We start from the raw sequence: 99,234 nt of genomic DNA on the forward strand, positions 1-99,234 counted from the left end.
ATGCAAGTGGTGGCCAGGAAGGGCGCCCTGGCGCGAGACTTAAGCCATGAACCGCGCAGCCGCCGCAATCTTCCTGGTCATCATCTGTTCAGGCTGTCCCAAGCGCATTGATTTTGGTCCCAACGGCCAGATTACGCGGGCCGAGGAGCTCTTCCGGCTGACGAGTGCCGCCCAGGACCGGGTGGCGACCCTCCAGGGGGACGGGAAGCTCCGAGTGGAGTCGCCCCAGGGCTCCGGGACCGTCTCCGTCTACCTGGCTGCCTCCCGGCCCGGCCTGCTGCGCGTGGAGATGTTCGATTTCTTCAACCGGCCCATCGCCGTGCTGGTGACGGATGGGCAACGCTTCGGCCTCTTCCAGGCCCAGGAGAACAAGTTCTACCAGGGGCCGGCGACCCCCCGGAACCTGTCGCGCTTCCTGCCTATCTCCCTGCCCAGCCAGGAGCTGGTCTCCATCATGCTCGGCAAGGTGCCCTTCATCCCCGCCGAGCGGATGACACTCGCCCTGGACTCGAGGGAGGGGCTGTACGTCCTCACGCTCCACAAGGACTCGGTGACCCAGGTGCTCCACATCCACCCCAGGTATCTCCTGGTCACGCGCAGCGAGGTGCGGGGTGCTCCGGCCTATGGTCTCGAGTACGACCACTTCAAGGAGCGCGGGGAGCTCGTCTTCCCCCACGAGGTGAAGCTTGTGGCCCCCACGTCCGATACCTCGCTGGGCCTGCGTTACACCGACATCACCCTCAACGAGTCCCCGGACCTCACCCTCTTCGACCTCTCCGCCCCCGAGGGCGTCCCCGTGGTCGAGGTGGATGAGGGGGGGCAGGCCCTGCCTCCGGTCGCGCTGCCTCCCACCTCGCCTGGTTCTTGAGCAGGCTGGTTCAAGAACTCAGCAATCGTTGGAATCTCAGGTAGAGTGGGTGGACCGGCGGGTCCGTTCGGACTCCCCGCGACTGCGACATGGCACAGATCAAGCTTGGTGAACTGCTGATCAAGGCGAACGTGCTCCAGGAGAGCCAGCTCAAGGCGGCGCTCGCGGAGCAGGCGAAATGGGGCGGGAAGCTGGGAGAGATCCTGGTCCGGATGAACCTCGTGTCCGAGGACATCCTGGTGAGGGCGCTGTCCAAGCAGCTCGCCATTCCCGCGGTCAACCTGGACGCCGTGAAGGAGATACCTCCGCACGTGCTCAACCGCGTCCCGCTGCAGACGGCGCGGGACTTCGCGGTGTTGCCGCTGCAGCTGCGCGACGACGGCAAGACGCTGGTGGTGGCGATCGCCGACCCGCTCAACGTGCGGCAGCTGGACGAGCTGCGCGCCGTCACCAAGTGCCGCATCGTCCCGAACGTGGCCGGACGGACGGCCATCGCGCGGGCCATGGCGCGCTTCTATGAGGACCAGGGCGAGCTGGCGGACGCGGACACCAACTTCAAGGTGGTGGACGCCCAGGGCCGCACGGTCGTCAAGAACCTGAACCAGGTCGCTCCGGCGGCAACCCCGGCCCCGGCTCCGACTCCAGCCCCGATGCCGACCGCGCCCTCGCGTGAGACGCCAGCGGTGCGCGGTGGCGGCAGCCCGGTGGATCTCCTGCGCAGCGTGGAAGAGGTGCAGCGCAAGGAGGTGGCCGCCCTCAAGGCCATGGTGGAGCTGCTCATCGAGAAGGGGGTCTTCACCCGCGACGAGTACCTGGCGAAGGTCAAGCGTTAATCCGTCCTCCCCCCGGTTCTCATGCGCAAGAAGATCGGCGAGCTCCTCATCGAGTCCGGCGCCGTCAGTCAGGAGCAGATCCACAAGGCGCTGGGTCAGCAACGGGTCCATGGCAGCGGTCAGCGGCTGGGCTCGGTCATCGTCACCCTGGGATTCACCTCTCCCGCGGAGGTGGCCCGTGCCCTGGCGCGCCAGTTCGAACTGCCCTTCGTCGAGCTCCCGGAGATTCCCGAGGAGGTGCGCTCACTCGTCTCGCTCGACTTCCAGGCCGAGCACCGCATCGTCCTGTTCCGGCTCGAGCGGCAGGGGCGCACCGAGCGGCTTCACGTCGCGGTGGATGATCCCTCCGACCTGACCGTGGTGGACGAGGTGAGCTACCAGCTCAACAAGCCCGTCCATGTCCACGTGGCCGCGGAGGACGACGTCGACCGCGCGCTCGACCTCGTGAGTGGCCGGGCGCTGGGGCTCCTCGCACTGGAAGAAGTCGACGGCGAGTCGCTCCTGGAGCAGGGGAGCCCCGAGGGGCATTGGCTCGGTGCGGAGGATACTCCGGCGTCCCCCTCCGCCGCCCTCTCGGCCCTGCTCGACGGGGAGCTGTCGACGTCGCCGACGCCCCCGCTGCTCGACGAAGACGACGACATCACCCTCATCACCCCGAGGTCCGCCTTGAAGTCAAAGCCGCCGGCGCCCCCCGCACCGCCGCCATTCGAGGAGGAGGACGACGACATCACCCTCATCACGCCCCGGGCCACGCCCAGGGCGAAGGCCGCCGCGAAGCCTCCGCCTCCGCCCCCGCAGGAGAGCGAGGAGGTCCTCGATGAGCTGCTCGGTGACGGTGAGCCCCCGCCTCCGACGAAGCCCCCCGCCGCGCCCAACAAGAAGGGCGTGCCGGTGGTCGTCTTTGGCGGTGCCGCCCAGGGCACGCCCCTGCCGCCTCCGCCTCCGGAGCTGCCCGACATCACCGACGAGGACCTGAAGGTGCTCGAGGACATCGAGCGCATGGCGGACGGTGCCGAGGCGACGCTGCACACGGAGAAGGTGAAGCCCGCGCGCATGGTGGCCAGCCTCATCCGCCTCCTCATCCGCAAGCGCGTCATCCGCGAGGAGGAGTTCCTGGAGGAGCTGTCCCGGAAGTGATGCCCCGGGCCGGGTGTTCTCGCCCGGCCGTGAGCCCCATGCCCGAGCCCCTTCTCGACGTCCGTGGACTGAGGACCCAGCTCTCCCTGGAAGAGGGGCCGGTCCTGGCCGTGGACGACGTGTCGTTCTCCATCGCGCCTGGCGGCACGCTGGGCGTAGTGGGGGAGAGCGGCTGTGGCAAGAGCCTCACCGCGCTCTCGGTGATGAGGCTGGTGCCGGAGCCGCCCGGCCGGGTCGTAGGCGGGCAGATCCGCTTCCAGGGCGAGGACCTGCTCGCGCTCCCCGAGGGGAAGATGCGCCGCATGCGCGGGCGCCACCTCTCGATGGTGTTCCAGGAGCCGATGACCTCGCTCAACCCCGTCTACACGGTGGGCGAGCAGATCGCCGAGGGGGTGCGGCTGCACCAGGGTCTGTCTCGGGCCGCCGCGCGCGAGCACGCGGTGGAGATGCTGCGGCAGGTGGGCATCCCCGCTCCCGAGCAGCGCGTGGACAGCCATCCGCATCAGCTCTCCGGCGGCATGCGCCAGCGGGTGATGATCGCCATGGCGCTCGCGTGCGGCCCGGAGCTGCTCATCGCGGACGAGCCCACCACCGCGCTGGACGTCACCATCCAGGCGCAGATCCTGGAGCTGCTCAAGCGGTTGCAGGCGGAGCGCCGCATGGCGGTGATGCTCATCACCCATGACTTGGGCGTGGTGGCCGAGAGCTGTGACGCGGTGGTGGTGATGTACGCGGGGCGCGTGGTGGAGCGGGCCCCGGTGAAGGCGCTCTTCCGTCAGCCGGCGCACCCGTACACGGCGGGGTTGCTGCGCTCCATTCCGGCGCTCCAGGAGACGGGCGGGGCGGAGCGTCCCCGGTTGAAGACGATTCCGGGCATGGTGCCGAGCCTCCGCCGGTTGCCCGGCGGTTGCCGTTTCCGCGACCGTTGCGAGCGAGCCCTGGAGGTATGCGCGCGGGTGGAGCCGGTGCTGGAGCCCAAGCGCGAGGGCCAGGAGGCCGCGTGCCACAACCCGGTGCCCGCGCCATGACCGAGCCCCTGTTGCAGGTGCGTGACGTGAAGACGCACTTTCCGGTGCGCGGTGGGCTGCTGGGGCGCGTGCGGGGCACCGTGAAGGCGGTGGACGGGGTGGGCTTCGACGTGCGGCGCGGCGAGACGCTCGGGTTGGTGGGCGAGAGCGGTTGCGGCAAGAGCACCCTGGGGCGGACGCTGTTGCGGCTCGTGGAGCCCACGGCTGGCTCCATCCGCTTCGAGGGCCGGGAGCTGACGGGCCTCTCCCCGCGTGAGCTGCGCCCCTTGAGGCGGCGGATGCAGCTCGTCTTCCAGGATCCGTACGCCTCGCTCAACCCGCGCATGTCGGTGCGCGACATCCTGGGCGAGCCCTTCGCCATCCACGGACTGGAGCGAGGCCCCGAGCGCGAGGCGAAGGTGGCTGGGTTGCTGGACCTGATGGGCCTGCCGCGCGACGCGCTGGACCGCTATCCGCACGAGTTCTCGGGGGGACAGCGCCAGCGCATCGGCATCGCCCGGGCCATCGCGCTGCGGCCGGACCTGGTGGTCGCCGACGAGCCCATCAGCGCGCTCGACGTCTCCATTCAGGCGCAGATCGTCAACCTGCTGGTGGACCTGCAGCGCGAGCTGGGACTCACCTACGTCTTCATCGCGCACGACCTGAAGATCGTCGAGTACGTCTCCACCCGTGTGGCGGTGATGTACCTGGGCCGCATCGTGGAATTGGCGGACGCGGCGGACCTCTACCGGAGGCCGCGCCATCCGTACACCCAGGCGCTGCTGTCGGCCGTGCCGGTGCCGGACCCCGAGCGCAAGCGGACGCGCATCATTCTTCAAGGGGACGTGCCGTCTCCGCTCGCACCGCCGCCCGGGTGTCCCTTCCACCCGCGCTGCCCGCATGCCATGGAGCGGTGCCGGCGCGAGACGCCACCGCTGTATGCGTTGGGAAACGGGCACACCGCCGCGTGCTTCCTGGTTGAGGACGACGCGCGCAAGACCACTCCGGGCGGGCCAGAGGCTGGCGCGCTCCGGGACTCGGGAGGGTAGGGTGTTCTGGCTCAGCCACCACCACGAGGACGAGTACAACCGCACGTACCTGCTCGGTGGAGTCCGGGTGTGCGCGCGCTGTCTGGGGACGTACCCGGTGCTGCTCGCCGTGATGGTGGGCCTCTTCAAGGCTCGCGCACCCTTGGTGTGGAGCTGGGATGTGCCGGTGGTGCTCGGGCTCACGGTGCCAGCGCTCGTGGACTGGGCGGTGGGCCGCTTCCGTCCCGCCAGTGGCTCCAATGCGGTTCGCACTCTCACCGGAGTGCTGCTGGGCATGGCGCTCGGGCGCTCGTTGTTCGTCCACGTCCAGCGGCCCCTGCCGGCGGTGCTGGTGTGGCAGGCGGTCCTCGTGACTGTGGTCGCGCTCCCTGTCTTCCTCATCACTTCCCGAGGGCCGAAGCGCGGGTAGGCCCGACGTTCCCTCCGAAGCCCGGACTGCGTGCCCTGGCCGGGCCTTGATTCGAGGGTCCTGGCGGGGTTCTCTCCTGTCCGAGCGACCTCGCTCGGGAAATTCGACATGAAAAGCCTCCGCTCGTGGACCCGATGGGGTCTTCTGCTCCTCCTGGGTTGTATGGCCAGCGCCTGTGGCCTCGTGCGCAATGCAGTCCAGGCGGACCGCCGGGACTCGCATCACCTTCCAGCCTTCACCCACCGGGCGGGTGCCTGGCGCACCGAGCGGGTGCGGATGCGCGATGGGGTGGAGCTGTCCACCCGCATCCTGCTGCCCGAGGGCGTGGAGCGCGCACCGGTGGTGCTCATCCGCAACCCCTACGACATCCGCTTCCTCTTCGAGCTGGACTGTGACCTGTTCGCCCGCTACGGCATGGGCTGCGTCCTCCAGGACGTGCGTGGGCGGCTCGACAGCGGCGGTGAGTGGTGGCCCCTGGTGAACGAGATCGCCGACGGCGAGGACACGCTGCGCTGGCTCGTGCAGCAGCCCTTCATCGACGGCCACGTCGCGCTCTACGGCATGTCGTACCTCGGAGGGACCGCGCTCGCGGCCACGGCCGGGCAGCTCCCGGTGGAAGTGAAGACGGTGGTCGTCACCGTGTTCGGCACCGACCTGCGCGAGGTGGTCTCCGAGCGAGGGCTGATGACCCACGAGCTGCTGACGGCGTGGGCGGCCTACATGCCGGGGCGCGAGTCGACGAGCAATGCAGGGGCCGCGTACCGGAAGATGCTCTCGCATCGGCCCCACCTCGAGGCCGATGTCGCGAGCTTCGGTGCCCCGCTTCCCTTCTACCGCGAGTGGTTGACCTCCCTGGGTCCTGGAGGGCCGTTGTGGCAGCGCTCGGAGACCGAGGCGCTGCGCCAGAGCCCGGGGCACCTCGGGATTCCGATGCTCCTCATTGGAGGGTTCGACGATCCCTTCCTCCCGGCGACCCTGCGCACCTGGGAGTCGCTCGCCACCCGGGACCAGAGCGTCATGGTGGTGGGCCCGTGGAACCACCTGGGACAACAGAGCGGTGCCGTGAAGGTCTCGGGCGTCACGGACGACCTGGCTCAGTGGGGAGCGGTGATTCCCTGGCTGCGCCACACACTCCAGGGCGTGCCCTTGCCCTATGACACCGGGCGTGTTCGCGTCGCGGGGCATGGGGACTCGGGCTTCCGCGAGCTGCCCGCATGGCCTCCTCCCACGCAAGAGCAGGTGCTCTACCTGGATGCGAGGCAGGCGCCCGCGGCACCGGGGGCCTGTGCCTCCTCCTCGCTGAGTGCCGAGCCGGCCGCCACGGAGGCGGAGCGGAGCTACCGCTATGACCCGCGCGAGCCGTGGAGGAGCGAGGGCGGCGCGCGAGGAATCGCGTTCGCCTTCCTGCGAGGGGACGGCGTCAAGCCCGGGCCCGTGGAGCAGACCTGGCCGTGCTCGCGTCAGGACGTGCTGCGCTTCCTGGGCCCCGAGGCTTCCGGTGACATGCGCATCGCGGGCCGAGCGCGGTTGCGCCTGCGCGTGCGCTCGAGCGCGGAGGACACCGCCTTCGTCGCCAAGCTCGTCGACGTGGACGCCCGAGGGCGCGCGCTCCACGTGACGGACGGCGCGGCGACCCTGCGCTGGCCCACCGTCGAGACTCCGGCACTCGTGCCCTACGTGCCGGGCAGCGAGCGCGAGGTGGAGATCGACTTCTATCCCGCCTCCTGGGTGCTCTCGAAGGGACACCGGCTGGGGGTGTGGGTGTCCTCGTCGAGCCATCCCATGCTGTCGGTGCACTTGAACACGGCGCGCCCCTGGTACGAGGAGACGACGCCCGTGGTGGCCGCGCAGACCGTGGTGCTCGGTGGCGAGGGCGCTTCGCGGCTCATCGTTCCAACCGAGACCGAGGTTCCGGCCACGCCTGTCTCCTCGGCGCGTTGAACAGCCGGTGTCGCCCATCCGCCGGTGCCGCCGCCGGACATGCCCGCTCGGCTGCTCGCCGTGCACCTGCGTGCGGAAACCCTGCCGGTGCTCGCGCTGGCCTGATGACAGGGACTTCGCTCCCTGTCATTCTCGCCACTTACAGAGGGCCAAAATACGTGTAGACCCGATTCGTCCTTCGCCCGTTGAGATGCGGGAGGGAAGGGCGAGGACAGGCACGAGGGGCCCTGAAACGGGGGAGTGTTGGGACCGGAGACCTCAGACGAACGGCTGATGCTCGCCTTCCGGGCGGGGGATGCACGTGCGTTCGAGGTGTTGGTGCGCAAGCACCGGACACCGGTGTTCAACTTCATCCTCCGCTTCACAGGCCACCGTGCTCGGGCGGAAGACGTGCTTCAGGAGACGTGGCTGAAGGTGGTGCGGAGCGCCTCGGAGTACGAGGCGAAGGCGAAGTTCACCACCTGGCTCTACACGATTGCGAGGAACCTCTGCGTGGACAGCGCGCGCAAAGAGAGCTACCGGCAGGCGACCTCGCTGGAGGCGTCTGTGACGGGCGCCGAGGGCGACGAGGGCCGGCCCCTGGGTGAGTCCCTCCCCGACGAGGGTGCCAGCCCCGAGCGCGGCGCCTACAACGCCCGCGTGCGGCCGTTGCTGGAGCGCGCGCTGGCCGGCCTCCCGGAGGAGCAGCGCGAGGTGTTCGTCCTGCGCGAGTACAGCGGCGTCCCCTTCAAGGAAATCGCCGAGGTGACGGGTGTGTCCGAGAACACGGTGAAGAGCCGCATGCGCTACGCCCTCGAGGGCCTGCGCCGGCGCCTGGCCGAGCTCGGAGTCGACGGCGACCTGGCCGAGGACGGAAGGACGGTGGCGGGATGAAGCCCCAGGGTGCCCACGCACACGAGGATCGGCTGCTGGACTTCGTCTATGGCGAGCTCCCGCCCGCCGAGGCCCGGCTGGTGGAGCAGCACGTCGAAGGCTGCTCGCGATGCTCGGAGACCCTCGACGGTATCCGGGGCGTGCGCACCACCATGTCCCGGTTGCCGCTGGAGTCCGCGCCGGACACGGGGTTGGAGTCCCTGTTGGCGTACGCGCAGCAGTCCGCGCGCCGGTCCGCGGCGGGTCCCGCTCCGGCTGCTCGCTGGTGGCGCCGCCTGCTCGCGCCCGCCCTGGGTGTGGCGGCCATGAGTGTCCTCGGGGTCGTCGTCGTCCAGGTGAACCGCGACGTGGACCTCAGCCCCGCTCTCAAGAAGGAGGCCGCGCAGGAACAGGCTCCTCGCCCCAAGGTTGTATCGGCGGACGAGCTGGCAACGCCCCCGGCGCCCGCGCCCACGGGCGCCCCGGTGACCGCCGAGGCCGAGACGTATCAAAACGCGCTCGACGATAAGTCCAAGTCCCGCGACATGTTGAAGCGCGCCGAGGCCAAGCCGACGAAGCTGGCGCCGCCCAAGTCGGTGCGCCTCCCCTCGAGGGCGGACTGGTCCAACGCGGGGAGCGGTGGCGGATTCCCGCCCAAGAAGGACGTGGCGGCTGGCGATGCGGAGTCGATCACCTACGAGGGGCGAGGGGCCAAGGGGTCGTTGAAGCTCGAGAGCGACATGGCCGTTGGCAAGAGCCTGCCCTCCGTGTCGACCGCGCGCCGTGCCGAGCCCGCTCCGCCGGAAGCCCTGGCGGAGGCGGCGGGACCCGCGCCACGAGAGCTTCGTGCTGAGGAGAGCCAGGCCGCGCAGTACGGGGCGCCTGCTCCAAGGCAGGAGATCTCTGGCTCAGCCTCACGTTCGGCGCCGATGGCGAGCAAGGACTCGGCGGATGACCTGGTGCAGCAGGCTCCTGGGCACGCTCAGGCGCCGAGCGCCGCGCCGCCTCCACCACCCCCTGTCACCCAGTCCCAGCCTCCCGCGGCCGCAACCAGCTCCTTCGCGCAGACGGAGCGTGTGGAAGCCAAGAAGGCCGCCAATGTGGCGCAGAAGCCCCGCGAGAAGTCGGCCGGGACGCCTGTCCCTCTCTCGGCGCTGTTGCGGCAGGCGGATGAAGCCAGACGCTCGGGGAACAGGGACGAGGAGGCGGCCATGCTGCGCGCGGCGCTGGCTGCTGGGGTCCAGGGGTCGCAGCTGGTGGATGTGCTCTCCCGGTTGTGTGATGCGGATTTCGCGCTGGGCAACCGGCGGAGTGCCATCGAGAACTGCAATCGGGTGATGAGAATCGCACCCGGCTCGAGCGAGGCCAACGTGGCGCAGCGCCGTCTGAAGCGCGAGCAGGCCCTCATGGACGAGGCCGACAGCGAGTCCAAGGCTGGTTCCCCCGTGACGCAGTAGAGCGACACCTACCGGAAGGCGGGGCCGAGGAGCATCGCTGCCACGTCACCGTGCGTCGTGCGCGTTCTCATCAGGATGCTGCGGGAGGTCCGGATTGAAGGCGCCGCGGAAGACGATGGGCTCTCCCCCCGGCTCTCGCAGGGGCCAGGACTCGCCCGAGAGCGACACGCCGACGGGATGGAGCTCATAGGCCACCCCTCCCTCCAGGACATGAAGCAGGAGCGTGCCGGGAGGCGCATCCACGGGGAGCGCGTCTGGCGAATCCACCTTCCGGACGAGGAAGGGCAGGGGCTCGAACGAGCGCGTACGCACCGGGGTCGGTGCTCCTTGCGAGACCTGCTCCAGCGCCGCCTGCCAGGAGCCCACATCCTCGGGGGCGGCACCCTGGGCCTGCATCGTGTCGGCCATCCGGCGGTGGAGCTCTTGCGCCACCTGGAGGATCTTCAGGTTGGCCGAGTGGGCGCTCCGTCCCACGCCAACACCTTCGCGGTTGCCCCACAGGGAGAGCACCAGGGCGCCGAGGATGAGCAGGGACCAGTGCAGCCGTGCGCTGTGCCCGCGCATGAACCGCACCAGCACGACCGCCATGCCCACCACCGCCGCGAGCATGGCCACCAGCAGCTCCAGACGAGGCGAGGGTCCGGAGTGAAAGGGCTGGAGCTGGGTGCGGATCAGGTGCTCCACCTCCGGCCAGTCCGCCGCGAGACAGATCGCGGTGAAGCCTCCGAAGACGATCCCATGGATGGCCCGGAGCGCGAGCGGGGAGCGGGGCTGCGAGCCCGGAGGGGATGGCTTCACGGGAACGGCAGGTTCAGCACAAAATAGAACGAGTCGTAATAGATCTGGTACGCGCGCAGGAAGGCGTCGATGACGTTCATCTCCTGCTTTCCGCTACCGAAGTTGACGTTCATCGCCACGATGAGCGCGACGACGAGCGCATAGTTGAGGAAGGAGTACTCCACCATTGCCTGTCCGCGGCGGCGACGACGGCGGAGTTGGGGGCGGGGGGCGGGGGTCTTCATGGGGGGGTCACCTCCGTACCCGAAGCGGTACCAGACTCTGGCGGGAGTTGGAAGTGGGGGGGCAGATGACTGGCCGGCTCCAGGGTCATCTTCTTGTCGCCCGGGGCGGGAGGCACCATTCGAGGCTGGGCGTCCACGCCGTAGTCACGGACCTCGAGGGTGTACCGTATGGGCGGAAACTCGAGCTTCGCCAGGCGAAGGATGGGGACCTCCCGGCTGACCCAGTAGCGCTTGAGGACGAGCTGCCGGTGGCGGACCTCCAGGGGCTCGGCGGTGACCGTGCCCGCGAGCGTCATGAGCCGCGCGGGCCTGCCCCGGCTCACGGTGGAACCCTGCTCCGCGGACAGCCGTGGCGAGGGCGGCGGAAGGGGAGGGCGGGACGGGTTCCCGGGCGAGCCGAGGAAGAAGGGCAGGGCATCCGGAGCTACCTCCTGCAACTTTTCGAATCCCTGGGTGACGAGCAGTCGGGAGACTCCTTCCGCGCGCAGCCCCGTGTCGCGGGCCACCAACATGAGGAACTGCGCCAGCGGGGCTTTCAGCTCCGCGTGTTGACCGAGCTCCAGCTCCACCCAGACCGCGTCCCGGCCCTGGGAGTCCTTCTGCTCGGCGACGACGGCCAGACGCAGGAAGCCCTGCTGGGGGCCTCCGTCCATCTGGTACGTCACCCACTCGCCCACTCGCGCGTCCAGCCGCTCGGGAGTGGCCTCGAAGAGCATCCGCCCCTCGCGCGACAGCCCGGAGGGAGCGGCGCCCATCAGCGCAAGGGCCAGGACACAGACGAGCGCGCTCATGGCTTCTTCTCCCGCCCCAGGTGGGCGCCGGGCCGATCCGTCGCCACCCATGTTTGCGAGACAGCCACCCGCGTGGGTTCCAGCTCCACCAGCGTGATGAGTATCTGCTCGGCCCCTCGGGCGTGCTCGAGAACGAGGGTGCGCTGTCCATCCAGCCGGCCCCCGGACTCCCGCACCGGCGTGTAGCCCCCGGCGGTGAAGCGCGTGACGAGCTCCTGGCGCACCGCATCCATGCCGCGCTCCACCACCTGCGTGCGGTGCAGCGAGCCTCCGGCCTCGTCCCGAGCGCCCACCTCCGCGCTGAAGAGCGCGCCCTCCACCTGGATGAAGGGCTGCTTGCCCGCATCGGGAGGCTTCTCGTACAGCCAGAGGTCCTTGAGCACGGTGAAGCCCACGGTCTTTCCCAGGTGGCCGCGGAGCACCACGGCTCGCTGGAGCCCCTCGCGCGTGGAGAAGGCCGACACCACGGCCTCCTGCTTCAGGTCTCCATTCACGACGACCGGGTAGCCCTGCTTCGTCCAGGAGTCATGGAAGTACTTCGCCACCTTCACCAGGGAGTCCGTCGTGGTGAAGTAGGCCATGCGGTGGTACTGGCCGCCGATGAGCAGATCCTGGCCGATCCGCGTGTGCACGACGCCGGGGTAGACCGCGAGCTCCTGTTCCGCGCGCACGGGAGCGGCCCACAGCAGGATCAGGAGGGAGAAGACACCTACTCGCATGGGATCCTCTGCGCGTTCTTGTCCAGGGACGCTCGGGGATCGAGGTCTGGCAGGTTGGGCATGTCCGCCTGGGCGTGCTTGCAGCCCATGAAGTTGCCCCCGCGAGCCCGGAACATCTTCCGGTAGAGGGAGTGGTCGTACTCCTGGGTGTCGCGGAACGGGGCGGTGTCGAAGCAGCGCTGGGCGGGGTCGTCCAGGCCGGGGTAGGTGTTCAGGTTGTTGAGGCCCATGGGCGCGCCATGCCGGGTCTTGTTGCAGCCGCGAGCGCTCTCTCCGGGCACGTAGTTGTGGGACACCACGAAGGTGCCCGCGAAGTCGGGGAAGATGAATCGGGCCACGGCATCGAGCCGACCCAGTCCCACCTGGTCCAGGTAGCTTCCCACGCCCAGGAACTTCATCCGGCCCACCTGCAGGGAGAGTCCGTGCGGGGAGCCGCCGTCGTGGACGCCAGCCCGCTTGGATTTCATCAGGGCATCTCCTCCGTCGGGCAGGTGCCAGCCGTTGGCGATGAGGGTGTAGCGGCTCTTCACGGGCAGATGGCTCAGGTCCCTGCCGCCCCAATTGTCCACGTCGAAGAAGCCGTGCTGCTCCTTCTGCAGGTAGCGCCGGGGCAGCATGTGGCTGGCGAGTGTGCTGGTGACCTCCACCTCCACCTGCCCCTGGGTATTGAAGCGGAAGCGCTCCAGGAAGAAGTCGAGTGGCTTGCCCACCGCGGCAGCCTCCTCGGGGCGGGTGCCTCCTGCGCCACCGGGAAAGACGCGGCTCAGGTCGAGGCCCGCCACGGCCTGGTTCCGGATGCTCACCTGCGCGGGCTCGGCGCGCAGCAGGGTGCCGAAGCGGCCCTCGGGCTCGAGGGAGTCGAGGTCCTTGTATCGCTCGGCGGCCTCCTTCACCGAGGCCTGCCTGGCGACCTCGAAGGCCTTGCCGTGGTCCGCCGTGGCGTAGTCGCTCAGGGTGTAGCTGCTCATCTCCCAGGCGGCATAACGGCTGGCCTCCTGCAGTTTGAGCCTCGCGCGGATGACGTCGCTCAGGAAGACGCTGAACATCAGGAGGGAGACGAGCAGTGGCACCACGAGCGCGAGCTCGACGATGGCGGCACCTCGCCGGAGGGCCTTCGTATGTACACGGGGTCGGAGCATGGCGGGTCTCAGTGGGTGATGAGCTTCGTGGGCGTTTCCCGGAGCTCGTCCGGCAGTGCATCCGTCATCGTGCCGATCAACGGCAGCGAGTCCTTGCCCTGCCAGACGGCCGCCAGCCGAGGTCGCCAGTACGGGTTGAAGAAATTGGGCTGCTCGGTCCAGTTGCCGGGCCGGTGGTAGTACGTCTGGCCACGTGAGATGACGGTCATCCCCGACGCCAGCCCGAGGCCACCGAGCTCCAGCGTCTTGCGATCATTCTTCAGGTCCAGCGTCTCGGGCGACTTGTCGAAGGCGAAGGTGAGCCTGCCTCGGGCGTTGAGCTGGCCCGGGGTGTTGCGGAACGCCTCGGGTCTCTTGTTGAGGATCACCCACGTGGAGGGCTGATTGAAGTCGTCCCGGCGTTCGGCCATGGCGGCGATGCTGGGGGTCTCGTTCATGCCTTGGGTGCAGTCCTTCGCGTAGTCACCCGGCTCGAAGTGCGGGAAGGGCGCCAGACCCTGCCAGGGGTGGTTGCGGTCCTTCGGGTCGATGCGGACGTTGGCCACGTACACGGACATCTCGAAGAGGCACGTGCCGGCGAGCCTCGCGAGGCAGGACTTGGACTCGTAGAGGCCCACGTTCCGGTCCTCCTGCTTCGAGGCTTCTCCGGGAAACACCACCCGCCAGTGGATGCCTCCCTCGCGCAGGTCCGTGCGGCTCATGGCCCAGATGCTGGTCTTGAGCGTGTCGTTCTTGTTCCCGCGCGGGTCGCCCCAGCAGTCGCGCCACGTCCGCGGATCCTTCGCGCCAGGCTGCCTGGGGCAGCGGAAGGGGTTGAGGAGCTGGACACCCCCCATGTCGACAGAGGCCGGTCCCGGGAACTGGATGGAGTAGGGGTCATCCGCCCCGATGACGTCGCCCTGGGCGAGCATTCCCATGGGGAGATGGGGCAGGTCTCTCGACTCGCGGATGCTGTTGCGGCTCCTGGAGGCCTTGCCGCGGGTCGCCTCCATGCCGCCATGGCCGAGCCGGTAGCTGAGGAAGCGCGTCTGGCCCCACTTGGGGAAGTCGTCGAGCACGGTCTTCAGTGGCTCGAGCCATCTGGGGATGGGCATGAGGCTCCCCAGTTGCCGGTTCGTGACCATCGTCTCCGGGCAGGCGCCGCCCTTCGCGTCGCAGGGGAAGCGCGTGGCGTTGGTGATGCCCGCCATCACCCGCTTGGCACGAGCGACCTTGTCGGACTCGCCATGCTTCGTGGGATCCAAGGGCGCGAAGGGGTCGACCGGGCTCGAGGGCGTGCCGTTGGCTTCCTTGAAGTGCGCGCGGTTGTAGAGGCACTGGTTGATGGTCCCCGCCAGTGTCTGCGGGACGAGCGAGTCCACGTCGGGATCGTTCGCCGCGATGATGGCGTTGGACGTGCCCATCACGTACGAGGACGTGGACAGCATCACCGCGGTGGCCGCGCCCGCCATCACCGAGTTGAGCGCCCGATGTCCGGGGACCACCACCCTGCCGATGGCCCGATCGATGGGCTCCATCACCGGCTTCATGATGAGCAACATCCCCTTGAGCACCGTGAAGACGAGTTCCAGCGCCTGCATCACCCCGTTGATGGCGGGGATGTGGTCGAGGAGGGTGCAGACGGCCGTCCAGAAGACGCCGTCCCGGCTGTCCCTGGGGAAGCAGGGGCCGATGGTTCGCATGAACCCGTAGAGGTCCGTCAGGAAGGCCTGCACGGAGAACAGGAACGAGTCCAGCGACTGCCACATCATCGCCGACACATAGTGGGACACCTGCGTGCGGTTGGTGAACGCGTAGAAGTTGAACGCACGCGCTTCCATGGCCGCCGTGGAGTACGCCGCCGCGTCCGCCGTGTTCTGCAGGCGGATGCGCTCGTGCACTCCGTACCCGATGTTGACCGTCGTGATGAGCGCGATGCTCAGGATGAGCATCAGCACGCAGGCGAGCACCAGGGCCTGACCTTCCTGGCGCTCGAACCCCTGGCGAAGGGCGCGGGTCAGCATGGCGTCACATCCCCCAGTCCGGGTTCAAGTGCATCAGCCACTTGAAATAGAAGTTCGACTGCATCCGCATGCTGTAGGTGGCCGTCAGCGGGATGAAGTAGTGCCTGCCCTCCCGTCTCGAGAGGAGCGGGAGGGCGCCGGTGGCCAGTCCCCAAAGCACGGCCATCTCCGACCGGTAGAGCGTGTCGTAGCCGCGCTGGTGGGCCAGTCCGCGCACGGGCGCCAGGCCCACGTCGCGCGTCCCTCCCTTCCGGTGGGTGATGCGCGCCTTCGAATCCAGCGTGGGCCTGTCGAGGGCTCCACCCAACGCCATGCCCGCGTTGGCCGCCCACCACGAGGTGAAGATGAACCAGTTGGCGAAGGGCACCCGCAGCTCGTACCAGTAGCGCACCCGCACACTCAGCACGGTGGCCTTGCGGTAGACCTCCTCGTCATCGTCCGGCAGCGGGAGGTTGAAGAACTTCGCCAGCTTCGTCTCCAGCGCGGGCACCTGCGGGTAGGCGTCCGGCCCATCGAAGTCCAGCTCCTCCCAACTCATGGCCGAGCGCAGCTTCCACACGCTGCGCACCGGCGAGTACCAGGACGGGTTCACCGTATCGACGCGCACCTGTCCGAAGAGGTTGGCGCCGTTCACCGACGCCGGTACCACCGAGTCCTTCGTCGGCCAGGCCAGCAACTGCAGCGCCTCGTCCTGGCGCCGCGCCCGCGTCCACGTCCTGGCCAGGTTCGTCAGGTCGTCCGTGCGGCCCAGGGTGGGCAGCAGCGCCACGCGCGCCGCGTCCTGCATGCGCTCGTTGTTGCCGTTCCACACGATGCCCGCCCGAGCCGCGCAGTACGCCGCGTACTCGGTCATCAGCTTCGCGTGCTGCATCTGTGTCAGCTGCAGGAGGCCCAGGCCCAGCGAGACCATCAGCGGCAGCACCAGCGCCGACTCGACCGCGGCCTGTCCCGATTCCCTTTCCGGAGGGAGATGTTCACTCATGGACGCAGCCAGGAGCGACATTCGTGCCAGCGCTTGCGTCCGTCAGAAGCGCGTCCGGAAGGGGTGTCTCAGAGGGGAGATGACCCTGCCCACGTTCGGGACGGGAGCCCGCCAAACCGGAGGAGCCCGTCAGTCTTGAGACTGTGACTTTGACACTTTACGTGTCTGCCGGATAACATCCTACCTGCTGGTGCCCCGGGCCCCCACCTTGCAAAGCAGCTCCTCCACCTACGAGTTCCGCCCACCCGGGCGCCCCCCGCTTTTGGAGGTCTTCGAGAAATGTTGAAGGGAAAGACTCCGCTCTTTATCGCGCTGGGCCTCGGCCTGCTGGCCGGCATCATCGCGTGGTCCGCCATCAAGAAGAAGGAAGCGGACGTGCGCCGCGGTTGGAACCTGGTACCGGTGGTCGTCGCCTCCCAGGATATCCCCGAGGGCACCGTCATCTCCTTCGAGATGATCAACCAGCGCTCCGTTCCGGAGCAGTTCGTCACCTCCTCCGTGGTGAAGCCGGACTCGGCCACCTACGTGGTGGGCCAGAAGGTGCTGGTGGCGCTGCAGTCGGGCGATCCGCTGCTGTGGAGCCAGTTCGAGACCACCAAGGCCGCCGAGCGCCTCTCCACCAAGGTGCAGAAGAAGGTGCGCGCCATCACCATCGAGTCCAAGCCCACCACGTCCGTGGGCGGGTGGATCCGTCCCAACGATCACGTGGACGTGATTGGCACCTTCCGCGACCCGCAGACGGACGAGAACGTCGCCGTGACGCTGCTGCAGAACGTCATCGTGCTCGCCACGGGCAAGGTGACGGGCACCACGAACGTCAACCTCATCCCCGAGCACCAGCGCGAGTACACCAACATCACGCTGATGGTCATCCCCGAGGAAGCCGAAATCCTCACGCTGGCCAGCGAGCTGGGTAACCTCACGCTGTCGCTGCGCAACGAGGAGGACGTGGACATGATCGAAGAGCGTGGCCGCGCCACCATCAGCACGCTGCTGTCGGGCGAACGCACCCGCGTGCTCGAGGCCAAGCGCCGAGAGATCATCCAGATCATCAAGGGCGGCTCCTCCGAGAAGAGCGCGGTGGGCGCCGCGGGCGCTCCATAATCCCCGCCGTACTTCCTCCCCCCCGCAGCTGAAGGAAGTCCACGCGCATGCTGGCCGGAATCGTCCTACTTCTCGTCACCGGGTCGGTCTTCTTTTTCAGCCTGGTGATCTTCACCATCCTGGCGAAGGCCTACGAGCAGTACCAGGAGCGGTACGTCGTCAAGTCGATGAACGACTTGAGCGACATGTTCCTCTTCATCGATGCCCGTCAGCTGCTGGTGCTCAACATCGCCAGCATGTGCTTGTTGGGCATCCTGTCGTACATCATCTTCAACCCCATCCTGTGCGTGATAGCCACGATCTTCGGCTTCTTCCTGCCGATCATCCTGGTGAAGCACTACCGCAAGCGGCGCATCAAGAAGTTCAACGTGCAGTTGGTGGACGCGCTGCAGGCCATGGCCAACGCGTTCAAGGCGGGTCTCACGTTCCCGCAGGCCATCGAGCACGTGGCGCGCGAGGCGCAGCCGCCGCTGGCGCAGGAGTTCGGTCTCTTCGTGAAGGAAGTGAAGCTGGGCGTGCCGCTGGAGGAGGCCCTCATCAACATGGGCCGCCGCGTGGGCAGTGACGACCTGGAGCTGGTCGTCGTGGCCACCAACATCGCGCGCCAGCTCGGCGGCAACATGGCGGAGATGTTCGAGACCATCTCGAGCGTCATCCGCGAGCGCTTCCGGCTCGAGGGAAAGATCGACGCGCTCACCGCCCAGGGCAAGCTGCAGGGCTGGGTGGTGGCGGCCATGCCCGCCATCCTCGGCATCGTGCTCAACTACATGCGTCCGGACCTGATGGAGCCGATGATGGACCACTGGTTCGGTTATGTGCTCGTGACGGTCATCGCCATCATGGAAGTGCTCGGCGTGATCATCATCCGGCGCATCGTCAACATCGACATCTGAAGGAACGGCCGTGAGCGACCTCCTCACCGATACATTGATTGGGGGCTCGGCGCTGATGTTCGCGGCGTCCGCGGGCTTTGTCGGCATCACCGTCTACCAGAACTACTTCTCGAGCTTCGTGAACGAGCTCCGGGATGAGTCCGCTGGTGGCATGAAGGGCATCGGCTCGGTCACCATCCGCAAGCTCGGAGCACTCAACCGGCGGCTGATGTGGCCGGGCTACGAGTCCAAGATGCGCCGCAAGCTCATCAAGGGCGGCGAGCCCCAGGCCTTCAAGCCCGAGGACATCATGGCGCTGCAGGAGATCAGCGCCACGGTGGGTCTGCTGGCGGGCCTCATCCTGATGAACGCCGTCAACGAGAACCTGGCCTGGTCGCTCGTCCTGGCGGCGTTCGGCCTCTGGTACCCGCTCATCTGGGTGAATGACCAGGTGAAGAAGCGCCACCTGCAGATCTCCCGGGCTCTGCCCTACAGCCTGGACCTGTTGACGCTGTCGGTGGAGGCCGGTCTGGACTTCACCGGAGCGCTGGCCAAGGTGGTGGAGAAGGGCAAGGCGGGTCCGCTGCGCGAGGAGCTGCAGATCGTCCTCAAGCAGTTGAAGATGGGCAAGACGCGCGAGGAAGCGCTCAAGGCGATGATCCTCCGCGTGGATCTGCCCGCCCTCACCACCTTCGTCACCGCGCTCATCCAGGCGGACAAGATGGGCACCAGCCTCGGCAAGGTGCTGCGCATCCAGTCCACCCAGCTGCGCATCGACCGCACCCAGCGCGCCGAGAAGCTGGCGGGCGAGGCACCGGTGAAGATGCTCTTCCCGCTCATCGCGTGCATCTTCCCCACGGTGTTCATGGTCCTCTTCGGGCCCATCGTGTTCCAGTTCATGTTCGGAGACGTCGGGGGATAGTGCCCTGAGCTTCCAGCTCACCATCGCCAAGGGCCTGCAGCAGGGGAAGGAGCTTCTCTTCGAGCAGGACGAGATCAGCATCGGCCGCACCACGGACAACGATGTGGTGCTGCAGGACGGCGGTGTATCTCGCAAGCATGTGCGCATCCTGGATCGGCTCGGGCGCTACTTCGTCCAGGACATGGGCAGCTCCAATGGCACGCTGATCAACGACAGCCCGCTCTCTGGCGAGCACGAGCTGCGCAACGGGGATCGCATCTCCCTGGGGCCCGTGGAGTTCGTCTTCAAGGAGATCGCGGATCCGGACGGCGCCACCCAGCTCGAGCTGCCGACGGTGCAGGAGGATGACGACGTCACCCGGCCCATCCGCCGCAACACCCACGCGCTGTCGCGGGCGGAGACGGATGACGAGATGGTGGCTCCGATGTCGGAGTCCTCTCCGGTTGGTCCCGAGCCCTCGGGACCGCCCGTGTTGCATCCCGTGCCGGAGGGGAAGTCCCGGGCGGTGCTCTCCCGTGCGGAGACCGTGGGGGAGATGGAGGTCGTGGTGCCCCCGCCGGCGGCTCCTCCCTCCCGGCGCGAGACCTATGCGCCCGTGGCGCCCCGTCCCGAGCTGCGCGCACCGGTGGCCCCGGCCCGCCCCGAGCCCCGTGCTCCGGAGGCTCCCTCGCTCTCCGAGCAGAATACCGCGGTGGTTCTCCGTCCTGAGCCGCGTGCTCCGGAGGTCCCCTCGGAGCCCGAGCAGAATACCGCGGTGGTTGCCCGCCCCGAGCTCCGTGCTCCGGAGGCTCTCTCGCAGCCCGAGCAGAATACGGCGGTGGTTCCCCGGCCCGAGTCTCGTGTTCCGGCCAGGGTGGGCTCCGCTTCCGCCGCGCGTGCTTCGCGCGAAGCGTCTGGAGGTCTGTCCGCCGCGGACAAGGCCCGGCGCCGGCGCGAGCTGAGCGACACCCTGGGCGGCCAGCTCTCGCTGTGGTGGCTCGAGCTGCCTCGCGGCGGGAAGGGCGCGCTGCTCACCGTGGCGGTCTGTTTCCTGGTGGGCATGGTGGGCGCGCTCGCCGTCGCCTTCCGTCCTCAGCTGGAGGCGGGTTCCCGCGGGCCGGAGCCCAGGTCGTTGGGACTCCAGGTCCTGCCGGATTCGTTCGGCCTGGGGGAGGGTGTGACGTGGCCGCAGCCGGACATGAAGGCCTTCGACTTCGAGTTCGTCTCGCCTACTCGCGCGGTGGCCGTCCTGCGCTTCCAGGCCAGCGGTATCTCCAAGGAGGAGGTCTCCCTCACCGTCAACGCGGTGAACGTGGGCTGGGTGCCTCCGGATACGACCAACTCCTCGGAGCGGGAGATCCAGCAGATCCTCTCGCCGTCCGTGCTCAAGCGCAACGAGCTCAACCAGATCGTCTTCGACAACGTGCGCAATCCCCCGGGCGAGGACAGCTGGCGGGTGTGGAACCTGCGCCTGGAGGTCATCCCCGTGCCGGACCTGCGCCCGGAGGAGCTCCTGGAGGCGGCGCGCGGCTATGTGGCCAGGGCGCGCAACTTCTACGAGCGCCGGGACGTCGGCTCGGAGAACCTCTCCCTCGCCTGGGAGAACTACCGCTCGGCGTGGATTACCCTCGAGGCGCTGGACGACAAGCCCGACCTCTACCAGGACGTCCGCTTCATGCTGGGTCAGGTGGCGGCCGACCTGGACTTGAAGTGTGGGCAGCTGATGCTGGATTTCCAACGAAACATCCAGTTCAAGGAAAGAAAGCGGGCGGCCCAGGTGCTCGACGAGATCAACAGGCGCTTCCCTACAGCGGCGCATCGCTGCCACAATCTGGCGGCCGAGAAGGCCAGCGAGTACGGGCTGTGAGGCCCGTGCCCGGTTCAGCAACGAAGTGGTGACCTCCCATGTCGAACGGTTCCCCCCCCGCCCGCCGTCGTCCGACGACAGGCTCCTCGACAGGCTCCTCCTCTGGTGGTGCCACCACGGGCTCGCGCCCCGCGGTGCGCAGGACCTCCACGGGTGTTTCTCCCTCCGTCCGGGACGAGCCCGAGTCCGCGCCCCTGCCGGTGATGGGGACGAAGCTGGTGTGCTCCGCGGGCCCCCGCGCGGGTGACGAGTTCGCGCTGGAGGATGGCGAGTACGTCATCGGCCGCGCCACGGACAACCCCATCTGCATCCCGGACACCTCGGTGTCCCGCAAGCACGTGCTCATCCGCCGTGTGGGCGGAGGCTGGGCCGCGAACGACCTGGGTTCCGGTAACGGCACCCTCCTCAACGGCGAGCCCCTCACCGACGAGACGCCGCTGTCCCACGGCGACGTCCTCACGCTCGGCGACACGGAGGTGACGTTCAACGATTCCTCCAACGCCACGATGATGATGCCGATGCCGTCGGCTCCTCCGTCGCGCCCGGCTCGGTCCAGGCCCGCGGCTGCTCCCGCCGCCGATGCTGGGGGCGAGGCCGAGGAGGCATCCGGACCGGCCGTTCCCCGCCGTCCGCCTCCGCGCCCCGAGGGCCGCGTGCGCTCCGCCCGTGGGCGCGCGGCGGTGACCCCGGCGGATCCGGCGGCGCAGCAGCGCAAGAAGCGGATGCTGATCATCGCCGCGGGCGTCTTCGTGCTGCTGGTGGGCGTGCTGGCCATCATGAAGATGCAGCAGCAGAAGGCGGAGGAGTCCCAGCGCGCGAAGGCGCAGGCCGCTCAGCATCGCCGCGAGCAGCTCGGCGCCCTCTTCCAGGACGCCAAGAACCTCATCCGCGACGGCAAGTGGGTCGAGGCCAAGGCGAAGCTGCTCGAGCTTCAGGAGGAGGATCCCGAGCACGTCCAGCTGCCGGACTACCTGGCGCGCGTGGAGAAGGAGATCCCCAACCAGGCGGCGCTCGACGCGGCCAAGGCGGCGTTGGACAAGGATCAGCTCGGCCTGGCGGCCACCTCGCTGAGCAAGGTGAGCAAGGACACCCAGCTCTTCGAGCTGGTGCGCACCCTCCGGACGAGTTTGACCGACAAGGCCGACAAGCGCGTGCGTGCCGCCCAGGGCATGCTGGAGCAGAAGCAGATCGATCAGGCCAAGGCCGTCACCGACGACGTGCTCGTGGCCTTCCCGGAGCACCGCGACGCCAAGGTCATCAACGAGCAGGCGGCACGCGCCATCGCCATCCGTGATGCGCCTCCTCCGCCTCCGACGGTCAAGGAGCCTCCCAAGCCCTGGGATCAGGCCGTGGACCGCTTCCGCGATGGAGATCTACAGGGCGCGGTGGCCATGGCCAACGCCTGCGCCGCCAAGCACTCCCAGTGCAAGGCGCTGATGGGTCAGCTGACGGACTTCGGCAACCTCTACAAGAAGCTGGAGGAGCTGGACGCCAAGGGCCTGGCTCGCCTGTTGGATTTGGACAAGAAGATCACCAACGGCCGTGGCAGCAAGCTGTCGCGCAACGCGGGCACGCGCGCCGCCAACATCTTCTTCAAGAGCGCCTCGGCGGCGAAGGCGGCCGGTCAGTACGGCCGCGCCATGGAGAACGCCCAGCGCGCCCTCCAGGCCGATCCCACCCACGCCGGCGCCTCCAACATCGTCAGCGAGATGCGCGCCAAGGCCAAGGACGTCTACCTGCAGGCCTACGCCCTCAAGGACACCAATCCCGAGGACGCCGTGCCCAAGTTCAAGGAGGTCATGGCCATGAGTCCTCCGGAAGACGAGACGTACCAGAAGGCCAAGACCTGGGTCGAGAAGCTCTCGAAATGAAGAAGCGGCGAGGAGCGGGAGAGGCTCCGCCTGACGAGGTCCTCCCCGGACAGGGAGATCTCTTCAGCGGTTCGTTCGGTGCACGGAAGAAGGCCGGGGTGGTCGCGGCCTCGAAGCCACCACCCGAGCCTCCTCCCAGGCCCGCCACGCCTCCGGCTCCCTCGGCGCTGGAGGACGTGTCCGCGTCGCTGCCCTCGCTGCCCGGTGCCCCCTCGCGCCCGGCTCCGACGCGCACGGTGCTCACCGTGGGCGAGCTCACCCAGCAGCTCAAGGTGACGATTGAATCGCGCTTCCCTCGCGTGCTGGTGCGCGGCGAGGTGTCCAGCTTTCGTGGCCCCAACGCCCGCGGGCACCTGTACTTCACGCTGAAGGACTCGGAGGCGTCGCTCGACGTGAAGATGTGGGCCTCGCAGGCGGCGCGGCTGCGCTTCGCCTTGCGTGACGGCCTCGCCGTGGTGGCCGAGGGCAGTGTGGACCTCTACTCGCCCGCCGGCCGCTACAGCCTCATCGCCTCCAGGCTGGAGCCGGAAGGGGAGGGGGCGCTGGCGCTCGCCTTCGAGCAGCTCAAGGCGCGGCTCGCCGCCGAGGGTCTCATTGGCGACAACCGCATCCGCCCGCCGCGCCCGCTGCCCTTCCTGCCCCAGCGCATCGGCGTGGTGACGAGCCGCACCGGCGCGGCGCTGCAGGACTTCCTGCGCGTGCTGCACTCGCGCAACCCGCGCCTGTCCGTGCTGCTGTGCGATGCGCGCGTGCAGGGCGAGGGCTCCGCCGAGGAGGTGGCCCGGGGAATCGAGCGCCTGTCCCGCACGGACGTGGACGTCATCGTCGTCACGCGCGGCGGCGGCTCGAAGGAGGACCTCTGGACGTTCAACGAGGAGCGGGTGGCGCGCGCCATCTTCGCCTCGCCAGTGCCGGTGGTGTCCGCCATCGGGCATGAGATCGACTTCACCATCTCGGACTTCGTGGCGGACTGGCGCGCCCCCACCCCGAGCGCGGCGGCCGAGCGGCTCGCGCCGGTGTTGCAGGATCTGGAGTACGCCCTGGCCACGCAGTCGGTGCGCCTGCGCAAGGCGGCCGAGCGCCGGGTGCTGGAACTGCGCGAGCGGCTGGGCTCCACGCGCGGGCGGCTGGTGGATCCCCGGCGGCGGCTCTCCACGGAGCGGCTGCGGCTGTCGGACGCCGAGGACGCGATGACGCGGGTGTTGCGCCAGGTGCTCCGGGAGCGGCGCGAGCAGCTCCGGACGCACACCGAGCACCTGCAGCGTCAGCGGCCCCAGGCCCGGCTGGCCGAGCAGCGGGCTCGGCTGGTCCAGCTCTCCGCTCGGCTGAAGGACTCGGTGCGGGCGGACGTGGCGGCTCGGCGGGCGAGCACGGCCCGGGCCCGGTTGGAGCTGGAGCGGGTCTCCCCCATCGCCCGGGTGGTGGAGCTGCGCGCGAGGCTGGCCGAGCAGAAGGCCCGGCTGGTTGCCCTGGAGAAGGACACCCTGGCGTCGGCACAGCGACACTTCCAGCGTCTAGAAGGGCGGCTGGACGCCATGAGTCCCCTGAAGGTCATGTCCCGCGGTTACGCGGTCACCTTCCGCAAGAGCGACGGCGGGGTGGTGCGCTCCATCTCGGACGTGCGGCCCGGCGAGGTGCTCGGTATCAAGTTCGCCAGTCACGGGGCGAAGACACTCCAGGGTTGCGAGGAGATTGAGGCCACCGTTACCGCGGTGAAGGGACCGGTGGATTGCTGACGTCCGGGTGCACGTCCCCCTGGCACCCGGGCCCACGCCTCACCTAGAGTCCCGCGGCTCTTTTCTCGTCGAGGTGGACTGGCAGTGGCGAAGGACAGCAAGGGCAAGGCGGCGGAGGAAGTCCCCGAGCAATACGGGGATGTGGTGCAGCGTCTCGAGGACGTGGTGGCGCGGCTGGAGGGCGGCACCCTGACGCTCGAGGAGTCGCTCAAGTCATTCGAGGAGGGCATCAAGCTGGTGCGCCGCGGCGAGCAACTGCTCAACGCGGCGGAGAAGCGCATCGAGGAGCTGCTGAACGAGGACGGCCGGGACGCGGTGGTGCCGCTCCAGGCGGGCGTGAAGCCCCCCGCGGTGCCCTCCGCTCCGTCACCTGCTCCGTCGCGGGGGAGCTCGGGGGCCTCCCGGTCCGCTCCGCCCCCCGAGGACGATGTGCCGTTCTAGACCCTCGCGTGTAGACCTATCGGTACCGCCATGCCGAAGCCCAAGGTCACCATCGTCGACGACGACCGCGATACGCGGGAACTGCTCTCGTTCGCCCTGGAGTCGGAGGGCTTCGAGGTCAACGCCGCGGCCAATGGCCTGCGGCTGATCGCCTCCCTGCAACTCAAGCGGCCGGACGTCATCCTCATGGACGTGAACATGTCCTGGATCGACGGCTTCGAGCTGTGCAAGGCGGTGAAGAAGAACGAGCAGTTCCGGGACATTCCCATCATCTTCATCAGCGGGCGCGGGGAGCCCGAGGACAAGCGGCGCGGGCGTGAAGCCGGTGCCGCGGACTATTTCGTCAAACCCCTGGATCTCAACGCGCTCATCAAGCGGCTGCGCGAGCTCGTCCAGTCGCCCGCTTCCGAGGTGCCCTGACATGTCGGCTTTCGATCTGGAGTCCTACCTGAACACGCAGCAGCAGCGGGTGGAGAAGCTGCTGGACTCGCGCTCGGCGGAGATGGGTACCCAGGTGCCTCCGCGCCTGCTGGAGTCCATGCGCTATTCGCTGCTGGCCGGAGGCAAGCGGCTGCGGCCGGTGCTGTGTCTGGCCTTCGCGGAGGCAGTGCTGCGCCAGAGCACCGTGTCGCGCGTGGTCGAGGACTGTGCGTGCGCGCTCGAGTACATCCACACCTACTCGCTGGTGCATGACGATCTGCCGTCCATGGACAATGACGACCTGCGCCGCGGGCGGCCCACCAACCACAAGGTCTACGGCGAGGCCATGGCCATCCTGGCGGGAGACTCGCTGCTCACGGACGCCTTCGCGCTGGTGGCGGGGGGCCCCGAGCCGGTGCGCGGTCTGCTCTGCCGGGAGCTGTCCCTGGCGGCGGGCTCGGCGGGCATGGTGGGCGGCCAGGTGCTGGACATCGCCGAGGATCGCCCGGCCCACATCGACTACCTCACCCGGATGCACCGGCTGAAGACGGGCGCCCTCATCCGCGCCGCCTGCCGCATGGGCGTGCTCGCCGCCGGTGGGGACGCGGATGCGCTGGCGCGCGCGGACACGTACGGGGACGCGGTGGGGCTCGCCTTCCAGATCGCCGACGACGTGCTGGACGTCACGGGGGACGCGTCCTCCATGGGCAAGCCGGTGGGCGCGGACGCGGCCGCCGGGCGCTTCACCTTCCCGGCGGTGCTGGGGCTGGAGCAGTCCAAGCAGCTCGCGGCGCGCAAGGTGGCCGACGCCATCTCCGCCGTGCAGACGCTGGAGCCGGTGGAGGGTCCGCTCGCGGCGCTCGCGCGCTACGCGGTGGAGCGCAGCTCGTGACGGAGCGGCTGCTGCCGCGCATCCAATCTCCTGGGGACGTCCGGGCCCTGCCCGAATCCGAGCTGCCCCATCTGTGCGAGGAGCTGCGCGAGGACATCATCTCCCTGTGTGGCCGAGTGGGGGGCCACCTGGGGGCCTCGCTCGGCGCGGTGGAGCTGATTGTCGCCCTGCACCGGGTCTTCCACTCGCCCCAGGACGCAATCGTCTTCGACGTGGGGCACCAGGCCTACGCGCACAAGCTGTTGACGGGCCGGCGCGAGCGAATGGGCACCCTGCGCCAGGCCGGGGGCGTCTCGCCCTTCCTGGATCCCCGCGAGAGCCCCCATGACGCGCTGGCCGCGGGCCACGCGAGCACGGCCGTGTCCGCGGCGCTGGGAATGCTCGAGGGCCGGCGCTTGCGAGGACTGCCCGGGCACGTGGTGGCGGTGGTGGGGGACGGGGCGCTCACGGGCGGGCTCACCTTCGAGGGCCTCAACAACACCGGGGGCACGCACCTGCCGCTGGTGGTGGTGCTCAACGACAACCAGATGTCCATCTCCGCCAACGTGGGCGCCATCCCAGCGTTGCTGCGCACGCGCGAGGCCCGTGGCTTCTTCGAGGGCCTGGGTTTCACCTACCTGGGCCCGGTGCAGGGGCATGACCTGGGGGCGCTCACGCACGCGCTGCGCGAGGCCCGCGCCTCCACGCGCCCGGTGGTGGTGCACGCGCTGACGCAGAAGGGGAGGGGCTTTCCCCCGGCCGAGGCGGACACGCAGACGCGCGGCCACGCCATGGGGCCCTACGAGTGGCGGGACGGGAAGCTGGTGCGCTCGCGAGGCGGCCAGCGCACCTTCAGTGAGGCCTTCGCCTCCGCGCTGGAGGAGATCATGGCCCGCGACGAGCGCGTGGTGGCGGTGACGCCGGCCATGCTGGAGGGCTCGGCACTGGTGGGGCTCAAGCAGCGCTTCCCCGAGCGCGTCTTCGACGTGGGCATCGCCGAGCAGCATGCCGTCACCTTCTGCGCGGGGCTGGCCGCCACCGGACTGAGACCCGTGTGCGCCATCTACTCGACCTTCCTGCAGCGCGCGTACGACCAGGTCATCCATGACGTGTGCCTGCCGGGCCTGCCCGTGCTGTTCGCGGTGGACCGTGCCGGCTTGGTGGGCGCGGATGGCGCCACGCACCAGGGCACCTATGACGTGGCCTCGCTGCGGCCCATTCCGGGCCTCGCGCTGATGGCTCCGGTGACGGGCGAGGACGTGACGGCGATGCTCGCCACCGCGCTCGCGCTGCCCGGGCCCTCGCTCATGCGCTTTCCTCGGGGCACCCTGCCGACGCTGCCTCCAGAGCTGCACCCGGGCGAGGGACCGGTGCGCGGGGCGCGCTGGTTGAAGCGGGCGGCGGAGACTCGGGTGGCCTTCATCACCCTCGGACCGTTGGGGCTGAACGCGCTGGAGGCCGCATCTTCAGAGCCGGGCTGGAGCGTGCTGGATGCGCGCTTCGTCGCTCCGCTCGACGAGGCGGCGGTGCTGGAAGCCGCCGCGTGCGGGCGCGTGGTGGTGGTGGAGGAGGGGACGACGCACGGTGGGCTGGGGAGCGCGGTGTTGGAGCTGCTCGCCGCGCGGGGCGTGGGCGCACGGGTGAAGCTGCTGGGAATGCCGGACACCTTCGTGCCGCATGGGGACGCGCGCGTGCAGCGAGCCGAGCTGGGCCTGGATGCCGCGGGCCTGCGCCATGCCGCCCAGGCCCTGCTCGCGGAGGGAGGTGCGCGGTGAAGCCTCGCAAGGAGCGCCTGGACGTGCTGGTGGTGGAGCGGGGGCTCGCCGAGTCCCGAACCAAGGCCCAGGCGCTCATCCTCGCCGGCCAGGTGGTGGTGGCCGACCAACGGGTGGACAAGCCCGGCGCGCTGGTGCCCGTGGAGGCCGAGCTGCGTCTCAAGGGCGAGGTGCTGCCCTACGTGTCTCGAGGCGGGTTGAAGCTGAAGGCCGCGATCGAGCGCTTCGGCCTGGACATGCGCGGCAGGGTAGGCGCGGACATCGGCGCGAGCACTGGTGGTTTCACCGACTGCCTGCTGCAGGAGGGGGCCACGCACGTGCACGCCATCGATGTGGGCTATGGCCAGCTCCACGAGAAGCTGCGCACGGATCCGCGCGTCCGCTCGCGGGAGCGCGTCAATGCCCGCTACCTCACCGCCGAGGACCTGCCCGAGCCCGTGGACGTGGTGGTCATCGACGTGAGCTTCATCTCGCTGACGCAGGTGTTGCCCGCGGTGCTGCCGTTCCTGAAGGCCGGGGGCCTGCTGGTGGCGCTGGTGAAGCCGCAGTTCGAGGTGGGGCCCGACAAGGTGGGCAAGGGCGGTGTGGTGAAGGACCAGGCCGCGCGTCAGGAGGCGATCGACTCCGTGTCCGCCTTCGTCAGGGAGCAGGGCCTGTCGGTGCGCGGAGTGATGGACTCGACCGTGCCGGGCCCTGCCGGAAACATCGAGGCCCTGCTCGTCGCGGACAAGCCGTGATGCGGTGAGTGCTCAGGGAGCCGTCGACCAACGGCTCACGCATTCGACGATCTCCGCTGGACGATCGGCGATGTGGTTCGGCCCGGCCTGCCGCAACCGGGCATCGGCATCCACGCCCCAGCGGACGGCGATGACCTTCACGCCGACCTCCTTGCAGGCCTCTACGTCCCGGTGCTCGTCGCCCACGTAGACGAGCTGGTCGGGATTCAGCCCGGCCCTCTTCATCAGCGCGCGCAGCAGCCTCGCTTTGCCGAAGATGCTGCTGCTGCAATAGACGTCCTCCACCCACTCCTCGGCCGAGTGCCGCTTCAGGAATGCGCGGATGTTCCCTTCGTCGTTGGAGGACAGGATCATCAACCTGAGACCCCGGCCTCTCAGCTCCTGGAGAAGCTCGGGGATTCCCTCGTTGAACTCGATCGACTGCATCGCCTGACGGAAGCGTCGGGTGATCTGGACCATCAGCCAGGGCAGCTTGTAGGGCGGAACTCCCAACTGCCTGCACCGCTCGAGCACGGACAGGTTCCGCATCGTCTCGAGATTGTCGGCGGTCAGCAGGCCGTAGCCGCTCTTTCCGGCGACCTCGTTGTAGAGCCGGACCGCCGCCTCCTTCGAGTCGGCCAGCGTTCCGTCGAAATCAAAGACGACATGCGTGATCACGAACCTGTCCTCCGCCTCCGCTCAGCGCCGGGTGCGATACCAATCCGGGGCGTACGGCTTCACCAGCCTGGGGCCCACGCGCATCCAGAGCGCGCCCGAGTCATCCAGTGCCCCGTAGAGGCTGCCGCCCGGGATCTGGTAGCGGAACAGCTCGCCATTCTCGGCCAGGTCCGTGGCGACGATCTCCACGGGGAAGGGGAACGGATTGGCGGTCGTGGAGGCCGAGCTGTTGAACAGATAGAAGCTGCCGCTGTATGCGCTGGGAGGGGGCGGGCCTGGCTGCGCGAAGCGCGTCAGCAGTGTCCCGTTCGGGGTGATCGGCTGCTGCTCCTTGTTCACGGGGCCGCGCCCGACGGTCGGGCCGTTCTTCGTATCCAGGAACCAGAACCGGTTCGTGGTGAGCGCCGCCAGCCGCGTGCCGTTGTTGTACGGAATCAGCGCGGCCATGGACCCCGTCAGATCCGCGGAGATCCACAGCCGGGACGTCGACCCCGCAGTGCACAGGCTCGCCGTGCTCGATGCCCCGATGTCGCAGGCCTTCACGTTCGCCGCTTTGTCCCCCTGCGTGGTCACGTACAGCACCGTGCCGGAGGGATCGAACGCCACGGGTCCCGTCTGGCTGGAGGGGAGCGAATCGATGTCGTACGTGTTCTTCCAGTCGCCGGTGGAGTACTCGATGACTCCCACCTGGAGGTTGACCTTGTCTCCCGACGGGCTCGTTATCGTGGACGCGAGCGGCACCACGACGGTGTTGCTGGTGCTGCCGCCGGTGCGTACGAGCGGCTCGCCGATGAGCTGACCGGGGAGCTCGAGCGGCTCGTAGGCCCACTTCACGTTGCTACCTCCCGTGGGGACCGTGGGCAGCGTGAGCTGGATGCTCTGGTTGTCGCAGACGAAGGCGTTGCCGTCCGGGGCCACCGTGACGAAATCCGGCGTCTTGAGCGTGACACTGGTGATCTTGAAGTCCTTGTCGATCGCGAAGGCCCCCTGGTCGCGCGTCCACACCCAGCGCCAACCGGTGCCGGCGGGCCTGCGGTCGGTGACGGTCGTGGTCTCGTCACAGGGGATGGGCATCTCCAGTTCCTGGGGGCTCGTCGGATTGCTCTTCAGCACCTTGTAGAGGATGGAGAGGTTGCCCTTCCTCCCGCACCCGATGAACGCCGTGCCGGCTCCGCTGCCCTCGGCGGCGAAGTAGGTCGTCACCACGGGCGAGTTGGCGTCCACCGGCTCCACCACGTCCTCCACCGGGAAGAACGTGGCCGGCTGGGCCGCGGAGATATTGGTGCGCCCATCGGAGCAGGTGACTCGCGCGGTGAGCGACAGGTTCGCCGCGATGCCCCGCTTGAACGCGCCCTCGACCTCGCTGATCCCCAGCTCCACGGGAGTGGGGTTGGCGCTGGCGGTCACCCGCTTGATCACCGTGTTGTTGTCGAGCACCTCCAGGCCCTGCACCTGGTCGCAGCCGGACACGGTGAGGGAGAGCTTGACGCTCTTGCCCACGACGTTCGACTCGGTCACGCCGATGGTGATCTGCGGAGGGTCCGGCGTGGTCGGGGGCGGGGGGGTGTTGCAGGCGAGCGAAAGCAACGACAGCAGCAGCGCCGGGCGCACGAGGGCCCGGGTCGGGGGGGGGAGGGTGGCCATGGTGGCGCCCACTCTAGCCCGGGCGCCACCCGCCGGGCATCAGCGCTCGAGGATGACGAAGTCCACGCGCCGGTTCAGCTCGCGGCCCTTGGGCGTGAGGTTGGGGGCGACGGGACGGCTGTCGCCAAAGCCCTCGGACTCGATGCGTGCCGGATCCAACCCCGCCTTGATGAGGTAGTCCGCCACGGCCTGCGCCCGATCCTTCGACAGGGCCAGGTTGGCCGCCTTGTCGCCCTGGTTGTCGGTGTGCCCCTCGATGCGGATGCGCTTGATGCCGGTGCGCACCACCAGGTCCACCACCTGCGAGAGCAGCGGGTGGCTGTCCGGCAGCAGCGTGGCCTTGCCATCCGTGAAGCGCACGGGCTGGAGCAGCTCCAGCTTGTCGTTCTCGCGCTTCACCTGCCACTGCTTCGGCTCGGGCTCCAGGTCGAACGCCAGCTCCAGCGACGCGCCGTCGGTGACCTGCACGGAGCGCGTCTGGGCCAGGAAGCCGGGAGCGGTGACCTCCACCGTGTAGCGGCCGTTCGGCAGTTGCAGCGAGTGGGACGCGGCGTTGGCCTCGGAGTAGGCCACCTGCCGCGGCTCGGGTCCGCCCAGGAAGGCCAGCGTGGCCGACACGGGCTTGCGCTTCGAGGTGACGGCGAGGGCGAGCACCGCGGGCTTCACCTCCGCCACGAGCGCCAGCTCCACGCTGGCCGTCTCGCCCGCCTTCAGCACCAGCTCCTTCTCCAGGGGGAGGTAGCCCTCCTTGCGCACGGAGAGCTTCACCGGGCCGCTCGGCAGCGCGTACGTGAGGAAGCGGCCGTTGTCCGGAGCGGAGGCCACCGGAGGCAGCGTCGAGTCCACCATGGCCACGAAGACGCCCGGAATCGGCTGGCGCGTCTTCGCGTCCAGCACCACGCCGGACACCTGGGCCGTCTGGGGGGCGGTGGCGGTCTGCGTCACCACCACCGGCTCGCGGATGACGCGCTCCACCACGCGCGTACCGCCGGTGGCCTGGAGCGAGGGGTCCACGTTGATGGAGGCGCCGAGCAGCAGGTTGAAAGGAGGGACGGGCTGCACGCCGCGGCCCACCTGGCGCGTGAGGCCGAACTCGCCCGCGGCGGTGAAGGTGATGTTCTGCAGGGCCGTCACCCGGACGCCCAGTCCGAGCGTCTGGGGAGCCACGCTGCCCACGGACACGAGCGTCCCATCCGGTGCGACGAGCTGGCCGCCCTGCACGCCCAGCGGTGACGTCAGCCCGTACTCGAGGAACGGGGTGACCACGGGCAGCGGCGCCTCCACGCCGAGCCCCAGGGTGAGGCGGGTGTAGCGGTTGATGCCCAGCGCATACTCCTCGGAGGCGTTGAGCCGGTCGGCGTCCACCAGCGAGCCCGTGCCGTCCAGCAGCAGGCCCAGGTTGGCGTGGGCGCGCAGGGGCACGCGGGGGCTCAGCGTGCGGGCGTCATAGGTGGCGACCGCGCGGGGCGAGAAGCCGAAGGCGATCGGCTTGTCGCCCACGCCGGAGAAGGTCATGACGCGCACGTCCGCGCCGGCCCACAGTCCGGGGAGCCACTGCTTGGCGACGCGAGCCCCCAGCGTCACGTCCCCGAGCGCCTGGATGAGGGTGGGGGAGGAGCGCGTGTTGGTGTTGGTCGAGGCCGTGTAGGACAGCGACACATCGAGGAAGTCGAGCGGCACGTAGCCGATGGAGAAGGTGCCGGAGGTGCGCGTGTTGTTGGCGCCCTGGACGGGGAAGTCACTGCTGGAGAAGAACTCGCCCATCGCGGAGAAGCGCAGGACGCCCTTGCGTCCCGGGTCCGCGCCCGTCACGCGCAGCAGGCCCACACCGCCTGTAGAGGTGGAGGCATGACGCAGGTTGTTTCCATCCGTCCAGCTGTTGCCGAGCGTCGCGGGGCTGTGGGCCTCGTAAGAGGGCGTCTCCTGGGCGGACGAGGGGGCGAGCGCCTCGACTTTGGAGGGAGGGGGGGCCGAGGGCGTCGCGGAGGCGGGGGATCCCTCGGCCCGGGCCGCGCCAGCACCCAGAAGGGCCGTCAGCAGCAGGGAGCGCAGAGGGGAGGGGGACGACAAATCTCGCGGAAGTCGCACGGCGGCCGAGTATACGCGGGGGGACCCGGCTCACAATTCTTGCCCAGACCCGTCGAGTCCGACACGCTGGCCCCCAGCCAGCTTCAGCGGCATGATTCGGACCCGCGTATGAAGGTTGACGCTTTCTTGAAAAATTTCCGGCCTCTCCACATGGACACGCACCATCAGGCACGCCGAGGGTTTTCGTGAGGGCAGAGCTCGCGGGGTCACGTGGTCGTGTCCTGGTGGTCGGCGCGCGGGCGGCCTCCGAGGCCCTGCTCGCGCATCTGACTGACAGCGGTTTCCAGTGGGCCATCACCGAGGACATGCAGGAGCTGGGAGGCCTGGCGGAGTCGCTGCGGCCGGATGCCATCCTCATGTCGGCCACGGGCAAGCGCGCCACCGAGGCGCTCTCCGTCGTCCGTCAGGACTCGCGGCTGCGCGAGCTCCGGGTGTTGGCGGATCTCACCCGCTCGCGCTCGGAGGTGCTGCGCAAGCTGCCCGTGGACGACTGGGTGCGCAGTCTGGAGGAGCTCACCCCTCGGCTGGACTCGGCGCTGCGCGAGCGCAGGCTCATCGAGCGCACCCGCAACCGCACCGAGCGGCTGCTGGAGATCACCCAGGCCGCCACCAGCTCGCTGGAGCTGGATCAGATTCTGCGCCTCGCCGTGGAGAAGGTGGGCGCCGTCATCAACGCGGACCGGTGCTCCGTGGTGCTGGTGGAGGACATCAACTCGCGCACCGCGAGCGTGGTGGCCACCCTGGAGGACCCCGGTCTGTCGCTGGACGTGGACCTGGCGCGCTACCCCGAGCTGCGCCGGGCCCTGGAGACGCGCCAGCCGGTGCTGGTGGAGGAGGCCCAGCGGGATCCGCTGATGGCCGAGGTGCGTCCCACCATCGCGCCGCTCGGCGTGCGCTCCATCCTCGTGCAGCCGCTGGTGTGCCAGGACGAGCTGCTCGGCGCGCTCTTCCTGCGCATCTCCCGTGGCTCCGAGGGCTTTGGCCGGGACGAGCAGGAGTTCGCCCAGGCGGTGGCGGCGGCGCTCGCCAACTGCATCCGCAACGCCCGCCTGCACACCGCGCTCAAGAAGAAGCGCGACGAGCTCGAGCTGGCCTACGTGGAGCGCTACCGCGAGCTGACCGAGGCCAACCGCCGCCTCAAGGATCTCAACCGCCTCAAGGATGAGATCATCGCCGTGTGCAGCCATGACCTGCGCGCCCCGCTGCAGGTGCTGCTGGGCCATGGCCGGTTGCTGCTGGAAGGCGGGTTGGATCCGCAGCAGAAGCAGTCCGCCGAGGCGATGATCCGCCAGGGCCGGAAGATTCTCGGCTTGGTGGAGTCGTTGCTGGAGCGAGGGAAGGGCGATGTGGCGCGCCTGTCCATCGAGCCGCGAGTGCTGGACATGGCGGTGCTCTGCAAGGAGAGCGTCACCGAGCTGGAGATTCTGGCCGCCGAGCGCGGGGTGGCTCTGAAGGCCGATGCCCCCGAGAGCATGATGCTCATCGGCGATGAGCTGAAGCTGCACGAGGTGCTGCAGAACCTCATCACCAACGCCATCCACCACGCGCAGGACGCGGGCGAGGTGGTGGTGAAGGCCTCGCGGCTGGCGCGGCCGGACGGGGACGTGGCGCGCATCGTGGTGCAGGACGACGGCAAGGGCATTCCCCCCGAGGAGCTGCCGCTCGTCTTCGACCGCTACCGCAGTGGTGCCAAGGGCGGTGGGGGCACGGGACTGGGGCTCGCCATCTGCAAGGAGTTCGTGGAGTTGCACGGCGGGGAGATCTGGGCCGAGGCCCCGCCCGAGGGTGGCGCCGCGTTCATCTTCACCCTGCCGCTGGCGCAGGAGGTCTCTCGCGCGGTGCAGGCACTCCCCAACAAGGAGACGGCCGAGCAGCCGCGCGTGCTGGTGGTGGAGGACGAGCCGGAGATCGCCGCGGTGCTGGTGGAGGTGCTGCGCTCTCGCTACCGCGTGGACGTGGCTCGCGATGGCGCCGAGGGGCTGGCGCGAGCCCGCTCGGCGAAGCCGGATCTGGTGGTGATGGACGTCTTCCTGCCCAAGCTGGACGGCCTGGACGCCGCGGTGGCGCTCAAGTCCTCCTCGGACACGGCGAGCATCCCCGTCATCCTGCTGTCCGCCCACCAGGGCGTGGCCGACAAGGTCCGCGCGCTCAACCTGGGCGCGGTGGACTACATGAGCAAGCCCTTCAACGCGATGGAGCTGCTGGCCCGCACCGAGCGCGCCCTCAAGCTGCGCAAGGCCGAGAGCGAGCTGGAGCGCTCCTCCTCGCTCATGCGGCGCAACGGGAACGATCCCCTCACCGGGCTCTATGACCGGCGGGGCCTCATGCTGAGGTTCGACCACGAGGTGAGCCGCGGGCGGCGCTACAGCCGGCCGGTGAGCCTCGCCGTGCTCCGCCCGGATCGCCCCGTGCTCGAGGACATGCTGCGAGGCATCCCCGACGTGATGCGCGCCCGCCTGCGCACGCAGGACATCCTCGGCCACCTGGGCGAGGGCGTGCTCGCCGTCGTCCTGCCCGAGTGCAATGTTGAAGCGGGGCGCAACGTCATCGGCCGCCTGCTGCCGGATGTCGAAAAGCACACAGGGGTGGAGTACCGGTCGGCGGTGGCGGACGTGAGCCACGACAGCGAGCCGGCGGAGCGCATCCTGGAGCGGCTGGGGGCGCCCACCCCCGTGCCGAAGCTGTAGGCCCGGGTTAGACTCGGCGGCGTGCGCCTGCGTCGAACCCTCACCCGAGCCGTGCCCCTCCTGGCCCTCGTGGGGCTGGGTGCAGCCGCGGCGCCCGCCTCGCGTCGGCCCCCGGTGGACCGGTCGGCCATCAGCGAGGCCCTCTCCGCGGCGGCCCACGATGACGGCATCGCCTCGTCCGCCAGCTACGCGCATTACCTGCGGGCGAAGCTGCTGAGCCTCCAGGGCAATCACCGGGAGGCGGCGGACGCGCTGCGCCTGGCGCTGGCCACCGACGACAATGATCCGCACCTGCTCACGCAGCTCGGCGAGGAATACGCGCGTCTGGGGGACCTGACGCGCGCCGAGCGCGAGCTGCGCCGCGTGGTGGATCGCCACCCCCGGTACTACGCCGGGCGGCTGATGCTGGGACGCGTGCTGATGGAGGCCGGCAAGCCCGCGCGCGCCCGGGTGCATCTGCGCCAGGCCATCCAGCTCAAGCCCCGCGAGCCCGAGGCCTACCTCGTCCTCGCGCAGCTCCATCTGGACGGCCGCGCGAACGAGCAGGCCGTGAAGGTGGTGGAGGAGCTGGCGGTGGCGCTGCCGGGCGAGGCCTCCGGTTACCGTCGCCTCGGGTTGGCCCTGGCCGAGCGTGGTGATGCCGCTCGGGCCGCGCAGATGCTGGCGCGGGCCGTCGAGCGGGACCCGGGTGACGCGGAGTCCCTGACGGCGCTCGCGCAGCTCCACGAGAAGGCCGGGCGCCTCGCCGAGGCCGAGGACTGCCTGGCTCGGGCGCTGGAGAGGGATCCGGACAACCAGGCGGTGCTGCTGAGCGCGGGCCGGATCGCCCTGCGGCTCGACTCGTCGACGCGGGCGCGGGCGTACTTCGACCGGCTGCTGTCGCTCTCCGGGGATCCGGAGCTCGCCGTCCGGGTGGCCATGGCCTTCCTGTCCGCGCGGGACACGTCATCCGCCGTCGAGGTGCTGGATGCCGCCCGGAAGGGCAAGGGGGCATCGCCGCGCACCTCCTTCTACGCGGGCGTGGTGCACGAGCGGTTGCACCACTACGAGGCTGCGGCCGCCGCCTACGCCGAGGTGCCTGCCTCCTCTGATGAGTTCTTCTCCGACGCGCGCACCCGCCGCGCCGTCTGCCTCTCCCTGGCGGGGCAGCACGCGGCCGCGCTCGAGCTGCTGCGCGACGCCCTCGCCGAGCATCCCGACGACGCGGAGCTCCAGGTGCAGCAGGCCCGGACCCTCGAGCGCAGTGGAGCGGCGGAGCGCGCGGTGGCCTCGCTGCGGGAGGCCCTCGAGCGCAAACCGGGGCCGGAGCTCTACGAGGCGCTCGCCTCCACCCTGCGGCGCCTGGGGCGCTCCGCCGAGGCGGTGACCCTGCTTCGGGACGCGGTGGCGCGGGAGCCCCGGGAGACGTCGCTGCGCTACCTGCTCGCCACCGTGCTGCTGGAGCAGGGGGACGAGGACGGCGCCATCACCTCGATGCGCGGCGTGCTCGAGGTAGACCCCAACCACGCGGCGGCCATGAACTTCATCGGCTACCTGCTGGCCCAGCGGGGCCGGGACTACGCCGAGGCGGAGCGGCTGGTGCGGCGCGCGTTGGAGCTGCGTCCGGACACCGGCTCCTTCCTCGACTCACTGGGGTGGATCCACTACCAGCGCGGCGACTATCCGCGCGCCGTGGAGGCGCTGGAGCGGGCGGCGGAGCTGGAGCCCGAGGAGCCCGTCATCCTCGAGCACCTGGGCGATGCCTACCACCGCGTGTCGCGTTCGGGTGACGCCGCCGGAGCCTGGAGGCGCGCGCTCGAGGTGCTGGCCCTGAATCCGGAGGCCGCCGATCCGCCCGATCAGCGGGCGCTCATCGAACGGAAGCTGAAGTTTCTATCCACCGGTGCTTCAGGTCGCTAATGTCTTCCGCAGACACCATGGCGCGCTTCGACGAGGGTTTCTTCACTGGGAAGGACGGACTCCGGCTCTACTGGATGTCCGAGCAGCCGGAGCAGCCCCGCGCCCATGTGGCGGTGGTGCACGGCTATGGCGACCACATCGGCCGCTACCGCACGACGTTCGATGCGCTCACGGCCCAGGGGTTCGCTGTCCACGGTTTCGACTATCGCGGCCATGGCCGCGCCGATGGTCGCCGCGGCTTCTGCAACTCCTGGCCCGACTACCTGGACGACCTGGCGAGCTTCTGGGCGCGGGTGCGCAGCGCGGCCAACGGGGGCAAGGTCTTCCTGCTCGCGCACAGCCATGGCGGGCTGATGGCGGTGCACCTGCTGGGGCGCGGCGGCCTGGAGGGCTTGAGCGGCATGGTGCTGTCAGCACCCTATTTCAAGCTGGCCATCACTCCGCCCGCGCTGAAGCTCGTGGCCGCCCGGGCGGTAGGCAAGGTCCTTCCGTGGATGCCCATCAAGACGGAGCTCACGCCCAAGGATCTCAGCCGGGACGAGGCGGTGCAGCAGGCAGTGCGTCAGGACCCCCTCTACAATCACATCGTGACCCCGCGCTGGTTCATCGAGTCCACCCAGGCCCAGGCCCGGGTGATGACGCTCGCCTCGGAGGTGAAGCTGCCGCTCTTCCTGCTCAGCGGAGCGGAGGACGGCGTGGCGAGCGTGGAGACGGGCCGTGCCTTCTTCGAGGCCGTGAGCTCGAAGGACAAGGTGTACAAGGTGTATCCGGGGATGCGTCACGAGCCGCTCAACGAGCTCGGCAAGGAGGAGGTCCAGCGAGACATCTCCAACTGGATCTCCGCGCATCTCTGACGTAGGTTCCAATTCCTTACAGAGCACACTTCGATTGGCGAGGACGCTTCCGAGGGTCACCGCATGGCACAGGGCGAGCAGACGGGCATCATCGGCAAGGGCATCGTCATCCGGGGCAATCTCACCGGTGGCGGCGATCTCATCATCGAGGGTCGGGTAGAGGGGCAGATCTCCCTGAAGAACCACCTGACCATCGAAGGCACCGGAAAGGTCCAGGCGGACATTCGCGCCGAGGAGCTGACCATCAACGGCGAGGCGAGTGGCAACATCGACGCCTCGGGCCGGGTGGCCATCAATGCCTCGGCGAAGGTTGCGGGGGACATCAAGGCCCCGCGCGTGGTCATCGAAGATGGGGCCGTTTTCAACGGCTCCATCGAGATGGACGTGAAACTGCCGGACGACATCTAAGCGGCCCTCGGGGCCGGCTGAACCCTTCGGGAGGGGTGGACAACACTCATGGCGAATACGGTCATTGGTTCGAGCATTGTCATCGACGGTGAGATCTCCGGTGACGAGGATCTGGTCATCCAGGGCACGGTGAAGGGGAAGATCTCCCTCAAGGAGAGCCTCTTCGTCGAGGGCAGCGGCGTCGTTGAGGCGGACATCGAGACGCAGAACGTGGAGATCGCGGGCCGCGTCACGGGCAACATCGCGGCCACCGACAAGGTGGAGCTGAAGACGGACTGCCGCGTGGTGGGCGACATCAAGGCCCCGCGCATCCTCATCGCCGACGGAGCCTCCTTCAAGGGCAACGTCGACATGGACATTCCGAAGGAGCGCTGATCCTTGGCCACCGCGAAGGAACTGGCCCCAGGGGCCGTCAACAACACCGTGGTGGGTCAGTCCATCCTCATCAGCGGCAAGCTGACGGGTGATGAGGACCTGACCGTGCGCGGCCGCGTGGAGGGCGAGCTCACGCTGAGCCGCACCCTCATCGTGGAGCCCACGGGCGTGGTGAAGGCGAACGTGGCGGTGAAGAACGCCATCGTCAGCGGGGTGGTGGTGGGCAACATCAACGCCACCGAGAGCGTGGAGCTCACCCGCGAGGGCCGCATGGTGGGCGACATCCATGCCCCGCGCGTCATCATCGTGGATGGTGCGAGCTTCCGCGGCCGCGTGGACATGGGTGAGGTGGAACCGGGCCGCGTGCCCTCGGAGCGTCCGGCGCTGCCGCGTCCGGCGACCGTGCGTCCCGCGGTGCGTCCGGGCTCCAACGTGCCGGCCCGTCCGGCGCTGCCCGCCTCGCGTCCGGCACCTCCGGCCGCTCCGGCAGCCACTCGTCCAGCGGCCGCTGCACCCGCGCGTCCGGCGCCTCCGCCTGCTCCGGCGGCCACCATGGCGGCCCGTCCGGCGCCCCCTGCTCCGCCCGCCGCCAGGGCCGCCGAGCCCACCCGCCCCGAGCCGCCCCGGCCGCCGGCCGCCGCGCCAGTCCCGCCGACGGTGGGCGAGGGTGCCAGGAAGAAGGTCGTGGTGAAGAAGAAGGGTCGTTAAAGCGTTGTGGTGGCGCCGTTGCGCCGCCGCACCGCCGTCCGCGGCGCTACGACGGGCCGATCCAGGGGTGCCGATGAACGCCATGAACGCCGAGAACAGAATCGACGAGGTGGACGGGAAGCCGAGCACCCCGGCCGAGGAGTCGCCCGGGGAGTCCACTCCCGAGTCGTCCGCCGCCTCCTCTCAGGAGGGGACGGTGGAGGCTTCCGCGTCCGGGTCCACCGAGCCCGCCACGGGTGCGCCGTCGCAGGGCGAGCAGCCAGCGGCTCCGGCCGAGGCCGCGGAGCCCGTCGCGCCGCGCCGCCGGGGGAACGTGGCTCCTGCCCACATCCCGCTGGAGCGGATCGACGAGGACTCCACCTTCCAGATCCGCCCGGTGGGGGACCTGTCCGCGCTCGCCACGGACCTGGCGAGGCTGGGGCAGCTCTACCCGGTGGACGTGCGCTTCAAGCCGCCGGACCGGTTCCAGGTCATCTCCGGCTTCCGCCGGGTGGCGGCGCTGCGCTTCCTCAAGAGGGATCGGGTGCTGGCCCGCCTGCACACGGATCTGTCGGACGAGGACGCGCTGCTGATGGCGCTGGCCTCCGCCATCCATGCCTCGCCGGTGAGCCGGGAGGATCTGGAGGCGAAGCGGGAGCAGCTCGAGGCCGAGGGCAAGCTGACGCCCATCGCCCGGGACATGTTCGAGAAGGCGCTGGCCACCGACGACTCGCTGGCGCCCGAGACGGTGGAAGAGGAGGTCGACGCGGACGAGCTCGCCGCGGAGGCCACCCAGCGGTTGGTGGATATCAATCAGGATCTCGCGCTGCTGGCGGACGTGTTCGCCGACCTCGATGAGACGCGGAAGCAGGAGCTGCTCACGCAGCTGCGCTACTCCTCGGATCTCGTGGCCTGGCTGGAGCGCTTGTGAAGGTGGACGCGCCCGGGCGTGACAGGGCCCGCCTGCTGGAGCTGCTCACCGAGCGCTCCTTCGAGCGGCGCAAGGTGGTGTTGTCGTCCGGCAAGGAGTCGGACTTCTACATCGATTGCAAGCGCACGGCGCTGCTGGCCGAGGGGCACTACCTCATCGGCCGGCTGCTGCTGGAGGCCGTGCGGCGCGAGGCTCCCGAGTCGGTGGCGGTGGGCGGGTTGACGCTGGGCGCGGATCCACTCGCCTCGGCCGTCAGCCTCACCAGCTACCTGGCGGGCACTCCGCTGCATGCCTTCATCGTCCGCAAGGAGCCCAAGGGGCATGGGACGGGCCAGTGGATCGAGGGCATGAAGGCACTCGCCCCCGGTTCTCCCGTGGCCATCCTCGAGGACGTGGTCACCACGGGCGCCTCCACGCTCAAGGCCATCGAGCGGGCGCAGCTGGAAGGATTGAAGGTGCTCGGGGCGTTCGCGTTGGTGGACCGGTTGGAGGGCGGACGCGAGGCCGTCGAGGCCGCCGGTCACCGGCTCTTCACCCTGTTCACCCGCAAGGACTTCATTCCATGAAGATGCAGTTGCGGCTCGCGGCGCTGATGCTGGCGCTCGTGGGCTGTGTTTCCACGCCCCCCACGCTGGGGGAGCCGCCTCCGGCCCTGAAGGACGAGCGCCAGGAGCTCGCCTACCAGCAGGTGATGGAGCGGTTCTCGGATCGCGACGAGCTCTACACCGGCTTCGACACCGTGCTCTTCGCCGCGGCCACCCTGCAGACGCAGCCGTTCCGCGAGGCCCGCCTCCACCGGGCGGCCGTCTTCAAGTCGCTGACGCAGGAGCGTGTGCAGGAGTTGATCACACAGGAGATGGCGGAGGCGGTGAAGACGCACGAGTTCTTCCTCGGCGTCCACGTCTTCAACTACCGCTACGAGGACTTCGATCGGCCCTCGTCCATCTGGAACATGGTGATGGTGACGCCCTCGGGCGAGGTGCGGCCCGTCAGCGTGGAGCGGCTGGGCCGGGCGGACATGGAGATGCGCGCCTACTACCCGTACATGGGCACCTTCTGGGTGGGCTACCGCGTGCGCTTCCCCACCATGTTCGCGGACGGCAAGCCCGTCATCACCCCCAACACCGAGCGCGTGGTGCTGCGCATGTCCTCGTCGCTCGGCAAGGTGGAGATGCGGGTGCACGCGCACTGAGGCGCGCACCCGGCGCTCACGTCTGCTCGGGCCGCAGCACCGGCTTGCTCGCGGCGAGCGGCTGTCCGACCTTCTGGAGTTGATCCAGCAGCGCGGCCGGCGAGGCCTCGCACGCGAAGGGTTGGGCGCGCGTCTCGGGGATGAAGCCCTCGTCCACCGCGCGCCGCATGAGGGCCAGCAGCGGCGCGTAGAAGTCCGCCACGTTGAGCAGGCCGATGGGCTTGTGGTGGATGCCGAGCTGGGCCCAGGTGGTGATCTCGAAGAGCTCCTCGAAGGTGCCGACGCCGCCGGGCATGGCGATGAAGGCATCCGCGCGCTCGGCCATCATCGCCTTGCGCGTGTGCATGGAGTCCACCAGGTGCAGCTCGGTGAGGCGCGGGTGGGCGATCTCCCGATCGCTCAGCACCTTGGGCAGCACGCCCACCACCTTGCCGCCCCCGGCGAGCACCGCGTCCGCCATGGCGCCCATCAGCCCCACGCTCGTGCCGCCGTAGACGAGGGCGAGCCCGCGCCGGGCCAGCTCCGTGCCCAGGGCCCTGGCCCCCTCGAGGTAGTCCGGTCGGGCGCCCATCCGCGAGCCACAGAAGACGCACACCGACTTGAGTTCCGCCGTCATGGAGTCCCTCTAAAACGTTCCGGGTGGGCGGCGATGTAGACCACCGCCACGGTGATGGCGAGCAGCAACGGCGCGGCACGGGCGAAGACGCGGGGCCCGGAGCGCAGGGCGATGCCCATGGGCAGACCGAAGAGGAGCCCGCCGAGGTGCCCGGACCAGCTCACTCCCGGCAGCAGGCTGATGACCGCCACCTGGGCGAACCAGAAGAGGAGGCTGCGGCGGAACTCGCGCCCGGCGGTGACGAACATGGCGCCCGCCCAGCCGAGGATCATTCCCGAGGCCCCCACGGTGGGCACCTTGAAATCGAAGAGCAGGGAGAAGACGGACGCGCCCATCGCGGTGACGAGCGAGACCAGCAGGAAGCGCCCGCTGCCGATGCTCCGCTCCAGGGGGACACCCAGCGAGTACGCCACGCCCATGTTGAAGAACAGGTGGAGGGGGCTGCCGTGCGAGAGGACGCAGGTGAGCACGCGCCAGTACTGGCCGCCCTGGACGAGGGGCCCATAGAGGGCGGTCCACTGGAACACGGGGCCCAGGCCGCCTTTGAGGGTGGCGCCCTGGCTCAGGAGGACATCCAGCACGTACAGCACCACCGAGCCCCCGATGATGGCCGCGCAGACGGGAGGCCAGCGGCGCTGCTCGAAGGGGCCGGCGGGCTCGGCGTCGGGAGTCTCGGGGCCGGAGGGCTCCGGCGCTCCCGGTGGATCGGACGGGTGGGTCATCCGGCGCTCAGAGCTCGCGGCGGACGACGGTGTCACGCTTGCACCGGTGGTCGTCCATGTTGGGGTAGTCCAGCGTGAAGTGCAGGCCTCGGCTCTCCTTGCGGCGGCTGGCGCAGTCCACGATCAGCGTGGCCACCTCGCAGATGTTGCGCAGCTCGATCACGTCGCGCGTCACCTTGAAGCGCCAGTAGTAGTCGCGGATCTCCTCGCGCAGCAGCTCCAACCGGCGGCGCGCCCGCATCAGGCGCTTGTCCGTGCGGACGATGCCCACGTAGTTCCACATGAGGCGGCGGATCTCATCCCAGTTGTGGGTGACGACGACGCTCTCGTCCGAGTCCACCGCGCTGCCCTCGTCCCACTCGGGCGGATCCTCCTTGAGCGGGGACAGGGTGCGCACCTCCTCGGCGCAGACGGCCGCGGCGCGGTGGCCGTAGACGAGCCCCTCCAGCAGCGAGTTGGAGGCGAGCCGGTTGGCCCCATGCAGGCCGGTGTGGGCCACCTCGCCAATGGCGTAGAGGCCGGGCAGGGTGGTGCGGCCCTTCAGGTCCGTCACCACGCCGCCGCACATGTAGTGGGCCGCGGGCACCACGGGGATGGGCTGCACGGCCATGTCGATGTTGAAGGCCTTGCACGTGGCGTAGATGTTGGGGAAGCGCTCCATGAGGAAGGCGCGCCCCAGGTGCGTCATGTCCAGGTAGACGCAGTCGTCACCGGTGCGCTTGAGCTCGGCGTCGATGGCGCGCGCCACCACGTCGCGCGGAGCCAGCTCCGCCAGGCGGTGGTAGCGGTCCATGAACTGCTGCCCGTTCTTCAGCCGCAGCTTGCCGCCCTCGCCGCGCAGGGCCTCGCTGATGAGGAAGCTCTTGGCCTCGGGGTGGTACAGGCAGGTGGGGTGGAACTGATAGAACTCCATGTTGGCCACCTCGGCGCCCGCCCGGTACGCCATGGCCACGCCGTCGCCTGTGGCCACGTCCGGATTGGAGGTGTACAGGTACACCTTGCCCGCCCCTCCGGTGGCCAGCACTGTCACCTTTCCAATGAAGCGCTCGATGTGCCCCGAGGGCGTGAGCGCGTACACCCCCAGGCACCGGCTGGGGATGCCCGGGCCCGGCCTCCTGTCCAGAATCAGATCGATGGCCGAGGTGTTGGGGAAGAACGTGATGTTGGGCTGTGCGTCGCAGGCCTCCACCAGGGCGCGCTGCACCTCGCGCCCGGTGATGTCCCCGGAGTGGATGATGCGCCGCTGCGAGTGGCCCCCCTCGCGCGTGAGGTCGAACTCACCGGAGACGCCCCGGTTGAACTCGGCGCCCAGCTTCACCAGCTCGCGGATGCGCTCCGGGCCCTCGCGCACCGTCACCTCCACCGCGTCCAGGTGGTTGAGGCCGGCGCCGGCCTCGAGGGTGTCCTGGATGTGCGCCTCGAAGGAGTCCGTGGGCGACAGCACGCTGGCGATGCCGCCCTGGGCATAGGCGGTGTTGCTCTCGTACCGCTCGCGCTTGGTGAGGACCGCCACGGTGCCGTGCCTGGCCGCCTGGAGGGCGAACGAGAGGCCGGCTACACCACCACCTAAAACCAGGAAGTCGAACCGATGGGGCATGTGTCAGACCCTTAATGGCTGTAAGTGCCGGAAACAAGGCGATTTCTTGAGGACTTTTGGGCGGAGATCTAAGGTTGGGGGGCCGCTATGCGACCCCATTTCCTTCTGCTGCTGCCCTCGCTGCTGCTTGCCCCCCTGGGAGCCCGGGCGGCCGAGGGCATCTACAGGTACGTGGAGAAGGACGGGACCATCGTCTATACGAACGTCCCACCCTCGGGCGCGAAGAAGGCGAGCAAGCTCAAGGGCACCTTCACCGAGGCGCCTGCGCCCACCGCTCCCGTGAAGGGCCGGGCGCGCACCCCGGAGGAGCTCGAGCAGCACATCGTCTCGGCCGCCACGCGCTACCGCATTCCCACCGCGCTGGTGCGGGCCATCATGCACACGGAGAGCAACTTCAACACCAACGCGGTGTCCCCCAAGGGCGCCAGCGGGTTGATGCAGCTCATGCCCGGGACGGCCTCGGACATGTACGTGAAGGACATCTTCGACAGCCGGGACAACATCGAGGGGGGCGTGCGCTACCTGCGTGTGCTGGCCAACACCTTCGGCGGTGACATGGTGAAGATGGTGGCCGCCTACAACGCGGGCCCGGACGCCGTGCGCAAGTACGGGGGGCAGGTGCCACCGTATCCGGAGACGCAGGCCTACGTTCGCAAGGTGCTCCAGCTCTACTTCCATTACAAAGAGCGCGAACGGCTCGCGAAGGGCGAGCCCCGCGGGACGGATTCCGATGGCGACGACGCGCGTGACGGGGCGGGGGCCGAAGAGCCCCGTTGATGAGGACTTTCTCAAGCAGCTCTACCAGGGTGGCGAGCTGCTCGCGCAGGGCAGGGCGGACGAGGCCCGGCAGTTGCTCGAGCGGGCCCACCAGCTTCAACCGAGGAATGAGAAGGGCCGCAACCTGCTCGGGCTGGCCTACTTCAAGCTGGGCCTCTTCGACCGGGCGGCGGAGATCTACGAGGCGCTGGTGCGCGACAACCCGGTGGACGCCACGCTGCGCGTCAACCTGGGACTGGTCTACCTGAAGACGAACGCCCTCCAACGCGCGATGCGCGAGTTCGAGGCCGCGACGGATCTGCAGCCGGACCACAAGAAGGCGCACAACTACCTGGGGCTCGCGCTGGCGCAGGCCGGGGCGTATGGCCGCGCCCGCGAGCACTTCATCCAGGCGGGCAGCGAGGTGATGGCGGACAAGATGGCCCGGGCCATCGCCGGCGAGCAGTTCGCCCGGCCCGCCCCCGCCCGGACGGCCTTCACTCCCCGGGCCTCGGGGACCGCCGCCCGTCCAGCGGCCGCTCCCTCCGAGGGCCAGTGGGGTGCGCAGTTCGGCCTGGACGACACACCCGCCGCCAGTCCGGCCGCTGAGAATGCGGACGAGGAGCTGCGGTTCGCCGAGGACGAGGGACCGGGTTCCCCGACGCAGGGGGCGGGCGCGAGTGCGCCGGCCGGGAACGTCGAGGCGGAGACCGACGCGGCCTTCGAGGAGACGTCCTCGGCGGTGGCGGCGAGCGAGCCGCTCCCGGAGTCGCTGGAGGGGGCCACCCCCGAGCTGCCGTCGAAGGCCGTGGCCTTCCGGTTTGGAGCGGACGTGCCGGTGCTGACCGAGTGGGCTCCGGCGGTGGCGCTGGCGGGGGCGACCGAGGCTCATCCCTTCCGGGTGGGCACCACCAGCTTCTCCGCGTACGTGCAGGGGGAGCTGCTCACGCGGCTGCAGGGGCTGGTGGCCTACGCGGGACAGCTCCAGTTCCAGCAAGAGATGAAGCGCTTCCGGGGCCGCGCCACGGACGAGTTCTTCGGAGAGGGAGAGGGCCAGGTCGTGCGCGCCAGCGGCACGGGGGTTCTCTTCATCGAGTCTGCCGAGTCGCGTTGCTTCCTGGCCTTGGACCTGGGGGACGAGGGCGCCTACCTGCGCGAGGAATGCCTCTTCGCTTTCGAGGAGGCGGTGGCCTTCGAGAATGGCAAGGTGCCCTCGGACATCGCGCCGGACCTGGATCTGGTCCACCTGCGCGGGCAGGGCCGGGTGGTGCTGAGTCTCACCGGGGTGTTGCGCTCGGTGGCCGTCTCCGGGGAGATACCGGTGACGGTGCCGCTGACCCATCTGGTCGGCTGGCAGGGCAAGGTGACTCCCCGGATGGTTCAATTGCCGGGCGGGAGCGAGCTCCCTCTGGTCGCCGTGGAACTGAGTGGTGAAGGATTTGCCCTCATCTCCCTGCCAGTCCGGTAGAAGAGCACCTCCATGGACCGAGCAGAGCGTGCGTTGCGGAAGCGGCAGAAGAAGGAGGAGCGGGCGCGGCGTCGGGCGGCGCGCCAGCCCAGCGTGCTCGTCCAGGAATTCTGGAACCTGCCCAACATCCTGACGCTGGGGCGCATCCTCCTCATTCCCGTCTTCGTCTGGTTCACCTACGACGCGGATCCGCTCTATTCGCTCTACGCGGGAGCGGTGTTCGCGGTGGCCTCCATCACGGACGTCATCGACGGCTACCTGGCGCGCCGGTGGAACCTCATCACCGTGGTGGGCAAGTTCATGGACCCCCTGGCCGACAAGCTCATCGCCATGGCGGCCCTGGTGATGATGGTGCGGCTGGGACGCATCGCGGCCTGGGTCGTCATCGTGCTGCTGGCGCGCGAGTTCATCGTCAGCGGCCTGCGCACCATCGCGGCGAGCGAGGGCATGGTCATCGCCGCCGGACAGGAGGGCAAGTGGAAGACGTCCCTCCAGCTCGTGGGAATCATCTCGCTCTGCGTCCACTACGAGCACGTCATCGACGTGGGCTTCTACGCGTCCCCCGTGGACTTCAACAAGGTGGGCCAGGTGTTGGTGTACCTGTCGGGGGCGTTCTCGGTGTGGAGTGCCGTCGTCTACTTCCGTGCCTTCCTCTCCATGCTGGCCAGGCGGGGCAGCGGAGCGGACGCACAGAAGGCTTGACGCATCTGGGACCGAACTGTATATCCCCCCTCACTTTCGACGGCGCCGCGAGGCAACGCCGGAGGTAATCAGGAGTCGAGAGACGCGGGAATAGCTCAGCGGTAGAGCATCGCCTTGCCAAGGCGAGGGTCGAGGGTTCAAATCCCTTTTCCCGCTCCACACTCCGACCTGATGCGGGAATAGCTCAGCGGTAGAGCATCGCCTTGCCAAGGCGAGGGTCGAGGGTTCAAATCCCTTTTCCCGCTCCAGAAAGAAGGCCCCTTGGGAAACCAGGGGGCCTTTTTGTTTCTGGGCGATCCCGCGACGCGCACGGTCGGCCGTGGCTGGGGTTGCCTCGGCCGTGCAATGACAGATGCTTGCTGCTCATGGGTGCGAGCACGCAGACAACCCTCCTCCGCCGCCGCGAGTGAGAGGCGAGAGGCAAGAGCCCGTGTGTCCGCCTGCCTCGCTTCCCGGCTCCGGCCTGCTATATGAAGGCCGCCCACATGATTCGCCACTTCCGTGAGCTGTACCAATACCGGGGGTTGCTCATCAGCCTCGTCCAACGCGAGCTGAAGGCACGCTACCGCGGTTCGGTCCTCGGGTTTCTCTGGACGTTCCTGAACCCGACCCTTCACATGCTGGTGTACGCACTGCTCTTCACCGTGGTGATGCGGCAGAACATCCCGAACTATCCCTTCTTCATGTTCGTGGGCCTGCTGCCGTGGATCTGGTTCTCCAGCTCCGTGGGCGCCGGGGCGAGCACCATCAGTGACCGGCGGGATCTGATGACCAAGGTGCGCTTTCCGGCACAGGTCCTCCCCACCACGGTCGTGGCCACCAACCTCATCAACTACGTCCTCTCCCTGCCGCTGCTGCTGGCCCTGGGGGCGTTCTATGGCGTGTGGCCGAGCTGGCACATCGTGGTCTTCCCGCTCGTGGTCGCCATCCAGCTCGTCTTCACCATGGGGCTCGTCTACATCATCTCCGCCATCAACGTGACGTTCCGCGACCTGCAGCACATCGTGCAGAACCTGCTCACGCTCTGGTTCTTCGCCTCGCCGGTCCTGTACCAGGTCAGCACCGTGGCGGATCCGAAGATGAGGGATCTCGTGACCCTGGCCAACCCCGTGGCCATCCTCATCACTTCCTACCAGGCCATCTTCTACGATCACCGGCTGCCGAACGGGATGCCCCTGGTGGCCCTGGCGGTTGCCTCGGTGGCGCTGCTGTGGAGCGCCTCGTGGCTCTTCGAGTCTCGCCGCGAGGAATTCGCGGAGTCCATCTAGTTTCCCATGCACGAATCCAAGGACGCCATCGTCATCCGTGACGTCGTGAAGAGCTTCCGGAAGCGCACCATCCGGGGCGAGTACACGACGTTCAAGTCCGAGCTGTTGCGCTGGCTGCGAGGCGAGCGCCAGGCGGATGAAGCGCGCCTCATCACCGCGCTGCGCGGCATCAATCTCACCATCCCCAAGGGCAAGACCATGGGGATCCTCGGGCGCAACGGCTCGGGGAAGAGCACCCTGCTCAAGATCATCACCGGCATCTACGCGCCCACCTCCGGCACCATGGAGATCAACGGCCGCATCTCCGCGCTGCTGGACCTGGGCGCCGGCTTCCACCCGGACTTCTCCGGGCGGGAGAACATCCTCATCAACGGCATCATCCTGGGCATGAGCCGCTCCGAGGTGCGCGAGCGGATGGATGAGATCATCGCCTTCAGCGAGCTGGGCGACTTCATCGACGAGCCGGTGCGCACCTACTCCAGCGGCATGTACATGCGGCTGGCCTTCGCGGTGGCCACGCATGTGGACCCGGACATCCTCATCATCGATGAGATCCTCGCCGTGGGCGACGAGCACTTCAGCAAGAAGAGCCTCGCCAAGATGACGGAGTTCAAGAAGCAGGGGAAGACGATCGTCCTGGTGACGCACGACCTGGGCACGGTGGCCAACTGGTGCGACTGCGCGGCGTGGCTGGATGGTGGGCGCATCCGCGAGGTGGGCGAGCCGGCCAAGGTCATCCGTCACTACCAGCAGGCGCTGCGCCTGGCCGAGGCCCAGGGCACTCCGCTCATGGCCCCGGCCCTCAGCCCGGGCGGCGGTGCGCTCCCGGGGCTCCAGGATGCAGACGCGTCCGCTCCCGGGGCGTCCGAGGAGAACGGTGCCAGCGCCGGGCTTCCGGTGGAGCTCCGGTCGGTGGAGCTCGTGGCTCCCAAGGGGCCCACGGGCGTGGTGGTGGACACCGAGCAGGGCCTGGAGGTGCGCGTCGACTTCGCCACCCTGCGGCCCCTGTCGGACGCGGGCTTCGCGGTGGACATCCGGCGCGAGGACGGCACGCAGGTGTATGGGACGAACACCTTCCTCGAGTCGGTGTCGCTGCCCGCCCCGCTGCCGGAGCGCGGCACGATGCGCTTCATCATCGATCGCGTGGGTCTGTCCCCGGGCCGGTACCTGCTGGACGTGACGGCCCGCTCCTCCAACGGCACCGCGTACTCCAGTGGCAGTCAGCCGAGCTCCTTCGAGGTGCGCTCGCCCATCGAGAGCGAGGGCCTGGTGCGCCCGCCCCACCGGTGGATCATCGAGTCCCAGGCGGAGTCCCAGCACAGCGCGGTCTCGTGAGTCAGGCCAGGAGGAATGGGTGAATCGCCAAGCCGGCGGCGTCCGCCTGGGCGTCGTGCTGTACCGGAATTCCCGCCGCGAGCTGTCGCGGCTGGTGGCCTCGCTCGGGCTCAACCGGCGCTCGCCGGGCGTGCCTCCGTTCGAGGTGATGTGGCTCGACAACTCGCCGGATGCGTCGCTGGGCGCGGTGCTGGCGGAGCTGGATCCCGGGGCTGACTACCGGCCCTCCGGCGGCAACCTGGGTTTCGGCGTGGCGCACAACCAGATGATGGCGCGGGCGTTCGCCGAGCCCGGCGTGGGCCATTACGTGTGCGTCAACCCCGATGCCGTGCTGCACCCGGACTGCATCCGCGAGCTGGTGGCCGAAGCGGGACGCCATCCGCGCACGGGCCTGGTCGAGGCCCGCATGTTCCCGGACGAGCACCCCAAGCCCTACCACCCCGTCTCGCATGAGACGCCGTGGTGCTCGGGCTGTGTGCTGCTCATCACCCGCGCGCTGTATGAGTCCGAGCGGGGCTTCGACGAGCGCTTCTTCATGTACTGCGAGGACGTGGACCTCTCCTGGCGCGCCCGTGCCGCGGGCTTCTCCACGCATGTGGCGCCCGCGGCGCTCGCCCACCACTACACGGTGACGCGCGAGGTGAGTCCCCGGCGGGAGCAGAGCGTTCGCCGCAGCGGCGCGCTGCTCGGCGCGAAGTATGGCAACGCGGCCTTTGCCAGAGCCTGCCTGCAGCAGTACGCGGAGCTGGGTGGGCCTCCCTTCCCCGAGCCCGCCCTGGAACGGCCCTCCCGCGCGCTCGCCCGCGTGGCGGACTTCTCCCATCGGCTCGATTTCGCGGGGGCTCGCTGGTGAGAGTTCCCGCCTTCGTGGAGCAGGTGCCGCTGCACGCCTGGGTGCTGGAGCAGGTGGAGGCGGGGGCTCGCGTGTTGTTGCTCGCGCCCGATGCGGTGCTGGCGGAGCGGTTGGTGGCCGCCGGGTGTTCCGTTCTTGCTCTGGAGCGGGGCTCGGGGCCGGACAGTCCGCTGGAGGAGCGGCTCGCGGGGCTGGCTCCCTCTCATGTGGTGCTGCCCGGGGAGGTGGGCCCGCAGGGGCTCGAGGCGCTGCTGAGGACTCTCTCCGTGGCCGTGCCTTCCGCCACGCTGTTGCTGGGGGCTCGCAACGCGGCCTCCTCGACCGCGCTGCTGGAGATGCTCTCCGGCCAGGCTCCTGTGGTCCCTGGAGTGACCGAGGAGTCCCTGGCGCGTTGCTTCGCGGCGCTCGGGCTGAAGGTGCTGGCGCGCCGTGAGGTGCCTTGTCAGCCCCGGACGACGACGCTCGCCACCGGGACGGAGGCCGCGCTGAGAGGTCTCCTCGCCCAGCTCGCCCCGAGGACGGAATCGGACGTGTTGCTGTACGCGCTCGCACCCGCTGGGGGCCGGGAGGAGGTTGCCTCGCGCGCCCTCGTCCCGGAGCTTCTCAGCGTGGTGCTGTGGGCCGGTGAGACGCAGGCGCGCCCGCTGCTCGACGAGGCCCTGTTCTCGCTGGCGTGCCAGGAGCACCAGCCGCTGGAGATCCTCCTCGTCACTCCCCAGCGGGATGAGGCCGCGCGTGAGTTGCTGGAGCGCTATCAGGCCATCGGTGGCTACACGTTCGAGCTCATCGAGGCGGAGGCCGGAGGGGCGTTCGCCGAAGGGGCTCGCCGCGCCCGGGGCCGGTATCTGGCCTTCCTCGATGCCGCGTGCGTCGTCTACCCGGACCATTACGTGAAGCTCGTCCAGACACTGCGCGAAGGCCCGGCCGCCTGGGCCGTGTCCCGTGCGCGGCGGACGCCCATCGAGGGCTCGGAGCGGTTCGTGCCCCACAAGCGGCCACTGCCGCTCGGCGAGCATCTCGAGCCGACGCAGCTGTACCGGGAGCCCTCGCTGCTGTTCGCCCTGGTGGTGGACCGTTCGCGCCTGGGGCCATTTCCGCTCGAGCGGACCGCCGAGCGTGCTTTCCAGCTGCCCCTGCGCCTCGCGGCTCTCTTCGAGCCCGCCTTCCTGGGCGGCATCGCCTCCTGCGAGCAGCGCTTCACGGGCTCCGAGAAGGAAGGGCCCGTGGATGCGCTCCCCGAGTTGCGGATGCTCACGTCGCTGGGCACCGTGGAGGAGCGGGTGGCGCGGGCGCGGGCCGATGGCGCGAGCGCGAAGGGCATGCGCCACCGTGTCATCGATGAGCTGAACAATCGCTTCCGCGAAGGGGCACCGCGTCTGCACGGCGCGCTGAAGTCCCTGGCGGGGCGGCTGGTTCGGTGAACAGAGGGCCAGGGCTCGCGCGTGGACTCTTGAGTCCCATCCTTCGCACGGATTAAGTCGAGACTTGCGAGGAGCCGATGCCCATGAGGCCGCTCCTCGCCGGGAAGTGGCCGGGCTTCTCCCTGAACAAGGGAGTGTCCTTCAATGAATCAGCAACTCCAAACCTTCTCTCGCGGCCTCGCGAGAGTCCTCCTGCTGTGGCTGGGGGTCATGGTTTTCGCGTGCCGGACTCGAGACGAGCCCGGTGCTCCTCGGGAGGTGCGCGTCACCGCCACCGACGAGGTCATCACGGTGAGCTGGGCACCGCCCACACGCGAAGGCAGCAGTCCCATCAACCGCTACATCGTCACGGCTTCACCCGGTGGACAGGCCGCGGTGACGGACGGGAGCACGCTCGCCGTCGTGCGGGGGGCGCGGCATGGTGTCGCGTACACCTTCACCGTGCGGGCCGCGAACGAGCAGAAGGAGGGGCCCGAGTCCGCGTCCTCGGCTCCGGTGTCACTCGAGGAGCCGGTTCCTCCAGACGTCGTGTCGCTGTCCAGGCAGAGCGGGGAGCGCGCCGGCTGCGTTCCCATCGCCTACTCCGTGCGGCAGGAGTCCGCGCGGCGGGTGGACGTCCGGGTGGAATTCGATGCCGATGGGACGGGGCGCTTCCAGCGCGCCACGCAGGCGGGTAGCTCGGTTCACGAGGGCGTGGTGGGTGTCACCAGCTCCAGCGTGCCGGAGGGCCAGCCCCACGTCTTCCTCTGGAATGCCGCGAGAGATCTGCCGGGCACCCTCGCCGAGGTGCGCTTGCGGCTCATCGCCTCGGTGGAGGGCAGGGCGGGTGCCTCCCGGACGGAGACGATCTCCCTCGACAACCGGGGCCTGGACGCGAGCCGGTGCGAGCCGGACTTCGTGGCCATGAAGAACTTCTATGGCTATCCCCTGAAGGGAGTTCTCGAGGACTTCGACGGTGACGGCAAGTGGGATGTCGCCATGGTGCAGGAGTTCGGCGCCGTGAGCGTCGCGCGAGGTCTGGGCAATGGCGACTTCCAGCTTCAGGCGACGCTGGTCCCGGGTCCTGGCTACTCGGACATCATCGCGGGCGACTTCAATGGAGACGGCCGGTTGGACCTCGCGACCAGTGGGTACTTCGAGAGTGTTCCTCCTACCTATTACACCGAGCACGCGATGAACGTGATGCTGGGAAAGGGGGATGGCACATTCGAAGCACTGCCGAGCATGCCCCTCGGTGAGCTCACCGTGGCGTCGATGACGACTGGAGACTTCAACAGGGATGGGTTCCTGGACGTCGTCACGGTGAACAAGACAACGCGTGTCCAAAGCCCGCAGGTCAGCCTGTTCCTCGGCAAGGGGAATGGCACCTTCCAGTCTCCGGTGCTCGTCTTCGAGAGCCCCGTGGACTCCTCCGAGCCCGTGTACGTCGAGCGGGTGGAGGCGGCATACCTCGACGAGGACTTGAGCCTGGATCTGGTCGTCATCGATTCGAGCGACAAGCTGCGCGTGCTGCCTGGCAATGGGGACGGCACCTTCCGGAGCACCGAAATCGTCGGCCACCCCACGTCCTCCTTTGTTCTCGGGGACCTCGACGCGGATGGGAAGGTGGATCTCGTCACGAAGCACGCCTCCTCCCCACGTCTCTTCCTGCTGCGAGGCCAGGGAGACGGGACGTTTCAGGAGCCTGTCGAGCTCAGTCCCACGGTCGCCTCACCGGCCAGGGTCGACGACATCTCGGATCTGACGAATGATGGAAAGCCCGACCTTCTCGTCACGACCTCTTCCGGTGACCTCGCCGTGTTGCCTGGCAACGGAGATGGCACCTTCCAGGCCGCCCTCACTTCGTCGCATGGGGCCTGGCCCAGCTCGGCGAAGGGGGTGGATGTCGACGGGGATGGACAGAAGGAGGTCGTCACGTTGGATCGGGGCTCCGGCTATGGAACCTCGGGGGTGAGTGTGCTCCGAGGACGGGGAAACGGGACGTTCGTGATGCCGTCTCACATGCAGTCGGGCACGCGTCCCGTGGCCCTGGCGATGATGGACCTGGACGGTGACGGGTTGCTGGACGTTGCCTCCGCCAACGAGAGCAGCAACAACGTGAGCGTGTTGATGGGCTCCGGGACCGGGACCTTCCAGACCCTGACCCCCGTGGGCGTGGGGACGAAGCCCGTGGCCCTGGTGGCGGCGGATGTGGACGGGGACGGCAAGCAGGACCTCGTCACCGCGAACGAGGACGGCAAGGACGTGAGCGTCCTGTTGGGGAACAAGGATGGCACCTTCCGCGGACCGGTCTCCGTCGCGGTGGGCTCGGGGCCCGTGTCGCTGGTGGCGATCGACCTGGATGCGGACGGGAAGCCAGAGCTCGTCACCGCGAACCGTGCCACGAACGACGTGCGCGTGCTGCCGAACAACGGCGATGGGACCTTCAAGGCCGCCACGGCGTTTGCGACGGGCACGGAGCCCATGGCCCTGGTGGCGGGTGATGTCGACTCGGATGGGAAGGTCGACCTCGTGACCGCGAATCATGGCAGCCGCGATGTGAGCGTGCTGCTGGGCAACGGGGACGGCACCTTCCAGGCCGCGAGGAACCATGCCCTGATGGGCCTTCCGAACCGGCCGCAGGTGCTCGTCATGGGCGACTTCGATCGGGATGGGAAGAAGGATCTCGTCGTGGGGCCAGACTTCCTCCTCCTGCGCGGGAACGGGGATGGCACGTTCGTGGACCAGGCCATCACCCCTTCCGAGACCTGGCTCCTTCCCAGCCTGGTGGCGGTGGATGTCGATGGAGACGGGTTCCTCGATCTCGTGGGAGCGAGAGGGCAGGGCATCGGCAGTGGTCGTCCCCGGCCCCCTCAATACACGGCCCTCGGGAACAACGACGTGGCCGTGTGGCTGGGGAATGGCGATGGCTCGTTCCGGCCGGAGCTCGCGTACTACTCGGGTCAGGACCCTCACGCCGTGGTCACGGGTGACTTCGATGGCGACGGCCGACCGGACATCGTGGCCGCCAATGCCGCGAGCAATACGCTCAGCCTGTTGAGGGCCCGGTAGGTCCTCGCTCCTCCACGGCGCTCATCAACGAGGCGTCGTGGAGGAGCCGCTGAAACAGCGCGGAGGCATCGAAGGTCTCTCGCACCTTCTGCCAGGCGCGCACGCGCACCGCGTGGAAGGAGCCGGGCCTCCGCATGAGCGCATCCACCGCTCGCACCATGGCCTCTCCGCTGCGGACGAGGAACTCGTCTTCGGGCTCCACGTACCAGTCGGCGGGGAAGGCCGTATCGGCGATGAGCAGTAGACCTCGCGAGAGCGCCAGCATCGGCAGTGGATCGTTCCGGCCCAGTGGCTCGCCAGAGCTGTAGAGCAGCACGCCCGCGCCCTCCAGCCGCTCCTGCAGTGCGGAGGGCTCCAGTCCCCTGGGGAGCAGCTCGACGGGCAGTTGCTCACGGATGCGCTCGAGCACGGCCGGCGCGGGCGAGGCCCACTCCGGGACGAGGATGCCGGTCCGTTGCAGCCGGGGGCCTTCGGTGAAGCGCCGCGTGTCCACGGGCAGCGGGAGTGTCTGCAGCCACGGGAGCGAGGCCAGTTCGGCAGGGACGGGGGATTCCGGCCAGGTGAGCCAGCGCAACCCCGAGCCCCCCGGACGCGTGAGCGTCGACAGCTTCGCGAAGGACTCGAAGTCCTCGAGTGGGGCCGGCACGATGCCGATCTTCATCCCGGGGAGCCGCGCCACGACGTCTTCCCCGAGCCGCTGTGGCTCGAAGATGAGGCAGGCCTCGGCGCCCCAGGTGCGCGCCTCGTCCGCGGCTGTGGCCGTGGCTCCACCGTCCTCGCCGAGGGAGAAGAACCGGAGCTCGGCCCACTCCGCCGTGCGCGGAACGTGAGGCTCGAACGCCGACCGGCCGAGCAACGCCACCTTCATCCGTGCAGAGGGAGAGAGGACCCTCATTCCAGCCTCCGGGTAAAGAACGCGCGGGCGGAGTGCTTGAGGGAGTCCGGCACCAGCCGCTTCAAGGCATCGAGGGCCGGATTGCGCTTGAGCTTCCGGTAGCTCTCGAGCAGCAGCCGCTCGCCGGGGCCGGCATTCAGCGAGACCTCCGTCGCGTGACGGACCTCGTCGAGCCAGTGCTCCTTCATCGTCGCCATCGCGGCGAGCGCGGGGCGGAGGTGCTCATGGTTCAGGCCCTCGCCGTGGAGCTTGCGCAGCTCACCTTCGAGCTGCCCGATACTGGTCTCCCAGTCCGGGAAGGCCCGGGCGGTTCGCAGGGCCGCACCACGCAGGCGCTCGAGGTACTCGGGCGAGGCCGAGAGCTTCTCCAGGTAGCGCGGGAGCTGTCGGCGATCATGCGGTGGCACCAGGAGCGAGTTCTCCCCGTGCACCATGTACTCATCGGATCCGGTGACGGTGTACGTGATGGCCGTGCCCCCCTGGGAGAACATCTCCAGCGGCGGGCCGAACATCCCCTCGACGCGGGACAGCTTCAGCAGCACGTCGTACTGCTGGTACACCTCGCGGACGCGGTCGATGGGGATGCGCTCGTGCACCCGGACGGGGACTCCTCCCACCACCGGTACCTGGCCGCCACCGCTCGAGGTGAGCCAGCCCACCTCGAGCTCCACCCGGGCACGTGCCTCCTCGAGCAGCGCGAAGGTCTCGGCCACGCCCTTGAAGTCGATGCCCCAGGGGCCTTCCACGAGCACTCGCAGCGGTCCAGTGCGCGGCGCGGGGGCCTCGACACAGGGGAAGTGCTCGCGGCTCAGTCCGTTGCGCACGTAGAGCACCCGCCCCGCGGGCTGCACGGTGCGGATGAACTCGGCGAGCCACCGCGCCTCGGTCACGAAGAGCAGCGGCAGCGAGTAGGTGATGCGGTTGAGGTGCTTGAGGTGGTCTTCCGCGTGGAAGCGCGACTCGAGGCTCTGGTTCAGGTAGCCATAGACAGCGCTGTTCACCCGCCACAGGTCGAACCAGGTGAGCCACCACGTGGCGAAGGCGAAGTCGAAGCGTTCTTGTGCCGCCTCCGTGAAGGTCTGGAAGCGCAGCTCCGGCAGCCGAGGGTGCCACGGTGGCGAGGAGATGCGCACCGGCCGCTGGGTGACGAGCACCACCTCGTGGCCGAGCGCCTGCAACCTCCACGCGTACTCGATGATGACGTTGGCCCCACCCGAGATGTTGCCGACATCGCCTGCCAGGAAGGCGATCTTCATGAGGGCTCACCCGAGGGCTTCTTCGACTTCCGCGCGGTGCGAGCCTCGTCTCGCTCGGGCCGCGCGTCCGCCGCGCCGCGCTCCGCTTCGAGCCGGGCCAGCCGGCGCTCCAGCTCCTGGCGCCACAGGGCCTGGGTGCGTGCGCTTTCCTTCTGGTGCTCGTAGATGGTGGCGAGCGACTCGAGGATGGCCTCGTTGAACTCCACCTGCCGGCGCATCATCTCGTTGATGAAGGGCTGGAAGGCGAGCCGGAAGGCACGCTTGGCGAGCACCAGCGCCGGGCCCACCACGGGACGATGGGACGAGGGGGGGTCCGCGTAGCGGCTGTCCTTCTTGTTCCGAGGGGCCTGGAGGATGGGCGGCCACTCCGGCGAGGTGGGGGCGCGCTCGGAGACCTCGAGCAGGCGCCGCACCTCGGCCAGCGTGGCGTCGGAAGGGGAAGGGAGCCGGGCGGTCTCGGCGGCGACGGCCTCGGCGGAGGGCTCTCGGGTCAGCAGATCTTCAGCGCGCACGCGGGCCTCCGCGGGAGTCGAGGATGCGAGTGATGTGCTCGGCGGCATCGTCCAGGCGGCTCGCATCCAGGGTGAGCCACCGGTTGCCGTAGTCCGGGGCTCCGGCCGGGCGTTCCGAGGAGACGGTGATGCCCCAGGCCCGCTCCCCGATGCGAGGCACCGTGTCCCGGGCCACCTGGGTGCTCGCGCCGAGGAAGAAGGCCGGTGCGTCCGAGACGCAGACGGCGGTCTCCAGGGACGAGGAGCCCGGCAGCTCGCCAGACGCCTCTCGTGGAGCGGGCAGGTCGGGGCTGAAGCGCCACACCTCGCCCGCTCCAAGGGTGTCGACCTCGGGGGCGGTGGACGTCAGGGGAGCACCCGCGTGAAGCGTCAGCACGCGCGCCTGGGGCAACCGCTCCACCAGCCCTCGGGCGAGGCGGGAGGCAGGGGCGTCCGGTGCCAACGAGAAGCCAGGGCACACCAGCTCCACCGCGTGCCGGTGGGGAGAAGGGGTGGGGCGGGAGGACGTTCCCTCGAGCAGCGGATGCAGGGCCTCGCGGACGGCGCTGGCGACCGCGTCCTGCTCGAGGCCGTGCAGCCGGGCGCGTTGGGCCGCCACCACCCGGGCGCGCAGGGCGGGCTGGCGCTCCAGCACCGCGAGGAGCTGAGCCACTTCGAGGGGATCTCCCGACAACGTCGCGAGTCCCGCACCGGCCATCGTCTCGGGCACGGCCGCGGCGCCGTAGGCCACCACGGGGACTCCCCGGTACATGGCCTCCAGGAGAGGGACGCCGAAGCCCTCGTGCCGACTCATGGACAGGTACGCGGTGGCCACGGAGAAGCAGGCGGAGAGCTGGGCCGCGCTCACCCGCCCCAGCAGCAGCACCCGCTCCGGGCCGAGCACGTCCCGCAGTCCGAGCAGCCACGCCCCATAGGGCGAGTCGCGGTTGATGTAGCCGGCCACCAGCAGGCGGCTGCGAGGTTGGTACAGCCGCTGGTAGGCGGTGAAGACGCGCAGCACGTCATCCACTCGCTTGCTGGGCACCGCGCGGCCCACGAAGAGGATGTTGGCGCAGCCGTCGTCCAGCTCGGCGCGCAGGGTGGGGTCGGGCGCCACGTCGAAGACGCGCCAGTCCACCGCGAAGGGGATGACGGAGACGTGAGGGAAGCCGCCCGCCACCAGTTCCTCGGCGCTGAAGCGCGAGTATGCGAACGCTCGTTCGACGAGTGGCCGCAGGGCGAGCAACTCTTCCCGGGCCGCCACGCACCCGTTCGCCACCTTGTGCTCGAACCCCTCGAGCAGCCGGGCGGGCGTCACGTTGTGGTACACGAGCGCCTTACGGCCGGGCGAGCGCCGGACGAGCGGGACGAGCCGTGACTCGTAGCTGTGGTGGATGAGCAGCACCGAGTCCGCATCCGCCTCGCGCGGATAATCTTGGGCAGGGCGGACCTGGGAACGGCACTCCTCGTCCCACTGGTCCGCGTAGATCTCCGAGGCGTAGCCCCAGCCGCGCAGCAGCTCGCGCAGGTAGCGGACCTGGTTGCCCACCGCATCGCCCCAGGCGAGCCGGGGAACGAGCTGGTGGATGGCGCGGGGCGGGGGAGCGGCGGAGCGCTGATCTCGTCGCGGATGACTCAAGGCGCCTGCTCCCTTACAACCCGTACCGCGTGCCGCACAAGGCCGCCGGTGCGACTGTCTTGACGGTCGGATGGGGCTCCGCTACTCGGGGCTCTGACTCGCTGTCGCGGCAGGCCCCATGAACATCCTCGTCACAGGTGGTTGCGGCTTCATCGGTTCCAACCTCGTCCGTTACCTGCGCCGGACGCGTCCGGAGTGGAAGGTCGTCAACCTCGACGTGCTCACGTACGCGGGCAACCTCGAGAGCCTCATCGACCTGGAGTCCGACCGGGGTCATGTCTTCGTCCGCGGGGACATCAGTGACCGGGAGCTCATCGGCAAGGTCATGCGCGAGCACGCCATCGACGCGGTGATGCACCTGGCCGCGGAGAGCCACGTGGACCGCTCCATCCTCGGCCCCGAGGTCTTCGTCCAGACCAACGTGCTCGGCACGCAGCGCCTGCTGGAGGCGGCGCGGCAGCAGGGCGTCAAGCGCTTCCTCATGGTCTCCACCGACGAGGTGTACGGCTCGCTGGGGCCCACCGGCGCCTTCACGGAGACCTCACCCCTGCAGCCCTCCAGCCCGTACTCGGCCTCGAAGACGAGCGCGGATCTGCTCGCGTTGGCCTGGCACCACACTTTCGGCCTGGATGTGGTGGTGACGCGCTGCTCGAACAACTACGGCTGCTACCAGTTCCCGGAGAAGCTCATCCCCCTGATGGTGGTCAACGCCCTGCACGACAAGCCGCTGCCGGTGTACGGCGATGGCGCCAACGTGCGCGACTGGCTCCACGTGGAGGACCACTGCCGGGCGCTGCTGCTGGCGCTGGAGAAGGGCCGGGCCGGCGAGGTCTACAACATCGGTGGCGGGTCCGAGCGCAAGAACATCGAGATCGTCAAGGCGATCCTGTCGCTGGTGGGCAAGCCCGAGTCCCTCATCCGCTTCGTGAAGGACCGGCCGGGGCACGACCGGCGCTACGCCATCGATCCCTCGAAGAGCAAGGCCGAGCTGGGGTGGACGCCGGCGCACACCTTCGAGCAGGGTCTGGCGGAGACGGTCCGCTGGTACGTCGACAACCCGGACTGGTGGAAGCGGGTGATGAGCGGCGCCTACCGGGACTACTTCGACACGCAGTACCGCGGACGCCTCCAGGCGGAGGGTTGAGCCGATGCGGATCCTCGTGACGGGAGCCAACGGGCTCGTGGGGAGCCGGGCGTGCAAGCTGCTCGTGGAGCAGGGGCACGAGGTGGTGGGACTGGGGCGGGGCGAGCGACGCGCCACCGGGAGCTGGCGGTACCTCTCGTGTGAGCTCACCCGCGAGCCGGAGGTGTCCGCCGCCTTCGCGGACGCATCCCCCGAGGTGGTCCTCCACTGCGCCTCCATGACGGAGGTGGATGCGTGCGAGCGCGAGCCCGAGTGGGCCTTCGCCGCCAACGTGGAGGCCACGGCCTTCGTGGCCCGGGCCTGCCGCCGCGCCGGGGCGCACCTGGTGCATGTCTCCACGGACTACGTCTTCGACGGCGAGGCGGGCCCGTATGACGAGGAGGCCCTCCCGAATCCGCGAGGCGTGTACGCGCTCACCAAGCACATGGGTGAGCAGGCCGCGCGAGTGCTCGCGCCCGGCTGTGCCATTGCGCGGACGGCGGTGGTGTATGGCTGGCCTCCGGTGGCGGGACGCCTGAACTTCGGGGCATGGCTGGTGGGCGCGCTGGAGAAGGGGCAGCCCGTGCGCCTCTTCGAGGATCAGATCGTGTCGCCCAGCTACGCGGAGAACGTGGCCGCCATGGTGGCCGAGCTGGGCCTGCGCCGGCTGGGTGGGGTGTGGAACACCTGCGGGGCCGAGGTGGTCGACCGGGTGCAGTTCGGCCGAGCCGTGTGCGAGGTCTTCGGGTTCGATCCAGGACTGCTCGTGCCGGTGAAGATGGCCGAGCTGAAGCTGCCCGCGCCGCGCCCCCTGCGCTCGGGGTTGCGAACGGACAAGGCGCGGCGCGAGCTGCACGCCCGGCCGCTGGCACTGGCCGAGTCGCTCGCCCGTTTTCACGCGGATTGTCGGAGGGCGGGCGCGTAGGCGGTCGAGCTAGAAGCAGACGAAGAGGAGCTGCTCCACGTGGCGAAGGGACCGCTCATCTGGCCACTTCGGGCCGTTGGCGCACTCCTGGACTCCCAGCGCGGACTCTCTCCCGTCGATGGGCTTGTAGGGGCGTCCCGTCACCACCTGCATCAACCCGGCGTGACTCCAGCTGATGGCCAGTGCCGACACGTTCGTGTCGCCATCCACCCGGGTGCCCGGATACGCGTATGGATGGTTCACGAAGCCCACCTTCAACAAGTCCCTCAGCTCGGGGTTCTGCTCTTGCAGGAAGGACACCTTCTGGGCGGTCGTGCGATCGATCCGGTTGACCAGGAACTGGTCGGCCGACAACTGCTGGTTGACGCCAGCGAACCCCCATAGCAGGAGGCTCGAGAGCGTCACCAGCACGGGGCGCAGGCGGGGGCCGCTGAGCGTGTACGCCAGCGCCAGGTGTCCACCGATGGCGAAGGCGAAGGCGACTCGCGTCCTGGGCGTGGGCCACCACTCCTTGAGGAGGAGCAGCAGGCCCACGGTGGCCAGCACGCTGATGCAGGAGAGAATCAACATCCACGCGCCCTTGGTGGGACTTCGCTGCTTCCAGACCTGGACCGCGGTGAGCATCAGCGCGATTACGACGAGTGCCACCTGCAGTCCGGTCAACAGCCGCGTGCTGAAGACCTGGTCGTGCAGCATGACGTGCGTGAACAGCTGATCCAGGGCCCTCAGGCGCTCCGGTGCGTCGTTCAAGTCCAGGAACGCCGTGCGCGTGAGCGTGGGCGGCCGGAAGATGAGCTGCACCGCCTTGTTCACCAGCAGGTAGCAGAGGCTGCCCAGGGGGAGCAGGCACGCGATCGGCAACCACTCCTGGAGGACGCGACGCGCCTCGAGCCTGGTTCCCTCCGACCGTCCCAGCGCCAGCAGTGCCCCCACCGCGATGACCGCCGCCAGGACGTTGAAGCTCGTCTGGTAGACGCTGAAGGAGACGGCGAGCAGCAGCGTTGCTCCTGGCAGCCCCTTCCACCCGTGAAGGCGGGCGCGTTCCGTGGCCAGCATCGCCGGGACCAGCGACAGGCACGCCAGACCCGGCATGCCCCTGAACGCCCACAGTTCCGCGAAGTAGGGGTGGATGAACACCAGGGGGCAGACGACGAAGGGCAGCCAGCCTTCGTCTGTCAACCGCCACAGCCGGACCAGCAGGACGCTCGCCAGGGACATCAACAGCAGCGCCATCCAGGTGTACAGGGTGACCGTGTGGCTATAGGGAGCCCCGAGCTCATCTTGCAACCACAGGACGAGGGCCAATCCGAACCGCCCCTGGCCCAGCATCAACCCCCGTATCTCCTGGGGCCCCTCCACCCGCGACATCCCATAGTCGTCCCCCGCGTAGAACGTTTGCGACAGCCTGGGCGTCCAGGTCATCAGCAGGAGGCAGAACGTGCTCGCGAACAGCAGCAGTTCCCGCCGGGACAGCGCTCCGAGCAGCGGCAGGGCAAAGCGCGTCCCCTCTGGCGGCCGGGGGGGCGCGATTGCCGTGCCCGAAGGATCGGGTTGCGGAGAGGCGGACGCGATCACGTGTGGAACCTCTTCGCTTGGAGGGGCGACGCGGCGCCGCATGCCCGGCCGCTCAGCTCACTCCGGGTCCACGCTCTTGGGCCGCTGGCTGGGTGGAACTCGTCCTGCCTCGTCAGACCGCACGCATGCCGCAGCAGTCCTCCCAGTGCCAGTTCCGGCAGGAGGGTCAACAACCGGGTGTTTTGCACTGTCATTGAGCGATTTCGCGTTCTTTGAACGAGCACCCGGCCGTGCCGCTCCCCCACATCAATATGGGAGTACTTGGACTACAACTCAAGAAATGCATGAGCTGCCAGCGGATCGAGGCAGATGCATCCACTCCTCTTGGAAAATTCCAGTCTGATCTCCGGTGATGCCGGGGCCTTCCTCGTCCAAGATGAGGGGCTGTCCTTGAGTGCTGGAACAGGGCCGCGCAGGGGTCTCTCCGCGCGGTCCCGAGGGGCTTGCCACTCGGTTTCGAGGTCTTGGAACAGGGGCTCCGCGCAGCCTGCTTACTGGGGTGGGTTGCCTTGACACCACAGCACCGATCCCGTAACACACGCGCGGCCAGCCGGGTCGGGGAGCTGGGCCGCGTCGGGGCATGTGGGTAGGGCCGGATCTCCCGCGGCAGAACGCGGCGGTTGGCTGGACCCGATTCCTCTCCGTGTCACTCGCCATCCCCTCCGGGGTGGGGGCGGGTGTGCCGCCGGTGAGTGAGAATGGTCATGAATCGCCAGGGAAGCAAGCAATCGCTGGACGCCACCGTGGTGCAGGGAGGGGCACAATCTCCGGCACCGGAGGAGCTGTCGGACGCGCCGCTGGGTGATGTGCTGCCCTTGCGCCAGAAGGTCGCGCCCGCCAGGCCCAAGCCCAAGCCGGCCGTCAAGCGCCGGCGCTCCTCGCGCAAGCTGGCGATGGAGGAGGCCGTGCAGATGAGGGAGGAGCGCCTGCGCGACATGGAGCGCAAGCTGCTGCAACTCCAATCCACCAACGATCGGCTTCAGGCGGAGCTCCGCGACCGTGAGCAGGAGGTGCGGAATTACAAGACGCACCGCGCCTTCGAGTTCGCGCAGGAGCTGGTGGACATCAAGGACGAGCCGACGCGGGCCTGGCGGCTGCCGCTGGCCATGGCGCGGCTGGCGGTGCCCAAGCAGACTCGCACGTGGCTCGCCCAGAAGGTGGTGCATCCGATGCGGCAGGTCGGTGAGCACGTCCTGGAAATCGCCTTGGAGCAGCCGCTCCGCCGCCTGCCGGATCCCAACCCCCTGGTGGATGGGGTGACGTCGCTCTACCGCAAGGTAGAGCAGGGCGTGTTCGGCGTGCGGCGCTACGAGACCAGGCGCGAGTGTTGGCCGGAGACCCAGCCGCTCGTGTCGGTCATCATCCCCTGCTTCAACTACGGGAGCTTCCTGCCGGACGCGCTGGCGAGCCTCGACAGGCAGACGCTGCAGGACTTCGAGATCATCCTCGTGGAGGGAGGCTCCACGGACGGCACCACCCAGGCGCAGGTGCGGGCGCTGCACCATCCAAAGGTGCGGAAGCTCTTCCAGCCCCAGCCCACGCTGGTGGGGGAGAACCGCCTCGCGGGGCTGCAGTTGGCGCGTGGCAAATACATCACCTTCCTGGACGCGGACGACAAGCTCGAGCCCACGTACCTGGAGAAGGCGGTGATGGCGTTCGAGCTGCTGGGCGTGGACGTGGTCTATCCCTCCGTACAGCTCTTCGGCCGCGAGAACCGGGTGTGGGAGACGGCGGACGAGTTCACGCTGGCCAACCTGAGCAAGACGAACACGGTGTCCACCGTGGCGATGTTCCGCTACGAGACGTGGAAGTCGCAGAACATCGGCTACGGCAGCAACAAGGACGGTTCCATCGAGGACTGGGACTTCTGGCTGCGCTTCGCCGAGCGTGGCGCGCGAGGGTACAAGATCCGCGAGCCGCTCATGCTCTACCGCATCCACGGCAACAGCTTGTCGGACGCGATCAGGCCGGAGCTGCAGCAGGCCTACCGCAAGACGCTGGCGAAGCACCGGCGCTACCTGGGGCCGCGCCGCGTGGCGCGCGTCTCTCGTGAGCAGACCCTGCCGCTCGAGGCGAAGCCGCCGAGCCCGGACCTGTCGCGCAGCCTGTTGCCGGTGCGCAACCCGCTGCGCATCGCCCTGGCCCAGCCGTGGATGGTGATGGGCGGCTCCGACAGCCTCATGCTCCAGGTGTTCGCCACCCGCGAGCAGGAGGATGCGCGGCTCACCGTCTATTCCACCATCGAGACGCCTCCCAGCATGGGCAGCTCGGCGGGCGCCTTCCAGCGCCTGACCGATGATGTCTTCGAGCTGTCCAGGGAATTGCCCGCCTCCGCCCACGACGAGGCCATCCTCCACCTGCTGCGCACGCGCCAGGTGAACGTGCTGATGATCGTCGGCTCGCCGCAGACGTACGCGTTGCTGCCGCGCATCCGCAAGGAGCTGCCGCACGTCCGGGTGGTGGATCACCTGTACAACACGGTGGGGCACCTGGCGAACAACCGCAAGCACGCGAGCGAGATCGACTTCCACATCGTCGCCAACGAGGAGGTGCGGGACGCGCTGTTGCGGGGAGGTGAGTCGCCGGAGCGCATCCGCGTCATCTACCACGGCATCGACATGAAGCGTTTCTCGCAGGAGGCGGTGCCCTATGAGGCCGATGGGCTGCCTGGGTTGGCGCTGGCGCCGGGCGAGCGTCTGGTCCTGTACTCGGGCCGCTTCTCCGAGGAGAAGGGCGTCATGCGCTTCGTGGAGATCGTCCGCCGCATGCGGCGCGACACGCACGTCCGCTTCGCGATGACGGGTGATGGGCCGCAGCGGCCGGAGGTGGAGGAGTTCATCCACCGGCACGCGTTGAGCAACCGCGTGGAGTTGCTGGGCATCGTGGACGATTCGAAGCCCTACCTGCGCCGGGCGGACGTGGTGGTCATCCCCTCGGATGTGGAGGGGCTGCCGTTGGTGTGTCTGGAGGCGTTGGCGCTGGGCACTCCGGTGGTGGCGTCGAAGGTGGGGGCGCTGCCCGAGGTCATCCAGTCGGGCCGCACGGGCTTCCTCGTGCCGCCCACGGATGTGGACGGCTTCGTGCGCGACATCCGTGGCGCGCTGAGCCTGGACGCGAAGCGCACACGCCTGGCGCGTACGTGCCGCCAGAGCGTCGAGGAGCGCTTCTCCATCGAAACAGCGCGCCAGAAGTACTACGAAGTGTTCCGCCAGCTGGCGTCCAAAGGGGCGGCGAGCGGCGTCATGCAAGGGAGTCGATGACGTGAATGTGCAGGGTGCGAAGGTTCTGGTGACGGGGGCGGGTGGATTTATCGGGAGCCACCTGGTGGAGGCGCTGGTCGCGCGGGGGGCCGAGGTGACGGCCATGGTGCACTACGATGCCCGGCCGGATCTCTCCAACCTGGAGATGGCTCCCGCTGCGGTGCGCTCGAAGATCAAGGTGCTCTCCGGCAACATCGAGGATCCCTTTTTCGTGTCGTCCGCGGTGGCCGGGCAGGACGTGGTCTTTCACCTGGCGGCGCTGATCGCCATCCCGTACTCGTACGTGGCACCTGCCAGCTACGTGCGGACCAACGTGGAGGGGACGCTCAACGTCCTGGAGGCCGCGCGCACGCACAAGGTGGCGCGCGTCGTTCACACCTCGACGTCCGAGACGTACGGCACCGCGCTCTACACTCCCATTGACGAGAAGCACCCGCTGCAGGGCCAGTCTCCCTACTCGGCGTCGAAGATCGGCGCGGACAAACTGGCGGAGAGCTATCACCTGAGCTTCGGGATGCCGGTGGCGACCATCCGGCCCTTCAACACCTTCGGGCCCCGGCAGTCGGCGCGTGCCGTCATCCCCACCATCATCAGCCAGGCCCTGTCCTCCTCGCCGGTGGTGAAGCTCGGCTCGCTCACGCCCGTGCGTGACCTGAACTACGTGGCCGACACCGTGGAGGGATTCATCGCCGTCGCGGAAAGCGACAAGGCGATAGGCGAGGTGATCAACGTCGGTTCTGGCAAGGCCATCAGCATCGGCGACCTGGCGAAGCTGATCCTCCGGTTGGCGGGGGTGAACAAGGAGATCGTCTGCGAGTCCGAGCGCACCCGCCCCGAGAAGAGCGAGGTGATGACGCTCCTGGCGGATTCCCGTAAGGCGCAGGCGCTCACCGGGTGGCAGCCTCGGATGGGGCTCGAAAAGGGACTGCTCGAGACGATCGAGTTCATCCGCAACCACGCCGGCAGCTTCCGGCCGGACGTCTACAACCGTTAGGACGCCACCTTGCAAGCCATCATTCTCGCGGGTGGTAAGGGCACGCGCCTGCGGCCCTACACCACCAGTTTTCCCAAGCCGCTGATGCCCATCGATGATCTCCCCATCCTGGAGATCGTCGTGCGGCAGTTGGCGCGGGCGGGTTTCGACCGGCTCATCGTCACCACGGGCCACCTGGCCGAGCTCATCCGCGTCTTCTGTGGCGACGGCAGCAAGTGGGGCGTGAACATCCAGTACTCCCACGAAGAGGAGCCCCTGGGAACGGCCGGGCCGCTGTCGTTGGTGGAAGATCGCCTGGACGAGAACTTCCTGGTGATGAACGGGGATCTGCTCACCACGATGGACTACCGCCGCGCCTTCGAGTCGCACGTGGCCAGCGGGGCCCTGGCCACCATCAGCCTCTACAAGCGCGACGTGAAGATCGACTTCGGCGTGGTGGAGGAGGACCCGCCCGGGCAACTCGGCCGCTACATCGAGAAGCCGACGCTTTCGTACAGCGTGAGCATGGGCATCAACTTCTTCAATCGGGGCGCGCTCCGCTACATGGAGCGCGGCAAGCGGCTGGACATCCCCGAGCTGATGATGCGACTGAAGCAGGCCGGTGAGCGCGTGGACTGCGCCCGCCAGGATTGCTACTGGCTCGACATCGGCCGCACGGACGACTACGCGGTCGCCACGGACGAGTTCCAGAAGCGTCGGGATCAATTTCTCCCCCGCCATGGTTGAGTCCGTCCTCATCACCGGGCGCGCCGGCTTCGTCGGCCGGGCCCTCTCCACCCGGGTGCGTGCCGAGGGACGCCCGTGCCTGGGCGTGAGTCGGACTCCTCAGGAGGAGCCGGGGCACTACTCCATCGACCTGGCCGCGGGGCCGGGTCCCCTGACGGAGTTGCTCTCCCGCGAGCGCCCATCGCTCATCTACCATCTGGCCGGCGGAACCGCGGGTGGGGCGCAGGGCGTCTTCGCGTCCAATGTCTCCACCACGCTCCACCTCTTCCAGGCCGTCCAGGCGGTGCCGGGCTATCAGCCCCGCATCCTCGTGGCGGGCTCGGCCGCGGAATATGGAGACCTGGGCCCCGAGCCCATCTCCGAGGATGCCCGCGAGCGCCCCGTGGGTGAGTACGGAGTGGCCAAGCTCGCCGAGACGCGGCTGTCGCTGATCGCCCGGCGCCGCGGGCTGCGTGTGGGCGTGCTGCGCTTCTTCAACATCATCGGTCCCGGGATGCCCGGCTCCCTGGCGCCTGCTCGCTTCGCCCGCGAGTCCCTCGCCCTGGCCGCCGCGGGCGGCGGGTGCCTCACCGTGGGGGATCTGACGCCTGTCCGGGACTACGTGGACCTCGCGGACGTGGTGGATGCCCTCTGGACGCTCGGACAGCGCGATCCGGAGGAGGAGATCCTCAACATCTGCTCCGGCCACCCCGTGCGCATGGGCTCTCTGTTGGAGGAGATCCTCCGGCAGGTGGGCTCACGGGTGGAGGTCCGCACCGCCGAGCACCTGCTTCGTGGCCCGGGTGACGTGCCGGTGAGCGTGGGAGATACCCGGCGCCTGGAGCGCGTTCTGGGACGGCGCATCTCTTTCGAGCTCTCGTCTTCAGTCGAGCGATTGCTGAACGGCCTGCGGGCTCGGTGAGGAAAACATGAAGGGAATCGTGCTGGCGGGTGGCTCGGGAACGCGGCTGTACCCACTGACGCGCGTGGTCAGCAAGCAGCTGCTCCCCATCTACGACAAGCCGATGGTGTACTACCCGGTCACCACGCTGATGCTGGCCGGCATCCAGGACATCCTCATCATCTCCACTCCCGCGGATCTTCCGCGCTTCGAGGAGCTGCTGGGCAGCGGCGCGCAGTGGGGCATGCGCTTCCAGTACGCCGTGCAGCCGCGCCCCGAGGGACTCGCACAGGCCTTCCTCATCGGCCGCGAGTTCGTGGGCAGGGACCGGGTGTCGCTCATCCTCGGGGACAACATCTTCTACGGCCACGGCCTGGTGGACCTGGTGCAGCGCGCGGCGGCGCGGGAGAAGGGCGCCACCGTCTTCGGCTACTACGTGAGGGATCCGGAGCGCTACGGCGTGGTCGAGCTGGACGCGGACAACCGGGCGCTGAGCATCGAGGAGAAGCCGGCCCAGCCCAAGTCCAACTACGCGGTGACGGGCCTGTACTTCTACGACAATGAGGTGTTGGACATCGCCGCGAGGCTGAAGCCCTCCACGCGTGGCGAGCTGGAGATCACCGACGTGAACGCGGAGTACCTGCGGCGCGGGCAGCTGGGTGTGGAGTTGATGGGCCGCGGCTTCGCGTGGCTGGACACCGGCACCCACGAGTCGCTGATGCAGGCCTCCAGCTTCATCCAGATCATCGAGCAGCGGCAGGGGCTCAAGGTGGCCTGCCCGGAGGAGATTGCCTACCGGATGGGTTACATCGGCGCGGAGCAGGTGGCGAAGCTGGCCGAGCCCATGCGCAAGAACGAGTACGGCCAGTACCTGATGCAGCTCATCGAGAACCGCGGAGCGGTGAAGTGAAGGTGCTCACGACGGAGTTGCCCGGCGTCCTCATCCTCGAGCCCAAGCGCTTCGGTGATGACCGCGGCTTCTTCATGGAGATGTTCCACGCGCAGCGCTACGCGGAGGCCGGCATCCCCGGCCCGTTCGTGCAGGACAACTTCTCGCGCTCGGTGAAGGGCACGCTGCGCGGGCTGCACTTCCAGGAGCCCCATGCGCAGGGCAAGCTGGTGCAGGCCCTGGCGGGCGCCGTCTACGACGTGGCGGTGGACATCCGCCGGGGCTCGCCGACCTTCGGCAAGTGGGTGGGCGTGGAGCTGTCCGCGGACAACCGGCGCCAATTGTGGGTGCCCGCGGGCTTCGCGCACGGCTTCTGCGTGCTCTCCGAGAGCGCGGACTTCCACTACAAGTGCACGGACTTCTACACGCCTGCCTCCGAGCGCGGCATTGCCTGGAACGATCCGGCGCTGGGCATTGCCTGGCCGGTGACGGCGCCGCTGCTGTCGCCCAAGGACCTGGCCGCGCCGCGCCTCGAGGATGCGCCGCTGCTGCCCGTCTACGCGGGCTGAGCGCACGGGCGAGCGCGTGCTCCTTCGGATGTAGCGCCCCTGCCTGCTCCGGGAGGAGCCGGGCGGGCGGGCTCGCGCGGAGCGGGGTGGGGCAGGCGGGCGCGATGCGCATCCTTGCTCTGTCACTCGGAGGGAGGCGCGATGGTTCTTCCAGGCAAGGGGATGAGCTGGAAGGAGTTCTTCAAGGAGCTGAAGAACGAGTACCAGAACGACAAGATCAGCACCGTGGCCGCCGCGGTGACGTTCTCCAGCGTGCTGGCGTTGTTTCCCTTCCTGCTGTTCCTCGTGGCGCTCGCGAGCCTCATCATCGATCCCGCCCAGGCCCAGGTGCTCATCCAGGAGCTGGGCAAGGTGGCTCCGGAGGCGGTGACCCAGATATTGGGCCAGCGCCTGAAGGACCTGGCGGCGAGCAACAACGTGGGGCTGCTGACGATCGGCGCCGTGGGCGCGGTGTGGGCGGCCTCGGGCGGGGTGGTGGCGCTGATGGACGCGTTCGACACCGTCTATGACGTGAAGGAGTCCCGGCCCCTCTGGAAGGTGCGGGGCATCGCCATCCTGGTGACGCTGGCGGGGGCAGTGCTTTCCATCCTCGCCTCGCTCGCCATGGTGGTCACGCCGGCCTTCGCCAAATGGTTGGGCGAGCCGTTCGGCACCCTGGTGATGTGGCTGCGCCTGCCCGTGGCGGGCCTGATCATGATGTTCGTCCTGGCCCTCGTTTACTACTTCCTCCCGGACGTGGAGCAGAAGTTCAGGTTCATCACGCCCGGCTCGGTGGTGGGCGTCCTCTTCTGGTTGATCGCGTCCTGGGGCTTCTCCGTGTACGTGCGCAACTTCGGCAAGTACGACGTGAACTACGGCGCGCTCGGCGGCGTCATCGTGATGCTGCTGTGGATGTACATCTCCTCGCAGGTCATCCTGCTGGGCGCGGAGATCAACGCCTTGCTCGAGCACAAGTCGCCGGAGGGCAAGGCCCCGGGGAAGAAGCAGCTGGCCGAGTCCGGCCCCGCCATGACCAAGGGGGAGAAGCGGCGGGAGGAGGAACGAGAGATCGATGCGCTCCTGCACCCCCCGCCTCCTCCACCGCCCGGGAAGCCCCGGCTGACACCGCTGGCGGCGGCGGTCACCTGGGCGTCGGGCCTCGGGTTCGGCGTGTTCCTGTTGCGCCGCTTCAGCCGTTAGCGGCGCTGGGCGGCGTGGAAGGGGTTCTTCTCGAGGAACTCGGCGAAGTTGCCGTTGAAGTCGTTGACCGGCTTGCCCTCCTCGAGGCTCCAGATGCGGGTGGCCACCTCGGAGATGAGCTCCTGGTCGTGCGTCACGACGATGACCGTGCCCTCGTACTTCTGGAGGCCCTCGGCCAGCGCGCTGATGGACTCCAGGTCCAGGTGGTTGGTGGGCTCGTCGAACACCAGCACGTTGTCCTGGTTGAGCATCAGCTTGCACAGGAGCAGGCGCACCGTCTCACCACCGGAGAGGGTGTCCGTGGGCTTCATCCGCTCCTCGCCCGAGAAGAGCATCCGGCCCAGCACACCGGAGATCTCCTCGTTGGTGAGCTTGGTGTTGATGTCGCGCAGCCACTCGAAGGCGGTGGTGCCCTTGCGGATGGTGCCGTGGTGATCCTGCGGCAGGTAGCCCATGGAGGCCTGGTGGCCCCAGGTGATCTTCCCGCCGTCCGACTCGATCTGCCCGGCGATCATCTTCACCAGGGTGGACTTGCCCACGCCGTTGCGGCCGATGACGCAGACCTTCTCGCCCTTGACCAGCAGGGAGCTGAAGGGCCGGATGACCTTGTGGCCGTCGTAGCTCTTGGCGATGCCGTCGATCTGCAGCGTCTGCTTGCCGCTGGCCTGCTTCTGATCGAAGCGGATGAAGGGCCGCGCGATGTTCGAGCGCTTGAGATCGTCCGTCTTCAGCTTGTCGATCTGCTTGATGCGGCTCTGCACCTGGGAGGCGCGCGTGCCGGCGTGGAAACGGGCCACGAAGTCCTGCAGCTGGGCGATCTTCTTCTTCTTCTCGGAGACCTCGGACTCGACCCGGCTGCGCACCTGGGCCTTCTGCCTCACCATGTCATCGTAGCCACCGGTGTACTGGATGATGGTCTCGTAATCGATGTCCGCGATGTGCGTGCAGATGGAGTTGAGGAAGTGCCGGTCGTGGCTGATGGTGATGAGCACGCCCTCGAAGGCCATGAGGAAGCTCTCCAGCCAGCGGATGGAGTCGATGTCGAGGTTGTTGGTGGGCTCGTCGAGCAGCAGGCCCTGCGGCTTGCCGAAGAGCGCCTGGGCGAGCAGCACGCGCAGCTTGAGGCCGCCGGTGAGCTGCTTCATGGGCCCCTCGTGGGACTCCGTCGGGATGCCGAGGCCCTCGAGCAGCGAGGCGGCCTCGGACTCGGCGCTGTAGCCGTCCTCCTCGGCGATGACCATCTCCAGCTCGCCCAACCGGTTGCCGTCGTCCTCGGTGATGTCGGACTTGGCGAGGATGGTGTCCTTCTCCTTCATGGCGTCCCACAGGCCCTTGTTGCCCATGAGGACGACGTCGAGGACGCGATCGTTCTCGTAGCGGAAGTGGTCCTGGCGGAGGATGCCCAGCTTCTTGGGCCGGGAGATGGTTCCCATGTCCGCTTCCTCGTCTCCGGCGAGGATCTTCATGAAGGTGGACTTGCCCGCCCCGTTGGGACCGGTGAGGCCGTAGCGGCGGCCGGGCGAGAAGGCGACGTTGACCTCCTCGAAGAGCTTCTTGGGGCCGTAGGCCTTGGAGACGTTGACGATGGTGAACATGGGGGGCGCTTTCTAGCGGAAGGGGGAGGCGGCCGGAAGGCGCGCGACACGTGGATTTCGCCGGGACCGGTGCTGAGGACCCCTTGTAACCCCGGAGAGGGGGTTTTCTATGCCGCCGAAAGGCCAGGACCCGGGCTGGGAGGTGTGGGACTCCTCCTCCGTCCCGGCGGGAACCCACCCCGGGTTACATCAGGGGCAGGTGTCCGCTGGGTCCATGACCGCCTGTCCGGTAGACGGGGAGGAGGATGTGCCTCCACCCTTCGCTCAGGAGACGAGGAGCCCAGGTGTGTCAGCGCGCCCCTTGGAGCAGACCTTGTTGGTGCTTTGAGGGCGAAGAGAACATCCTGGGGCTTGCCAGCCAGTCGGGTGGAGCCGCGTCGCGGGGTTGCCATCTTCAGCCGGTGGCGCACTCATCGCTGGAGATGAACTGGGAACATCCGCACCGCGAACCCCCACCGCCTTCCACCCTTTGCTGGAAGGCGGACGCAGAGAGTTTACGCATCCTCTCCGTGGAGCCGGTCTCCTGGTTGCTTCCGGGGCAACCCGCAGAGGGACTGGTCAGCCTCCTCCCCATGTTCCTGGCGGACCTCGTGCATCCCGCGGATTGGGAGCGCACGTTGGCAGTACTGCGGGCCGTGGCGGCGGACGGCAGGGCTCGGCGATGTGTCCACCGGCCCGCCACGTCGGATGGGAGCACGCACTGGTGCCGGACCTCGATTCGGGGGATTCGCAATGGGTCCGGGCGGGTCCAGGAGCTGACGGGCGTGACGCAGCCCATGAGGGGTCTCCTGTTGCCCAGGGAGGCGCTCCAGCAGCGGGAGTCGGCCCTGCGGCGGATGCTCGCCCAGGTGCCCGTCTTCCTGTACCTCACCGACCGGGAGCTGCGTTTCATCGCCACCGCGGGTTCGGAGCTGGCCGGCCCGGGGGTCGAGCTGGAGGGGAGGCTGCTGCACGACGTACTCGGAGCGGGTGAGGAGTCCTCTCTGGCGCTCTCCGCCCACGGCCGTGCGCTCCGAGGCGAACCGGCGCGCTACGACACGCTGTGGTCCCACCGCACCCTCGAGGTGCGTGTCGAGCCGGCCTTCGACGAGGAGGGGCGGTGCGTGGGGACGATCGGTTTCGCGGTCGACGTGACCGGGCAGCGGCGGGAGGAGGAGTCGCTGCGGACGAGCGCGGAGCGCCTGCGCACGCTCCTGGAGACGACCTCGGATGCCATCTACCTGAAGGATGGCGAGGGCCGCTGGCTCGAGGCGAACGATGCGGGGCTCCAGCTCTTCCGCCTGCCTCGCTCGGAATACCAGGGCTTGACGGACCTCGAGCTCTCCCGGCTCGATGACTTCTTCCGGGACGCGCTCATCGCCTGCTACCAGAGCGATCAGCGGACGTGGGCGGCGGGAGGTCCCACGCGCCAGGAGGAGATCATCCCCCAGCCGGGCGGAGGCTCTCGCATCGTGGATGTCGCCAAGGTTCCGCTGTTCTATCCCAATGGGCAGCGCAAGGGGCTCGTCGTCCTCGGACGTGACATCACCCGCCGCCGCTTGGCCGAGGAAGAGAGGGATCGGTTACTGCACCAGGAGAAGGAGGCTCGCGCCGCGGCGGAGGAGGCGAGGCGCCGCTCCGAGTTCCTCTCTTCCGCGAGCCGCATGCTGGCGGACTCGCTGGACTATGGTGCCACGCTCGCGACGGTGGCCCGGCTGGGACTGCCCTTCCTCGGAGAGTGGTGCGCCGTGGACCTGACGGGAGAGGACCAGCGCATCGTCCGTGTGGCCTCGGTCCACGTCGAGCCCTCGAAGGAGCCGCTCGCGAGACGGCTGAAGGAGTGTGTGCCGGACCTGGAGGCGCCAGGGGGCATCGCGGAGGTCATCCGCACCCGGAACCCGCGTGTGCTCACCGCGCATCCTGGGGAGGAGGGGGGGCTGCCCTTGTGCGATCATGGGGGCTCGCACCTGGACGCCGTGCGGGAGATGGGGTTGCGCTCGGTGCTCTCGGTTCCCCTGGTGGCTCGGGGGCGGACCATGGGGGCGCTCACCTTCATCTCGGTGGTTCCGGATCGCTACAAGGACGAGGACGTGATGCTGGCCGGAGACCTGGCCTGGCGCGCCGCGCTCGCGCTGGACAACGCCCGTCTCTACCGGGAATCCCAGGAGGCCATCCTGGCCCGCGACGAGTTCCTCTCCATTGCCTCGCATGAGCTGCGCACGCCCATCACCGCGCTGCGGCTGGGCATCCAGCGCCTGTTCCGACTCGCCCGCGGTGGCGTGGAGCCCGCATGGAAGACCGTGGCCGCCTCCCTGGAAGGGGTCGAACGGCAGGGCAGGCGCCTGACCCTGCTCATCGACAGCCTCCTGGACGTCTCGCGGCTGCAGTCCCACCACATCCAGCTCGAGATGGAGGAGATGGATCTCTCGGAGTTGGTCCGCGACGTGGTGGCCCAACTCGGGGGCGTGCTGGCGCGCACGCACACGCCCCTCTCGTTGCGGGCCGACACACCCGTGGTGGGCCGGTGGGATCGCTTCCGGCTCGAGCAGGTGGTGACGAACCTGCTCGACAACGCCATCAAGTATGGCGCGGCGGCACCCATCGTGGTGACGGTGGCCCTCGAGGAGGGCTCGGCAGTGCTCACCCTGAGAGATCAGGGCATCGGCATCGCCCCCGAGCGTCTGCCCTTCATCTTCGGAAGGTTCGAGCGCGCGGTGTCGTCACGGAATTATGGGGGGCTCGGCCTGGGGCTCTACATCGTGCGGCAGATCGTCGAGATGCATGGCGGCACCATCCACGTGGATAGCAGCCCCGGAGAGGGCTCGACCTTCACCGTGCGCCTGCCTCGCTTGCCCAGCTCCGTGAAGGAGGACGGCGTCGAACCGTGAACGGCCCCGCCCGTCTCCTCACCGGGCCCTGGTGGATCATCCGGGCCAGCTCCGTGGCTCAGGGGAGATGAGGTCCGTACCGTTGAAGACCCTTCCGTTCAAGCGGCGCGCCAGTTCCAGCGCGGCCTTCAGGAAGACGTCCTCGGAGAGGACTTCGGAGGTTCCCACGACGCCGACCAACCACTTGGTCTGCGCCACGAAGTCCTGCAACTCTTTCCTGACGGATTCGGGAAGATCCTGGCGCCGCCCGAAGTAGCTGTAGCTACCGAGGATGATCTTGCCGAACTGATCCATCGGTCCGGTGAACTCCAGGGAATTGAACGTAAGAGTTCCATGGGGACTCGTGAAGCTCGCGGAGCTCCATCGCTCTGGTTCGCCTTCCCAGTGCAGCAACCACCCGGGAAGGACATCCCGCACGGACTCGATGGCCTGACGATCAACGACCGGGCTGTAGATGGTGCAACGCACTTCTTTTCCTCTCTACTTGGGACGTCCACCGGAAGCTTCCCGGCCCCCAGAATGGCCCGTCCTGACATGCGTGTCACGATCGACCAGTTGAAGTGTCATGCCATCTTCGTGGTGATGCCAGGTCAACCCCGGAATGCGTGGCCAGCCCTTCTTGATGGCCTCGAGTTGTTCGGGGGAAAAGATGGATTCCAGCGTGGGATTGCGCGCGAATTCCTCGCGGAGCTGTCGTGCGGCATCCGCAAATTGGCGGGTGTCGCTCACCTCGGGACCGCGGAGCTCCTCGGGGATGGTGACTTCAAAAATGGGGTCAAATGCAGGGTATCCGTTTTCCATGAAGAGCACCCCCGTCACCGGATGTCTCTGGCCCGCCAGGTGCTCGTTCTTGTGCGACCGGGTCCGCTCGCAATCCGGAACCTGGTCGGGCGCGTGGGCCGTCCCCGGGAGCAGGACGAGCGCGGCGACCTGGGCCCAGAAAGGTATGGGGAGTACGAGCGGCTGGGGAACTCTTACTGGCGGAGACTGGAGGGGCGTATTGCCCGGCGTAGGTGATTGGATGGGGACGCCCGGCCGGATATTCGGCGCGATGCGTGGGGGTGCAGAGGGTTCCCCCGGCGCGTCCAGGACCGGCGGTGGAGGGCCTGGCCGGAACACGGGCTTCGACCCATGGACATCCGCATGGCCGGGCCCTTGATTGGCCGCGAGCCTCGCGGGCCCCTCCTGCACGGGTGTGAAGTCGGTGGATGGATGGGCCAAGAACGAGGGGGTGGGCGGCCGGTATTTGTCGTTGGACAGCAGGCCCCATCGGAGTGGCCTCATGGACTCCTGTGAGGCGCACCCAACAGGGAGTATCAACGCTGTCAGCACCAGCACCCATGTCCCTGCGCGGTGAAGACATTGGCGCAGGCCGTGGAAGGACTGGAGCCACCGGCTGCCGGAACGCGGAGACATGTCGTACCCCTTCCCGTAAGCCACAGGAGTTTGAAGCCATTACTCCTGAATTACGCGGAAGGTCTGACAGTCGGAATCAACAGGGCGGGCTCTCAGTGAGTGCATGCCGGGTGGGCGGCCGAGCAGATAGCGGGCATGTCCCGCGCCCGCCGCGGGTATAAGGGCTCGGAAATGGCCGTCCGCTTCGAGCTCGTCACCACCGACCCCACCGGGGCCCGCGCCGGGGTGCTCCACACCCGTCGTGGCTCCATCCCCACGCCCGTCTTCATGCCCGTGGCCACCCACGCCTCCTTCCGCCACCTCGGCATGGAAGAGGTGAAGGCCACCGGGTCGAAGATCCTCCTGTCCAACACGTACCACCTGATGCTCAAGCCCGGCATCGACGTGTTCAACCGCTTCGGCGGCATCCACCCCTTCATGCAGTGGGACGGGGCGGTGCTCACGGACTCGGGCGGGTTCCAGATCTTCTCCCTCCCCGAGGACCGGCTCATCACCGAGAAGGGTGCCCACTTCCGCAGCTTCCACGACAACAGCCGCCAGCTCCTCAGCCCCGAGTCCAGCATCGCCATGCAGCAGGCGATCAACTCGGAGATCATGATGGTGCTGGACGTGTGCATCGACTCGCGCACGGACGAGGCGGGCACGCGCGAGGCCATGGAGCGCACCCACCGCTGGGCCGTGCGCAGCCTCGCGGCCAAGAACAAGGTGGACACCGGCCAGGCCCTGTTCGCCATCGTCCAGGGCGGCGTGCACCCGAACCTGCGCGACGAGAGCGCCGCCTTCCTCACCCAGCACCCCTTCGACGGCTTTGCCATTGGCGGGCTCGCGGTGGGCGAGACGAACGAGGAGCGCAAGGCCATGACGGCCCGCGCCGCCGCGTCGCTGCCCCAGGACAAGCCGCGCTACCTCATGGGGGTGGGCACGCCCACGGACCTGCTCGAGGCGGTGCTGCGCGGCGTGGACATGTTCGACTGCATCATCCCCACGAAGATGGCGCAGCAGGGCTATGCCTATACCTTCCAGGGGCTCGTCCGCATCACCCGCCAGGTGTTCCGCCTGTCTGACGAGCCGTTGGACCCGACGTGCGACTGCTACGTCTGCAAGCGCTACAGCCGCGGCTACCTGCAGCACCTCATGAGCGGCAAGCACCACACGGGCTCTCGCATGCTCTCCGTGCACAACGTGCATCACTATCAGCAGCTCACCTGGAAGATGCGCGACGCCATCCTCCAGGGCAGCTACGCGCAGGCCTACCGCGAGCTGAAGCAGCTCGTCGCCACGCCCAAGGACCTCAACGACGCGAAGCTCGCGGTGGGCGCTGGCGCCAACACCCTCAAGGAAGTGGGCTGAGCGCGTGGACTCCCAGAATCCTCGCGATGGTGACTTCGAGCTGGTGACGTTGCGCAACGGCTCGCGGGCGGTGCGGCACCTCGGGCACGGGGAGGTGATGCACCCCTCGGTGGGCCCGTGGCAGGAGGCCTTGCGCCTCTACGTGGATCAGCCGCGCCTGGCCGAGCGCCTGCGCTCTCCCGGCGAGCCCCTCGTCATCCACGACGTGGGCCTGGGGGCAGCCACCAACGCGGTGGCGGCGCTCACGTGCGCGCGCGAATTGGGCCCCGAGCGGCGGCGGGCCCTGGAACTGGTGAGCTTCGAGGTGGACCTGGCGCCGCTGCGGCTCGCGCTGGCGGACGCGGCGGGCTTCCCCTTCCTGCAACCCTTCCGCGAGGCGGCCGAGGCGCTCATGCGCGACGGCGTCTGGGAAGCGGAGGGGCTGCGCTGGAGGCTACACCTCGGGGATGCGCGGGGGTGGATCGACGCGGGGCTGCCGAAGGCGGACCTGGTGTTCTTCGATCCGTTCTCCCCGGCCTCCAACCCGGAGATGTGGACGACGGCGGTGCTGTCGCGGGTGAGGGCGTGCTGCCGGGAGGACGGGGAGGGGGCGCTGCTGCTGACGTACAGCGCGGCCACCCCCACGCGCGTCACCTTGCTGCTGGCGGGCTTCTACGTGGGCGCCGGCGTGTCCACGGGAACCAAGGGGGAGACCACGGTGGCGGCCACGCGCCTGGAGTCCCTGGCCTCACCCCTGGGGGAGCGCTGGCTGGAGCGATGGCGCCGCTCCTCGTCCCGCGCCCCCCACGGAGAGCCGCTTACGCCGGAGGCCGAGGCGCGGGTGCTTGCCCACCCGCAGTGGTCCTCGCGGTGAGCCCGGCGTCGGCCACCGCATCGGTCTGCTCGGACCAGCGGATGTGGTAGGTGGCCGACTGGCCGTCGAAACCCTCGGGGATGACGACGACCCGCTGGCCGCCCGCCAGCTCCGTCGCCCGGGACAGCGCGCCCGCCACGAACGTCGGCTGGTCCGCTCCGATGTCCGTCAGCCAGACCTCCACCTCCGTCGGCCCGCGCTCCACGACTCGCACCTCGCTGCAATTGGCGCTCGTCCGGAAGGCGAACCGGGCCTGGGTGAGGGCCCTCCGGGGACCGAGCAGCCGGGCCATGCCCAGCAGCGCCCGCCCGAAGAGGGTGGAGAAGTAACCCTCCATGAACCGCTCACCGAGCGAGTAGTAGGCCGCCTCGGCGGGCATCCCCGCGTAGACGTGGTCCGCCGCGACGCGGAGGAACTGCTTCCACTGCTCGAGTGTGTAGGTGGGAGACAGCTTCTGCTCGAGGTCGAGGCCGGCCTCGCGCAGGCGCATGAGGCACGCCGGCGTGAGACGGTTCTCGAGCGCCCTCACGAAGAGCGCCTCGATGGTTTCGGCATAGACAAGCTTTTCGCTGGTCATAGGGTTTTCGGTATATCCGGTCTGCGGTCTTCCGCGCTACATGCCTGTTCAGGGAGCGTGCAGTTATGCACGATGGATGAACATTTTCTACCTCTCACCGGAGTCGGGGGATGTGGGTAGAAGGGCTCCAGTGAGTGATTTGTCGCATCCCGTTGCGGGGCGCCATGGCGGGGGTCGATGGCGCACGCGAGCGCTGCGCGCGGACACGCGGACATGCGTGTGCACGGGCTCCGCAGCGCGGATGGCATGACGTGGCGGGAGCTTCGCGATGACCCCCGGTGGCCCTCGTGCTGGAGCGTCCAGGAGGTGCGCGACCCGGAGGAACCGGGACGCGCGGACTTCCCGCGGCTCGAGTCCGTCCCGTCAGGAAGTCGACGAGGTCTCGTCGGGGAATCCGCCTCGGACGGCACCGGTTGCGCTTCAATGGGGCACTGGATGCCGCTGCTGCTCTTTTCCCGCCGGCCCGCACGTCCTGACGCCTAGAGTCCACTCCAATGGTGACGATCGAAACCCCCCGTGCGCCGCTCGCGGCGCTGCTGCCCGACCGTTCGCAGGGTCCCCTGGACTCCGATGAGATCCTCAGCCGCTTCGTCGGCTGGGTGGAGTCCACCGGTCTGTCCCTCTATCCGGCGCAGGAGGAGGCCATCCTCGAGCTGCTGGGGGGCAAGCACCTGTTCCTCAAGACGCCCACCGGTTCGGGCAAGTCGCTGGTGGCCATGGCGCTGCACTTCAAGGCCATGGCCGAGGGCAAGGTGTCCTTCTACACCTGTCCCATCAAGGCGCTCGTCAACGAGAAGTTCTTCGCGCTGTGCGAGGCCTTCGGCCCGGAGAACGTGGGCCTGCTCACGGGTGACGCGGCCATCAACCGCGAGGCGCCCATCCTCTGCTGCACCGCGGAGATCCTCGCCAACCTGTCCCTGCGCGACGCCATGCTGCGCGCGGACTACGTGGTGATGGACGAGTTCCACTACTACGCGGACCGGGAGCGCGGCATCGCCTGGCAGATTCCGCTCATTACGCTGCCGTCCACCATGTTCCTGATGATGTCGGCGACGTTGGGGGACACGCACCTCATCGAGGAGCGGCTGCAGGAGTTCACCGGCCGCGAGGTGGCCAGCGTGCGCAGCGCGCAGCGCCCGGTGCCGCTGGACTTCGAGTACCGCGAGACGCCGCTGCACGAGACCATCCAGGAGCTCATCCGGCAGGGCAAGGCGCCCATCTACCTGGTGAACTTCTCGCAGCGCGCCGCGGCCGAGCAGGCACAGAACCTGATGAGCGTGGACTTCTCCGCAAAGGAGGACAAGGAGGCCATCCGCCAGGCGCTGCTGGAGGCTCCCTTCGACACGCCCTACGGCAAGGACTTCCAGCGCTTCCTGCGCCACGGGATTGGGATGCACCACGCGGGCCTGCTGCCCAAGTACCGGCTGCTGGTGGAGAAGCTGGCGCAGACGGGCCTGCTCAAGGTCATCAGCGGCACGGACACGCTGGGCGTGGGCGTGAACATCCCCATCCGTACGGTGCTCTTCACGCAGCTCTTCAAGTTCAATGGAGAGAAACTGGCCACGCTGAGCGTGCGCGACTTCCAGCAGATCGCCGGGCGCGCGGGCCGCAAGGGCTTCGACACGCAGGGCAGCGTGGTGGCGCAGGCGCCCGAGCACGTCATCGAGAACGTGAAGATCGCCCAGAAGGAGGCCAAGGGCGGCAAGCGCCTGCCTCGCAAGCCTCCGCCGCAGAAGGGCTTCGTCAACTACGACAAGAACACCTTCGAGCGCCTGCAGACCGGGCTCCCCGAGCCGCTGGAGTCCCGCTTCGAGGTGACGCACGGCTTCCTCCTCAACCTGCTGCAGAGCGAGATGGTGGGCGGTGCCGAGGGCTACCAGCGGCTGGTGCGGCTCATCTTCCGCTCGCATGGCTCGGACTACATCAAGCGGCGCAACCTGAAGGAGGCGGCGGCGTGCTTCCGTACCCTGCGCCACGCGGGCCTGGTGCTGGTGCAGAAGGGACAGGGAGGCTCGGGGGCGACGGTGTCGGTGGCGCCGGGGCTGCAGCGCGACTTCTCGCTCAACCAGACGCTGTCGCTCTATCTGCTGGACACGCTCAACAAGCTCGACCACGAGGCGGAAACGTACGCGCTGGACGTGGTGACGCTGGTGGAGTCCATCTGCGAGAACCCGGAGGTGGTGCTCTACGCCCAGTTGCACGAGCTCAAGGGCAACAAGATCAACGAGCTGAAGGCTCAGGGCATGGAGTACGACGAGCGGATGGAGGAGCTGGAGAAGCTCGAGTGGCCCAAGCCCAACCGGGACTTCATCTACACCACCTTCAACGCCTTCGCGGAGAAGCACCCGTGGGTGGGCGCGGAGAACATCCGGCCCAAGTCCATCGTCCGCGACATGTACGAGCGCTACCTGTCCTTCCACGACTACGTGCGCGAGTACGGCCTGCAGCGCAGCGAAGGTGTGCTGCTGCGCTACCTGGGTGACGTCTACAAGGCGCTCACCCAGACGGTGCCCGAGCGCTACCGCAACCAGGAAGTCAATGAGATCATCGACTGGATGCGGGCGATGATCCGCCACGTCGACCAGAGCCTGCTGGACGAGTGGGAGCGGATGAAGAACCCGGGCGAGGTCGTCATCCGCCGGGCGGAGGCCCCGGATCGCCGCCCCACGGACCTCTCCGACGATCCCCGGGCCTTCGCGGCGCACGTGCGCAACGAGCTGCACCGGCTCCTGCGGGCGCTCGCCTACAGGCGCTACCCGGACGCGCTGGCGCTGCTGCGGCAGGACGAGGGAGGGGATCAGTGGACGGTGGCGAAGCTGGGGGAGGCGATGACGCCCTACTTCGAGGAGCACAAGACCGTGGTGCTCACGCCCCAGGCGCGCCGGCCCGCCAACACCTTCCTCAAGGAGACGGGCGAGCGGCAGTGGGAGGCCCAGCAGCGCATCCTGGACCCCGAGGGCCACGGCGACTGGATGCTCGACTGTGTCATCGACCTCACCGGGCGCAAGGTGGACGACGGTCCGCTGCTCACCCTACGTCGTATCGGCACCTGAGAACGTTGCAGGATTGAAAAATCTGAAAACTCCGACATGGGAGTGGATCGGGGCGCGGGTGCGGCACTAGCTTTGGTGTCCCCCATGCCTCCCATCCGTCACGTCGATCCTCAGCTGCGCCGGGACGTCCGGCATCTGGGCCGCCTGCTCGGGGATGTCCTCATCGAGCAGGAGGGCCAGTCCCTCTTCGATCTGGAGGAGCGTGTCCGGCGCCTCTCCATCCAGCGCCGGCGCGGGCCGAAAACCGAGCGCCGTGCCGCCGCCACGCAACTGGCCGAGCTTTTTCGGGAGATGCCTCTGGGGCAGGCGGAGCCCGTGCTGCGCGCCTTCTCCACGTACTTCCGCCTCGTCAACCTCGCCGAGCAGAACCACCGCATCCGCCGCACCCGCGAGGTGGCCATTCATGGTCAGCAGGGCCCCCAGCGGGGCTCGCTCGAGGCGGTGATGCAGACGCTGAAGCAGGCCGGCATTCCCGCCTCGCGGGTGCGGGAGCTGCTGCTGTCCATGCGGGTGACGCTCACCCTGACGGCGCACCCCACCCAGGCCTCGCGCCGCACGGTGCTGGAGAAGACCTACCGCCTGGCCCGGCTGCTCGAGGAGCGGGACCGCAGCCACCTCACCCCCCGCGAGAAGGCCGACCTCCACACGTCCATGCGCGAGGAGATCACCTCGCTCTGGCAGACGGATGAGCTGCGCCGCGAGCGGCCCACCGTGGGCGACGAGGTGAAGAACGTCCTCTGGTACGTGGAGGAGGTGCTCGGACAGCAGCTCGCGCTCATGCCGGAGTCGCTCGACTGGGCCTTCGAGCGTGCCTACGGCGAGCCGCTGGGAGTGCTCGCCACGCCCGTGCGCCTGCACTCGTGGGTGGGCGGCGACATGGATGGCAATCCGCTGGTGACGCCCGACGTGCTGGCGGACACGCTGCGCGCCCACCGCGCTCGCGGTATCCGGGCCTTGATGACCGCCGTGGCCCGGCTGGGCTGGGTGCTCACCCAGTCCGAGCGGCATGCCTTCGTCTCGAAGGAGCTGAGGGACTCGCTCGAGAAGGACGCCGCGGAGCTGCCGGAGGTGATGGCCCGCTACGGCTCGCGCACCACCGGCGAGCCCTGGCGCCGCAAGCTGCGCTTCATCGAGGGCCGCCTCCAGGCCGCGCTGGCCTACGTCGAGGGACGCCGCGCCGGCCGCACCGAGCCCCTTCCTCCCGTCGCCTACCGCTCGCCCACGGAGTTCCTGAGCGACCTGGAGCTCATCGAGCGCTCGCTCATCGAGGCCAAGGCGCGTCAGGCCGGACTGAGGAAGGTCCGCCGCCTCGTCGCGCTGGTGCGAGCCATGGGTTTCCACCTGGCCGAGCTGGAGGTGCGCGCGCCCGCCGATGATGCGCGCAGCGCCGCCGCCTCCCTGGCGGGTGGCCCCGCGCCGACCGAGGGTGGGGCGCGGCTGTTGGCCGTGTTGCAGCGGATGCGCGAGGCCCAGGCCGAGTCGGGTGAGGGGTGTTGCCGGACGCTCATCCTCTCGATGGCCTCGAGCGCGGAGGACGTGCTGGCGGCCTTCACCTGCGCGAAGAAGGCCGGCCTGTGGGACGATGCTCGCGGGTGCGCCACCGTGGACGTGGTACCGCTCTTCGAGCAGCTCGGGGCGCTCGACGATGGTCCCCGCGTCCTGCGCGAGCTGTTCGCCCATCCCGAGTACCGCCAGCACCTGCAAGCCCGGGGCGTGCAGGAGGTGATGGTGGGGTACAGCGACTCGGGCAAGGAGGTGGGGCTGCTGGCCGCCAGTGCGGCGCTCTACCGGGCGCAGACCGCGCTCACCCAGGTGGCTCATGAAGCGGGCGTGCGCCTGCGCCTGTTCCACGGCCGCGGCGAGACGGTGGCCCGGGGCGGTGGTCCCGCCCAGGAGGCCATCCTCGCGCTCCCTCCCGGCAGCGTGGATGGCACGTACAAGGCCACCGAGCAGGGTGAGGCCCTGGACCACAAGTACGCCCGGCCCGAACTGGCCCGGCGCACCCTGGAGTTGGTGCTCGGCGGGGTGCTGTTGCACTCGCTGGATGCGCAGCCGCGCGTGGCGTTCGAGGAGGAGGGCACGTTCCGGTCGACCTTCGACGAACTGGCGGAGATTGGCCGCCGCGCCTACCGCTCGCTGGTCTGGGAGGATCCGAGCTTCGTTCCGTTCTTCCAGTCCGCCACGCCCATCGAGGAGATCGCCGCGTTGCCCATCGGCTCGAGGCCGAGCAAGCGCGCCGCCGGAGGCCTGGAGTCGCTGCGCGCCATTCCCTGGGTGTTCGCGTGGACGCAGAACCGAGCCATCCTGCCGGGTTGGTACGGCGTGGGCTCGGCGCTGGAGGAGATCGGCTCGAGGCCCGAGGGGCTCACGCTGCTCAAGCGCATGTACAAGCAGTGGCCCTTCTTCCACACCGTCATCGACAACGTGGCGATGGTGCTGGCGAAGTCGGACATGGCGATCGCATCCCGCTACGCGGCGCTGGCGCCCGAGTCCACGCGTCCGTTGTGGGAGCGCATCCGCGCCGAGTTCTCGCGCACCCGCCGCTGGGTGAAGCGTGTGACGGGCGAGGCGCGCCTGCTGGAGAACAACGCGCAACTGCGGCAGAGCATCGCGCTGCGCAACCCCTACGTGGACCCCATGTCCTTCCTCCAGGTGGAGCTGCTGCGGCGCAAGCGGTCGGGGTGCGCCAACTGCGACCGCTCGCTGTTGCTCACGCTGGCCGGCATCGCCGCGGGCATGCGCAACACGGGGTGATTCCGCGGGTCGGCCAGGGGCGAGCCGCACTCGCTCGCCCCCGTGCCGCTGTATCTTCGGCGCTCGGCCCGTCGTTGATGAGAGGGTTCACTCCGGGTATGAGGTTTTTCCACCATGACACCTCTCCTCCGTTTCCTCTCCCGAAGTGTGCTGTTCATCGCCGCCGTCGCGCTCTCCGCCTGTCAGGGCGCCGAGACCGAGGAGGCCCTCTCGGATACCGGCACGGTCTCCCAGGCGCTGTGTACCGCGACCCAGAACTGCCCGAGCGGAGCCCAGATCTCCTGCAATGGGACGGGCACCGTGTGCATCGCGGACCAGGACGGCAGCGGCCTCTATGTGCAGTGTGATGGAGGCGCGCGCATCTACTGCCCGCCGGCATGCACCTGCAGCCCCACCGTGAAGACCGAATCCGGGTCCGCCTGGGGGGCCACGTGCGGCGAGGCCTATACCAACGCGCGCGCCAACGCGGAGCAGTACTCCGACTGCCCCGGTCGCACCTGCTCCAAGTCCTTCACGCTGCAGGGGTGCACGCCCGTTTCCAGCAGGAAGACCGACGGCTTCAATGCCGATGTCCTGCTCACCTACCAGTGCAAGGAGCCGGTGGGTTGCTACCCGTGAGCTGAGCTGACTCCAGGACCGCTCCCCATGATCGGGGAGCGGCCGGGGCCTCGAGAGGGGAGGGCGTCACTGCACGCAGGCCCCCACTCCCGCGGAGCCCTGCAGCGGCTGGCAGTGCCCGCTCGCGCAACCGGGCTCTCTCGATGGGGCGCGGCACAACCGGCGGCACGTCAGGGCCGCTCCGTCCTTCACGCACGCGCTCCCCGGCCGGCAGTCGTTCGAGTACGTACACGGTGCGCAGTCCTCCACCGTCCCCGCCGTCGCGCACACGGGTTCGCTTCCCGCATGGCGATCGCATCCCGCTACGCGGCGCTGGCACCCGAGTCCACGCGTCCCTTGAGGGAGCGCATCCGGGCCTCTTCATGATTCTTCCTCGGCGCGTGAGTCGCGACGGGCTTCTTGAATGGACTTCTCCCCACCTCCAGCTCCAAAAGGGCAGGAGGTGGGGAGTCTGCTTCTCGGGAATCCTACTGACCGGCATCCTGCCTGGTGCCCGTCGGCGGCTTACAGATGCAGACGGGCCTTGGGCAATGCGGGGGGAGCTGCGGCCCTGGACGTCCCGCGCAGATTTCCTGGCAGATATCGACCTCGGGGCAGTCCTCTTTGCATCCAGCGAGACTGCCCGCGACCATGCTCCAGATGAGCCATGAGCGCGCGAGGGCTGGGGGGGTCAGTTCTAAAGCGAGCCGCATTCGAGCGCTCCACTGTCCCCGGGGACGCCCTTGCCCTGGCCGTGATCCCAACCACAGGAGTGGGCGAACTCATGCATCAACGCCAGGATCTGGCACTCGCTGTCGATGTCCCTCGAGCACCAGGTGATGTCCTCCTCGGGCTCCTTGTAGCTGCCCAGCGGGCTGGAGCCGCCCACATTGGGCTTCCTGCGGCAATACTCCCTCCTGCGCCAGTCATCGCATTTCAGGCGGGCGTTCACGACCTGACCGATGATGCACTCCCTCAAGCAGCGATCTTCGATCATGGATGTTTTGTTGAGGATGTCAGCCGCCGTAGGGTAGTTCTTGCAACCATCATCCGTCGAGAAGAGACCGGTCGGATCGGTGTACGCCTGGGGGTTGTTGTTCGCGTACGCGTACAGCGGCGTCACCATGCCTCGGGTCGCCTCGGTCTTCACCAGGCCCGGCCGCGTGGCAATCACTGGCTCGGGCTGGAGGTAACGGCCGGTGGAGGAGTCGTAGTAGCGGTTCCAGTTCTCGAAGAGGTCGGTCTCCGGGTCATGGTACTGGCCGGGGAAGCGCAGGGGCGTCCACATGGGAGCGGCGCCCAGGGCCCCGTCGTAGCGGCGGTACTCGTAGGCGCGGAGGGCCACGCCGGAGTAGGGGAAGTTGACGCCGGTGTTGACGCAGCCAGGTGCATCGGGAGCCCGGTTGCCGGAGTCGGACTGGAACTTCACCAGGAGAGAGCTGGAGGCGGGATAGTTGAGCCAGGAGCTGACGTAGGGGCCGAGGTGGTGGCCACCGAAGGGGCCGGCGAGCTGGGTGTTGGTGTTGGCGTCCACGACGTAGGTGGGGTCGTAGTAGTTACCGCCGCAGGCCTCGGTATCGAGCGAGTCGAAGCGCAGTCGCACGTCCATGGACAGGCTCAGGGTGGGCTGGGAGACGCGACCGATTTCGGTGGAGGGGGTGTTGTTGGCGTAGGGGTGCTGGGTTTCGCCCCAGTAATCCACGCGGTTGAGCTCGCCGAAGGGAGAGTACTCACCGGTGCCGGTGATGCGGCCGGAGCCGTCGAGCATGAGGACGGGCTTGCCGAGGTGGTCGGAGACGATGAAGTAGACACCGCAGCGCTCGTTGCCACCGAGACGCTGGCAGCTACCCTCGGAATCGGGCTGGCGGTTCCAGGAGGCATCGAAGCTGGAGCGGAGCATGGCAATGGGGCGCTCGCCCAGCCAGATGTACTCGTCGAGAGGGTAGGGAGCGTTCTGGGAGGGGGAGGCGAAGCCGCGGTCCTCGATCAGGTGGCGATCCTGGTCGTAGAAGTATTCCTCGGTCTGGTCGGTGGGGTGGACCTTGAGACGGCGGCGGCCCTGGGCGTCGTACCAGTAGTTGTAGAAGGCGCCACCCACCACCTCGACAGCGCGGAAGACGGTCATGTTGCCGGCGTTCTGGGGAGCCGTGTTGTAGTTGAAGCGCAACGAGCGGCTGGGAAGGCCACTGGAGTCATTGGGCCACTGAATCTGCTCGATACGGCCGTCGCGGTCGTAGGAGTAGCTGCGGGCGAGCATGGTGCCGGCTCGGCTGGCGACGTAGGACTGCAACCGGTCACCGGAGTAGGCATAGGTGAAGCCGTTGCCGAACTCATCCACCGAGAGGCGGGTGCGGTTGCCGCGAGAGTCATAGGCGGGACTCTTGATGCGGTAGGAGCCACCGGTGCTGGTGAAGGAGGGCATGGTGGCGCTCGTCAGACGCAACAGTCTGTCGTAGCCGAATTGCTCCACCTGGCTGGATGCGTTGCGGACACAGGTATTGATTTGGGAAACCTGATCCGCCTGCCAGGTGTAGGTGCGCTTGAAGAGGTCGCCGGTGCCGGAGCCGAGAGGCTGAGCGCCGGAGGAGAGCCAGAGGGCGCGCAGGCGGCCCGTCCAGTCGGAGGATGCCTGTGAAGGCATGGTGGAGGGGCAGCTGGAAGACGGTGCAGTGCCCGCGTTGTCACCCAGGAGGTACTCGAGAGAGGCGGTGGTACCGGAAGTGGGAAAGCGCAGGTGGTAGCCGCGAATGCCGCCAAAGGGCTCCCAGGAGATGTTGGAGACGAGCGTCTTCTGGATCCAGGAGGCGGGAGAGCCGGTGTAGAGGGCGACGGAGATGGAGTCGACGCGGTCCACCCGCTTGAGGTCGCTGGAGTAGACGTACTCCACGCGGCGACCGTGGGGGTAGGTGATGGAGGCGAGGTTGCCGTTGTCGGTGTAGGTGTAGCGCAGGTGCGGGTTGGCGTCAGAATGGGTTTCGGAGCAAGTGGTGGCACCCGGGCGGACCCTCAGCTCGCTGACGATGTGGCCCTGGTTGTCATAGGAGTACCAGGTGTCACCACCGCTATCCCTGGCCATCCGCAGACGGCCCTGGGTGAAGGTGGGCGCGGAGCAGCCCGAGGGGGGAGCACCGCCGTCACCGTCGTAGAAGAACTGGTACAAAGTCTTCCAGGAGGAACCGTCCCAGTAGGAGGCACTCGTCCTGCGGCGGAGCTGGTCGCTGGAGTACTCCAGGCGAGCGGAGGCCAGGCGCATGGCCTCGGTCTGCTGGGCGGTCTGGTGGCCAGCGCCGTCGTAGGTGTAGCGGGTGATGCCTCGGCCGTTGGTGGCACTGCCCGTCGCAGCCGGAGAGGTGTACTCGACGAGGTTGCCGAAGTCATCGTACTGGTAGTCGATGGCCTGGCTGAGGCAAGCGGCGGGCAGGGAGGGGTTGAGGGAGCCGTCCGAGAGGGTGCAGGCGAGGGTTGTCTGGCATTGCGGGACGACGGTCTTGAGGTTGCCCTGCTTGTCATGGGCGAAGCATGTCTTGATGCCAGCCACGGAGGAGTCGTCGGAGGTGTACTCGATGAGGGACTCGAGGCGGTTGGCGCGGTCGTACTGGAGGGCGTCGCAGCGGCGGGAGAGGGGCAGGCCCGTCTTGGAGTCGGTGGCACCGCCGCACCAGGCGGGAGCGTCGTTGGCGGGGTGGCCTACGCCGGTGAGGTTGTCGGCGCCGTCATGGGTGAGCGGGCTGGTGTAGTAGGACTGGTAGGTGGCGGTGATGTCGCCCCAGCCGGCGCGAGAGGGGCGCTCCTGGCCATCGACAGCGTATTTCTTGATGCGGCGCACCTGGCCCGTGGCGCTGAGGTAGGTCTCCGACATGAGAGGGCCCACCTCGTTCGGGTAGGCGCTTCCACCCCAGTACTTGTAGACAACCTTCTCGGACCAGGTGGCGCCGTCCGCCGTGTCGGACCTGGCTTCCCATTGCACCCGGGGGTGCCACTGGCCGCCAGTGCAGGCGGAGGTGGGGGTATTTCTGCGGTGGCAGTAGACGTCGTAGTTGCCCTGGGGGCGGCGAATCCAGGCCAGGGCGCCATTGTCGTAGCCGTAGGTGGTGGGGGGAGCGCCGCCCACGGACTTACTCACCATGCCATTGACACCGTAGACGTACTCGGTGGCCACACCGTCCGGGCCCACGATGCGGGTGGCGTTACCGGAGGCGTCGTACTTGTCGTAATAGGTTTCCAGAGGGGTGCTGGAGCAGCCGTTGGGATGGCGCACCTCCTTCTTGAGATTGGTGTTGCGGTTGAAGTCGGTCTCACCCTGCCAGTAGGTGGAGAGGGTGACGGGGAAGCTGGTGCCGGAGCACTGCAGGGCATTCTCGTTGGCGACCTCGCAGGGGCCGGCGACAGTGACGGTGCGGCCCTTGGGGTCGGCCGTCCCATCCCCACAGGCCCAGGGCAGGCGGTACTCGCTGTAGAAGGTGGCGACGACGCGGGGGATGCGGTTGCCATTGAGGTCAACGGTCCAGCCGCGCTTGTAGGTGGCAAGCTTGAGGCCGCGGTTGTCGTACTTGTGGGTGACGACAGAGTCCGAGGCGTTGAGCACACTGGGGACGGACTCGGTGGCCGGACGCTGGTTGGCGTTGACGGGGTAGGAGTACGTCATGCGTTTGACTTCGAGGGCGTCGGTGCCAGCGAGCGAGGAAGCACCGCGGAGGATGGCGGTGCGCTCGACGAGCTCCTGGGGCTGGCCGGCGGGGGGCAGGGAGTTCTGGTAAACCTCCCAGAAGTCACGCTTGTTCTTGACGCCCTTCTCGGCGCGAAGGGTGGAGCCGGAGGGGCACTCCCACTCGTGGCGGACTTCGCCAGCGGAACAGGCATTGGCGATGTTGCAACTGTCGGTGCGCCGGTAGAGGTGGCCACCGGTGAAGCCGATGCCGTTGATGAGCTCGTACTTGTGCTGCATGTAGCCGACAGAGGTATTGCCGCCGCCGTCGAAAATCTCCTCGGAGACAGTGCGAACCTTGAGGTTACCGGGGGAGCAGCAGGTGGACTTGTCGTCACAGGCGCCGGTGGAGGTATCCCAGGAGACGCGAATCATGTCGCGGGAGGACATGGCGATGGTTTCACCGGAGCTGTCGGTGGAGTGGGAGAGGAGCCAGAAGCCATCGCGGTAGATGCCGAAGCCACCGTCGTAGACGTAGAGCTCGGAGCGGGAGTCATAGGGGGAGGACCAGGTGGCGGAGGAGATGCGGCCGGGGCGCTCGACGCCGCCGGAGTCCTGGACGTAGGCGTACTCCACCTGCCTGTTGGGGACGACGCTGCTGACGCTGCCGGAGGTAACCTTGGAGAGGACACACTCGGTGGAGGAGGTGCCGGAGCGAACCAGGGGTTTGTAGGAGAAGGAGAGAAGCTGGCCGTTCGATGTGAGGAGGGTGCTGAGGTAGGGGGCGTCGAAGGAGCCGGTGCATCCGGGGGGCCGGACGTAGGTGAGCTTCACCTCGGAGACACCGTTGGGGGAGATGATTTCGGTGAGGAAGTAGTGGGTGGAGCCGAAGGCGGCGTTGAAAAGGAGCTTGCGGCCGTCGAACTCGTAGAGGGTGAATCCCTCTGGAGTCCACTGGAGCCGGTCCTTGCGAGCGGAGTTACCGGAAGAGTTGGGGGCGTAGCACCAGAAGGAAGCGCAGGGGGTGTACGCCATGCGCTGGGCGTCGAGATTGCGAACCCACCAGGAGCCGGAGGAGGGCTTGAAGACGAAAGAGAAGAAGTTGTGATACCACTTGAGGGCGTTGACGTTGGTGGTGCTGGAGCCGAAGGGCTTGGGCAGGCCAACCATCTCGTCGGCATGATTGGAGGCATAGTCCTCGGAGTCATAGGCGCGTAGGAAGCCGAGGTCCGCGGAGATACCGGTGAGGGGAAGGTCCTCGGCGCGGTGGTAGGAACTGCCGTCGGCGAGGTTGACGGGGTCACCGACCATGATGTCGGAACACTTGCAGGACTTGTCCTTCTTGCAGTCCAGGGTGGTGCCGGTGTTGGGGCAGTAGGGGGCGGCGCTCATGCTCGCCGGGACGAATAGGGCGGCAAGCAGGAGCAGCGCGGTTGCTGTTGTGAACCGATTCATGGCTGGTTTTCCTGGGAGATGAAGGGGAAGAGGCGGGTGGCGGTATTTCCGTCGAAACGCCACACGGCGCCGTCATGCTGATAGAGGATTTCGTTCGTGCTCCGGCCGTACTGCGGCCGGGCGAGGGGGCCGGTGCGGTCGAACTGGTGGAGCTGCTTCACTTCGCCGGTACTCACGTCCACCTCCATGAGCGCAAGGGTGTCGCTCCGCATCTCGGCGTACACGCCGCGCTTGCTGTCCGGAGACAGCGAGAGTTGCTCCATGCGGAGCCCCGTGGTCCGGAGCGCGGTGACCTGACGGCTGCGCGTGTCGAGCACCTTGATGGAGCGTGTGAAATCACATGGGGTGTGCAGGAAGATGACCTTCCCAGATGTGGCGGGAGCGGGGGCGAAATGGCAGCCGGGTGCGTTCGTGAGCCGCTCGTAGTTGAGACCGTCGATCCGCACCCGGGTGAGCTGCGCGGTGGCCTTCGACGTGTGCTGTCCCGGCGGGCCATCCGACTCGGGGTGGTGGGCGAAGTAGACCCACTGTCCGTCCGGGCTAAGCGCCGGCTCGCCGTGACGTCCCTTGTCCATGCCGATGGAGCGAGGGGCGGTCTTGGACTTCCAGTCCCAGGCGAAGAGCGCGTCGAATAGGTGGTGGGCATCTCGCGAGGTGAAGACAATCGTTCGCCCGTCCCGCGTCACGGTAAGCGACGTCGGCTCAAAACCCACCGGGAAGACGACGCGCTCGGATTGGAGGCCGGGTACGTGGACCAGCATCCAGTCCCGCCCCTCGCCGAATGCCAGCACCCGCGATTCCCTCCAGGCGTCCCTGGCGGAGGCGGGGAGCGCGAGGAGCAGGAGCCACAGCGTGGTCATCCACCTCAGGGCATGGGACGGCCGCCCGTGAGGACGGGTTACATCTGCCATTGAATGTGTGGGCATCAGATCAACCAGAGGGCTCAGGGCGAGGGCTTGTCGCCGCGAGGGTTGCTGGGGAGTGACTCGGGAAGCTCAGCGGGGCGGGGGCGAGCGGTGCCCTTCCCGCGCTTGGACACAGCCGAGGGAGCCCAGTCAGAAGGAGGAGTGCAGACGCGCTCGGGGGCACCAGGGATGAGGGTGACGCACTCCCAGCGGTCAGGACAGTCAGATGAGTCGGAGCAGAAGTCAGAGCAGATGTAGCCCTCATGGGGGCTGGGACGGTGGTGGAGGCAGAGTCCCGTCTGGCATTCGGAGCGGCCGGCGCGCGTACAGTCCTCGCCGAGCAGTTTGTCGCGGGCAGAGGCCTGGAGGGGCTGACGCTCGGTGAGCACGTTGCCGGCTCTGTCGCTGGCCGAGTCGTTAGAGGTAGCGGGGCTGCACGCCGGTTCGATCAACAGCAAACACAGACAGGGCAGCAAGGTTCGTGATGCGCACACGATGGGGTTTCCTTTCAATGAGCACACACCAGCGCTAGAAAATCGCTGTGAGTGGATGTCTTTTTCATGGTCTGATAGCGCTTCTCAGTTGCGTTGAGCCCAACGCCCGCAATTCAGGAGCCGACCCATTGCGTCGTGTGGCGTGATTGCTTTCATGGCAACACGCTCGCGCAGGCAGGTTGAGTGGGCCGAGCGCGGCTCACATCCAGCTCGCACAGAGCCAATCAGATGGGCTCAACGCAACTGAGAAGCGCTATGACACCTGGACTCGAGGCTTCCGGAGGTGCCTCCGAAGACGCGTCCGGCGAAAGCATCGTGAATCACCGTGATTTTCTTTCCGAGCCCAGTCCGTTGCGAATGAAGAGGATCGCCTGGCGGGCAAGGGCCTGCCGGCGCTTGAGGTTCAGTCGCTTGCGCAGGGAGTCCGAGGCGAGGACCTCGTGGAGCTCGGCGCCGAGTTCCTGGAGGATCACATCCGTCAGGCCGGGGCCAATGACGGTGGCGACGAAGCGGGTGGCGATGTCGAGGTCCGGAGCTTCGAGGGCACCGTCTCGGGTGCCCTCCTCCAGAACGGCGCGGAGCTCCATGATGCCCGCCTCGCAGATGGTCTTGTAGAGACCGCGGACCTCCACCACTGCGGTCGGAGCGGCGGCCGCCGCGGAGAGCCGGGCGAGGCGAGGATGCTCGACGAGGAACGCCATGCCACGCTCGATGAACGTCTCGAGGCGAGCCCAGAAGTCGCCCTCCGGAGGGGCCGCGCCGATGAACTCGCGCTTGCGGCGCGGGGCTTCTTCGGTGAGGAGCCAGCGGTACAGATCGAGCTTGTCCTCGAAGTACTGGTAGAAGCTGCCTTTGGGGATGCTCGCGCGGCGCGCAATCTGCGAGAGCGAGGCCTCGGTGTAGCTCAGGTCGGAGAACTCGACGATGGCCTCGTTCACGAGACGGTCTCTGCGCTCATCTGTGAGTCGGAAGAAGGTGCTCGTAGGCATGCGACCGACCAGTCATATGACTGACCGGTCGCATTGGCAAGGAGAATTTCCGGGCCGTGGGTCTGCACTTCCGAGGCGACCGCGCTTCGCCATCTCTTCCATCAGCTTCCTCACCTGGGCATCCGAGAGGGTAGGGGTCACTGCACGCAGGCCCCCACTCCCGCGGAGCCCTGCAGCGGCTGGCAGTGCCCGCTCGCGCAACCGGGCTCTCCCGATGGGGCGCGGCACAACCGGCGGCACGTCAGGGCCGCTCCGTCCTTCACGCACGCGCTCCCCGGCCGGCAGTCGTTCGAGTACGTACACGGTGCGCCGTCCTCCACCGTCCCCGCCGTCGCGCACACGGGTTCGCTTCCCGCATGGCGATCGCATCCCGCTACGCGGCGCTGGCGCCCGAGTCCACGCGTCCGTTGTGGGAGCGCATCCGCGCCGAGTTCTCGCGCACCCGTCGCTGGGTGAAACGTGTGACGGGCGAGGCGCGCCTGCTGGAGAACAACGCGCAACTGCGGCAGAGCATCGCGCTGCGCAACCCCTACGTGGACCCCATGTCCTTCCTCCAGGTGGAGCTGCTGCGGCGCAAGAGGTCGGGGTGCGCCAACTGCGATCGATCGCTGTTGCTCACGCTGGCCGGCATCGCCGCGGGCATGCGCAACACGGGGTGAGCCGCCGGTAGGGGAGGAACGGGGTGCGAACCCCGCTCCTCCCACCCTCACTTCTCACTTCCTCGTCTACTCGCCGAAGATCGGGCAGTTTTCGAGACCATTGCCCTCATGCCCCGGCACGCCTTCGTTGAAGGCCGGGTCTCCGCCATCATCGTCGTGCCGCATTCCGCAGGAGTGCGCCATTTCATGCACGAGGCCTTCGATGGTGCACCTGTCCTCATTGCGCAGGAGGTTCTTCTTGCACCACACCACCTCGGTTCCAGGGTGCATGCGGCCGTTGGCCTTCACCTCACACCGCAACAGTTCTCTCAGCATCTGGGGCGCGGCGCCGAGGACGCCTTTCTTCTTGCACTGCTTTCCGTCCTCTTCGTTCGGGTTGCAGATCACCTTGATGCTGTCGCACTGGTTGATGACGCAGTTCCTCAAGCATTCGTTCGTGATCTTCTTTGCCTGCTCCTTGCACTCCGCGCCCCCCTTCAGCTTCTCGGTCAACTCGTCGCACTTGCCGTCCGTGGAGAAGAGCCCCGAGCTGTCCGTTTCATTGATGGGATTGGCCTGCGCGTAGGTGTAGGTCGCCGGTACCGAGCCCGACAGGGCGTCGGACTTGAGCGTGTACGCTTGCTGGATGAGCGGTTCCGGCTGGAGGTAGCGGCCGGTGGTCGGGTCGTAATAGCGGTTCCAGTTCTCGAAGAGGTCGGTCTCCGGGTCGTGGTACTGGCCGGGGAAGCGCAGGGGTGTCCACATGGGGGCGGCGCCCTGGGCCCCGTCGTAACGGCGGTACTCATAGGCGCGGAGGGACACGCCGGAGTAGGGGAAGTTGACGCCGGTGTCCTCGATGCAGCCAAAGGAGTTGGGAGCCTGGTTGGTGGAGTCGGACTGGAACTTCACGGCGAGGGAGCTGGAGGAGGGGTAGTTGAGCCAGGAGCTGACGTAGGGGCCGAGGTGGTGGCCACCGAAGGGGCCGGCGACCTGGGCGTTGGTGGAGGCATCCACGACATAGGTGGGGTCGTAGTAGTAGCCGCCACAGGCCTCGGTATCCATCAGGTCGAAACGAAGGCGGACGTCCATGGACAGTCCCAGGGTGGGCTGCGAGACGCTACCGACTTGCGTGACGGGGAGGTTGTTGGCGTAGGGGTGCTGGGTTTCGCCCCAGTACTCCGCGCGGTTGAGCTCGCCGAAGGGAGAGTACTCACCGGTGCCGGTGATGCGGCCGGAGCCGTCGAGCATGAGGACGGGCTTGCCGAGGTGGTCGGAGACGATGAAGTAGACACCGCAGCGCTCGTTGCCACCGAGACGCTGGCAGCTACCCTCGGAATCGGGCTGGCGGTTCCAGGAGGCGTCGAAGCTGGAGCGCAGCATGAGGAGGGGACGGTTGTCCAACCACACGTACTCGTCGAGAGGGTAGGGAGCGTTCTGGGAGAGGGAGGCGAAGCCGCGGTCCTCGAGCAGGTGGCGCTCCTGGTCGTAGAAGTACTCCTCGGTCTGATCGGTGGGATGGACCTTGAGACGGCGCCGGCCCTGGGCGTCGTACCAGTAATTGAAGTATGCGCCGGGTGCCACCTGGACGGTGCGGAACACGTTGAGATTGCCCGCGCTCCGCTCATTCATGTCATAGGCGAAGTCCAACGTGCGGGCGGGCTGGCCACTGGAGTCGTTGGGCCAGAGGATGTGGTCGACGCGACCGTCGCGGTTGTAGGAGTAGCTGCGCTTGAGCAACGTGCCTGGACTGCTGGCCGCGTAGGACAGAAGCCTGTCGCCGGAGTAGGCGTAGGTGATGCCATTGCCGAACTCGTCGACCGAGGTGTAGGTGCGGTTGCCGCGAGCGTCGTACGAGGGGCTCTTCACCCGGTAGGAACCACCGGTGGTGGTGAACGAGGGCATGCTGGCGCTCGTCAGACGCTGCAGTCTGTCATAGCCGAATTGCTCCACCTGACTGGAGGCGTTGCGGACGCAGGTGTTGATCTGGGAGACCTGATTGGCCTGCCACGTATAGGTGCGCTTGAAGATGTCTCCGGTACCGGACCCGAGTGGCTGGGCGCCGGAGGAGAGCCAGAAGGCACGGAGGCGACCCGTCCAGTCGGAAGAGGACTGGGAGGGCATGGTGGCGGGGCATCCGGAGGTGGGGGCGACGCCGGCGTTGTCACCCAGGAAGTACTCCAGCGAGGCCGTCGTGCCAGACGTGGGGAACTCGAGGTGGTAGCCACGCAGCCCGCCATAGGGCTCCCAGGAGATGTTGGAGACGAGCATCCTGGAAGTCCACGCCGCCGGAGTGCCGGTGTACATGGAGACGGAGATGGAGTCGATGCGGTCCACGCGCTCGAGGCTCGTGGAATAGACGTACTCCACGCGGCGACCGTGGGGGTATGTGATGGAGGCGAGGTTGCCGTTGTCCGTATAGGTGTAGCGGATGTGGGGATTGGCTTCCGAGTGCGTCTCACTGCAGGTGGTGGCACCCGGGCGCACGCGCAGCTCACTCATCAGACGGCCCTGGTTGTCATAGGAGTACCAGGTGTCACCACCGCTGTCCCTGGCCATACGCAGACGGCCCTGGGTGAAGGTGGGAGCGGAACAGCCCGAGGGGGGAGCACCACCATCGGCGTCATAGAAGA

The 99,234-nt window shown here is 68.4% G+C and carries 80 protein-coding genes, 2 tRNA genes and 1 pseudogene (1 of these 83 only partly in view); 56 read left to right on the forward strand and 27 right to left on the reverse strand.

The features are described 5' to 3' along the window. A protein-coding gene (locus DAT35_RS51025; protein WP_233262196.1) for a MotA/TolQ/ExbB proton channel family protein crosses the window boundary here: on the reverse strand, positions 1-2 show a 2-nt sliver of it. Its footprint begins 715 nt before the window's first position; just 2 of its 717 coding nucleotides fall inside the window; the start codon is cut by the window's left edge — 2 of its three bases fall inside, at positions 1-2; its stop codon lies beyond the left edge, outside the window. A gap of 44 nt (positions 3-46) precedes the next feature. Between DAT35_RS51025 and DAT35_RS51030 the strand changes: the two genes are divergently transcribed. The 9 genes from DAT35_RS51030 (at position 47) to DAT35_RS51070 (ending at position 9,553) form a co-directional block, all read left to right on the forward strand. Then, positions 47-868, forward strand: a complete 822-nt coding sequence (locus tag DAT35_RS51030; RefSeq protein WP_108076760.1) for a DUF4292 domain-containing protein — start codon at positions 47-49, stop codon at positions 866-868. Positions 869-957: 89 nt separating this feature from the next. Continuing rightward, positions 958-1,701, forward strand: coding sequence for a general secretion pathway protein GspE (locus DAT35_RS51035; RefSeq protein ID WP_108076761.1), 744 nt, complete (start codon positions 958-960; stop codon positions 1,699-1,701). Positions 1,702-1,722: 21 nt separating this feature from the next. Next, entirely contained in the window at positions 1,723-2,838 is a 1,116-nt protein-coding gene (locus DAT35_RS51040; protein ID WP_108076762.1) for a general secretion pathway protein GspE, read from the forward strand. Positions 2,839-2,876: 38 nt separating this feature from the next. Beyond that, complete coding sequence (locus tag DAT35_RS51045) at positions 2,877-3,866, forward strand: ABC transporter ATP-binding protein (RefSeq protein WP_199243253.1); 990 nt, start codon at positions 2,877-2,879, stop codon at positions 3,864-3,866. Next, positions 3,863-4,894, forward strand: a complete 1,032-nt coding sequence (locus DAT35_RS51050; protein WP_108076764.1) for an ABC transporter ATP-binding protein — start codon at positions 3,863-3,865, stop codon at positions 4,892-4,894. The genes DAT35_RS51045 and DAT35_RS51050 overlap by 4 nt, the downstream gene beginning before the upstream one ends. Before the next feature lies 1 nt (position 4,895). Continuing rightward, positions 4,896-5,303, forward strand: coding sequence for a DUF2085 domain-containing protein (locus DAT35_RS51055; RefSeq protein ID WP_108076765.1), 408 nt, complete (start codon positions 4,896-4,898; stop codon positions 5,301-5,303). Between the two features lie 108 nt (positions 5,304-5,411). After that, entirely contained in the window at positions 5,412-7,244 is a 1,833-nt protein-coding gene (locus tag DAT35_RS51060; protein WP_108076766.1) for a CocE/NonD family hydrolase, read from the forward strand. Between the two features lie 240 nt (positions 7,245-7,484). Further along, entirely contained in the window at positions 7,485-8,117 is a 633-nt protein-coding gene (locus tag DAT35_RS51065; RefSeq protein ID WP_108076767.1) for an RNA polymerase sigma factor, read from the forward strand. Then, on the forward strand, positions 8,114-9,553 hold the full coding sequence (locus DAT35_RS51070; protein ID WP_108076768.1) for an anti-sigma factor: 1,440 nt from the start codon (positions 8,114-8,116) through the stop codon (positions 9,551-9,553). Before DAT35_RS51065 ends, DAT35_RS51070 begins: the two co-directional genes overlap by 4 nt. A 45-nt stretch (positions 9,554-9,598) precedes the next feature. Here the strand turns inward: DAT35_RS51070 and DAT35_RS51075 are convergent, their stop codons facing one another. Genes DAT35_RS51075 through DAT35_RS51105 form a run of 7 tightly spaced genes read right to left on the reverse strand, consistent with a single transcriptional unit; the run spans position 9,599 to position 16,209 of the window. Then, a complete protein-coding gene (locus tag DAT35_RS51075; protein WP_108076769.1) occupies positions 9,599-10,351 on the reverse strand; it encodes a hypothetical protein in 753 nt (250 codons plus the stop codon). Then, positions 10,348-10,575 (reverse strand): hypothetical protein, encoded by a 228-nt coding sequence (locus tag DAT35_RS51080; protein ID WP_108076770.1) that lies wholly within the window; start codon positions 10,573-10,575, stop codon positions 10,348-10,350. Before DAT35_RS51080 ends, DAT35_RS51075 begins: the two co-directional genes overlap by 4 nt. Further along, complete coding sequence (locus DAT35_RS51085; protein WP_108076771.1) at positions 10,572-11,366, reverse strand: hypothetical protein; 795 nt, start codon at positions 11,364-11,366, stop codon at positions 10,572-10,574. The genes DAT35_RS51080 and DAT35_RS51085 overlap by 4 nt, the downstream gene beginning before the upstream one ends. Then, complete coding sequence (locus DAT35_RS51090) at positions 11,363-12,085, reverse strand: hypothetical protein (RefSeq protein WP_233262198.1); 723 nt, start codon at positions 12,083-12,085, stop codon at positions 11,363-11,365. Before DAT35_RS51090 ends, DAT35_RS51085 begins: the two co-directional genes overlap by 4 nt. Then, on the reverse strand, positions 12,076-13,224 hold the full coding sequence (locus tag DAT35_RS51095) for a TadE/TadG family type IV pilus assembly protein (RefSeq protein ID WP_108076772.1): 1,149 nt from the start codon (positions 13,222-13,224) through the stop codon (positions 12,076-12,078). The genes DAT35_RS51090 and DAT35_RS51095 overlap by 10 nt, the downstream gene beginning before the upstream one ends. 8 nt (positions 13,225-13,232) lie before the next feature. Continuing rightward, on the reverse strand, positions 13,233-15,227 hold the full coding sequence (locus tag DAT35_RS51100) for a pilus assembly protein TadG-related protein (RefSeq protein WP_108076773.1): 1,995 nt from the start codon (positions 15,225-15,227) through the stop codon (positions 13,233-13,235). A gap of 4 nt (positions 15,228-15,231) precedes the next feature. Next, complete coding sequence (locus DAT35_RS51105) at positions 15,232-16,209, reverse strand: TadE/TadG family type IV pilus assembly protein (RefSeq protein ID WP_233262199.1); 978 nt, start codon at positions 16,207-16,209, stop codon at positions 15,232-15,234. A 279-nt stretch (positions 16,210-16,488) separates the two neighbouring features. Between DAT35_RS51105 and cpaB the strand changes: the two genes are divergently transcribed. The 11 genes from cpaB (at position 16,489) to DAT35_RS51160 (ending at position 28,804) form a co-directional block, all read left to right on the forward strand. Continuing rightward, on the forward strand, positions 16,489-17,313 hold the full coding sequence (gene cpaB / locus DAT35_RS51110; protein ID WP_108076775.1) for a Flp pilus assembly protein CpaB: 825 nt from the start codon (positions 16,489-16,491) through the stop codon (positions 17,311-17,313). Between the two features lie 47 nt (positions 17,314-17,360). Further along, complete coding sequence (locus DAT35_RS51115; RefSeq protein ID WP_108076776.1) at positions 17,361-18,206, forward strand: type II secretion system F family protein; 846 nt, start codon at positions 17,361-17,363, stop codon at positions 18,204-18,206. Between the two features lie 10 nt (positions 18,207-18,216). Next, positions 18,217-19,107 carry a type II secretion system F family protein gene (locus DAT35_RS51120; RefSeq protein WP_108076777.1) on the forward strand — a complete coding sequence of 297 codons (891 nt, stop codon included), beginning with the start codon at positions 18,217-18,219 and terminating at the stop codon, positions 19,105-19,107. A 34-nt stretch (positions 19,108-19,141) separates the two neighbouring features. Then, on the forward strand, positions 19,142-20,953 hold the full coding sequence (locus DAT35_RS61545) for an FHA domain-containing protein (protein WP_233262206.1): 1,812 nt from the start codon (positions 19,142-19,144) through the stop codon (positions 20,951-20,953). Positions 20,954-20,991: 38 nt separating this feature from the next. Next, positions 20,992-22,824, forward strand: a complete 1,833-nt coding sequence (locus DAT35_RS51130; RefSeq protein ID WP_108076779.1) for an FHA domain-containing protein — start codon at positions 20,992-20,994, stop codon at positions 22,822-22,824. Beyond that, positions 22,821-24,560: an exodeoxyribonuclease VII large subunit gene (xseA, locus tag DAT35_RS51135; protein WP_108076780.1), complete on the forward strand. Its 1,740-nt coding sequence runs from the start codon at positions 22,821-22,823 to the stop codon at positions 24,558-24,560. Before DAT35_RS51130 ends, xseA begins: the two co-directional genes overlap by 4 nt. Positions 24,561-24,638: 78 nt before the next feature. Beyond that, complete coding sequence (gene xseB, locus DAT35_RS51140; protein ID WP_369946473.1) at positions 24,639-25,001, forward strand: exodeoxyribonuclease VII small subunit; 363 nt, start codon at positions 24,639-24,641, stop codon at positions 24,999-25,001. Between the two features lie 30 nt (positions 25,002-25,031). Beyond that, the gene (locus DAT35_RS51145) at positions 25,032-25,421 is read left to right on the forward strand and encodes a PleD family two-component system response regulator (RefSeq protein WP_108076782.1); all 390 of its coding nucleotides are present in this window, start codon (positions 25,032-25,034) and stop codon (positions 25,419-25,421) included. A 1-nt stretch (position 25,422) separates the two neighbouring features. Beyond that, on the forward strand, positions 25,423-26,313 hold the full coding sequence (locus tag DAT35_RS51150; protein WP_108076783.1) for a polyprenyl synthetase family protein: 891 nt from the start codon (positions 25,423-25,425) through the stop codon (positions 26,311-26,313). After that, positions 26,310-28,067 (forward strand): 1-deoxy-D-xylulose-5-phosphate synthase, encoded by a 1,758-nt coding sequence (locus tag DAT35_RS51155; protein ID WP_108076784.1) that lies wholly within the window; start codon positions 26,310-26,312, stop codon positions 28,065-28,067. The genes DAT35_RS51150 and DAT35_RS51155 overlap by 4 nt, the downstream gene beginning before the upstream one ends. Further along, positions 28,064-28,804, forward strand: coding sequence for a TlyA family RNA methyltransferase (locus DAT35_RS51160; protein ID WP_108076785.1), 741 nt, complete (start codon positions 28,064-28,066; stop codon positions 28,802-28,804). Before DAT35_RS51155 ends, DAT35_RS51160 begins: the two co-directional genes overlap by 4 nt. 12 nt (positions 28,805-28,816) lie before the next feature. On the opposite strand, the gene DAT35_RS51165 is transcribed toward DAT35_RS51160, so the two are convergent. The 3 genes from DAT35_RS51165 to DAT35_RS51175 are packed head-to-tail and all read right to left on the reverse strand — an operon-like array spanning position 28,817 to position 33,175. Further along, positions 28,817-29,461 (reverse strand): HAD-IA family hydrolase, encoded by a 645-nt coding sequence (locus DAT35_RS51165; RefSeq protein WP_108076786.1) that lies wholly within the window; start codon positions 29,459-29,461, stop codon positions 28,817-28,819. 21 nt (positions 29,462-29,482) lie between these two features. Further along, positions 29,483-31,105: a hypothetical protein gene (locus DAT35_RS51170; RefSeq protein ID WP_146210218.1), complete on the reverse strand. Its 1,623-nt coding sequence runs from the start codon at positions 31,103-31,105 to the stop codon at positions 29,483-29,485. Positions 31,106-31,144: 39 nt separating this feature from the next. Next, positions 31,145-33,175: an OmpA family protein gene (locus DAT35_RS51175; protein ID WP_108076788.1), complete on the reverse strand. Its 2,031-nt coding sequence runs from the start codon at positions 33,173-33,175 to the stop codon at positions 31,145-31,147. Between the two features lie 203 nt (positions 33,176-33,378). Between DAT35_RS51175 and DAT35_RS51180 the strand changes: the two genes are divergently transcribed. From DAT35_RS51180 to DAT35_RS51220, 9 genes are all read left to right on the forward strand, one after another. Then, on the forward strand, positions 33,379-35,880 hold the full coding sequence (locus DAT35_RS51180) for an ATP-binding protein (protein WP_108076789.1): 2,502 nt from the start codon (positions 33,379-33,381) through the stop codon (positions 35,878-35,880). Between the two features lie 21 nt (positions 35,881-35,901). Continuing rightward, positions 35,902-37,779, forward strand: coding sequence for a tetratricopeptide repeat protein (locus DAT35_RS51185; RefSeq protein ID WP_108076790.1), 1,878 nt, complete (start codon positions 35,902-35,904; stop codon positions 37,777-37,779). 17 nt (positions 37,780-37,796) lie between these two features. Beyond that, positions 37,797-38,633: an alpha/beta hydrolase gene (locus DAT35_RS51190; protein WP_108076833.1), complete on the forward strand. Its 837-nt coding sequence runs from the start codon at positions 37,797-37,799 to the stop codon at positions 38,631-38,633. A gap of 63 nt (positions 38,634-38,696) precedes the next feature. Beyond that, positions 38,697-39,041, forward strand: a complete 345-nt coding sequence (bacN, locus tag DAT35_RS51195) for a bactofilin BacN (RefSeq protein ID WP_108076791.1) — start codon at positions 38,697-38,699, stop codon at positions 39,039-39,041. 48 nt (positions 39,042-39,089) lie between these two features. After that, on the forward strand, positions 39,090-39,416 hold the full coding sequence (locus DAT35_RS51200) for a polymer-forming cytoskeletal protein (RefSeq protein ID WP_108076792.1): 327 nt from the start codon (positions 39,090-39,092) through the stop codon (positions 39,414-39,416). Between the two features lie 3 nt (positions 39,417-39,419). After that, the gene (locus tag DAT35_RS51205) at positions 39,420-40,124 is read left to right on the forward strand and encodes a polymer-forming cytoskeletal protein (RefSeq protein ID WP_108076793.1); all 705 of its coding nucleotides are present in this window, start codon (positions 39,420-39,422) and stop codon (positions 40,122-40,124) included. Between the two features lie 73 nt (positions 40,125-40,197). After that, on the forward strand, positions 40,198-41,034 hold the full coding sequence (locus DAT35_RS51210) for a ParB/RepB/Spo0J family partition protein (RefSeq protein WP_233262200.1): 837 nt from the start codon (positions 40,198-40,200) through the stop codon (positions 41,032-41,034). Next, a complete protein-coding gene (gene pyrE / locus DAT35_RS51215; protein ID WP_199243254.1) occupies positions 41,031-41,600 on the forward strand; it encodes an orotate phosphoribosyltransferase in 570 nt (189 codons plus the stop codon). The genes DAT35_RS51210 and pyrE overlap by 4 nt, the downstream gene beginning before the upstream one ends. Beyond that, a complete protein-coding gene (locus DAT35_RS51220) occupies positions 41,597-42,226 on the forward strand; it encodes a hypothetical protein (RefSeq protein ID WP_108076794.1) in 630 nt (209 codons plus the stop codon). Before pyrE ends, DAT35_RS51220 begins: the two co-directional genes overlap by 4 nt. Positions 42,227-42,242: 16 nt before the next feature. Here the strand turns inward: DAT35_RS51220 and DAT35_RS51225 are convergent, their stop codons facing one another. The 3 genes from DAT35_RS51225 to nadB are packed head-to-tail and all read right to left on the reverse strand — an operon-like array spanning position 42,243 to position 45,161. Then, entirely contained in the window at positions 42,243-42,842 is a 600-nt protein-coding gene (locus tag DAT35_RS51225) for a TIGR00730 family Rossman fold protein (RefSeq protein WP_108076795.1), read from the reverse strand. After that, on the reverse strand, positions 42,839-43,564 hold the full coding sequence (locus tag DAT35_RS51230) for a rhomboid family intramembrane serine protease (protein ID WP_108076796.1): 726 nt from the start codon (positions 43,562-43,564) through the stop codon (positions 42,839-42,841). The genes DAT35_RS51225 and DAT35_RS51230 overlap by 4 nt, the downstream gene beginning before the upstream one ends. A gap of 7 nt (positions 43,565-43,571) precedes the next feature. Next, entirely contained in the window at positions 43,572-45,161 is a 1,590-nt protein-coding gene (gene nadB, locus DAT35_RS51235; protein WP_108076797.1) for an L-aspartate oxidase, read from the reverse strand. A gap of 87 nt (positions 45,162-45,248) precedes the next feature. Between nadB and DAT35_RS51240 the strand changes: the two genes are divergently transcribed. The 10 genes from DAT35_RS51240 (at position 45,249) to DAT35_RS51285 (ending at position 56,015) form a co-directional block, all read left to right on the forward strand. Next, a complete protein-coding gene (locus tag DAT35_RS51240; RefSeq protein ID WP_108076798.1) occupies positions 45,249-45,938 on the forward strand; it encodes a lytic transglycosylase domain-containing protein in 690 nt (229 codons plus the stop codon). Further along, entirely contained in the window at positions 45,892-47,385 is a 1,494-nt protein-coding gene (locus tag DAT35_RS51245; protein ID WP_108076799.1) for a tetratricopeptide repeat protein, read from the forward strand. Before DAT35_RS51240 ends, DAT35_RS51245 begins: the two co-directional genes overlap by 47 nt. A gap of 12 nt (positions 47,386-47,397) precedes the next feature. After that, positions 47,398-48,087 carry a CDP-diacylglycerol--glycerol-3-phosphate 3-phosphatidyltransferase gene (pgsA, locus tag DAT35_RS51250; RefSeq protein ID WP_108076800.1) on the forward strand — a complete coding sequence of 230 codons (690 nt, stop codon included), beginning with the start codon at positions 47,398-47,400 and terminating at the stop codon, positions 48,085-48,087. 84 nt (positions 48,088-48,171) lie between these two features. After that, positions 48,172-48,246, forward strand: a tRNA-Gly gene (locus DAT35_RS51255). A gap of 14 nt (positions 48,247-48,260) precedes the next feature. Then, positions 48,261-48,335, forward strand: a tRNA-Gly gene (locus DAT35_RS51260). Between the two features lie 237 nt (positions 48,336-48,572). Next, positions 48,573-49,355, forward strand: coding sequence for an ABC transporter permease (locus DAT35_RS51265; RefSeq protein WP_108076801.1), 783 nt, complete (start codon positions 48,573-48,575; stop codon positions 49,353-49,355). 6 nt (positions 49,356-49,361) lie between these two features. Next, the gene (locus DAT35_RS51270; RefSeq protein ID WP_108076802.1) at positions 49,362-50,690 is read left to right on the forward strand and encodes an ABC transporter ATP-binding protein; all 1,329 of its coding nucleotides are present in this window, start codon (positions 49,362-49,364) and stop codon (positions 50,688-50,690) included. Between the two features lie 19 nt (positions 50,691-50,709). Continuing rightward, a complete protein-coding gene (locus DAT35_RS51275; RefSeq protein WP_108076803.1) occupies positions 50,710-51,543 on the forward strand; it encodes a glycosyltransferase family 2 protein in 834 nt (277 codons plus the stop codon). After that, complete coding sequence (locus DAT35_RS51280; RefSeq protein WP_108076804.1) at positions 51,540-52,964, forward strand: glycosyltransferase family A protein; 1,425 nt, start codon at positions 51,540-51,542, stop codon at positions 52,962-52,964. Before DAT35_RS51275 ends, DAT35_RS51280 begins: the two co-directional genes overlap by 4 nt. A 144-nt stretch (positions 52,965-53,108) precedes the next feature. Then, positions 53,109-56,015 (forward strand): FG-GAP-like repeat-containing protein, encoded by a 2,907-nt coding sequence (locus DAT35_RS51285; protein ID WP_108076805.1) that lies wholly within the window; start codon positions 53,109-53,111, stop codon positions 56,013-56,015. On the opposite strand, the gene DAT35_RS51290 is transcribed toward DAT35_RS51285, so the two are convergent. The 4 genes from DAT35_RS51290 to DAT35_RS51305 are packed head-to-tail and all read right to left on the reverse strand — an operon-like array spanning position 55,993 to position 60,296. Further along, on the reverse strand, positions 55,993-56,910 hold the full coding sequence (locus DAT35_RS51290) for a glycosyltransferase (protein ID WP_146210219.1): 918 nt from the start codon (positions 56,908-56,910) through the stop codon (positions 55,993-55,995). The two genes, DAT35_RS51285 and DAT35_RS51290, sit on opposite strands and share 23 nt — an antisense overlap. Beyond that, positions 56,907-58,166, reverse strand: coding sequence for a glycosyltransferase (locus DAT35_RS51295; protein WP_108076807.1), 1,260 nt, complete (start codon positions 58,164-58,166; stop codon positions 56,907-56,909). Before DAT35_RS51295 ends, DAT35_RS51290 begins: the two co-directional genes overlap by 4 nt. Then, complete coding sequence (locus tag DAT35_RS51300; RefSeq protein WP_233262201.1) at positions 58,163-58,678, reverse strand: hypothetical protein; 516 nt, start codon at positions 58,676-58,678, stop codon at positions 58,163-58,165. Before DAT35_RS51300 ends, DAT35_RS51295 begins: the two co-directional genes overlap by 4 nt. Then, positions 58,668-60,296 (reverse strand): glycosyltransferase, encoded by a 1,629-nt coding sequence (locus DAT35_RS51305; protein WP_233262202.1) that lies wholly within the window; start codon positions 60,294-60,296, stop codon positions 58,668-58,670. The genes DAT35_RS51300 and DAT35_RS51305 overlap by 11 nt, the downstream gene beginning before the upstream one ends. A gap of 118 nt (positions 60,297-60,414) precedes the next feature. On the opposite strand from DAT35_RS51305, the gene rfbB reads away from it, so the two are divergent. Beyond that, the gene (gene rfbB / locus DAT35_RS51310; RefSeq protein WP_108076808.1) at positions 60,415-61,440 is read left to right on the forward strand and encodes a dTDP-glucose 4,6-dehydratase; all 1,026 of its coding nucleotides are present in this window, start codon (positions 60,415-60,417) and stop codon (positions 61,438-61,440) included. A 4-nt stretch (positions 61,441-61,444) separates the two neighbouring features. Next, positions 61,445-62,344, forward strand: coding sequence for an SDR family oxidoreductase (locus DAT35_RS51315; RefSeq protein ID WP_108076809.1), 900 nt, complete (start codon positions 61,445-61,447; stop codon positions 62,342-62,344). Positions 62,345-62,353: 9 nt separating this feature from the next. On the opposite strand, the gene DAT35_RS51320 is transcribed toward DAT35_RS51315, so the two are convergent. Beyond that, positions 62,354-63,919 (reverse strand): glucosyltransferase domain-containing protein, encoded by a 1,566-nt coding sequence (locus DAT35_RS51320; RefSeq protein WP_158502225.1) that lies wholly within the window; start codon positions 63,917-63,919, stop codon positions 62,354-62,356. A 704-nt stretch (positions 63,920-64,623) separates the two neighbouring features. On the opposite strand from DAT35_RS51320, the gene DAT35_RS51325 reads away from it, so the two are divergent. The 7 genes from DAT35_RS51325 (at position 64,624) to DAT35_RS51355 (ending at position 72,416) form a co-directional block, all read left to right on the forward strand. Continuing rightward, positions 64,624-67,179 carry a glycosyltransferase gene (locus tag DAT35_RS51325; protein ID WP_108076811.1) on the forward strand — a complete coding sequence of 852 codons (2,556 nt, stop codon included), beginning with the start codon at positions 64,624-64,626 and terminating at the stop codon, positions 67,177-67,179. Position 67,180: 1 nt separating this feature from the next. After that, positions 67,181-68,173, forward strand: coding sequence for a GDP-mannose 4,6-dehydratase (locus DAT35_RS51330; RefSeq protein ID WP_108076812.1), 993 nt, complete (start codon positions 67,181-67,183; stop codon positions 68,171-68,173). Between the two features lie 9 nt (positions 68,174-68,182). Continuing rightward, on the forward strand, positions 68,183-68,899 hold the full coding sequence (locus tag DAT35_RS51335) for a sugar phosphate nucleotidyltransferase (RefSeq protein ID WP_108076813.1): 717 nt from the start codon (positions 68,183-68,185) through the stop codon (positions 68,897-68,899). Further along, a complete protein-coding gene (locus DAT35_RS51340; RefSeq protein WP_108076814.1) occupies positions 68,892-69,800 on the forward strand; it encodes an NAD(P)-dependent oxidoreductase in 909 nt (302 codons plus the stop codon). Before DAT35_RS51335 ends, DAT35_RS51340 begins: the two co-directional genes overlap by 8 nt. A 7-nt stretch (positions 69,801-69,807) precedes the next feature. Then, the gene (rfbA, locus tag DAT35_RS51345) at positions 69,808-70,689 is read left to right on the forward strand and encodes a glucose-1-phosphate thymidylyltransferase RfbA (protein WP_108076815.1); all 882 of its coding nucleotides are present in this window, start codon (positions 69,808-69,810) and stop codon (positions 70,687-70,689) included. Continuing rightward, positions 70,686-71,237 carry a dTDP-4-dehydrorhamnose 3,5-epimerase gene (gene rfbC / locus DAT35_RS51350; RefSeq protein ID WP_108076816.1) on the forward strand — a complete coding sequence of 184 codons (552 nt, stop codon included), beginning with the start codon at positions 70,686-70,688 and terminating at the stop codon, positions 71,235-71,237. Before rfbA ends, rfbC begins: the two co-directional genes overlap by 4 nt. Before the next feature lie 141 nt (positions 71,238-71,378). Continuing rightward, a complete protein-coding gene (locus DAT35_RS51355) occupies positions 71,379-72,416 on the forward strand; it encodes a YihY/virulence factor BrkB family protein (protein ID WP_108076817.1) in 1,038 nt (345 codons plus the stop codon). Here DAT35_RS51355 and DAT35_RS51360 read toward each other — a convergent pair. Then, positions 72,413-74,011 carry an ABC-F family ATP-binding cassette domain-containing protein gene (locus DAT35_RS51360; protein WP_108076818.1) on the reverse strand — a complete coding sequence of 533 codons (1,599 nt, stop codon included), beginning with the start codon at positions 74,009-74,011 and terminating at the stop codon, positions 72,413-72,415. The genes DAT35_RS51355 and DAT35_RS51360 overlap by 4 nt on opposite strands. Before the next feature lie 422 nt (positions 74,012-74,433). Here DAT35_RS51360 and DAT35_RS62575 point away from each other — a divergent pair. Then, a pseudogene (locus tag DAT35_RS62575) lies at positions 74,434-74,766 on the forward strand (PAS domain-containing protein); the annotation flags it as partial. A gap of 9 nt (positions 74,767-74,775) precedes the next feature. Continuing rightward, positions 74,776-76,878, forward strand: a complete 2,103-nt coding sequence (locus tag DAT35_RS51365; RefSeq protein WP_233262203.1) for an ATP-binding protein — start codon at positions 74,776-74,778, stop codon at positions 76,876-76,878. Positions 76,879-76,914: 36 nt separating this feature from the next. Here DAT35_RS51365 and DAT35_RS58555 read toward each other — a convergent pair whose 3' ends face one another. Together DAT35_RS58555 and DAT35_RS59560 are read right to left on the reverse strand one after the other, a co-directional pair. Beyond that, positions 76,915-77,346, reverse strand: coding sequence for a hypothetical protein (locus DAT35_RS58555; RefSeq protein WP_146210220.1), 432 nt, complete (start codon positions 77,344-77,346; stop codon positions 76,915-76,917). A gap of 12 nt (positions 77,347-77,358) precedes the next feature. Further along, the gene (locus tag DAT35_RS59560) at positions 77,359-77,697 is read right to left on the reverse strand and encodes an HNH endonuclease (RefSeq protein WP_158502227.1); all 339 of its coding nucleotides are present in this window, start codon (positions 77,695-77,697) and stop codon (positions 77,359-77,361) included. A gap of 732 nt (positions 77,698-78,429) precedes the next feature. Between DAT35_RS59560 and tgt the strand changes: the two genes are divergently transcribed. Both tgt and DAT35_RS51385 read left to right on the forward strand, forming a co-directional pair. After that, positions 78,430-79,644: a tRNA guanosine(34) transglycosylase Tgt gene (gene tgt, locus DAT35_RS51380; protein ID WP_233262204.1), complete on the forward strand. Its 1,215-nt coding sequence runs from the start codon at positions 78,430-78,432 to the stop codon at positions 79,642-79,644. A gap of 4 nt (positions 79,645-79,648) precedes the next feature. After that, on the forward strand, positions 79,649-80,497 hold the full coding sequence (locus tag DAT35_RS51385) for a tRNA (5-methylaminomethyl-2-thiouridine)(34)-methyltransferase MnmD (RefSeq protein ID WP_108076822.1): 849 nt from the start codon (positions 79,649-79,651) through the stop codon (positions 80,495-80,497). Here the strand turns inward: DAT35_RS51385 and DAT35_RS51390 are convergent. Continuing rightward, positions 80,442-81,074, reverse strand: a complete 633-nt coding sequence (locus tag DAT35_RS51390) for a TIGR02265 family protein (protein ID WP_108076823.1) — start codon at positions 81,072-81,074, stop codon at positions 80,442-80,444. The two genes, DAT35_RS51385 and DAT35_RS51390, sit on opposite strands and share 56 nt — an antisense overlap. A 494-nt stretch (positions 81,075-81,568) precedes the next feature. Here DAT35_RS51390 and DAT35_RS51395 point away from each other — a divergent pair, with 494 nt between their 5' ends. The 3 genes from DAT35_RS51395 (at position 81,569) to DAT35_RS51405 (ending at position 87,499) form a co-directional block, all read left to right on the forward strand. Then, positions 81,569-84,127 (forward strand): RNA helicase, encoded by a 2,559-nt coding sequence (locus tag DAT35_RS51395; RefSeq protein WP_108076824.1) that lies wholly within the window; start codon positions 81,569-81,571, stop codon positions 84,125-84,127. 84 nt (positions 84,128-84,211) lie between these two features. Further along, positions 84,212-86,881 carry a phosphoenolpyruvate carboxylase gene (locus DAT35_RS51400; RefSeq protein WP_108076825.1) on the forward strand — a complete coding sequence of 890 codons (2,670 nt, stop codon included), beginning with the start codon at positions 84,212-84,214 and terminating at the stop codon, positions 86,879-86,881. Between the two features lie 114 nt (positions 86,882-86,995). Beyond that, the gene (locus DAT35_RS51405) at positions 86,996-87,499 is read left to right on the forward strand and encodes a hypothetical protein (protein WP_108076826.1); all 504 of its coding nucleotides are present in this window, start codon (positions 86,996-86,998) and stop codon (positions 87,497-87,499) included. 676 nt (positions 87,500-88,175) lie between these two features. On the opposite strand, the gene DAT35_RS51410 is transcribed toward DAT35_RS51405, so the two are convergent. The 3 genes from DAT35_RS51410 to DAT35_RS51420 form a co-directional block, all read right to left on the reverse strand. Continuing rightward, entirely contained in the window at positions 88,176-93,578 is a 5,403-nt protein-coding gene (locus DAT35_RS51410; protein WP_108076827.1) for an RHS repeat-associated core domain-containing protein, read from the reverse strand. Next, positions 93,575-94,438: a PD40 domain-containing protein gene (locus DAT35_RS51415; protein WP_158502228.1), complete on the reverse strand. Its 864-nt coding sequence runs from the start codon at positions 94,436-94,438 to the stop codon at positions 93,575-93,577. Before DAT35_RS51415 ends, DAT35_RS51410 begins: the two co-directional genes overlap by 4 nt. A gap of 859 nt (positions 94,439-95,297) precedes the next feature. Then, positions 95,298-95,915 (reverse strand): TetR/AcrR family transcriptional regulator, encoded by a 618-nt coding sequence (locus DAT35_RS51420; protein WP_233262205.1) that lies wholly within the window; start codon positions 95,913-95,915, stop codon positions 95,298-95,300. 407 nt (positions 95,916-96,322) lie between these two features. Between DAT35_RS51420 and DAT35_RS51425 the strand changes: the two genes are divergently transcribed. Beyond that, positions 96,323-96,625 carry a phosphoenolpyruvate carboxylase gene (locus DAT35_RS51425; protein WP_304466088.1) on the forward strand — a complete coding sequence of 101 codons (303 nt, stop codon included), beginning with the start codon at positions 96,323-96,325 and terminating at the stop codon, positions 96,623-96,625. Positions 96,626-96,691: 66 nt separating this feature from the next. On the opposite strand, the gene DAT35_RS60295 is transcribed toward DAT35_RS51425, so the two are convergent. Further along, positions 96,692-99,234, reverse strand: a 2,543-nt coding sequence (locus tag DAT35_RS60295; protein WP_304466089.1) for an RHS repeat-associated core domain-containing protein, incomplete at its 5' end; no start/stop codon positions are given.

The organism is Vitiosangium sp. GDMCC 1.1324, assembly GCF_003044305.1.
Classification (GTDB): domain Bacteria; phylum Myxococcota; class Myxococcia; order Myxococcales; family Myxococcaceae; genus Archangium.

Coding starts and splice junctions, on each gene's coding strand:
- DAT35_RS51030 (WP_108076760.1), top strand. CDS start 47: ATGAACCGCGCAGCCGCCGCAATCTTCCTGGTCATCATCTGTTCAGGC.
- DAT35_RS51035 (WP_108076761.1), top strand. CDS start 958: ATGGCACAGATCAAGCTTGGTGAACTGCTGATCAAGGCGAACGTGCTC.
- DAT35_RS51040 (WP_108076762.1), top strand. CDS start 1,723: ATGCGCAAGAAGATCGGCGAGCTCCTCATCGAGTCCGGCGCCGTCAGT.
- DAT35_RS51045 (WP_199243253.1), top strand. CDS start 2,877: ATGCCCGAGCCCCTTCTCGACGTCCGTGGACTGAGGACCCAGCTCTCC.
- DAT35_RS51050 (WP_108076764.1), top strand. CDS start 3,863: ATGACCGAGCCCCTGTTGCAGGTGCGTGACGTGAAGACGCACTTTCCG.
- DAT35_RS51060 (WP_108076766.1), top strand. CDS start 5,412: ATGAAAAGCCTCCGCTCGTGGACCCGATGGGGTCTTCTGCTCCTCCTG.
- DAT35_RS51070 (WP_108076768.1), top strand. CDS start 8,114: ATGAAGCCCCAGGGTGCCCACGCACACGAGGATCGGCTGCTGGACTTC.
- DAT35_RS51080 (WP_108076770.1), bottom strand. CDS start 10,575: ATGAAGACCCCCGCCCCCCGCCCCCAACTCCGCCGTCGTCGCCGCCGC.
- DAT35_RS51085 (WP_108076771.1), bottom strand. CDS start 11,366: ATGAGCGCGCTCGTCTGTGTCCTGGCCCTTGCGCTGATGGGCGCCGCT.
- DAT35_RS51090 (WP_233262198.1), bottom strand. CDS start 12,085: ATGCGAGTAGGTGTCTTCTCCCTCCTGATCCTGCTGTGGGCCGCTCCC.
- DAT35_RS51095 (WP_108076772.1), bottom strand. CDS start 13,224: ATGCTCCGACCCCGTGTACATACGAAGGCCCTCCGGCGAGGTGCCGCC.
- DAT35_RS51100 (WP_108076773.1), bottom strand. CDS start 15,227: ATGCTGACCCGCGCCCTTCGCCAGGGGTTCGAGCGCCAGGAAGGTCAG.
- DAT35_RS51105 (WP_233262199.1), bottom strand. CDS start 16,209: ATGAGTGAACATCTCCCTCCGGAAAGGGAATCGGGACAGGCCGCGGTC.
- cpaB (WP_108076775.1), top strand. CDS start 16,489: ATGTTGAAGGGAAAGACTCCGCTCTTTATCGCGCTGGGCCTCGGCCTG.
- DAT35_RS51115 (WP_108076776.1), top strand. CDS start 17,361: ATGCTGGCCGGAATCGTCCTACTTCTCGTCACCGGGTCGGTCTTCTTT.
- DAT35_RS51130 (WP_108076779.1), top strand. CDS start 20,992: ATGTCGAACGGTTCCCCCCCCGCCCGCCGTCGTCCGACGACAGGCTCC.
- xseA (WP_108076780.1), top strand. CDS start 22,821: ATGAAGAAGCGGCGAGGAGCGGGAGAGGCTCCGCCTGACGAGGTCCTC.
- DAT35_RS51145 (WP_108076782.1), top strand. CDS start 25,032: ATGCCGAAGCCCAAGGTCACCATCGTCGACGACGACCGCGATACGCGG.
- DAT35_RS51150 (WP_108076783.1), top strand. CDS start 25,423: ATGTCGGCTTTCGATCTGGAGTCCTACCTGAACACGCAGCAGCAGCGG.
- DAT35_RS51170 (WP_146210218.1), bottom strand. CDS start 31,105: ATGGCCACCCTCCCCCCCCCGACCCGGGCCCTCGTGCGCCCGGCGCTG.
- DAT35_RS51190 (WP_108076833.1), top strand. CDS start 37,797: ATGGCGCGCTTCGACGAGGGTTTCTTCACTGGGAAGGACGGACTCCGG.
- bacN (WP_108076791.1), top strand. CDS start 38,697: ATGGCACAGGGCGAGCAGACGGGCATCATCGGCAAGGGCATCGTCATC.
- DAT35_RS51200 (WP_108076792.1), top strand. CDS start 39,090: ATGGCGAATACGGTCATTGGTTCGAGCATTGTCATCGACGGTGAGATC.
- DAT35_RS51210 (WP_233262200.1), top strand. CDS start 40,198: ATGAACGCCATGAACGCCGAGAACAGAATCGACGAGGTGGACGGGAAG.
- DAT35_RS51220 (WP_108076794.1), top strand. CDS start 41,597: ATGAAGATGCAGTTGCGGCTCGCGGCGCTGATGCTGGCGCTCGTGGGC.
- DAT35_RS51225 (WP_108076795.1), bottom strand. CDS start 42,842: ATGACGGCGGAACTCAAGTCGGTGTGCGTCTTCTGTGGCTCGCGGATG.
- DAT35_RS51230 (WP_108076796.1), bottom strand. CDS start 43,564: ATGACCCACCCGTCCGATCCACCGGGAGCGCCGGAGCCCTCCGGCCCC.
- nadB (WP_108076797.1), bottom strand. CDS start 45,161: ATGCCCCATCGGTTCGACTTCCTGGTTTTAGGTGGTGGTGTAGCCGGC.
- DAT35_RS51240 (WP_108076798.1), top strand. CDS start 45,249: ATGCGACCCCATTTCCTTCTGCTGCTGCCCTCGCTGCTGCTTGCCCCC.
- DAT35_RS51245 (WP_108076799.1), top strand. CDS start 45,892: ATGGCGACGACGCGCGTGACGGGGCGGGGGCCGAAGAGCCCCGTTGAT.
- pgsA (WP_108076800.1), top strand. CDS start 47,398: ATGGACCGAGCAGAGCGTGCGTTGCGGAAGCGGCAGAAGAAGGAGGAG.
- DAT35_RS51265 (WP_108076801.1), top strand. CDS start 48,573: ATGATTCGCCACTTCCGTGAGCTGTACCAATACCGGGGGTTGCTCATC.
- DAT35_RS51270 (WP_108076802.1), top strand. CDS start 49,362: ATGCACGAATCCAAGGACGCCATCGTCATCCGTGACGTCGTGAAGAGC.
- DAT35_RS51285 (WP_108076805.1), top strand. CDS start 53,109: ATGAATCAGCAACTCCAAACCTTCTCTCGCGGCCTCGCGAGAGTCCTC.
- DAT35_RS51290 (WP_146210219.1), bottom strand. CDS start 56,910: ATGAGGGTCCTCTCTCCCTCTGCACGGATGAAGGTGGCGTTGCTCGGC.
- DAT35_RS51295 (WP_108076807.1), bottom strand. CDS start 58,166: ATGAAGATCGCCTTCCTGGCAGGCGATGTCGGCAACATCTCGGGTGGG.
- rfbB (WP_108076808.1), top strand. CDS start 60,415: ATGAACATCCTCGTCACAGGTGGTTGCGGCTTCATCGGTTCCAACCTC.
- DAT35_RS51315 (WP_108076809.1), top strand. CDS start 61,445: ATGCGGATCCTCGTGACGGGAGCCAACGGGCTCGTGGGGAGCCGGGCG.
- DAT35_RS51325 (WP_108076811.1), top strand. CDS start 64,624: ATGAATCGCCAGGGAAGCAAGCAATCGCTGGACGCCACCGTGGTGCAG.
- DAT35_RS51340 (WP_108076814.1), top strand. CDS start 68,892: ATGGTTGAGTCCGTCCTCATCACCGGGCGCGCCGGCTTCGTCGGCCGG.
- rfbA (WP_108076815.1), top strand. CDS start 69,808: ATGAAGGGAATCGTGCTGGCGGGTGGCTCGGGAACGCGGCTGTACCCA.
- DAT35_RS51355 (WP_108076817.1), top strand. CDS start 71,379: ATGGTTCTTCCAGGCAAGGGGATGAGCTGGAAGGAGTTCTTCAAGGAG.
- DAT35_RS51360 (WP_108076818.1), bottom strand. CDS start 74,011: ATGTTCACCATCGTCAACGTCTCCAAGGCCTACGGCCCCAAGAAGCTC.
- tgt (WP_233262204.1), top strand. CDS start 78,430: ATGTCCCGCGCCCGCCGCGGGTATAAGGGCTCGGAAATGGCCGTCCGC.
- DAT35_RS51390 (WP_108076823.1), bottom strand. CDS start 81,074: ATGACCAGCGAAAAGCTTGTCTATGCCGAAACCATCGAGGCGCTCTTC.
- DAT35_RS51395 (WP_108076824.1), top strand. CDS start 81,569: ATGGTGACGATCGAAACCCCCCGTGCGCCGCTCGCGGCGCTGCTGCCC.
- DAT35_RS51400 (WP_108076825.1), top strand. CDS start 84,212: ATGCCTCCCATCCGTCACGTCGATCCTCAGCTGCGCCGGGACGTCCGG.
- DAT35_RS51405 (WP_108076826.1), top strand. CDS start 86,996: ATGACACCTCTCCTCCGTTTCCTCTCCCGAAGTGTGCTGTTCATCGCC.
- DAT35_RS51410 (WP_108076827.1), bottom strand. CDS start 93,578: ATGAATCGGTTCACAACAGCAACCGCGCTGCTCCTGCTTGCCGCCCTA.
- DAT35_RS51415 (WP_158502228.1), bottom strand. CDS start 94,438: ATGACCACGCTGTGGCTCCTGCTCCTCGCGCTCCCCGCCTCCGCCAGG.
- DAT35_RS51425 (WP_304466088.1), top strand. CDS start 96,323: ATGGCGATCGCATCCCGCTACGCGGCGCTGGCGCCCGAGTCCACGCGT.